This window comes from Streptomyces sp. NPDC033177, from assembly GCF_055577715.1.
Window position 1 is genome coordinate 114,891 of the sequence record NZ_JBVIPS010000014.1, and the last position, 113,609, is coordinate 228,499.

Below are 113,609 nucleotides of genomic sequence, written 5' to 3' on the forward strand. Positions count from 1 at the left end.
GGCGAGGCGCGCGCCGGAACCGTCGGGGTGCCGTTGGGCGGTGTGGAGCTGCGCCTCGTGGACGAGGCGGGCGCCGAGACCGCGGACCCGGGCGAGGTCGGCGAGATCGAGGTGCGCGGCCCGAACCTGTTCACCGAATACCTGAACCGGCCGGACGCCACCGCCGCCGCCTTCACCGGCGACGGCTGGTTCCGCACCGGCGACATGGCGGTGCGCGACGACGACGGCTATGTGCGCATCGTCGGCCGCAAGGCCACCGACCTCATCAAGAGCGGCGGCTACAAGATCGGCGCGGGCGAGATCGAGAACGCCCTCCTCGAGCACCCAGGCGTACGGGAGGCCGCCGTGACCGGGGAACCCGACGAAGACCTGGGCGAGCGCATCGTCGCCTGGATCGTGCCGGCCGACCCCGAACAGCTGCCGACAGCAGCCGACTTGGCGGACCACGTGGCCGCCCAGCTCGCTCCGCACAAGCGCCCCCGCACGGTGCGCTACCTGTCGGAGCTCCCCCGCAACGACATGGGGAAGATCATGAAGCGGTCCCTCCATGCCTGAGCCGACGCCTGACGGCCCGGCACTGCACTCGACCGCCCGCTGGACTGCCCGCGCGGCCATCACCGCGGTGGCGGATGAGGACAGCTTCTGCGAACTCTCGTCGGGCGTCTCCGACTTCGAGGCGTCCGGGCCGGACGGCCCACTCGGCTGGCAGGGTTACGCCGAGTCCCTCACCCGCGCCGCGGAACGCACCGGCGAGCGGGAGTCGGTGGTCTGCGGCACCGCCACCGTGGGCGGCACCCAGGCGGTGATCGCCTCCTTCGAGTTCGGTTTCCTGGGCGGCTCCCTCGGCGAGCGCACGGGTGACCGCCTGGAAGCCGCGCACCGTCACGCCCGGGACCACCGGCTGCCCGTCGTCTCGCTGATCGCCACGGGAGGCAGCCGCATGCAGGAGGGCATGCGCGCACTGGTCCAACTGCAGCGCGTGGCACGGCAGTCCGAGCTCACCGGCGCGGCGGGCCTGGCCCGGATCGCCGTCCTGCGCGACCCGACCACGGGCGGCGGCTGGGCCACCCTGGGGGCAGGCGCCGACCTGATCCTCGCCCTGCCCGGCAGCCAGATCGGCTTCGCCGGGTCCCGGGTGCGCCCGGCGGACGCGGATCCGGCCGCCTACACCGCCGAGGCCCAGTTCGCGGCCGGGGCGATCGACGACGTCGTACGCCCCGAGGAACTGCGCGGGGCGCTGGCGCTGCGCCTCGGCCTTCTGTCTCCTGCCGGTGGTGCCCGCCTTGGGGCCGACGTGCCCGAAGTCCCCGCTCCCCCCGGCGCGCTCGGCCGCTGCGACCTGCCCGCCACCGGATGGGAAGCCGTCAGCCGCGCCCGTGCCGCCGAACGCCCCCGTGCGGCAGCCTATTTGGACGCCTACTTCACGGAGCGGGCGCCGTTGCGCGGTGACCGGTGCGGGGGCACCGACCCGGGGATGCTCTGCGGATTCGGGCGGCGCGAAGGGCGGACCGTCGCCTTCGCGGCGCAGTGCGGGACGGCGACGACGCCGGCCGGGTACCGCACCGCGGCACGTCTCGTGCGGCTCGCGGGGCGGCTCGGGATTCCCGTCCTGACCCTCGTAGACACCCCGGGCGCCGCCAACGGGGCAGAGGCCGAACGGGCGGGCGCGGGCGCGGCGATCGCCGATCTGTTCGCCGCCGTCGCCACCTCACCGGTGCCGGTCACGTCGCTGGTCATCGGCGAGGGCGGGTCGGGCGGGGCGCTCGCGCTCGCGTCACCGGACAACCTCTGGGCGACACCGGACAGCTACTTCTCGGTGATCGCCCCCGAGCAGGCCACCGCGATCCTCAAACGGGGCCACGACGAGGTCCGGTCGACGGCGGAGCAGCTGCGTCTGCGCCCGCAGGACCTGGTGGAACTCGGCGTGGCACGCGGCATCGTGACCGCCTGCCACGGGGTCCGTCGTCGCGGGGGTCTTACGGATCCGTGACGTGGGCCCGTCGTCGGCCGTCGTCCCTGTTCGGTGCGCCTAGCGTGGGCCGCATGCGCGTACTTGTCACCGGCGGCGCCGGGTTCATCGGATCGCACGTGGTCGAAGCCCTCACCGAACGCGGGCATGAGGTGGAGGTGTACGACGCCCTGCTGCCTTCCGCGCACGCCGATCCGCCGCGGGCGCCCGACGGGCAGCGGTGGACCGTGGCCGACGTCCGGGACCGGGACGCGGTGCGGGAGGCGTTGCGCGGGGTGGACGCGGTGTGTCATCAGGCGGCGATGGTGGGCCTCGGCAAGGACTTCGCCGACGCACCCGCGTACGTCGGCTGCAACGACCTGGGTACGGCCGTGCTGCTCGCCGCGATGGCCGAGGCCGGGGTACGTGACCTGGTGCTCGCCGGTTCGATGGTGGTCTACGGGGAAGGGCGCTACGCGTGCGTACGCCACGGGGTGGTGCGGCCGGGACCGCGCGCGGCGGCGGATCTGGACGCCGGGCGCTTCGAGCCTCTCTGCCCGTCCTGCGGGGCCGAGTTGAGGCCCGGCCTGGTGAGTGAGGACGCGCCCGCGGATCCGCGCAATGTGTACGCCTCCACCAAGCTGGCGCAGGAACATCTGGCCGCCGCGTGGGCGCGGGCGAGCGGTGGCCGCGCGGTGTCCTTGCGCTACCACAACGTGTACGGCCCCGGCATGCCCCGCGACACCCCGTACGCCGGTGTGGCCTCCTTCTTCCGTTCCTCGCTGGAGCGGGGCGAGGCGCCCCAGGTCTTCGAGGACGGCCGCCAGCGGCGGGACTTCGTGCACGTACGGGATGTGGCGGCGGCCAATGCGCTGGCACTTGAGGCGGTGCGCGAGCGGGAGGCGGGGGCGTTCACGGCGTACAACACCGGCAGCGGGGAGCCGCACACCGTCGGGGAGATGGCCCACGAACTGGCGCGAGCATTCGGCGGCCCGGCTCCGGCGGTGACGGGCGAGTACCGGCTCGGGGACGTCCGCCACATCACGGCGGACTCGGGGCGGCTGCGGGCGGAGCTCGGCTGGCGGCCCGAGGTCAGCTTCACCAAGGGGATGACGTCCTTCGCCAAGGCACCGCTTCGGGGGTAGCGCGGTTCTCCACCCCTTTCTCCACCCGGTAGTTCGCAGCTGCTTACGTCCCCGCCGCCGGCAGCGTCACCTCGAAGCGGCAGCCGCCCGCGACGTTGCGTACGGCCGCCCTGCCCTGGTGGGCCTCGACGATGCCGCGGACGATCGCGAGGCCGAGGCCCGCGCCCGCCGGGGGTGTGCGGGACTGGCTGCCGCGCCAGCCGGTGTCGAAGACGCGGGCGAGGTCCTCCTCGGGGATGCCGCCGCAGCCGTCGGTCACGGACAGGACCACGCCGTCCGGGGAGCGCTCCGCGGCCACCGCGACGGTCCCGTCGGCCGGTGTGCGGCGGATCGCGTTGATCAGGAGGTTGCCCAGGACGCGGCTCATCTCCTTGCTGTCGACCTCCACCGGGACGGCCTCGACGCTGTCGCCGACGAGCCGCACCCGGTGCTCGCGGGCCAGCGGGTCGACGCCCGCGAGCGCGTCACCCACGAGGTCGTAGACGGAGATGCGGGACGGTGAGAGAGCGAGCGCGCCCGCGTGGATGCGGGAGAGCTCGAAGAGGTCTCCGACCATGGAGTTGAGGCGCTCGACCTCGGTGCGGATCTGGCGCAGGTAGCGGTCCGGCTCGGCGGCGACGCCGTCCTCCAGGGCCTCGGACATGGCCCGCAGTCCGGCCAGCGGGGTGCGCAGGTCGTGCGAGATCCAGGCGACCAGTTCGCGCCGGGAACGCTCCAACGCGCGCTCACGCTCCCGGGATTCGGCGAGTTTGGCGCTGGTCGACTCCAACTCCCGTGTCAGGGCCGCCAGTTCGGCGCTGACGGGTTCCGGCGGGGCCGCGAAGCTGCCGCCGTCGCCGAAGGAACGGGCTGCCAGCATCAGGGCCTTGCTGCGGGCGACCACCCAGCGGCCGAGCAGCAGCGCGGTGGCGAGCGAGACCACGGCGGCCATCGCCACGACGATGGTGACCACCTTCAGGTCGTGCGGCGACAGGAACATCTCCCAGGCCACCGCGAGCGTCCCGGCCAGCATCGCGAGCACGGCGACGGCCGCGACGACGGTCATCGCCACCACGAGGGAGCGGTGCCGCAGCAGGCGCAGCGTCAGGGCGCCCAGAAGTCCGGCGCTCGCGGCCCCCAGGAAGGCGAAGAGGGCGATGAGGAGAATGTCCTGCATGCGGGTCAGCCTTCGGCTCGGGGTGGGACGTGGTCTTGACGGGTGGCGTGGCCGTGGTCGCGGCCGTGGTCGTCACCTCGCGGAGTTTCGACATCAGGGACATCGAGGCGGTACCCCAGGCCCCACACCGTCTGGATCAGCCGCGGACTGGCCGGGTCGTCCTCGACCTTGCCCCGCAGCCTGCGTACGTGGACCGTGACCGTGGACAGGTCACCGAACTCCCAGCCCCACACTTCCCGCATCAGTTCCTCCCGCCCGAACGCCTGCCCTGGATGGCGCAGCAAGAAGGCGAGGAGGTCGAACTCCCGCAGGGTGAGGGCCAGTTCGATGCCTCCCTTGGTCGCGCGGCGTGCGGCCGGGTCCACCTGGAGGCCGGCCGCGCCCAGCGTGGCGACACCCTCGGGAGCGCGCGTGGCGGCGCGGCTGCGGCGCAGCACCGACTCCACGCGCAGGACCAGTTCGCGGGGGCTGAACGGCTTGGTGACGTAGTCGTCGGCCCCCACCTCCAGGCCCAGGATCCGGTCGTCCTCGTCGCCCCGGGCGGTGAGCATGATGACCGGTACCGGGCCCCTGTCGCGCAGGCGACGGCATACCTCGAGACCGTCCATGCCGGGCAGCATCAGATCGAGGACGACGAGGTCGGGCCGGAAGACCCCGGCGCGTTCCAGGGCGCCGGGGCCGTCCTCGGCACGGTCGACCGTGTAACCGCCGCGCTCCAGATAGCCCGCGACGACCTCGGCGACGGTCGGGTCGTCGTCCACGACGAGTACCCGGAGCGGGCCGGGCGCGGCGTTCCCGGCGTTCCCGGCGGGCGGGTGGTCCTGCGGTGGTGGTGGCGGCTGCATGCCGCAAGCCTCGCACCTGCGGCGCGTGGACCGGCCGGTCAGAGCTGCTCCCGGTTGCCGACGTCCCCGTTTCGTAAGAACCTCAAGTCTCATTTGTCCGGTTCGAATTCATAGGGTGAGTCACATGACCCCCTCCCCCGCCGCGGAACCCGATGTACCTGACGTACCCGGCCCTCCCGATCCGCCCGGCCCTCACCTCCTTCGGGTGGACGTCGTCCTGCCCTGCCTCGACGAGGCCGCGGCGTTGCCCTGGGTCCTGGAACGCATCCCCGCGGGCTGGCGGGCCGTCGTCGTCGACAACGGCTCCACCGACGGTTCGGCGGACATCGCCCGCGCCCTGGGCGCCACGGTGGTGCGAGAGCCGCAGCGCGGATTCGGGGCCGCGTGCCACGCGGGCCTCATGGCGTCCGACGCGGACGTGGTGTGTTTCTGCGACTGCGACGCCTCCCTGGATCCGGGGCTGCTGCGGCCCTTCGTGCGCAGGGTGGCGGACGGGTCGGCCGACCTGGTCATGGGACGGCGGCGCCCCCAGGGCCACGGCGCCTGGCCGCCGCACGCGCGCGCGGGCAACCTGGCGCTCGCTCGGATGCTGCGGCGGCGTACCGGCGTACGGCTGCACGACCTGGGCCCGATGCGGGCCGCGCGGCGCGAGAACCTGCTGGGGCTCGACCTGACCGACCGCCGCAGCGGATACCCGTTGCAGATGGTCGTGCGCGCGGCCGACGCCGGGTGGCGGATCGAGGAGCGGGACGTCCCGTACCTGCCGCGCGAGGGCAAGTCGAAGGTCACCGGGACATGGCGCGGGACGTGGCACGCGGTGCACGACATGCGCTCGGTACTGGGAGAACCCCCACGACCGGCCCCCGCCGCGAGCGGCCGGCACACGCCAGGCGGTACCAGGTGACGACGCACAGCACGACCCTCCTCGTCATCGCCAAGGAACCGCTCCCCGGGCGCGTGAAGACCCGGCTTACTCCGCCCTACACCCCCGACGAAGCCGCCGAGCTGGCCGCGGCCTCGCTCGGCGACACTCTTGACGCCGTGCTCGCGGCGCCCGCATGGCGGCGGGTCCTGGTGCTGGCCGGGCAACCGGGACCCTGGGTCCCTCCCGACATCGAGGTGGTCCCACAGTGCGCGGGGGGCCTGGACGAACGGCTCGCCGCGGCCTTCGCGGGGTGCTCCGGTCCCGCCCTCCTGATCGGCATGGACACCCCCCAGGTCACGCCGGGCCTGCTCGCCCCCGCCCTCGGCCCGGACGCCTGGCAGGACTGCGACGCCTGGTTCGGCCCCGCGGTCGACGGCGGATTCTGGGCGCTCGGTCTGGCCGAGCCCGACCCGCAACTTCTGCACGGCGTCCCCATGTCGAGGCCCGACACCGGCGCCCTGCAACGGGCCCGGCTCACCGGCGCCGGACTGAGGGTCCGCGACCTGCCGCGGTTGCGTGACGTCGACACGGCCGACGACGCCGTAAAAGTCGCCGCAGCCGCACCAACCAGCCGCTTCGCCGCAACCCTCACCCGCCTCGCCACGACAACCGAACACCCGGCCCCAGGCGGCACCCGATGAACACAGCACCCCCGGACACCGACCTCCGCGACGCGGCGCCCGCGCCCGCGCCCTGGCATGCGGACCCCTACACCAATGCCCTGCGCAACGGCCGCGGCCCCCTGTTCCTGCGCCGTAGCGACGGCTGGTTGTTGCCCCTCGACGTTGAACGCTGGTGCGCCAGTGCCGATGCCGCGGATCTCTCCGCGTTGGGCCGCTGCGAGGGCAGCGTCATCGACATCGGCTGCGGGCCCGGCCGTCTCGTGGCCGGGGCCGCGCCCCTGGGCCACCGCGTCCTGGGCGTCGACGTCAGTCAGGCAGCCGTCGACCACACGCTCCGGCTCGGCGGCACCGCCCTGCTCCGCTCCGTCTTCGACGCGCTGCCCGGCGAAGGCCGCTGGGGTACCGCCCTGCTCATGGACGGCAATGTCGGGATCGGCGGAGACCCCGATGCTCTGCTCGTGCGTGTCGGCCAACTCCTGGCTCCCGAAGGCCTGTTGATCGCCGAGACCGCACCGGTGGACGTCGACGAACGAGTCGAGGTGCACGTCGACGACGGGCACGGCACCCCGGGCGAGTCCTTCCCATGGGCCCGTCTCGGCACCCCCGCCCTGCTGCGCCGCGCCCGTCCGCTCGGTTGGAACCCGGACGCTCAGTGGACCACCGAAGGCCGATCCTTCCTGGCACTCCGCCGCGCTCGCCGCACCTGAAGCACCCGGCACAGAGCGGATCCCGCGAACAGCGCGGCCGTGACGATCAGCCACCGCGTCAGGAAGACATCGGCGGGAAGCCCGGTGGCGGACTCATAGCGCTCCACCTGCCCGGCGATGAGCGGGAACCACACCAGCAGAAGCAAGCCGGACAGGAACGCCGGAACGCGTACGAAGTTGATCCATCCCCCGCGCCCCGGCCGCCCCGACCGCCCCCGCCACCCCGCGGCGGCCCGCAGGGCACGGTCGGCGAGCGCGTACGCGGGCACGAACAGCAGATCGTGCACCAGCGCCGCGCCGATGAACCAGACGGCGACCAGCAGCCAGTCGCCGCTCAGGAGGCGCACCCCCGCGTACCCCGCGAGCGCGAACGAGGCGAGCAGCACGAGGAGTTGCAGCGGGCCCTCGCCGTGCCACCGTCGGAGTCGACGCGTGAGACCGCTCATCACAGCTCCCCGAAAGTCAGACGGGACACCCATTTGGTGTTGAGCACCCCGGGCGCGGCCGGAACGATGATCCGCGCCGGATAGCCGTGGTCCGGCGACAGCTCCTCGCCGTTCACCTGGAGCGCGAGCAGGGAACGCGGGTCGCGGACCTGGTTGTCGCGCAACGCGGCCTTGCGGAAGGCCCCGTGCCGTTGCAGGGACTCCACGAACACGCCCGGAGGGTCCTCCTCGTACCCGGCAAGAGCCGCGAGGTCGCGCAGCCGCACCCCACGCCACCACTGGTCCGACGTCGACCAGCCCTCCACGCAGGCGATGGGCAACCTCGCAGAAAACAAAGGAAGTTGGAGCAGGTCGTTGCGGGACAGCCTGACCTCTCCCCGTGGGCCGCCGACGGTCAGCCGCCATCCCTCACCCCTGTCCCGCGGCCCGACACCCACCTTCGCGGCCGTCTTGTTGATCTGGAAGCCGTTCGGCCCGCTCCCCGGATCACCGCCGCCGTGCGGGGCGAACAGGGCGGTGCGGCGCAGGGGCCCGTCCACGTTCTGCCCCGCCGTCGTCACGAACAGCAGGGCGGAACCCGCGCCGACCATGCCCAGCGCTCCCCGCCGCGTCACGGTGGGTCCGGCGGGCGCGGGCGCGACGAGGCCCTCCGCATCGGCGGGCTCGGGGCGCGCATCCCGCAGCTGTTCGCGCCACCCCCGCTCCCGCAGAACCCGTACGACCTGGGGCAGACGCAGCGCGAGGTGGGCCACGAACGCGCCGAAGAACACCCAGGCGCCGTAGAAGTGCAGCGGATAGAACGAGCCGGGGAAGAGGTACTCCAGCTGGACGTTGAGGACCCCGGTGACGAACTCGAACAGCGCGCCTCCGACCAGCAGGAGCAGCGAGACCCGCTCAAGGGCGTGCCCCACCGACCGCGCCGGGGGCAGCGCGAAGAGCTTCGGGATCACCGACCACAGCTTCGCGAGCAGCACCGGGATCAACGTGATGCCGAGCGTGACGTGCAGGCCCTGGTTGAGGCGGTAGAGCCAGTGCGGGTCGGTCGGCCAGTCGAAGAGGTAGAAGCCGAGGAGCCCCTTGTCGGGGGTCTTGTCGTTGACGGGCGACAGGTCCGGGTTGTAAGCCGCGTACGACAGCAGACCGGTAACGAACAGCACGGTGACACCGACGAGCAGGACGACGCCGAGCACCGAGGTGAGCCAGGGCCCGCGCAGCGGACTGCGCCAGAAACCAGGGTCGGCAGGAGAGGGGACGCGTGACGCTGGGGACATGGAGCGACGGGGCATGGAGCGACCGTAAGCCGGACCGTGTGCCCGAACGGGCCCGCGACTCATGACGAAACGCTGACGTCGTGCCGCGGGGCCCGTTCACTCCCGCCACCTGCGCCTACGGTGCAGACGTGAGCACCACAGAACGCACCGGCCGCCGCCGTGACCTGGCCGCTGCCGGGGCCGCGGCGCTGCTCGTCGCCGCGGCCGTCGTCGTCGGCACTTCGATCGAGCACGCGGACGGCACCCTGCACCTCAACTGGCCGCCCCTGTACGCCCGTTGGGACCCGCACCTCGGGCCCGGCACACCCCCCGCGCTCGCGGTCGCCGTCGCGGTGATCGCTTACGCCCCCGTCCTCGCCGCCCGGCTCTCCTGGCGGGCACTGCTCCTGTCCGCATGGACCGCTTCGACGGCCTGGATCTGGTCGCTCGCGCTGATCGACGGCTGGCACCGGGGCGTGGCAAGGCGGCTCACCACCAAGTACGAGTACCTGCAGGTCATCGACCGCTTCGACGACATCCCCGCGACGCTGCGGGACTTCACCCGGCACATCCTCATCGACTCCCCCGGCCACTGGCCCGCCCACACCGCGGGCCATCCGCCCGGCGCCACCCTCACCTTCGTCCTCCTCGACCGCGTCGGCCTCGGGGGCGGGGCCTGGGCCGGAGCCTTCTGCATCACGGTGGGCGGCACCGCCGTGGCGGCCGTCCTGATCACCGTGCGCGCGCTGGCCGACGAGGCGGCGGCCCGCCGTGCGGCGCCGTTCCTCGTCCTGGCCCCCGCCGCGATCTGGGTCGGCGCCTCGGCGGACGGCTACTTCGCCGCCGTCACCGCCTGGATGATCGCCCTGCTCGCGCTCGCGGCGACGCGCGAGGCCCGCTCCCCCGCCGCCGCGGCACTCGGCTCCGGCCTTCTGTTCGGCCTCGTCTGCTACCTCTCGTACGGCCTGACGCTCTTCGCGCTCGTGGCCGCGGCCGTCCTGCTGATCACCCGCACCCTGCGCCCCCTCCCGCTCTTCCTTGCGGGGGCGGCGGTGGCCCCGCTCGTCTTCACTCTGGCGGGCTTCGACTGGTGGGAGGCGTACCGCCTGCTCGTCGAGCGCTATCACCAGGGGGCGGGCGGCATCAGGCCGTACGCCTACTTCGTCTGGGCCAATCTGGCCTGCACGGTGCTCGTGGTCGGCCTCGCGACGGTCGCGGGCCTGCGCAGGACGGTGGTGGCGGCGCCCGGCGCGCTCAGCCGCCTGTGGACCGGCCGCACCACACCGGCGGACCGTCTGACCGCCCTCGTCCTTGCCGCCCTCCTTGCGCTGCTCGCCGCCGACCTGTCGGGCATGAGCAAGGCGGAGACGGAACGTATCTGGCTGCCGTTCGCCACGTTCCTGCTCGCGGCGACCGCGGCTCTGCCGAAGACCGGTCAGCGCCACTGGCTCGCCGCGCAGGCCGTACTGGCGCTCCTGGTGAATCATCTGCTGTTCACGGGCTGGTGAGGGCGCGGCGCCCGCCGGCTTCGCCACCGTCCCGCCATTTCCTAAGGTGCGGGTATGCACAGAGCCACCACGCGCCCCGCCTCTGCACGCCCCCGCGGCAGCCACCTCCCGGTATCCGCCCCGAAGGGAGGCGCCGCGTGACCCTCAACCAGCTGCGGGCCTTCGTCGAGGCGGAACGGCTCGGCTCCTTCACCGCCGCCGCGCAGGCCATGGACATCGCCCAGGCATCCGCCTCCGAGCTGGTCCGGCGCCTCGAGGCGGAGCTTGACGCCGAGCTGTTCCTGCGCGGCAGCCGCACCCTCACCCTGACCGCCGCCGGGCGCGAACTCCTTCCGTACGCGCAGGAGTCGCTCGCCGCGGCGGACAGCGGGACCCGGGCCGTGCACTCCCTCGGGTCGCTCGGCGGCGGCACCGCCACTTTCGGGGTGCTGCGCAACGCCGACTACTACCTGCTCTCCAACCTCGTGCAGATGTTCCACGCCCGGTACCCGGCGGTCCGCGTACGGCTCGTGGGCCAGAACTCCGCCGAGACCGCGTCGGCCGTCGCGGAGGGGCGGATCGAGGCGGGTCTGGTCATTTTGCCCATCGACGACGAGGGGCTCGCCATCACTCCCCTCATGCGGGACGAGGTGCACTACGTCAGCGCGAGCGCCGAGCGCACCGGCGCGCCCGTCAGCATCGAGGCGTTCTGCCGGGCACCGCTCGTGCTGTACGACGCGCACTACGGCTGGAAGGACCCGACCCGGCGTCAGCTCGCCGAGCGCGCCCAGCTCGCCGGAGCCCGTATCGATCCCCTCATCGAGCTCGAACACGTGGAAGCGGCACTGAAGTTGGCGGCGACCGGCGTCGGCGACACGATCGCGAGCCGGGCGGTGATCGACAGCCCCAGGTTCCCCGCCGGACTCCACACCGCGCCCTTCGCCGAACCCCTCTACGACACCATCGCGCTCGTCAGGCGCCGCGGCCGCCCCCTGTCCCGCGCCACCCGGGAGCTCGCCCGCCTCGCCGAGGACACCATCCGCGAGATCGGGAACGGCCTGCTGTCCTGACTCGTGCCCTGACCTGGGGAAACACGACCATCGGCGACATATCAGACCCGCCGGGAAACCCACAGGGAAACCCTGTGGGAGGCGCAGGAATCGCCCCTCTAGTCCTGTGACCCGGGCGCATCTACGGTCCCGGGTATGCAGATCACGCACGACGAACAGAAGACCCTCGCTCCCTTCCAGTGGCTCAAGAAGCCGGAGGTCGACGGTCCCCCCGCCCAGCGCGACCCCAAGGTGGTCGAGCGCGTCTCCCAGATGCTGAAGGAGATCGAGAGCAAGGGCATGGACGCGGTCCGTGCCTACGGACAGGAGCTCGACGGCTGGTCCGGCGACCTGGAGATCAGCGCCACCGAGCTCAAGAAGTCGGGCGACGCCCTGCCCGCCGACGTCCGTACCGCCCTGGAGATGGGCTACGAGCGCACCCACCGCTTCGCCTCCGCGCAGCGCGAGCACCTGACCGACTTCGAGGTCGAGATCGCCCCCGGAGTGGCGGGCGGCCAGCGCTACGTACCGGTGTCCCGGGTCGGCGCCTACCTCCCGGCAGGCCGGTTCCCGTTGCTTGCCAGCGCCTTCATGACCGTGGGCGTCGCCAAGACGGCCGGTGTCCCCACCGTGGTGGCGTGCACCCCGCCGTCGGGTGAGCACGGTGCCCACCCGGCCGTGCTCTACGGCGCCTACCTGTCCAAGGCCGACCGCGTCTTCGCCGTGGGCGGCGTCCAGGCGCTCGGCGCGATGGCCTTCGGTCTGCTCGGCGAGGCGCCCGTCGACATGCTGGTCGGCGCCGGGAACGCCTTCGTCACGGAGGCCAAGCGGCAGCTCTTCGGGCAGGTCGGCATCGACCTCCTCGCGGGCCCCTCCGAGGTGGCCGTCCTCGCCGACGACACCGCCGACCCGGTCTGGGTCGCCGCGGACCTGCTCGGCCAGGCCGAGCACGGTCCGAACTCCCCGGCCGCCCTGATCACCACCTCGGAGAAGCTGGGCCGGGCGGTCGTCGCCGAGATGGACCGCCAGCTGGAGACCCTCGCCACCCGTGACATCGCCGGACCCGCCTGGCGGGACTTCGGCTCCGTCATCGTCGTGCGCGACCGCGACCAGGCCGTCGCCGTGTCGGACATCCTCGGCCCGGAGCACCTGGAGATCCAGACGGAGGACGACGACTTCTACCTCCAGAACCTCACCAACTACGGCTCGGTCTTCCTGGGCCCCTGGTCCACCGTCGCCTACTCCGACAAGGGCATCGCCGGCACGAACCACGTGCTGCCGACCGGCAAGACCTCCCGCTACAACGCGGGGCTTTCCGTCTCCCGCTTCCTCAAGCCCCTCACGTACCAGCGGGCCGCCAAGGAGGGCACCGCTTCCCTGGCCCCCGCCGTCGAACGCATCTCCGCCTTCGAGGGCCTCGCCGCCCACGGCGCCACCGCCACGATCCGCATCGACCGGATCGGCCGCACCTCCGGCGCCTTCGACGCGGTCCCCGAAGCGCTGCGCGAGCAGCTCTGATCCAGTCCCGCGCCTCGCCTCCGCGCCCCCCGCGGCCGGGGGCGAGGGGGTCCGGCGCCCGGAGCGCCATGCTCCGGACGCGTCCGGTCCCCGGGCCGCCACCGGCGTCACCTGCCCGGGACGAGTGAGTACCGTCCCGTATCAAGGGCACCCGCGCTCCCACTCCCCGAGGATCTCCCCATGCACCACCCCTCCCCAGACCCAGCCCCCACGGCCACGGGCCCCGCCCTGCAACAGGGGCTCAAGGGCCGCCAGATCACCATGATCTCCATCGGCGGTGTGATCGGGGCCGGCCTCTTCGTCGGCTCGTCGACCGCCGTCGCGGCCGCCGGACCCGCCGTTCTGATCTCGTTCCTGCTGGCCGCCGTCCTGGTGGTGCTCGTCATGCAGATGCTCGGGGAGATGGCCGTCGCCCACCCCGACACCGGTTCGTTCTCGACGTACGCGGACCGCGCCCTCGGCCGGTGGGCGGGCTTCTCCATCGGGTGGCTGTACTGGTGGTTCTACATCCTCGTCATTCCCATCGAGGCCATCGCCGCGGGCGAGGTCATCGCGGGTCCCACGGGCATCCCGAGCTGGATCCCCGCGCTCGCCATGATCGCCCTGCTCGCGGGCAGCAACCTCCTGGCCGTGCGCAACTACGGCGAGTTCGAGTACTGGTTCGCGCTCCTGAAGGTCATCGCGATCATCGCCTTCCTCGTGCTCGGCGCGCTCGCGATCTTCGGGGTCCTTCCCGGATCGGACGCCCACGGCGTCTCGCACCTGTGGAGCGACGGCGGCTTCGCCCCCAAGGGCAGCGTGGCCGTGCTCGCCGGACTGCTCACCGCGATGTTCAGCTTCCAGGGCAGCGAGATCGTCACGATCGCCGCCGCCGAGTCCGAGGAACCCAAGAAGAACATCAAGAAGGCCGTCCGTGCCGTCGTGTGGCGCCTGGGACTCTTCTACGTCGGTTCGATCTTCGTCGTGGTGAGCCTGGTGCCGTGGAACTCCGACGCCCTCGCCGACGGCTCCTACCAGGCGGTCCTGGACCGGATGAACATCCCGGGCGCCGGGCGGATCATGGACGTGGTCCTCGTCGTTGCCGTGAGCAGCTGCCTCAACTCGGCCATCTACACCGCGTCGCGCATGGCCTTCTCGCTGGCCCGCCGCCAGGACGCCCCCGCTGCCCTTGCCGCCACATCGGCGTCCGGTGTGCCCCGTAACGCGGTCCTCGCCTCGACCGTCATCGGGGTCGCCGCGGTGATCGCCAACTACCTTCTGCCAAGCGTCTTCACGTACCTCATCGCGTCCAGCGGTGCGATCGCCCTGATGATGTACATGGTCATCGCCATCACCCAGTACGCGACCCGGCGCAAGGAACCGCAGCCGACCGAGGTGCGGATGTGGGCGTTCCCCTATCTGACCCTCGCCACGATCGCCTTCATCGCCGGTGTCCTCGTCCTGATGGCGGTCCTGCCCGGCCACCGCCTCGAACTCTGGCTCTCCCTCGCCCTGGCCGCCGTGCTGGTCACCGTGGGAGTCCTGCGACAGCGGCGGCACGGCGACCGGCCCTCCGGTGAAACCGGCGACTCCGGCGATCCCGGTGTCAGTACCGGCGCCGTGACCGGTCAGCGGTAGCAGGTCAGGGGAGCCTGGCGTGCGTCGCCCGGGGCACGAACTCGGTCGGCAGGACGAGGCGTTCACCCTTGGGGTCGGCGTCACCGTCGATGCGCCGCACCAGCAGCCGCGCCGCCTGACGCGACAGTTCGCGCAGGTCGTGCCGGACCGTGGTCAGCCGGAACACCTCCCAGGCCGCCATGGGGAGGTCGTCGAAGCCGATCACGGTCAGGTCGTCGGGGACCCGGAGCCCGGCCGCGAGCGCCGCGTTCAGGACACCGATGGCGACCACGTCGTTGCCGCAGAAGACCGCGGTGGGCGTCTGCGCCGCGTCGAGCAGCCGGGGCAGTGCCTGATACCCCGTCTCGTACTCGAAGGCGCCGCGCGCCACCCGGTCCTCGGGCAGTCCGATGCCCGCGTCGGCCAGGGCGAGGCGGAAACCCAGCTCGCGTTCGCGTCCGGTGGTCGTGTTGGCCGCGCCGAAGATGCCCGCGATGCGCCGGTGTCCGAGCTCGGCGAGCGTGTGGGCGACCAGACGTCCGCCGCCCTCGTTGTCGACGACCGAGGCGTAGTCGCCACGGCCGCCCGTGTCGCGGTTGAGGAAGACGTACGGCATGCCGCGCCGGTCGAGCTGCGCCGGGAGACCGGAGTCGGTGGTGGCCGTCGCGAGCACCACGCCGTCCAGGGACTGGTCCAGGAGCTTCTCCTCGGCCACCGCCTCGTCGGAGCGTTCGGTGAGCAGCATCATCCGGTAGCCGAGGAGCTGGAGCTCGTCGTGCAGGGGGGCGATGACATGCGGGTAGAACGGGTTCGTCAGGTCGGTCACGATCACCCCGATGCGCCGGGTGGAACGGGTCGACAGCGTGCGGCCCGCCTCGCTGGGCACGTAGTTCAGGGCCTGCGCCGCCTTCCGGACCTTCTCGCGGGTCGCCGCGGACACCCGGCTGTCGTCCCGCAGGGCGCGGGAGACGGTCGGCTGCGAGACGCCGGCCAGCCTCGCCACATCGTGACTTGTGATCGCCATCGGCCCTCTCCTCATTGCCCGGCGCGCCCCTCCGACGGCCTGCATCTCAGTATACGTATGCCATACCCCTTGACATTGGACAGCGCAGAACCTGTCATGGAATGCATACGTATTCCATTCGAAGGAGCAGCCATGAACGACGTCGTCGTGTCCACCGCCGAGCTGGGGCGTCGCACGGTTCGCCGCAGCGACTTCGTCTCCTGCAACCAGGCTTTCATCGACTGCCGCACACCGGGCTCGGACCGGAAGGAGAACTACGCGATGATCGGGCCCGGCGTCTCGCAGGCCGCGGGCCAGCACGTCAATCTCCGCCTCCCGCACGGCTACAACATCGGTGCGGCCGCCATGCCCCACGGCATCACCAACAACCTCCACCTGCACTACACCGCCGAGGTGTTCGTCTGCACCGAGGGCGAGTACCTGCTTCGCTGGGGCGCCGACGGGACCGAGGGTGAACTCCTGCTCAAGGCGGGGGACATCGCCTCCATCCCCACCTGGATCTTCCGCGGTTTCACCAACACCGGGCCCGACGACGGCTGGATGTTCACCGTCCTCGGCATGGACCACACCGGCGGCATCATCTGGGGCCCGACGGTCCTGCGCGAGGCCGAGGGCCACGGCCTCTACCTGACCGCCGACAACAAGCTGATCGACACGGTCGCCGGCGACGAGGTCCCGCCCGGCACCGAGCTGACCGAGCCGATGACCCAGGAGTACATCGACCGGCTTCGCCACTACAGCGTCGACGAGATGAAGCGCCGCGTCGCGGCAGGGGATGAACTGGTCTGGTCCGAGCGGCCCTTCCTCGACAGCACCCTGCCGGGCGGCGGAGTGCAGCTGAGCTGCGTCATCGGGTACGGCATGACCGAGGACCTGCACCAGGAACCCCGCATCTTCAACCCGCACGGCCACAACGTCGCCTGGCTGCGCGCCGAGCCGGGCCAGGGCGTGTCCCTGCACCGCCAGCACGAGACCCAGACGCTGATCGTCAAGGACGGGGAGTGGGAGATCACCCTCAACCGCACCGACCCCGTATCCGTACGCCTGGGCCCGCGGGACATGCTCTCCGTGCCGCAGGACGCCTGGCGCACCCTGCGCAACGTCGGCGACGAGCGGGGCGACCTCATGGTCGTCAACTCCGGCGACGGCCGCGTCCGCCTCGACTGGGACGACGAGGTCTCCAAGGCCGCCGCCGACGCGGGCCTCGGCGTCGACCACAACGGCTACGTGGCGCCGTACGCCCTGCTCCCCCGCTCCGCGCGCCGCTGGTGACCGCCGTGCCCCGCGTCGAGCCGTCGTCCGATCCGCTGCCGCTGGTGGTGGTCCCCGGCATGCTGTGCGACCCGAGCCTGTGGTCGGAGGTGGAATTCCCCGACGGCCACCCGGTCCAGCACATCGAGCTGGGCAAGCCCGACATCGGGGCTCTGGCCGACGACCTGCTGTCCTCGGTGTCCGGCCCGTTCGTCGTGGTCGGGCTAAGCCTCGGAGCCATCGTCGCGTTCGAGGCGCTGCGGCGGTCCCCGGACCGGATCGCCGGGCTGTGCGTCATGTCGACGAACGCGGGAGCACCCCGGCCCGAGCAGTACGCGGCCTGGCGTGCGATGGACGGCCTGATCGCCGACGGCAGGTTCGCGGACGTCGTCGAGCGGACACTGCCCGGCATGTTCCCCGTCCCCCGGCCGCCGAGCGAATCGGCCGAGCGCTACCGCCGTATGGCACACGCCGTGGGACCCGGGGCCGCCCGCGCCCAGCTCGCCTCCCAGGCCACGCGCCGGGACGCGGCCGACGCACTGCGCGGGGCCCGTTGCCCGGCCGTGGTCCTGTCGGGGGTCCAGGACGCGCTGTGCCCGCCGGACTTCCACCGGACGATCGCGCGTGCCCTGCCGGACGCCGAGCTGCGCGAAGTGCCCGGGGCGGGACACCTGTTGCCCTGGCAGGAGCCCGCCGCCGTCTCCACCGCGCTGCGGGGCCTGCTGGCGCGGGTGCGGGAGACCCGGCCGTAGGCCACCACGCCCGGCCGCACATCTGAATCAACGAACCTCCCCCTCTATTCGAAGCCCGAGTTTTTCGAAGCCCGAGAAAGAGAGCCGTCATGCCTCGTTTCCTCAAGTCCCCCGTACCCGCGGGCACGGTGAGCGCCGCCCGCGCGGATGTCGCCGACCGTGTCAGCGCCATCCTCGACGACATCCGCGACCGGGGTGACGAAGCGGTCCGTCAGTACTCCGAGAAGTTCGACAACTGGAGCCCGGAGTCCTTCCGGCTGTCCCCGGACGAGATCAGGAAGATCGTCGCAGATGTGCCGGAGACGGTCCTGGAGGACATCCGCTTCGTTCAGGAGCAGGTGCGGACGTTCGCCCAGGCGCAGCGAGACTCGCTGCACGACGTGGAGATCGAGACCCTGCCGGGGGTCCGCCTCGGGCACCGCCACGTCCCCGTGGCCGGCGCCGGTGCGTACGTGCCGGGTGGGCGCTACCCGCTGACCGCGTCCGCGCACATGACGATCGTGACGGCGAAGGTGGCAGGTGTGGAGCGCGTCGCCGCCTGCACCCCGCCGATCCGGGGTGAGATCCCCGCCGCGACGGTCGCCGCCATGCATCTGGCCGGGGCCGACGAGATCTACCTCCTCGGCGGCGTCCAGGCCGTGGCCGCCCTGGCCATCGGCACCGAGACAGTGGGCCGGGTGCCGCTGATCGCGGGGCCGGGCAACGCGTACGTCGCCGAGGCCAAGCGGCAGTTGTTCGGTGAGGTCGGCATCGACCTGTTCGCGGGCCCGACGGAGATCCTGGTGATCGCCGACGAGAACGCCGACCCGTTCGTGGTGGCCGTCGACCTCCTCTCCCAGGCCGAGCACGGCCCGGACTCCCCCGCCGTACTCGTCACCACGTCCGAGCAGTTGGGCCGTGCGGTCGAGGCCCACATCGAGCGGCTCCTGCCCGGGATGCCGACGAAGGACTTCGCAGGGCCCGCCTGGCGCGACCACGGCGAGATCGTCGTGGCGGACTCCCTGGACGAGGCCTTCGAGATCGCGGACTCCTACGCCAGCGAACACGTCGAGGTCCTGACGGAGAACCCGCGCCAGGCCCTGGACAAGATGCGCGACTACGGCGCGCTGTTCCTCGGGGAAGGGACCTGCGTCTCGTACGGGGACAAGGTCATCGGCACCAACCACGTCCTGCCGACGCGGGGGGCCGCGCGCTACACCGGGGGTCTGTGGGTGGGGAAGTACCTCAAGACCGTCACCTACCAAGAGGTCACGGACACCGCGTCGTCCGCGCTGCTCGGCGAGGTGTGCGGGCGCGCCGCGCGTGTCGAGCTGTTCGAGGGACACGCCCGCTCCGGCGACGTACGGGCGGCCAAGTACGGCGACGGCACGCTGCCGTGGCACACCGAAAACGCTGAGGCGACCGCGTGAGCGCCCCCGCAGCACCGCTCGCCGGGCGCACCGCGCTGGTCAGCGGGGGCGGCAGCGGACTCGGCGCCACCATCACCCGCGCCCTGCTCGCGGACGGGGCCCGGGTGGTGATCACCGGCCGCAACGAGCAGGCACTGAAGCAGACCGCCGAACGGCTTGGCCCTGGTGTCGTCCACCGGGTCTGCGACGTGTCCAGGCCCGAGGACGTCGAGGCGCTCGCCTCGAGTCTCGCGGACGAGGAGATCTCGATCCTCGTCAACAACGCGGGGATCGCCGGACCGGTGGCGCCCCTGACGGAGATCTCGGCCCAGGACTGGGACGAGGTGTTCGACGTGAACGTCCGCGGGGTGTTCCTGATGTGCCGGGCCTTCCTGCCCGCCATGACGGCGCGGGGCGCGGGCGACGTCGTGAACATCGCCTCGGTGTCGGGCAAGCGGCCGCTGCTGAGGCGTACGCCCTACTGCGCCTCCAAGATGGCGGTCATCGGCCTGACCACGACCCTGGCCGGGGAGGTCGGGCCCTCCGGAGTGACGGTCAACTCCCTCTCCCCCGGTCCGGTTTCGGGCCCGCGGATGGAGCGGAACTTCCGGCTGGAGGCGGAACGCACCGGCGGCAGCTACGCGCAGGCCGAGGAGGCGTTCGTGTCTCGGTCGGCCCTCGGGCGGATGGTCACCGAGGAAGAGGTCGGCGCGGCGGTCACCGCGATGCTCCGGATGCCGGGTCTTTGCGGCGCCGACATCGACCTCTCGGCGGGGATGGTCGCGCGGTGACGGCGGGAGAAGCCATCACCGGCGGAGGTGGGCGGCGGTCCCTCAAGGAGCGGATCGCGGCGGGCGAGCGGCTGTACGGCGCACTGCTGCGGCTCCCCTCGGAGACGTTGGTGGAGATGGCGGGGGTCGCGGGCCTGGACTACGTGGTCATCGACTGCGAGCACGGTCCCGCCGACACGGCGCTCCTCCAGCACCATCTGACGGCCGCGGCCGCGCAGGGCATCGACGTCCTCGTGCGGGTGGGGACGTCCGAGGACGCCCTCGCGCTGCGCTGCCTCGACCTGGGGGCCGCGGGGATCATCCATCCGCATGTCGACGACGCGCAGGACGCGCGGCGGGCGGTGGCCGCGGTCCATTACCCGCCCCTGGGGAGACGGGGGTTCGCGACGTACAGCAGGGCGGGCCGCTTCGGCACGGTCTCCGCCGCCGAGCACGTGGCCGCGTCGCGGGAGGCCCTGGTGGTGGTGATGATCGAGACGGAGCGGGCCTGTGCCGCCGCGCCGGAGATCGCCGCGACACCGGGGGTGGACGCGGTCCTTGTGGGCCCGGCCGACCTGGCGGCGGACTGCGGTTTTCGGGGGCAGGACGTGGTCGACGCACTCGTCACGCAGGCTCACCGGGATGTCCGTGAGGCGGGCAGGGCGGTGATGTCGATCGTGCCAGGCGTCGAGGGCGCGAGGGCCGCCGGGCGGTCGGGGGCGCAACTGGTGCTCTACAACATGGCGCAGGTCCTGATGGACACCTACCGGTCCCTCGCGACGCCCTCCCCGGGCGAGGGGCGGGGCGGGCGCGCATGAGACGCCGCGCGGCCGTGCACGACTCCTCCGATCTCCGCGGATCTCCTCGGATCGGCTGGGAGGAGTGTGCCCGGCCGCGCCCGGAGGAGCCGTTCGGGACGTGCCCGAAATCCCCACCGGAACCCCCTCCTCCACCTCTTGACGGCCTCCGTCACGCTCCTTAGTGTTCGGCGGAAGTTCATACGTATGCATAGCTCCAAGCCCTGAAACCGCGCGAACGGAGAAGCCATGTCCGCTGTAGCGCCGCCCACCACCGCAGCCGGCCCCCGAGGGACCGAGGCGGAGAAGCGGAGTGCGATACGCCGTGCCATCGGCGCGGGAAGCATCGGAAACTTCGTCGAACAGTTCGACTACGGCCTCTACGGCTACATGGCGCCGATCCTCGCGCCCGCGTTCTTCCCTCAGAGCAACCAGGCCGTCGCCGTGCTGAGCACCTACGCGATCATCGCCGTCGCCTGCCTGTTCCGCCCGCTGGGCGGGACGCTCGTCGGCCGCTGGGGCGACCGGGTGGGCCGCAAGAAGACGCTCCTGTGGACCATCGTGTTCATGGGCGTGACCACGGCCCTCATCGGCGCCCTGCCGACGTATCAGCAGATCGGGGTCCTCGCGCCCCTGCTCCTGCTGCTCCTGCGCGTCGTCCAGGGCATGGTCTCGGGCGGGGAGTACGTCGGCGCGGTGGCCTTCATCGTGGAGTGGGCGGAGCCCAACCGGCGTGCCTACTACGCCTCGTACGCCTCCAACAGCTGTTTCGCCGGCATCCTCGCCGGCGCCGGCACCGCCGCGCTCACCAGCTGGCTCATCCAGGGCCCCGCCCTCGACTCCTGGGGATGGCGCATCCCGTTCCTGCTCGCGCTGCCGCTGAGCGCGGTCGGGATCTGGCTGCGCCGGCACATCTCGGAGTCGCCGGAGTTCATCCGGGCCACGGAAGGCGGCGTCGACGTCGTCAAGGCCCCGATCCGGGAGGCGCTGCGCACACAATGGCGGCCGATACTCACGCTGTGCGGCGTCTCCATCATGCTCGCGATCCTGTCCTACAGCTGGGTCACGTTCTATCCCGAGTACCTGACCGGCACGCTGGGCCTGCCGCGCTGGATGGCACTCGCGTCCAACGCGATATCGGTCGCCGTGCTCATGCCGCTGCTGCCCCTTGCGGGCATCCTCTCGGACCGGATCGGCCGCAAACCAATGCTGATCAGCGGCGCCATAGCCTGCATCGTCCTGGTCCCGCTGGCCTTCCGGGTCGGCGAGGGCGGTACGTTCGGCGCGGCCGTGGCCAGCCAACTCATCTACATCATCCCCGAGTTCTTCCTGACCGGTATCGTCACCGTCCTCACGGCCGAACTCTTCGCGACGCGCACCCGGTTCAGCGCCAGCGCCATCGCGTACAACAGCTCGTTCTCCATCTTCATGGGGATCACGCCGTTCGTCGCCGCTCTGCTCGTCACCAGCTTCGACTCCATCTACGCCGTGTGGGTCTACCTCGCCGCCGCCGCGATCCTGGCCCTCGTGGTCGTGACCGCCTTCATGACGGAGACGTACCGAAGCCACCTGGGAGCGGACAAATTCCCCCGGCAGGTGAGCAGCTGAGCATCTAGCCGCTGCATACGCATACACGCCGACCTCAGTACACACGTACACACGTACAGGCACACACCGAAAGGCCCCCCTCATGTCCCTCGACCCCGTCGCCTACCTCCCCTACGCCGACCCCGACGACTTCATCCGTGAGGTCACCGACCGCATCTGGGTCGACCGCGACATCTCCTACATCGTCGACAACTACGAGCCCGACTCGATCGTGCACACGAGCCTCGGCACCGTGGTGGGCCGCGACGGCGTGATCGAGGGCACGACGATGCGCATGGGCAGCACGCCCGGGCACATCGGCCAGGCCGAGGACGTGGTGTGGGAGGCGCGCGGCAACGACGCCTTCCTCAGCTCGCACCTCGTCTTCTCCAACGACGAGCACCTGGTCGACGGGCGGAACATCCGCATCCGCAAGCGCACCGTCGCCAACTGCCTCTACCGCCGCGGCCGCATGGTCGAGGAGTGGGTGGTACGCGACGAGTTGGCCACCTGTCTGCAGAGCGGCATCGACCCCGACGAGGCGGCCCGCGCCCTGCGGTTCCAGGGATACAGCGGATCGATGACCGAGGAGCCGCCGAAGGACGTGCTGCTCACCGGCGTCAGCGGTCCGCGGCCCGACGAGTTCCGGCCCGAGTGCGAGATGGTCCTCGAGTTCATCGACGAGGTCTGGACCCAGCGCAGGCTGCAGAAGGTCAGCGACTTCATGACGCGTGACCTCTTCCTGCACACGATCGGCGACCGGACCGTCATCCGCCCCGAGCGCTACCAGAGCGACCTGATGGCCATGGTGGCCGCGTTCCCCGACGCCCGGTTCGAGGTGCGGGACGTCCAGACCAACTACTCGCCGCGGTACGCGGGTTTGCGCGTGGCCGTCACCTGGACCATGCACGGCACCTACCGGGGCACGCCGGACTTCGGTCAGCTCACGAACCAGCCGGTGACGATGCTCGGCGTCTCCCAGTTCCTGATCCAGGACGGCCGCATCGTACGGGAGTACCGCGTCTACGACGAGATCTCGCTGCGGGCGCAGATCAACAGCACCCGGGGTGACGGCCCGGCGGTGGAGGCCAACATCTACTGAAGGACCCATGGGACGTGGAGGGGGCTCAGGTTCATCCGGGGCCCCCTCCCCTCGTTCAGCGGGCCGCACCCACGGGTTGCGGCACGGTGGGCTCGGGTTCGGACAGGGTGCGGAACAGCAACCAGCTCAGTACGGGCATCAGGACCAGGGGCGCCAAGGCGGTCCGCAGGGATGTCGCGTCGGCGAGGCCGCCGATCAACGGGCTCACCAGACCACCGATGCTGACGGTCAGACCGAGCGTGATGCCGCTCGCGGTGCCGACGCGGGAGGGCAGGTAGTCCTGCCCGAGCGTGACTTGCAGCGAGAACGGGACGTACAGGCCGGCAGAGGTCAGCGCCACGCACGCGTAGAACGCCGGGCCGGGCACGGACACCACGCCCGCGACACATCCGGCCGTGAGCAGGTACGACCAGCGCGCGACTGTGACCCGGTCCCAGCGCTCGGCCAGCGCGCCGCCAAGGACGGAGCCCACCGCGCCACCGAGGTAGAGCACGAACAGCGCCGCCGTGCCCGCGGCCGTACTGCCGCCCATGCGTTCCTTGGCGAGCAGGGAGATGAAGGTGCTCAGACCGATGAAGACGATCGACCGGCACACCACGGCCAGCGACAGCTTCACAAACGACGCCTTGTCGTCCGCAGCCGCTGCCGCCGTCGTACCAGCGTCGTCCCCGGCGGCCTCTCGCTGCCGCTCCAGCGCCCGCAGCACGGGCAGGCACAGCACGGCGCCGACGAGCGCCGGAAGGACGAGCAGCGGGGTCAGCCGCAGGCCTCCCGCGGCGACGACAGCGGTGACCAGGAGCGGGGCGACCGCGAAGCCGAGGTTCCCGCCGAGCGAGAACCACCCCATGCCTCGGTGACTGCCCTGGCTCGCGAGCCGGGCGACCCGCGCGGACTCGGGGTGGTAGGCGGCCACGCCCACCCCGGACACCGCCACGAACACGAGGGTCAGCCCGTACGAGCCCCTCACCCCGCTCAACGCGATGCCCAGACCGCCGAGGAGCGTGCTGACCGGGAGCAGCCACGGCATCGCCCGGCGGTCGGTGAGGATGCCGAACAGCGGTTGCGCCACCGACGACAAGAGCGAGGCGGCGAGCACGATGCCCGAGACGGCGGCGTAGCTGTAGGCGCGCTCGGCGACGAAGAACGGCACCAGGGACGCCACGGCGCCTTGGTACAGGTCGACGCAGGCGTGCCCGGCGGACAAGAGGGTGATGGACGTATTCCTTCGCACCCCGTCATCGTCGACGCCCGGGGCCGTGTCGCACTTCCGAGAATCTGCCAGAAGATGCCGATGATCCGCCACGCACCGGTCTTGGAAACGTTCTTAGAAACTTCTTAGGCCCACCGCCGACGCTCTCCCCCGTGAACTACGCGATGAACAACAGCAGTCAGCCCCAGGGAGCCCGGCACAGTGACGTCGCGGGCGCGCGGCGTCGGCGACTCGTCCGTACGTACGGCATCGCCGCGGCCGTGGCGCTGACCGCCGGTACGGCGTCGGCGGGTTACCTGGCCATGGCCGAGCCGCCCTCCGGGGACGGCAGCTCGACGGCCCCGCCTCAAGTGCACGGTGCCGCAGTGGACTTCACCGTGCGGGGCGGCACCGCGCGCGTGGACACCGGGTCGCTGCGCGTCACGGGGCGAACCGGCGACGGGGCCACGCTCCCGGTGTCCGGCGCGGCGGGACAGCGGCTCGGCGAGCCGGGCGAGGTGACCGTGGACGGCGGCGCGGCCCACTGGTCGTACCCCGACAAGAAGCTCACCGTCACGGCGAGGAGCGAGCGCGGCCGCCTGCGCATGACGGTGCGCTCCGCGGCCGACCAGAACCTGTCCTGGCCCCGTACGGCGCCCGGCGCGGGCGCGACCCTGCAGATCCCGCGCGGCGAGGGCCTGCGCGTCCCGGTCAGCGACACCTTCTGGAACTCCGGCGAGGCCGGTCTCAAGGACTCGGAGGCCGAGCTCTCGGGCGGTCTCACCCTTCCGGCCTGGGGTTACACCCAGGGCGAGCACGGTGTCGGCTACATCGTGCCGGAGGAGATCGGCACGTCGCTCGCCTTCGCGTCGAAGGACGGCCGGATCGGCTCCACCGCGCGGCACGAGTTCTCGCGGCGCGAGCGGACCCGCGACTACACGGTGCACTTCTCCCTCACCGACGCGTCCCCGGTCTCCTCGGCCACCGACTACCGCGACTATCTGGACGAGCACGGCAAGCTGCGCTCGCTGAAGCAGAAGATCCGCGAAAACCCGGAAGTGAAGCGTCTGTTGGGAGCCGTGCACGCCTACGCCTGGGGCAGCGCGCGTACGGCCAAGGGTGTGAACGAACTGCGTGAGCTCGGCGTCTCGCGGCTCTGGCTCGGATACGACGCGGACGACCGGCCGATGGACGAGCAGGCCGTGCGGGCAGCGAAGCGAAACGGCTATCTGGTCGGCCCCTACGACTCCTACGCCAACGGCCAGCCCTCCGAAACCGCCGACAACCCGTCGTCGGCATGGCCCGGCTCGGTCTATCCGGATTTCTGCGTACGGGACTGGAAGGGTGAGATCAAGGAAGGCTTCGGCGGCCGGGGCTGCTACGTCAGCTCCCAGGCCTTCAAACAGGCCGAGCCCACCAAGCACTACCTGGCCGACCGGGCGAAGAAAATGACGGCCAACGGCGCCGACAGCTATTTCCTGGACGTCGACGCGGCGGGCGAGCTGTTCAGCGACAGCAGCGAGGGCCACCGCATGAACAAGAAGCAGGACCGCGCCAATCGCCTGGAGCGCATGCGGAAACTGGCCTCCGACGACAAGTTCGTCCTCGGCTCCGAGTCGGCGGGCGCCTGGGCCGCCCCCGTACTGGCCTTCAACCACGGTGGCCAGACACCGGTCGCCGACGGCCTGTGGAAGCTGGAGAAGAACAAGGAGAAGTGGGGCGGCTACGCACCGCAGGGCGAGCCCGCGTTCTTCTTCAAGGAGGCCGAACTGCCGCCCGCTCTGGCAAAGGCGATGTACGACCCGCGTTATCGCGTCCCCCTGTACGAGACGGCGTTGCACGGTTCCGTCATCAACACCGACCGCTGGGAAATGCCGTACAACAAACTCCCGGAACAGAAGACCGACCGAGCGCTGATGTCCGCGCTCTACAACACCCCGCTCAACTTCACGCTCGGGGACGAGAACTTGCGGTCCACGGGCAAGGAAATGGCCGCGCTGCAACGCTCGTTCGCACCTCTGCACAAGGCCGCGGGCACCGAGCGGATGACCGACTACCGGCGGCTCACCGCTGACGGGACGGTGCAGCGCTCGGAGTTCGGCGACGGGAAGCTGACGGTGACGGCCAACTTCGGCAAGGCGGCGTACGGTTCACTGCCGGGCGGCTGCGCGGAGGCCAGGCTCAAGGGCGAGCCGAAGCCCCACCGTCTCTGTCCCGCACGGCTGCCCTGACCTGTCGGCGGCCCTGACCCGTACCCCTCAGGCGGTCTCGCTCGCGGGTTGGATGGTGAAGACCTGGTCCAGGCCGACGATCCGCAGGATGCGCAGCGTGTTGGCGGGGATGCCGACCAGGACCAGCTCGGCCTCCGCGGCCTGGGCGCGGTGTCGGGCGGCGAGCAGGACGCTGATGCCGGTGGAGTCGCAGAACTCCAGCCGGGACAGGTCGATGGTCAGGTTCTGGCCCCGGGACAGGGCCAGGCAGTCGACCTGTTCGCGCAGGGCGGTGGCCCGCTCGTAGTCGAGTTCGCCGGCCACGTGCAGGACGGGGCCGGTGACAGTGCTGCGGTAGGTGATGTTCAGAGGGCTCATCGTGGGTGTTCCGTTGCCGGGTGGGCGGTGGGGACGCCCAGTGCGAGCAGTGCGGTGTCGTCGTCCAGGCCGTCACCGAAGCTCTCCAGGAGCCCGGTCAGCGCTGTGATCATCTCGTGGGGTGTGGTGGGGGCGTGTTCGGCGGCGAAGGCCTGGAGGGCCTCGTCGCCGAAGAGGCTCCGGCGATCGGAGCCGGTACGGGCCTCGGTGAGCCCGTCGGTGTACAGCAACAGCGTGTCACCGGCGGCGAGGGTGGTCTCCGCGGTGGTGAACCGGGCCTTGGGCAGGACGCCGACGAGCAGCCCTCCGGGGGTGGGGAGGTAGTCGGCGGTGCCATCGGCCCGCGTGACCAGCACCGGCGGGTGACCACCGGAGGCGAGGCGCACGGTGATCTCTCCGTCCTCGGAGCCTGGCTGGACGACGCCGAAGATGACCGTGCAGTAGCGGGGGTCTCCACTGGCGCCGTAGCGCTCATGGAGGACGGCGTTCAGCGTGGCCAGGGCCGCGGCGGGCTCAGGGTCGTGCAGTGCCGCGGCCCGCAACGTGTACCGCGTCAGCGAGGTGAGCGAAGCCGCTTGGGGCCCCTTGCCGCACACGTCCCCGAGGAAGAAGGCCCACCGGCCGTCACCCAGGGCGAACAGGTCGTAGAAGTCGCCGCCTAGGCGGTCCGGAGAGGCCGTGTGGTAGTAGACGGCGGCTTCGAGCCCCGGCACCGCGGGCAGCGAGGAGGGCACGAGGGACTGCTGCAGCACGGCGAGCGAGTCCGCAAGGCGTTGGCGGTCGGCCTCGGCCTGCCGACGGGCCTCCTCCGCCTCCGCACGCACCCGCTCGGCCTCGGCACGCGCCCGCTCGGCCTCTTGGCGGCGGTGCAGGAGTTCCTGCTCGTAGGCCCGCCGGTCGGAGGCGTCGGAGAGCGTCGTGCGGATCAGCAGCGGGTCCCCCTCACTGCCGTGCTTGATCACGGAGGAGACCATCACCGGCAGCCGGCTCCCGTCGGCACCCTTCATCTCGAGCGCGATGCCGCGCAGCTCGCCCTGCATGCGCAGCAGCGGTGCGAAGTGTGTCTCGTGGTAGAGCTTCCCGCCGACGGTGAGGAGATCGGCGAAACGGACCCGCCCCACCACGGCCTCGCGCTTCAGGCCGAGCCAGTCGAGCAGGGTGGTGTTGACCTTGGCGATGGTCCCGTCCATCAGCGTCGACAGATAGCCGCAGGGAGCCGTCTCGTACAGGTCCTCGACGCTGTCCTCGAGCAGCGCGGTGAACGCGGCGTCCGTGCCCGCGGCGTCCCCGATCTCGGCCGGCTCCGGCTCGTCGCCTCCGAGGCTCATCAACGCAAGGCCCCCAGGAAGTCGAGTATGGCTTCGTTGGTGGCCTCCGGTGCGCTCAGCTGCGGGCAGTGCCCGGTGGCGTCCAGGGTGACCAGGCGGGACGAGGGGATCGCCGCGTGCACATACGCGCCGACCTCGCGCGGCGCGATCATGTCCTGGGAGCATTCGAGCACCAGGGTCGGCACCGTCACGCTCCTCAGGTCCTCGCGGCTGTCGGACAGGAACGTGGTGCGGGCGAAGACCCGGGCGATGTCCGGGTCGGTGGCGCAGAAGCTGTTGGTCAGTTCCTGACCCAGTTCCGGCCGCTCCGGATTGCCCATGATCACCGGTGCCATCGCGGACGACCAGCCCAGATAGTTCGAGTCGAGCGAGGCCAGCAGCTCGTCGATGTCCTCCGCGGTGAAACCGCCCCGGTAGCCGTCGTCGTCGATGTAGCGGGGAGAGGGCGCCACCATCACCAGCGACCCGATGCGCTCCGGAGCCATCCGCGCGGCGAGCACCCCGACCATGGCGCTGACCGAATGCCCGACGAAGACCGCCTGCTCGAGTCCGAGTTCCGTACAGACGTCGACCACGTCCTGGGCGTAGCCGTCGAGTGACGAGTACCGCTCCTGGCTCCAGGCCGACAGATCCGATTTGCCGGAGCCGACGTAGTCGAAGAGCACCACGCGGTGCCGCTCCGCCAGGGCCGGCACGGCCAGCCGCCACATGTTCTGGTCACAGCCGAACCCGTGCGCGAGGACCACCGCGGGCCCGTCAGCCGGACCGGTGACCGTCACATTGTTCCTGGCTCCAATATCCATGCCGCCCATACTCCCACCTGCCCCAGGAGCCCCGACCGCGGTGTCCGTCCCCACGGTCACCGTGTGGCGCGAGGACGGTCGGCACATCGCGCGAAGAACGCGGCGGCGAGGCGGCAACCTCGGGCACCGCCGCGACGACTACCGCGTGCGGGACAGCGACACCCGGGTTTCAACGACGAACAGGGAGCCGATCATGAGCCGAGCACGTTCACGAAGACTGCACGTCACGCTGGCCACGCTGGTCGCCACGGCCGCGACCGGTGCGGCGCTGACACTGCCGGAGGCCTCCGCCCAGACGGACGCCTCCGCCCAGCCCGGGGCCGTGGCCGCGGTCGGCAGCGCCACCGGCTACGCCTCGCAGAACGGCGGGACCACCGGCGGCGCGGGCGGGAAGACGGTGCGGGCCACGACGGGCACCGCGATCCACACGGCACTGTGCACCCGCGCCGCCGACGACACTCCGATCACCATCGAGGTTCAGGGGACGATCAATCACGCCAACACCACCAAGGTGTCGGGCGACAGCTGCAACACCGCCGCCGGTGTGATCGAGCTCAAGCAGATCAGCAACGTCACGATCGTCGGCGTCGGCAGCGGCGCCGTCTTCGACCAACTGGGCATCCACATCAGGGATTCCAGCAACATCATCATCCAGAACGTCACCGTCAAGAACGTCAAGAAGTCCGGCTCCCCCACGTCCAACGGCGGCGACGCCATCGGCATGGAGAGCGACGTCCGCAACGTCTGGGTCGACCACACGACCCTGGAGGCGTCGGGCGGGGAGTCGGAGGGCTATGACGGCCTCTTCGACATGAAGAACAACACGCAGTACGTGACCTTGTCGTACAGCATCCTGCGCAACTCCGGGCGCGGCGGCCTCGTCGGGTCCAGCGAGAGCGACGTCTCGAACGGCTACGTCACGTACGACCACAACAAGTACGAGAACATCGACTCCCGCACGCCCCTGCTCCGCGGCGGCACGGCCCACATCTACAACAACTACTACGTGGGTCTGAACGAGTCCGGCATCAATTCGCGCGCCGGAGCCAAGGCCAAGGTCGACAACAACTACTTCAAGGACTCCAAGGACGTCCTCGGCACTTTCTACACCGACGCGGCCGGCTACTGGCAGGTCAGCGGCAACACCTTCGACAAGGTGACCTGGTCCCCCGCCGACGACGAGTACAAGCCGGCGGGCCCGAACCCGACGTCCACCACCACGGTGAGCATCCCTTACGCGCACAAACTCGACAGCGCCGCCTGCGTACCGGCCATCGTGGCCAGGACCGCGGGAGCGAACACCGGACTCAAGGTGTCGGACGGCAGCTGCTAGGCACAGCAGCACTCCCGCCCCCACCGCCACAAACAATCTTGAGGCGGAAAAACCGCTGGCCAAGGCTGATATTCGGCCCAACTCCGGCTCCGTATACGAACTTTGGAGGCATCAGACCGCTCAGTCTTGGATAGCAATCCGCTCACACCACGCGGCTTCCCAGGCCTGCGGCATTGTGCCGGCCTGGGAAGCCGCGCCGGGCAGGATTCCTCAAGGCTGAAGGGTCCCCATCATCGTGCAACCGGCCCAAGAGTTCGGCGACAACCCTGTCGAAGTACGCGAAACCGGGCACTACACGGAGGAGTACGTCCCCAGCTTCGTCGAAAAATGGGACTCCCTCATAGATTGGGAGAAAAGGGAGGAGAGCGAAGGGAATTTCTTCATCGACCTGCTGCGCAAGTGGGGGGTGAGGAGCGTGCTCGACGTGGCTACGGGCACGGGATTCCATTCCGTACGGCTGCTGGCCGCCGGATTCGAGACCGTGAGCGCGGACGGCAGCGCGGAAATGCTGGCGAGGGCGTTCGAGAACGGCACGAAGCAGGGAGGGCACATCCTGCGGGTCGTGCAGGCGGACTGGCGATGGCTCAACAGAGACGTCCACGGGGAGTACGACGCCATCGTCTGCCTCGGCAACTCCTTCACACATCTCTTCTCGGAGCGGGACCGGCGCAAGGCCCTGGCCGAGTTCTACGCGATGCTCAAGCACGACGGCATTCTCATCCTGGACCAGCGCAATTACGATGCGGTCCTGGACGACGGGTACACCAGCAAACACAGGTATTACTACTGCGGTGAGGACGTCATCGTAGAGCCGGAGTACGTCGACGAGGGCCTGTGCCGCATGCGGTACAGCTTCCCGGACAACTCCATCTACCACCTCAACATGTTCCCGCTGCGCAAGGACTACACCCGGCGGCTGATGTCCGAGGTGGGATTCCAGCACATCGAGACCTACGGCGACTTCCAGCACACCTACCGGGGCGAGCAGCCGGACTTCTTCGTGCACGTGGCGGAGAAGGAGTACCGGACCGATGACGGCGGGCAGTACAAAGGCGCGGTCGGCACCGCCCGCAGCTACTACAACTCGCCTGACGCCGACACCTTCTACGCCTCGGTGTGGGGCGGCGAGGACATCCACATCGGCCTGTACGAGAGCCCCGTGGAGCCCATCGCGGCCGCGAGCCGGCGGACCGTCGAGCGCATGGCGTCGAAGCTGGAGCTGACCCAGGAATCCGTGGTGCTCGACCTCGGTTCGGGGTTCGGCGGCTCGGCGCGGTACCTGGCGGAGACGTACGGCTGCCGGGTCATCGCCCTCAACCTCAGCGAGGTGGAGAACCAGCGCCACAAGGAATTGAACTCGGCCCGCTCGCTCACCGACCGGATCGAGGTCGTGGACGGGTCCTTCGAGGACATCCCGTACCCGGACGACCAGGTCGACGTCATCTGGTCCCAGGACGCCTTCCTGCACAGCGGGAACCGGGTCCAGGTGCTCGAGGAGATAGCGCGGGTGCTGCGGCCGGGCGGCCATCTCATCTTCACCGACCCGATGGCGGCGGCGGACGGCGGCCGCAAGGACGTGTTGCAGCCCATCCTCGACCGGATCCATCTGGACGACATGGGCTCGCCCGGCTTCTACGTGCGCGAGCTGGACCGGCTCGGCTTCACCGCCGTCGACGGGGGCTTCGAAGAGCAGCGCGAGCAGTTGGTGAACCACTACACGCGGGTCCTCGAGGAAACCGAGCGGCAGGAGGCGGAGGGCCTGGCCAGGAGGATCAGCCACGACTACCTCGCGCAGATGAAGAAGGGCCTTGGCCACTGGATCGCGGGGGGCCGTGACGCCCACCTGACCTGGGGAATCTTCCACTTCAGGCTCGGCGCGGGTGACTGAGCGAGTCGGCTGAGCGGGCCACCCGAGCAGCCGTCGGGGCCCGGGTGCCGGCCGGCACCCGGGCCCCTCAGCACGTTCTCAGGCGCGTGGGTCCATCAGTGGGTCCATCAGTGGTCGGAGTAGCTGAAGTCGCCGATGGTCCAGGCGCTGACATCCTCGATCGCCACGCGGTACATGCCGCCGGTCTCCGGGATCCCCACCGTGCCCTGCAGAATCCGCGCCACGTGGAAATGCAGATACCGCGGGGGCCCCTCCTTGTCCGTCGCGGCGGTGAACATGGCGGAGAAACCGCTCAGGCGGTCCGAGTCCGCCAGAACCTCCGAGACCCGCTGCCTCCAGACGGATTCGGGAGCCAGCCGGCCCGTGATGACAGCACCACAGGCGACCACGGTCAGAGACATCTGATTGCTGTGCCCGGACTCCACCAGGGCGGCGACGTCAACAAGCAGTTCGTCAGGCTTCGACATGAGAGAAGATTCTAATCGCCTGCCGACGACGCAGCTCACGCAGTGGTGCACTGGGGCCCCTCGGGCCGTGCCGCAGGTGGCTCACGACCGTGAGGCAGTGCCGCATTCCGCCCTGTCGGACTCGCGCATGCGCGAGTCCATCGACTCGCTTCGGTCGTACGGGTCGACTTCGGGGCCGTCCGCGTCCGGGGCGGCGCGCTCGGCGCCGAATGCGGGGGTGAGGTAGCCGGTGTAGGTGTCGCAGCCGCCGTTGGTGGTGTCGACCTTGTAGGAGATGAAGGAGAACGTCCCCTTCTTGGTGATCACCTTCGCCGGGTCGTCCCAGCTCATCACGGTCTCGCGGCGCACGATGGTACGTACGACTTCCTCGCTGCCCGCTTCGGCGTTCACGACCGGATAGACATAGGTGACATCGGCGGTCACCTCGACCGCGCCACGCTTGCCTTCTTCGAAGGTGCTCCGGCCCCGCGTCTTGACCACGTCCCCGACGAGTCGCGCCTTCGATTTCTCGAATCGGCTGAACATCAGGAGCGGGTCGTTTTCCTTGCTGGGCGCGCTGAATGCGACGGACAGGAATTCCTTGGTGTCGGCCTGATGTGGGTTGATGAGTGCGATCGCCTTGACGGGCCGCTCCCCACGCAGCACCCCAGGGTCCAGGCTGGACGCCACAAGGAAATCCCGGGAGCGCTCGAGGGTCTGTGCGACCTGCTCCCGGCTCATCCAGCCCGTGGCCCGCGCTTCCGGAAGATGAATCCCCGCCGCCCCGTCACGCCACCGCGCGGCGGGCGACCTCTGAACGGCTCATCCACCGTGGGCCGTTGGGCCGCCGCCTCCGTCGCCGGCGCCTGCCCCGGCCGAGCCGACTCCGCGACGACCGGCGAGGTATCCCCGCCACCGCGTCTTCTGCCGGACGTCATGCGGCTGTTGGATAATGTGTGGAAGGGCGGCCGATGCTGCGGCATCTCGTGACGGCGGACGGTACTCGCGCAAGACGGCGCGCCGGAGTCCGGCCGGCCGGTGTGCCGGACGGTGCGGTGCTGCGACTGGTCCGGGTGGAGGACGCTCCGTCTGCGCCGGTGGTGCATGACGTCACTGATGAGGCTGCCGACGACTTGGATACGCGGGCGTGGCGATGGCGGCCTGCGGCCCGCCAGGTGGTGGCTGGCACGGCCACGGGTTGGATGGGCCGTCGTGGCTGGGGTGTTGGCGCGAGGCGAGTTCTCCGCGTCGGGTGTCGGAACGGCGCTGCTGGCCACAGCTGTGCCGGCGGCTATCGGCGGAGCCTTGTTCCAAGTACTCGGCGGCGTTATCAACGAGTACGCACGCGCAGCTTGACCAGCAGGGATCGAGTTTCCGAACGGCACTGGGAGTGAACAGGCAAGGGGTCGCCCGGGAGCGGGCGGGCAACAGAGAGAGGGCCGTTCGGAAACGGCCCTTCACCTGCGACGTTCGATTGTTCGAACTAGTCGGGACGACAGGGTTTGAACCTGCGACCCCTTGACCCCCAGCCAAGTGTACGATCCTGGTTGGGAGTTCTGAAGCCCCGTTGGCACCCGTACGACGCTGTACGCGGAAGTACCGCCACCACCGGACCCTCGATGCCCGGTCCGACCTTGGCCGTTGGCTCCTCGGTTCGGGGCAGATCGGCGAGGCCCACGCGCATGCCGCTGAACCGCTCGCCGATGCCGATCGAGCCCTCGGCCCCCACCATCCGATGAGCCTGCTCACCCGTGCGGTGTTGGCCAAGGCACAAGCCACCAACGGCCACGATACGGAGGCCACCTTCACCAAGATCCTCACGACGATGGACAAAGACCTCGGCCCTCACGACTACCGGAAAGTCCTGGTCTCGGACCTTCCTAGCTGCGAGGCGCGGATGAGTAGCTGTGGGTCGGTCCTTCTTGCGCATCGGCCCTACCAATTAGGAACAATTAGTATGGTATCGGCGCTGAGCTGATGCCTGCTGCGGAGGATCGGGGGCGGCCCTCGATCGATTGAGACACCTGCCGGTCCGCATGTCATCAATCTGAGCCACGCATCGCAGGTCGCAGTGCCGCAGGCACTCATGTTGCGACAGGGCAGAAATCACCCGGCACCCCCGGGGTGGTCAGCCAAGCATGCGTCCTACTGTTCAGAAGTGACCTGGATATCGCTACTAGCCACACTTGTCGGCGCCGCGATCGCGATGGGATCGGCTCTACTGGTGGAGCGCCGGAGGACGCAACGAGAGACGACCGCCGAATGGTACAGAACGCGACGGGAGCTCTACGCGAGGTTCCTCGCATCCCATGCTCAGGCCGGCAGCGACCTACGCAACATTGCCGCCACACCCGATCTTGAGGCGAGCGAGAGGTACCGGCAGGCACGCACGGCCTACACGCACTGCTACGCATCACGCCACGAGTTGGAACTTCTCGCCCCGCGCACCGTGGTCGATCCGGCCGAGAAATGCAGTGGCGCAGTCCGCGGGATGCGCGACGCCGTCAGCGCAGGGGCTCTCGTCGACAGCGATCAGTTTCTGGAGCTGACGCGCCGGTACCTGGCCCTACGCCTAGAGACCCGGGACGCCATGCGTACAGACATCGCCGCGGACAACGCCGCACGGCACACGTAGCTCTCCTCAAGACGACAAGCGGCACGCTCGGCGTGAAGTACGTAGAACACCCATAGGCACTGGAAGCTCGGATCGCCTAGCGCGGCCGACTGACGCCGCGAAGAAGGGGTGCATGCAAAGACAACTGCGCCGCCCTGGCGCACCTTTCGCAGGTTTCCGCACAGGCACTCACGATGGTGAACACTGCGCCTGCTGAAATGTCGTCCATGCACCTCAGGAGCCTGGTCGGTGGTGCGACAGGATGAGCACTTGTGCTGCCTCGTCTCGCCTATCTGACCATCACCAATATGTTCCCGCGCTGCGGTTGCTGCCGGTGAGCGACCGCGACAAGGTCACGGACATCCTCGCCCTGCGCCACCAGCTCACCGTCCTTGAGCGACAACTCGGCCCGGACCGGGTGAAGCTCGCGCCGGAAGACCGGGGGCTCCTCGCCGCTCTGCTGATGCCATTACCCCGCAAGGTCCTGCGCCGATTGCACCTACTCATCCGGCCTGACACCGTGCTGCGCTGGCACCGCGGCCTGATCAAAGGGCGCCGCGCCCGCACCTGCCGGCCGAAGAAGCCCGGACGACCGCCCACGGTCCACTCGATCCGCAGACTGGTCCTGCGCCTGGTCCGTGAGAATCCCTCGTGGGGCTATCGCAGGGTGCACGGCGAACTCACCACGCTCGGCATCAAGGTCGCCGCCTCCACCGTCTGGGAGATCCTCGCCTCCGAGGGCATAGATCCGGCGCCCGACCGGGCCGCCACCACCTGGGCCGATTTCCTGCGCTCGCAGGCCAACGCCCTAATGGCCTGCGACTTCATCGAGACGGTGACTTTGACCGGTCAGCGTCAGTACATCCTCACCGTCATCGAACACGCCACCCGGCGCATCCGGATCCTCGACACCACAGCCCACCCCACCGCGGCCTGGGTCAGTCAAGCCGCCCGCAATCTGGCCATGGACCTGACGGACGCCCAAGCCACCCACGCGTACTTGGTCCGGGACCGGGACGCGAAGTACCCCGCCCTCTTCGATGAAATCCTGTGCAACGCTGGCATCCAAGTCGTGCGCACCGGCGTCCGGATACCGCGCATGAACGCCATCATGGAACGCTGAGTCCACACCTGCCGCCACGAACTCCTGGACCGCACCCTCATCTGGAACGAGCGCCATCTACGCCACGCGCTCCACCAGTTCGAACTGCACTACAACACCCACCGGCCCCACCAGGCGATAGACCAGGCAGCACCCCTGCGCGTATTACCTGAACCACTCACCCACGCACAGATCACCCACCTGAAAGTGCGCCGGAGAGACCGCCTCGGCGGAGTCCTCCACGAGAACCAACATGCCGCCTGAGCTGCGCGGATGGAGTTTTCGGCAGGCGCAATGCCCGCGGATGTTAAATCGGGGAGCGTCACACGCAAGCGGCACGACGAGCTGGTGGTTCGGGATCGAAAGGTGGCAGCAGGTCCAGGCCCTGGCGGATGCCCTCGCCCCGGCACGGAAAGGAACGGACCGGCGGGCGTCGTGTGCGAGCACCTGCTCCTGGTTCACCGCGACGTCGACCGCTATGTGTCCCCTGCCCTGACGGTTCCGCCCCGCTGCCCACCCTGGAGGACGTAGCCCCAGGGGGCGAGACCGAACACGGCGTGTTCGTGGCACTTCCAGAGTGACGGGAAGACCCTGCTGACCACGTTTGGGGCACCTGGTCTTGGCTCCCTCCGCTCGCCTTTGGCCGGGCTCAGCTGTGTCGGCCGGGCTCGGTTCGCTCCGCCGAGGTGCTGGGGGCGGGGGAAGCCGCGGCCATCTGCGCTGGCCCCACTCAGTCGGGGAGTCTACTTTTCAGTAGCCAACTTTTCCATCTTGCTAACGTAGTTCAACATAGCTGTGACGGTACCCGTAGCCAAGGGGATATCCGCGTTTGATTCCGGAAATGAGTACACTTCTACATATACGTGACCGCGCACCCCTCCGGCGATAATCTCTCGGTTACCAAAAAGAAAGAATCCCTTCCGGGACCCTTGGATTGATCCAAATTCCTTATACTGCTTTTTAAGCGCTAGGATGCGATTGTCGACTCTACGCTTTGCGTCAGTATCAGTGTCGTAGATTTCGAAGTGTGCATTCGGGCCATCGAATCCTTCGAATGGGTCGTACTCGCGGGGCCAGTCAAGGACGAGTGAGACTGCGTCTACGCGCGGGGCGGCATCGCCGATTTGCACATTTCCGAAGCCCTTGGCTTGGAGAGGGTTGGGGAGCGGCTCCGTGAAGGGGCCTCTGCGGATTAGGGTGGCTAGAAATTCGGAGTTCACGGAAGGGGTGGATTTAGGCGAGTCCGCCGCCGGAGGAGACTCTGGGGAGTCGGCGAGAATTGGCAAAACGCTGATTGCCGCCAAGAAGGATGTCGCCAGCAGCCCTAGGCGCGTTCGCCAAGAGGCCGGAATTCGGATCGCTACTGCTGCGACGAACCCAGCGGCAAGAAATAGCACTAGCAGGCGAACTGGTCGAGACTCGATCCCCATAATCAAGAGAACCACCATCGTGATGGCGGCCAGAGAGAGGGTGACCGTGAGTGCGACCCCAAAATACCTTGCCCTGGCAGTCGTAGAACCGTTACCCCCTGCTGCTGCCATGAACATGCCCCCGATTGCCAGGCCGTTGCTACCTGGCAACGGTTGCTAGCAGCATGCCCGCTATCCGGCGCCCCTGCTCATAGTTCGGAAAATCGTCGCCCGCGGCGCGGAAGGCGACCCTGGGCCGGCGCAGGAAGTCGGTCGCCACCCGGGTGGCTACCTGCTTGTTCGCGGCCAGGTCATGGATGGCCTCGACCTTCTCCTGAACCGTCTGGGTTCTCCACCTGCCACGCGACCTGCCGTTTGGCCGCGTTCTGCGTCCAGCGCGGCACTTCGTCACAGGGGTGGCGTGGTGGGTGCTTGACGCGCTCGAAGCGGTCATCCAGCTTCTCCAGGATCCGGTGGATCTCGAATGAGACCCCCGGAGCCCGGTGCTCGGTAGGCCACTTGCTGGCCGTTTGCCGGTTCAGGCGTTCTTGGTTGTAAGGGACGCCTATATCTTCGGCCTACATCTCCAGGGTCTGGCGCACCCCGAGCAGTTCCTCACCGGAGACTGGCTGGGAGCCGCCGCGCGGCCGTATCAGCCCTATCTCCAAAGCGTGGTCGCCGACTTTGAACTGGATCTTCGTGTCGACCTCGACGAGCTCCCGGTCTTCGGCGATGATCTCCTCATGCCGCGCCCGAGTGACGTTCCCAACCTTCGTACTCGCGCGCATGACACCCCCGACAGGCCAGAGTGCGATCCAGTGGCTGTGGAGGGCCTTGACCTACCTGTCACCCGCAGAATCCGCCCGACGGCCACGCGCGGGAAGGCGTACCACCTGGGCGCGTGAAGCATCCACGAGCTCTTCGCAAAGCTCCTGTCGCACCACCGTGACTCCTGAAAGTACCGAGCCCACTGTTCGCACAGAAGCCCAACGCGATGCCTGGGCAAGATCACCTGAGGATTGAAGTCAGGCTCTGACGCCGGCGATAGTGGCCACCAGTTAAAGAGAGTGCTAGTCCCCGGCTGCCGCGCGATCGCCCCGGCCGTGTAGCGCAGTCCTAGGTCGACCTCCATAGGCGTCACTGTGTAGGAGGACGCCGTCGTCTGGACCGCCTGGTGAATTGCCTGTCTCGCCACGAGCAGCTTTTGCAAGTACTAGGGTAGTGGCGCACATCTCATCGCAGTGGGTGGCGGGGGGCTCGATGCCGGATTTGCTTAGGGTGCCGCTGGAAAGCGGCGGTTCTGTGCTCGTAGAAATTGACAACGGCCCGCAGGCGGTGGTTCGGGTTGCCAGGCCCGGCGGCATTGTGGCTGAGGCATCCGAGACGCTGGAGCGCGGTCTGGAGAGTGTGCGTGAGGCCGCGCATGCCGTGGTCGGTAGGGTGGCCGACCTGCCGCGGCAACCAGACAAGATCACTCTTGAGCTCGGGTTGAAGCTGTCGGCGGAGGCGGGCGTGTTCCTTGCCAAGACCGCTGGAGAGGGGTCACTCACCCTCACCATGGAGTGGGACAAGCAGCGACCAGAGGCTATGCCGATCACCCAGGCCGTCGCTGCACGCGACGGCGCCGTGACGGGGTAAGGGCACGGGGGTGTAGCGGTGCCCGGACCTGTGCCCAACCCCGGGATTGTCCGACTGTGGTCGCACGGCGCGTGGGCCACGCCGCAGGGAGCTGGCTTTCTAGTGAGCTCCAGGATTGTGCTCACATGCGCGCATGTAGTTTCGGCGGTCGTCGGGGAACAGGAGCGGAGCCCTCTAGCTGAGGGGCTCACCGTCAGTCTGGACTTTCCTCTTGCTGGGCGGGCAGCCCGCCGACAGAGGGCGCGGCTCATCACACACATACCTGTCGCGGAGGACGGCTCCGGCGACATCGCCGTCCTCGTGCTCAACGAGGATCCGCCGCTTGGGGCTGAGCCTGTGCGGCTGTTGGACGTTGAAACAGTGCGAGGCCACCCGTTCCGGGCATTCGGCTTCCCGGCCGGCGACGACGAAGGCGTCTGGTCGCTCGGCACGATCGTGGACGACCGTGGCCGCGGCTGGCTGCAGTTCGAGAGCACTAGTGCTTGCGAAATCCGACAGGGCTTCAGTGGGACGCCGCTGTGGGATGAGCACTTCATGGGGGTGGTCGGCATGGTTGTCGCCACCGACAGGCGGTTCCTTCAGCGGGCGGCCTACGCCATCACCGCCAACGCCCTGTTAGAGGTTCACCCTGACCTGCGTCGTCTTGCAGCGCCGCCATCGCCGTTCCGTGGGCTGGAGCCGTTCCGGGAGCAGGACGCTACCCACTACTTCGGGCGATCCGAGCAGACCAAGGCGTTGACCGAGGCTGTCACCACGTCGTCGATCGTTCCGGTCATTGGGGTATCCGGGGTTGGCAAGTCATCGCTGATCCACGCCGGCCTTGTACCCCAGCTACGAAAGCGCGGGGACTACAGCATCGCCTCGCTGGTCCCAGAGCCTGCCTTGGAAGCGGAGCTCATGCTCGCTTCCGCCCTGCTGCCATTGCTTAATGGGCCGGGCGACGTTATCAAGCCGCTTGATCGAATCGAACAGGTCGAACGGCTTGCTGGACGACTGCGGGAAGGAGCGACCGCTACGGTTATCAGGGAGTTGCTCAGCCGCTCCGAAACGGCCCAGCTCGCCCTGATCGTGGATCAGTTCGAGATGCTGTTCCGCTGCTCACCCAACGCGGCCGAAAAGCTGGTCGGCCAATTGGTGACCATGACCGGATGGCGCACCGCAGACGGCGGACCGTTGGTGCGGCTGGTCTTCGCCCTGCGACTGGACTTCCTGAAGTCCATGCAGCGTTTCCCCGTTCTAGGGCGGGTCTGCGAGGCATCGCCGGTGCTCGTAGACCGCTTGGCCGAAGACCAGCTCCGTGAGGTGGTGCTGTCTCCGATCGCCTCATTCCATGGGGCTGTGCGTTTCGAGGAGCTGCTCGCTGAGCGGCTGCTCTTAGACGCGGGCCGCAGCCCCGGTGCGCTGCCCCTGCTTGAGTTCACCCTCACCCTGCTATGGGAGCAGCAGCGGCAGGGCATCCTTGGGCACGCCGCCTATGAGGAGATCGGCCACGTGGCGGGCGCCCTGGCGTCGCATGCCGAGCGTGTTGTCAAGGAGCGGCTCGGCGACGTGCGTGACGACGTGCGGCGGCTGTTCGTGCAGCTTGTTCGCCCAGGCGACGGACGCCTCGACAACCCGGTCGACACCGGGCGCACTGCACGCCGCACCGAACTGCACCCCGCCTGCTGGATGGCCGCACAACTACTGGCTGTACAGCGTCTAGTGCTCCTCGATCGCGCGTCTGACGGTGTAGAGACGATCACGCTCGCCCACGAGGCACTACTCGACCACTGGCCTGCACTGCGCTCTTGGGTCGACGCCGACCGCGACTTCCGAACCTGGCAGGAACATGTGCGGGAGCGCATCGCGCGCTGGGAGCAAAGCGGACGCGACCATGCCCTACTGATGCGTGGCTCAGAACTCAAGCAGGCGATGGAGCAACTGCGCGACCGGCCGGATGACATCCCTGAGAGCGAACGCAAATACCTCGGGGCGAGCCAAGAACGGCGACGGCGTCAGCGGATTCGCAAAGTCATCGTCGCGGCGGCAGTTACGGCGGCGATGGGAACCCTGGCCGGCATCGGAGTGCACTTAGTGCTTGGCAGTAAAGCCGCCGAATTGTCGTCCAGCCTCGTGCAACAGGCCCAAAGTCAGGCGGACTCCCATCGCGAAAGGGCCGCACTACTGTCCGTCGCCGCCTGGCGCACCGCGCCCACCCAACAAGCGCACGACAACCTGTTCGCCCGTTATCTGGCCGATGCCCCGTACGACGCCATCCTGCCCGCAGGCGGGCAGGTCGCGGAGGTAGCTCTGGATGACTCCGGCCAGGTCGTCGCGGTACGAAACGATGCGGGCCGACTATCGGTATGGCGTGTCAGAGCTGATGGCCCCTCCCTGATCGTCCGCATGGATGACGTCTCAGCCGTCGCGGTCAGTCCCGACGGCTCCCGACTGGCCCTGGGCGGCGACGGCAACCGGATCAAGATCTGGGACCTGCGTGAAGACAGGACCCTGATCACCCTGCGAGCCGCGATGAGCACCACCAGCACCGCTCAGGTGGCGGACGAGCTGCGCTTCGACCGCACGGGACACCGTTTGTTGGCCCACCCTCGAATGGACGACAGCGCCCAGGTATGGAACCTCGACCGACCCGCCGCCCGGCCCGTCACCCTGGGACCGCTCCTTGAGCACTCGCCCAATGGGTTCGTCTTCGCCGAGGATGGCAAGCGCGTCGTATCCTCCGGACCTGGAACCCAGGGCATCTGGGACACGCGTTCCGGACACCTGATCACTGTCCGCGGCGTCGACGAGCCCGGGTTCGCTCCAGGGCCCCGCCCTGTGAACGCGACGTGTGCCGACGACAAGTGGCGGCTGACCGACGTCTCTAGCAACAGACGCGCCCCCCATCTCTTTCAGGGCCTGCCATGCAGCTCGAAAAGCGACTTGACCGGCGAGTTGGTCAGCATCTCCGACCAGATCGTGCTGACACGCGAGGACGCAACGGTAACTGTGCACGACGCTGCCACTGGACGACGGCTTCTCAACCTGTCGGAGGGCGGTACCAAGGGCCGCTACACCCTGTACGCCCTGGCTGGCGAGAGCCGCCGCATAGCTTTCGCCCGCAGGACGGAAGTGCTGGTCGCCACGGCCCCGGCGCCCGGCACTCTCTCGACCGTCGACAACTCCGTCTGGGGCAACACGGACACCGGCCAGCGCGACGAGGAGGCCGCGCACTTCTCCCCTTCCGGCCGCTATCTAGTCACCGTAGGCGTTGGCGGGGCGGTCGCGGTCTGGGACCCAACGACCGGACGGCGGATCTCAGCCATCGGTCGGGGCGGGTACCAGACGTCCGCGCAGCTTGCGTTCGACGCCGAGGAAAGGACGCTGGCCGTGAACGACGGCTCTGCACAGTCGGTCACGCTCTACAAGCTGCCCTCCCTCGAGGTACTGCGGCGGATACACGTCGATCGGCCCCCCAGGTCGGCGCCCCAGGACACGGAGCTACGCAACCTGGGCTTCACCCGGCACGGCCGCCTGGTCGCCCTGGTGGCAGGCGCCGTCTCGCAGTGGGACGTCGCAACCGGCCGCAAGGTAGGTAAGACGCTGCTGTTCCGGGAAAACTCGGAGGTCGAACGAAGTCGGTCCGCAACCACTCTGGCAGCCGACCCAGCGTCCGAGCGGATCGCCGTGGCAACCCCGGACCTGCGCGGCGTGGAGGTCTGGGATCTCCGTGACCGACGGCGGATCACCGTCGTTATACCCGGCTCCCGCACTCCGCTCGCCGATCGGAACGCTGTGAGGTTCAGCAGCGACGGCCAGCGTCTGCTACTGATCGGCAAAGACGGGAGTGCGGAGGTATGGGATGCAAGGGGTGGGCACCGTGAGACCACCATCCCCCCCGACGACGCCCGCACCACAATGTTCCTTTCCGATAGCGACCAGACCGTCAGCGTAAGGCGGGGCATCGTGGAGCGGTGGGGCCCCGGCGGACTCGTAACTCAAACCCGTATACCCACAGCCGCACACGTCCGGGCCATCGTGCCCTCCCCCGACGGCGAGCACCTATTGCTAAGCGTGCCGGTGAGCACCACCCAGGGGACTGAGACGGACTTCGGGACGACAGCAGCCTTCCAATTGAGACAGGCTTCCGCCAGCAACTGGGCCGCCGAACTCTGCTCACACGTCACACGCAACATCTCCCAGGAGGACCTGAACACTAGGAGGCACGGAATGCTGGAACGGATCTTTCTGGGGGTGACGGCGTGCGACAAGCGGTGAGTTTCACAGCCGCAGCGGCGATGCTCTGCCTGACGCTGGTGACGGCATGCGGAGCGTCGGCGGACAAAGCCCCACGGGAGTCGAGCCCGTCAGCCTCATTATGGGACACTACGAGCCCGCCGACGGAAAAGCCCATAAAGGACAGAAAGAAGCCCTTCGACGTGGACCGCGCGCTGCTCCGAATCAAGCGTTTGGGATACACAGCCGACACCAAGACCGGCACTCTAAAAAAGCTCCGTGGTCCCCTTCGTGCGATCCACGCTCACTGCACCGGAAGCGTCAATGGAAAATGCGTTTCCGTATTCTTCTTCTACGGCAACGAATACGCGGGCTACGACGTGGCAGCAGCTACCCAATCAACGATTAAGAGCCAGGACGGAAAGACGGTTACCCTGTCCTATCCCGTGTACCGGCCGACGGATCCGCAGTGCTGTCATTCCGGCGGCGAGCGCGAGTACCGGGCGCGCTGGGAGGACGGCAAGGTAGTTTTCTCGCCCTCGTTGCCCGAGCATCCGAATTCCCCAGACCAGTGACGTCAACCGCCGTGGTGGCGGGCACCTCGATTGATCTGCGTGGCCACCGCCTTCACCCGCTACAAGGCACACGTCGTGCGCGCGAGCACAGGCACACGATCGATCTGGTCTGGTACCGGTATGTCGGCCACGGCCTCATCGGACTTGAGACCGTGGCCTCCGCCTCTGGGCATGCGCCCGCGGCACAGCGGTCCTGTGGGTGCCGAATATTACGTCGGTGCAGTTCAGCACCGCTATCGCGCCAACGACAGCGGTCAGCAATGAACAATGCCCATGCCTCCGACTGTGCGCCTGCCGAGAATGTCATCCATACAGCTCAGGAGCCTGGTCAGGGTGGTGCGGCAGGATGAGCACTCATGCTGCTTCGCCTCGCCTACCTGACCATCACTAACATGCTCGCCGCGCTGCGGCTGCTACCAATGAGCGACCGTTGCAAGGATGCGGAGATCCTCGCCCTGCGCCATCAACTCACCGTCCTGGAACGGCAGCTCGGGGCGGGACCGGATCAAGCTCACTGCGGAAGACCGGGCATTCCTTGCCCTCTGCTGGCACCACTCCCCCGTCAGGTTCTGCGCCGACTACGGCTGCTAATCCGGCCCGACACCGTGCTGCGCTGGCACCGCGACCTGATCAAACGGCGCCATGCCCGCACGTGCCGACCGAAGAGGCCGGGCCGACCGCCCACAGTCCGCTCAATCCGCGTGCTGATCCTGCGCCTGGTCCGGGAGAACCGTCCTGGGGCTACCGCCGAATGCACGGCGAACTCGCCACCCTCGGCATCCAGATCGCCGCCTCCACCATCTGGGAGATCCTCACCCCCGAGGACATCGACCCCGCGCTCCCAAGCCGATGCCCTCATAGCCTGCGACTTCATTGAGACCGTCACCCTAACCGGGCAGCGTCAGTACATCCTCGCCGTCATCGAACACTGCGCCTGCCGAGAATATCGTCCATGCAGCTCAAGAGCCTGGTCGGTGGTGCGGCAGGATGAGCACTTGTGCTGCTTCGTCTCGCCTATCTGACCGTCACCAACACGTTCGCCGCACTGCGACTGCTGCCGCTGAGCGATCGCGACAAGGACGCGGAGATCCTCGCCTTGCGCCACCAGATCACCGTCCTTGAGCGACAACTCGGCACGGACCCTTCAAGTTCACTCCCACGGACCAGGCGTTCCTCGCCGCTCTACTGATCCCCCTGCCACGTCAGTCCCTGCATCGACTCCGTTTACTGGTCCGGCCTGACACCGTGCTGCGCTGGCACCGCGACCTGATCAAACGGCGCCATTCCCGCCGGTGCCAGCCGAAGAAGCCCGGACGACCACCCACGGTCCCCTCCATCCGCAGATTGGTCCTGCGCCTGGTGCGGGAGAACCCGGCGTGGGGTTATCGCAGGGTGCACGGCGAACTCGCCACCCTCGGCATCAAAGTCGCGGCCTCCACCGTCTGGGAGATCCTCACCTCCGAGGGCATCGACCCCGCGCCCGACCGGGCCGCCACAACTTGGGCTGACTTCCTGCGCTCGCAGGCAGACGCCCTGATGGCCTGCGACTTCATCGAGACCGTCACCCTGACCGGACAGCGCCAGTACATCCTCGCGGTCATCGAGCACGCCACCCGCCGCATCCGCATCCTCGGCACCACCACACACCCCACCGCGGCCTGGGTGGCCCAGGCCGCCCGCAACCTGGCCATGGACCTCGCTGACGCACAGGCCACCCACGCGCACCTGATCCGGGACCGGGACACGAAATACCCAGCCCTCTTCGACGACATCCTGCGCAACGCCGGCATCCAAGTCGTGCTCACCGGCGTCCGGATACCGCGCATGAACTCGATCATGGAACGCTGGGTCCAGACCTGCCGCCACGAACTACTGGACCGCACCCTCATCTGGAACGAGCGCCATCTGCGCCACGCACTCCGCCAGTTCGAACTGCACTACAACCTTCACCGGCCCCACCAGGCGATAGACCAGGCAGCACCCCTACGCGCCGTTCCCGCACCACTCCCCCACGCACAAATCACCCAACTGAAAGTGCGCCGGAGAGACCGCCTCGGCGGAGTCCTCCACGAATACCAACATATCGCCTGAACTGCGCGGATGGAGTTTTCGGCAGGCGCACCCTCGGATGAACGCCCACTGTGAACGGGTCATCGGCACCCTGCGGCGCGAGGTCCTCGACCACCTCTTGATCTGGAACGAGTCCCACGCCCGGCACGTCCTCGATGTGTACGCCCGGCATTACAACAGTCATCGCCCCCACCAGGCTCGCCGACAGCTCCCTCCCCTCGCCCGGAAGCACCCGACGCCCATGACCGCTCCGCCCGCTCACCGCGCTCTACGCACCCGAACACTCGGCGGCGTTATCAACGAGTACAGATATGCAACCTGACCAGGGGCGATGAGTTTCCGAACGGCACACCTGTGTGGCACCGTTCTCACTTGATCCGCATGAGGACGGACTCGGATTCACGTGGGCAGCGGTCACTTTGCGGGCGCATCCACGGTTCGGGTGTATGGCAGCAGTTCGAGGAGCTGCTCACGTTGTTCGGCGGCCGAGCCCGTCACGGCCGCGACCGAGATCAGGGCGTTGATCTCGAAGGTTGCGCCCGCCTCACTGGGGCTACGGGCGGTGAAGAAGAGCTGGTCCGAGCCGTCGGGCAGTGCACCGTCAAGGGAGTGGAAGTCCCAGAAGATCCCGCGCGGATCGATCCGGCCGGCGACGAGACAGGGCGCGAAGGAACCCTCAGGACCGGCCGACCCGTGAACTTCGAACTCCTCGCGTTCCAGTTCGGCGTCCGGGGAGAGACTGAACAGGCCGGTGAACTGCGTTGGTCTCAGGACCGAGCGCGGAAACCCGGACACTGCTTCGACATCCGGTGTCGTCGGCGTGATTCGCAGCCGGGCCCAGCGCAGTTCCACCGCCTGCGAGGTGCGCACGCGTAGACCGCAGGAGACGACGAGCAGGCCGTCGCCGTGATGAATGGCGCGGAGTCGGCACACCCGGCAGTTGACCTCGTCCTCCGGGACGAGTTGCGGAGCCGTCGGTTCGGCACCGCGAACCGACGGCTGACCACGCCGTACGAGTGCTCTGGGCTCGTCGGCAGGCGGGAGGTACGTCGCCGGTACCCAGTCCTGGCTCACCGGTCGGCTCCCAACGCGCCAATGTGCACGAACGGCGCCCAGTAGTGCGGGTGGGGGGCTTCCTCTGCGAATACCGACCGGGTCCAGCCCAACGCGTCGGCCATCGAGGCACCGGTGCTCATCCGGCGTTCGTAGAGAGTCGTCAGGAAGCGGGCCGCCGCTCGGTCGTCGACCGGCCACAGCGAACCGGTCACACCGGACGCGCCGGCGGTGAGGAACGCCGAGGCAAGGCTCTGCGTGTGGCCGCCCTGGTGGGCGGCAGCGTCGGCGGTCTCGCAGGCGCTGAGGACGACATGGGCGGCGTCCAGGGGCATCACCGCGACCTCGAAGGCGAAGACCGGTCGGTCCGCGAGCAGCAGGCGGGACAAGTGCGGGGCCGTGGGCTCGAACGCGGCGTGGCAGGCGATGTGCAGGACATCGGCGTGTACCGTCGGCCCCAACAGGTCGGCTGCGGAGGCTGGCGGATCGACGATCACGTTCGGCGATGCAAAATGCGCCCCGATGTCGTGCAGCTCCGTGCGGACATGGCCGAGTTCCGGCATTGCGGAGTACGGCACCGCAGGCACTCCAAGACCCGTCCAGCGAGACGTCACGCCCAGTGGGCGTTCCGGACCTGTGGCCGAGCCCGGCCACAGGTCCGCCACCCGGGTGCTGTAGGTGACCGTCTTGCCGTGGAGGGGTCGCATGGCATGGAACGGCAAGCCGTGCAGCTCCGCGCACGGCACGATCACGATCACCTCGGCGTCGGCCACGAGGGAGCCGACCGGCGTGAGCAGACGCCGGGTCGACTCGTCGAGGGCGTCGGTGGGAAACAGCCCGCGGCATTCCCGAGCCGTACTCATGGTCAGCAGGGCGGCCTCGACTCGCGGTACGTCCAGGCCAGTGCACCGAACCGAGTCCGAGGTCACCGCGAACACACAGAGACTCTCACCGATCGCCTCGTACGACAGCAGCAGAGTTCCCGGTACGACGGCGCTGTGCAGCTGCGCCGTCCATGCGTCGACCACATCGCGGGAGACCGCGGGGGCCGTGGACGTGCGGCCGAGCAGGTCGTTGCGGAACAGCAGCCAGTCGGCCTGGTCCTGACATTCGATCAGGGCGGAACGGACGCCGGCGGCGAGCGCGGTCCGTGCCTGGTCGGCCAGTTCCGCGGCGTCGGCGGCGATCTCGGCACGGCAGCCGTCGTCGGCAGCCGCCGCGTGGGCGTCGTCGTCCCTGGGCAGCAGCGCAGCGCCGGATCTGGCCATCTCGGCGGCGGCGAGCGCCGCGGTGTGCCGCCCTGCCTCGATCAACGCGCTGACGGACAGGTTGAACGTCTGGTCGTGACGCTCACGGGCGTGGCGCCTGAACCGCGTCGAGGAGTAGCCGGCCATGTCCTGGGCAGCGCGGATCGCCGCTTCCAGATAGTCGTCGGCCGCGGCGGCGGCACCGGAGCCGCGGTGCACGACACCGGCGCGGACGAGAGCGGGCGTGACCACGCTGCTCTCGGGAGAGGATGCGAGCCAGTCGTCGGCTTGCGCGAGCGCCTCCTCGGCCCGGTCCAACTCACCGAGGCAGAAGAGGGACTCCGACCGGATCCGCAGCTCCCAGAGCTTGTCCGACGTCCCTGCTCCGAGAGCGCGCAGTGCCTCGGTGGCGTGATCGAGCTCCGACAGCGCCTCGACCTGCAGTCCGAGCAGGCGGAGGACCACGGCCCGCTCGTAGTAGATGGCGAGGCGGGCGCCGGCGTCGCGGTGCTCGCGTTCGGTGTCGGCGGCGCGGTCGAGGGCCGCCAGGGCGTCGTAGTGACGGCCCATCTTCTTGAGAACGCTACTGAGAGCGACGCAGGCACGGGGCAGTCGGTGCGGGGCACCGACCTCACGAAGGACGGCGATCGCCTCCACGATGTGGGCAAGCTGCACGTGCGGCGGCTCTGCGTCCCCGCCGGCCCGGGCCAGACTGAGCAGGCTCTCCGCAAGCAGCGCGGTGGGCTCACCGCGGCGCAGATGCGCTATGGACTGGCGCAGCCCGGCTGTCAGCGTTTCCTCATCCACGTTCCCCCGCTGCAGCGCTGAGGAGATCAGATTCATGGGCAGCACGATGACGGGCGCGCCCATACCGATCGCCGAGAAGGATCGCTCGTGCATGATCAGCGAGGCGAACTCACCTTCCATGCCCACCAGCCGCAGGTCCGCCGCGAGCTCGTCCGCGGAGCTCACAGGTGCTCCTTCAGACGCAACAGCGCGATGAGCAGTTCGTCGGCGACCGCGTTCTCCGGTTCTCGTTCCTGTGCCTCGAACATCGCCGAAGCCGCGGCCGGGAGGTCTCCCCTCGTGAGGTGCATGAAGCCGGTGTGGGCAAGGGCGCTCACGTCGTCTGGGCGCAGTCTTCGATAGCGGTCCATCGTCGACAGAGCCGCGGCGGGACGCCCCAGAGCCAGTTCGAGCAAGGCGATCTCATAGAGCGCTGCGGGGTTGTCCGGCACGAGATCGGCTGCCATGCGCAGGGCCTGCACGGCTTTGAGGAGGTCCTCGCGCTCGGCGTCGGCAAGCGGTTCGGGGAACAGGCCGAGGTCGCGAACCACCGCCCGGTAGGCCAGACCAAGACCGACCCAGGCCCTCGGTGAGAAGGGCTCCCAGGCGAGACTGGAGACCAAGTGGTCGATCCCCGCCTGTCGTTGCCCGCCTTGGTACAGCTCAAAGCCCGTGCCCGCCCTTTCGGCGATGGCTGCTTCAGAGGGCTTCGTCTCATCCAGGTGTCGAAGGCGGTAGTCGGCCAGCATGCCGACGACACCGTCGGGATCACGCTCCCTGGCCCGCCGGAAGCAGAGCCCACTCTCCTCGGCGCCGAGCGGCGCGAGCTCGTCACCGAGCTGCACCAAGGCCAGGGCACGTAAGGTCCCGGCCCGGTCCTGGTCCTCGACGTCGACGGTCCGAGTGAGGGTATCGACCGCGGCACGGTGGTCGCCGGACTCCACGTAGAGGCCGACCAGATGGCGCTTCGGCAACTTGTGGGGGGGCTTCGGTCGCGACCGCGCGGATCAGGTGCCGCTTGGCCCGCTCCGGGTGTCCGAGCCGGTGCTCGAGCTCGAAGGCGCGAAGGTGCAGGTCGCAGAGCCCGGCCGGCAGATAGGCCGGGGTGAGTTCGCCGTAGCCTTGTGCATTCTCGACCCCGGCGCTCTCGACGGCGCCGAGGAAGACCCAGCGCTGTGCCGCCGAGGCAAGCACGATCTGCCGCTCGACCTGGCGCAGAGCGTCCTCCAGACCGGCTCCGGTACGCAACGCCCGGGCCGCGGCCGCGAGGGCGGGGTCGAACGCCAGGTCGATCCGACCGGACTCCAGCAGTTCCTCGTCGAGGTCACCGAAGGCTGTGAGAAACTCCCAGTGGAGTGCACCACGAGCCTCGTCAGGCGAAGTGGTCATAGTCGACATCCCCGAAAAAGACGGACGGCAGCGGTCCGTCCGGACTCTGCGGATCGGTCGCGCCCGCCTCCTCCCGGCTGGTGAGCGTCGCCCGCCGCAGCAGCCTGCGGCGGATGCCCTTGGCTCGGAACAACGGGGTCAAGTCGCCGTGGCCGACCACCTGGGTCCCGATGTTGCGCGACGCGGTGATCTGTACGCCGGCCCTTGCTCCTACGACCGCCGTCTCCGCGCGTGCGGTGAGTTCGATGCCGCCCTGCGCGCCGCTGGAGATGAGCACCGTGCCCCGCTGGGCGCGGACAACCTCAGTGACGATCACAAGGTCGTCGTCCCACCTGTCCGCCTCGTGCATCACCATGATCTCGGACTCCAGGGCCAGGAGGTCCTCGACGGCCTCGACCAAACACTCCTCTGCCTGGAACCACACCGCGCCCTCACGCGAGAACGTGATGGACGTCGCCACCCCGGCCGGAGCGCCCCACTGCCCCGGCTCGACGGCGGCGGCTGCCACCCGCCGCATCCGGATCCTTGACACCACTGCCCACCCCACCGCGGCCTGGGTCAGTCAAGCCGCCCGCAACCTGGCCATGGACCTGACAGACGCCAAAGCCACCGTCGCGTACCTGATCCGGGACCGGGACGCGAAGTACCCCGCCCTCTTCGACGACATCCTGACCAACGCCGGAATCCAGATCGTACGCACCGGCATCCGGATCCCGCGCATGAACGCGATCATGGAACGCTGGGTCCAGACCTGCCGCCACGAACTCCTGGACCGCACCCTCATCTGGAACGAGCACCACCTGCGCCACGCACTTCGCCAGTTCGAACTGCACTACAACCACCACCGGCCCCACCAAGCGATAGACCAGGCAGCGCCGCTACGCGCCGTCCCTGAACCACTCACCCGCACACAAATCACCCAACTGAAAGTGCGCCGGAGAGACCGCCTCGGCGGAGCCCTCCACGAATACCGGTATACCGCCTGAACTGCACGGAAGGGGTTTTCGGCAGGCGCAGGCGCGGCGACCCGCCCAACTCGCGTCTAGACGGCTCCCCTAATACGTCTCCTGGCGTATGCGGCACCACAAGATCACCTAGTAGACGTGGAGGGGACAAAGGAGGGCTCCGGCTCTGGCCGTAGCTTCCGGAGGGGTCCGTTATGGCGTTCTCTCACGTGCCGGCCGTCGCCCGGTCCGGTCCCGAGTGGGCCGAACAGGACAGTTGGTCGTACCGCGATCTCGAGCAGGCTCCGCTGTCCGGCGAGTGCCGCGACGAACTCGAGAGGCTGCGGGCCGAGGCGAGCGGCAGGCAGCCCGTGGGCGGATGGTCGGCCGGGTGGCCCGCGCCGCCGTTGGACGTACGGGACTTCCTCTTCCAGTGCCTGTTCCGTGCCGCTCTGGCCCGGGGCGAGGAGCGGTACGGGTGGTTCGTCTGGCAGGACCTGGACAGCGAGCTGGGCATCCAGCACCAGGAGAGTCGTACGGCGCTGCTGAAAGGTGTCGTCCTGGTCGGGCTGCGCACGTACTGCGATCAGCTCGCCGGTGGCGGCACGGAACAGGTGGAGCTCGTCGTTCCGATGGCCGTGGGCACTCCGCAGGCTCCGGCCGGGCTGGTCATGGCGGCCGAGACGACCGCGCGCGGTCCCCAGCTCCTCGTGGACGTCTGGGGCGAAACGGCCGTGGCCGCGAGCTGGCAGGCACTGATCGCGGTGTGCCGGTACGTCGCTTCACTGGTCGGCGAGGACCAGCACTGCCGGCCGCTCATCCCCGGAGCCGTCCACGCCTCCAACGGAGTCCTCACCGTCGTACCCCAGGCCCTGCACGCCATCGACACCCCGAGGCGGCGATGACCATCCCGAGTCTGCCCGCGGAACTCGTACGCCTGGCCGTCGCACTCGGGGTCCTCAAGGGCGATCCGGAAGGCGGCGCGACGGCCGGCCTCGAGGTGGACGAGGCCTTCTTCAAGGACCCCGCCAAACAGTTGTCCGGCGTGCTCGGTGATCCGGTGCGGCGTACGGCCGCGCTGGAGCTCGCCACGGCGTTGCTCGGCAGTGCGAAGAGCGCTGCCCTCGAAACGGAGGGCGCCCAACCCGGCAGGGCCTGGATCCCCCTGCCCACGGGGAGCGGTGCCGGGGCGGGGCGCCTGTATCTGGTGGTGGACGCGTCCGGCGACACGGTGACGCTGTCGCTGGCCGCCCGTGCCACGCTGCGGGGCGCCGAGGTGGAGTGCGCCGCCTCGCTCGTCGTACCGATCCTGGGGACCGGCCCCCGCGGCGCACAGTTCCTGTTGGGTACGGCGCAGGGCGACATCCGTGTCGCGGTGAACCTCACACTGCCCTCCATGCCCGGCGACTTCGGGCTGGGCGGCCTGCGCGTCGGGGCGGACGTCCCCACCCATGCCGACGGCCGCGTCCGGCTGCGGCTCGGCCTGACAGGGCTGCGGATCCCGGACAGGCCTGTGCGCGATCTGTCCATCGACGACGGGTCGCTTCCCGACGAGTTGGGCGCGCTGATTCCCCTGCTCACCGATCTCCTCACCCAGCTGCTCCGGTCCCGGGGCACGATCGACCCCGACAGTGCCGACCGGATGTGGCGGCTGCTCACGCTGTTCGGGCTTGGCGACACCTCGGTCATTCCACCGCTCCCGCTGGCCGAACTCCCCCGTTCCGAACCGCTGGTGCTCGCCGACTGGGTGCGCGCGGTGTTCCTTCCCAAGCCCGGTCAACCGGTGCCGCCCCCTGCGGCGCGGGCGTGGCTGGAGACGCTTGCCGAGCTGATCGGGCTCTCGCCCGAGCTCCCTGTGCAGGGCGACGGGACCAGCGCGTCGCCGTATCTGCTCTGCGTCAGTCCGCTGCCGGGTGTGCAGGTCTGCGTACGACTCGTCGCTCAGGCGGCGGACGACGGGCTCGAGTTCAGGCTGGGGCTGGCGGCCGCGGCCGAGATGTCCGAGGCGGCCTCCGTGCATGCGGCGGCGGATCTGCTGGCCGTCCGGCTGGGCGGCGAAGCCGAGGTGCTCTGGCTGCCCGAAGCCCGCGTACACGTCGAGGTGTCCGGCGCCGAGGGGCATCTGGTGCGCCGCCCCGCCCCACCACAGCCGGCCGTCCTGAGCGTGGGGACGCTGTCGGTCGGCTTCTCGGTCGGCGCGGACCGCGACGTGCGGCTCCTGTTGGAGGCGGCCGACATCGTCCTCGACGGGCATCCGTACGCGCGTCTGGACCTCTCCAGCGTCGAGGCGCTGGCCGCGGCCGCCGCTCAGGTGGGCGTGGACGCCCTGACCGACGCGCTGGAGACGCTGTTCTCCGACGACGAGGACGGTGGCGCCCGGCGTGCCACGGCCCTGCTCGCTCTGCTGGCCCTGCGCGAACCGGCTCCCGGCTGGCCGGTGAAGCTGCCGCCCCTCACCCAGTTCTTCAGCGACCCGGCGGCCGCACTGCTGCGCTACCACGCGCGGGTACTCGCCGACACCCCTGGCCGATGGGGCACCCTCGCCAAGCAGTTGGCCGTACTGGTGCGCGCTCCCCTCCCGACCGGCGCGGGCAGCGGCGCGGACCCCTGGGTCGTCCCCGTGGACGGCCCGGGACTGCCCGTCCGGATGTCCGTAGTGTTGTGGCAGGACGAGGCCGGGGACGCACCCCGGCTGACCGTCGGGATCAGGATGGATGCGGCGACGCTGCCCATCGCCGGCGGAGCCGTGCGAGTGTCCGCCGTCCTGGAAGCCGTGCGGCTGACGCTGCCCCTCGTGGACCCGCCGTCCGTCGCCGCGCTGGTCGCCGCCGAGCTGCGGCTGACGTGGGGGGACGACCTCGTGCTCGACGCCGGGCCTCTACGGCTCAAGGCGGGCTCCTTCCTGCTGGCCGGTGGGTGGCGGCAGGGGGCCGGATGGGCGGCCCGCGCGCGGATTGCCAAGGCCTCGGTCATGGTCGGCGACGATGAGGTGGCGCTGCCGGATCCGCTCGAACTGGCCACAGGGGCCGACCCGTTGCCGCCCGGGACCGGCTCGGCGCTGTGGCCCGCGCTCACGCGGCTCGCCGGCCTCGCGCTGCTGCGCACGACGCCTGCGGACGGACTCGACCCCCGGGAGGTGGTGGCCGCCCTGCTCGGCTGGCTGCCCGCGCGCGGACGGCTGCGGGTGCCGGGCGAGGAGGACTCGGGCCTCGACCTGGGCGAGCTGCTCGCCGACTGGCCGCCACTGCCGCTGGAGGGCCTTGTCGCCGACCCGGTGGACGCGCTCCGGTCCTGGCTCGGGGACGTCCTGGCGGGCGGTGGCGCCACGGATCGCAGCATGGCCGCGGTGGCGCTGGTCCGCGAACTCCTTTCTCGGGGCGGGCCGGAGCAGATCCGAGAGGTGGCGGTCGCGGGCGACGGCACGTATGACCGCCCGTGGCGGCTGCCGCTCGGCGCCTCGCCGCGAGAACCGGCCTCGGCATCCGCATCGGTCACGGGTCCCGAACTCCTCGTATGGCTCGATCCCGAGGGGCCCGGACTGCAGGGTCTCGGCGCGGTGCTCGACGAGCTCGTCACCGCTGATCTGACCGCGGCGCTGGACGGCACGGCCCCGCTCCCCGGCATCGACCGGCTCACGACAGTCCTCGCCGGTGCCGCTCGCTTCGACAGCTCCCTGTCCGACCTCCTGGACGGGCGCCGTGACTTGGCGGCCGGCCTGGGGGAGCTGCTCGAGTACGCCGCGGGCAGCGACGGACTGCTGCCCTCCTCCGCGCAGGTGGTGTCCGGGGCGACGAACTCCGCCGCCGCGGTGCCGCACGGTCACCTCCGCGCACCGGAGACGTACAAGCTGACCGACCATCTGCCCACCGCCGATCCCTTGCGCACTGTGTACGTCTCCAGCGATCTGCCCGGCATACGTCCGTGGCCCGGTCAGCCGGAGACGCCCGGGGCGCGCCTCCTTGATCTGCGGACACCTGACCTCGCGGCCGAGTCCTTCGACCTCGGCGGGCTTGCCGCGAGCGGCCCGTGGTACGTCCTGCTTCCGCCGACACCCGAGGCAACGGCCCGCCTGCGGCGGGCCGTTGCCGAACTCCGGCGCCTCGCCGGGGCGCCGGTCGTACTCGTGGCGCATTCCCTGGCGGCCCGGGCCGCCGTCCAGATCTGGTCGGAAGGCGGCCTCGCACACCTCGTCACGCTGGGCGGGGCGCTGTCCGACTCCGCGCGGCCCCACCCTCTCGACGGACTGGAACTGCCGGGCGTACGCGACGCCTTCCGGCTGCTGCAGTCTCTGACGGACCTGCTCCCCGCGGGCATCCCCGCCAGTGCCGCACCACTGACCGAACTCCTGTCCACCTGGGCTGCCGTGAGCGGTGACGCCACTGCGGGCCGACGTTCCGTGCCGTTCCCGGTGTCGGCGTTCACGCCGATGGCCGTGCCGTCACAGGCGTCCGCTCCCATGCTGAACGTCGTCACGGAGTTCACCCTCGACGAACTGCACGGCGCACTCACCGCCCTCGTCGCCGAAGTGGCGGCACAGGTCCGCCGGCAGCTTCCGGGCGGCAGGGCCGCGCAGAGCCGCGCCCGCGCCACCCATCTCGGCCTCGGCCTGAGCTTCCGCACCGAGGCGACCACCGCCGGGGGCATCGCCTGCGGCACTGAACTGCGCCTAGACGCGTGGCGCGTGGCGCTGTCCGCCGCACAGGGGCAGGCGGTGCGGCCCACGCCCCGACTGGGCGTGCGGCTGACGCTGCGGCGGCCCGACGGCTGGCTCGTCGAGGGCCCACCGCAGGCCGGGGCACAGGCGGCGCCGCCACCGCGCCTGCGCAGCGCGGAGCTGCTGGTCGCCGTCGGCCCCCGCCTCGCGGACTCCTCGGCCTCGGCCGTGCTCCATGACGTGGCGCTCGACGGAGTGGTCCACAGCCGACTGGCGATCACCCCGCACACTCTGGACGCGGCCGCTCGTCGGCTTCTGGGGCTGCTGGCGGAGCAGTTGTCGCCGCGGCCGTCCGCCGGGCCCGTCCGCGACCTGGTGGACCTCCTCGTGCGGGCGGATGTGGCCGCCCTGACGGGCGACGAGCGGGTGGAGATCCGGCCGGACGCCCTGGAGCGTGTGATCGCCGATCCTTCAGGGCTTGTACGGGACGTCCTGTCCGACCCCGCGGCGCTCGGCACGCTGCGCCGACTGACCGGACTTCCGGACTGCGGCACGGAGTTGCCGTCCGCCGGTGGTCTCGTCGTGGACGTCGGCCGCGATGGCGTGATCACCGTCGGCACGCCGGAGCGCGGGCTGCCGCTCGCCGATGTCGCCACCCTGCATGGCACGTTCGTCGCCGCTCCGCACCACGCCCCTGCCCTCACGCTCAGGCTGCGCTCCGGAGATGCCGAGGCGGCCGTTCTGCCCGAACCCGACCTGGCGGCGCTGGCCCGCATGCTGATGCTCACCGCCGGTGGCGAGGTAATCCGTTGGGGCCTGCAGTCCCTGCGCGAGCGCGGCATCGTCCTCGACCCGCTCCTTGAGGTGCTCGGCCTCCTGGCGCGCGACCCGGGCCACCCCGAGGCTCCGTCGTCGGTCCGCTCCCCCGTTCCCCTCCTCGCCGCGCCGACGCGACGGCTCACGGAGGTTCTCGGCGCGGACCGGGCGCCGGGCGAGCCCTTCCAGCTCGCGCCGGGACGCGTGGTCCGACTGCTGGACTCAGTGGCCCAACTGATCGGCGTACCCGGCGGGTTGAATGCCCTCCCGCTGCCGGGACGGGGTGCGATCGCCGTCGCCGAGAACGGCGCGGACCTGGAGGTCACACTGCGGCTGCGGGACGGGGCATTGCCCTCGGCAGTGGAGTCCGCCGTGCGCTGGCGAGTGCGGCCGGGGCCTGTCGTCACCGCCTGGCTGACGTTGTCCGCCGAACGGTCCGGTCCTGGTGGGTTCGCCATCGGTCTGGAGCTGGAGGCCGGGCCCGAGGTGAGGGTGTCCGCCCGGCTCACGCCACGTGCCGGGGCGCCCCGGCTCGACATCCCGCTGTATCCGCGAACGCCGGGACTCGGCGCGCTCACAGAGCTCGGTGAGCAGGCGGCGCGCTACGCGCTTCCGATGCTGCTGGACGCGCTGCGGGACCTGGCCGAGCCAGGCGCTCCGGCCGATCCGCGGCTCGCACGGATCGCCGCGGCGTTCACCAAACTGCTGCCGGCGCTCGAGCTGACCGGGGCCAACGGGTCGGCCTCGATCGACCAGTTGAAGCTGCTGGCGTCCGCTCCCGCCGACGAGCTCGGTGCGCGGTTCCGGCGGCATCCGGCCGAGGTGACGGGCGCCTTGAAGGGGCTCGCCCGCGCCCTGATCGGGGATGCGGCCGCGCAGCCGCCCGTTCTCTGGCGCAGTCCCGGCGGCCGCCTGGTCGTCGACGTCGACGCGGCGCCCGGCGGCGAGCCGCGCCTCACCGTCACCGCGAGCGGCCTGCATCCCGCGCCCGGTACGGACGCCGAGGTGTCGTTCACCGCCACGACGGCCGGACTCGGCCCCTCGCACCTGTTGTGGTCCGTCGTCGATCCCGATGCCCTCTTCCCGGGCCCGGTCGACCTCATGCCGTTCGCGCGGATCGCGCTGGGCGGTGTCGACGGCCGGGTCGAAGCGGGCCTGTGGCTCGATCCGCCCGGAGCCACGGACCGCGAGGCGCTGGTCGTGCGGCTGCCGGGCAGTCCCCCGCTCGTACACCGTCGTGGAAACGACGACGCCGCCGATGTCGCGGCGGCCGTGCCCAAGTTGATGCGGCGTGTGGTGGTCCCCCTTGCCGCCGATCTGGCGCTCACTCCGGCTCCGGTCACCGAGCTGCTCAAGACGCCTGTGGGCAGCGAAACCAACGTGGGGGCGATCGTGCACGCCGCGCAGGTCCTGACCGGAACCGGCAGCCCGCCCGGTGCTCCCTGGCGGCTGGCCGACGGGCTGCTCGATACACCGACCCCGCGGGTACTGAGTGCTCTGGCGGGCTTCCTGCTCGCGGTGACGCCTCGCCTGGGGCCGGTGCGGCTGCGGCTCCTCAGGGCCGAGGAGGGACAGGGGCAGAGCCGGTACGGGCTGGGTCTCGAGCTCGTCGAAACGCCTTATCCGCTCCTGGAGTTGGGGGATGTCGTCCTCGCCCTGTCGGCGGATGGTTCCTGGGAGCCGCCGACCACTGGTGCGGGCACGTCGCACGCGGAGGTGTGGCTCGGCAGCCTGCCGGACACGCTGCCGGGTCCCGACCCACGGTTCTCCCCCGCGCTGCGTGTGCGCGGGCTCGGGTTCACGGCGGGCGGTGCGAAGGGCCCACTGCTCGACCAGGGGCTGCGGATCGACGCGCTGGAGCTGCACTGCTCGTACGCGCTGGACACGGCCGGGTTCCGGCACGCCGGCGCGCGGCTGGCGCTGAAGGGAATGGCCGTGCCGCTCGGCTCCGCCGGGGGCGGCACCAATCCGGTCGCCGCGAAGATCCTGCAGCCGGATGCCGCGGGCGGCGACGCCACCCCGGCCGCGCCCGGCTTCCATCCGGCACTGGTCCTGTGGAAACAGGGCCGGGACCCCGTGACGCTGCGGCTGAGCGCGGGCGCGGGGTCCGGCCCGTGGTGGCTGGGAGTGGAGAAGCAGTTCGGCCCGATCTACCTGGAACAGGTCGGACTGGCCGTCACCTACGACGGCGACCGGCTGCGAGAAGTGGGCGTGCTGGTCGACGGCGGCGTGGCGCTCGGGGGCCTTGCCGTCGGCGTCGACGACCTGGCGCTCTACGTCCCCTGGGCCACGCCCGCCAACCCCGCGACCTGGCGCCTCGGCCTCGCCGGTCTCGCCGTCTCCTACAACGGCCCGAGCGTCAAAGTGGCCGGCGGGCTGCGCAAGCGCGAACGCGACGGCGGTGTGGAGTACGCGGGCATGCTCAAGGTCGAGGCGGCGGGCTTCGGGCTCACCGCTGTGGGCGCGTACGGCACCTACCCGGTCGAGGACTCCGCCGAGCGCTACACCTCGATGTTCGGGATCGCCGCGATCGCGGCGCCCATCGGTGGCCCGCCCGCCTTCTTCATCACGGGCATCGGCGCCGGACTCGGCCTCAACCGGGGGCTCGAACTGCCCTCGAAGGTGACCGACGTCGGGGAGTTCCCGCTCGTGGCGGCCCTGGACCCGAGCAGTGAGCTGGTCCGCGAGCCGATGAAGGCACTGGACTCGATGGGCCGCACGTTCCCGCCGCGGCGCGGGGCGTTCTGGCTGGCCGCGGCGGTGCGGTTCACCAGCTTCACCGTTGTGGAGTCCGTGGCTGTGCTGGCCGTGGCCTTCGACAAGGACGTCGAGGTGGTCCTGCTCGGCCTGTCCCGGATGTGCCTGCCTAACCCCGCGGCGCCCATCGCCTCCATCGAACTCGCCCTGCGCGCCCACTTCTCCTCGCGTGAGGCGGTCCTGTCCGTCGAGGCCCAACTGACCGACAACTCCTGGCTGCTGAGCCGCGACTGCCGGCTCAGCGGCGGATTCGCCATGGTGATCTGGTTCCGCACCGGCGAGTTCGTCCTGTCCCTGGGCGGCTACCATCCGCGGTTCGCGAAGCCCGCCCACTATCCCGACGTGCCCCGCCTCGGCATCCATTGGCAGGTCAGCGAGGCCATCGCGATCAAGGGCGAGTCCTACTTCACGCTCACCTCCAGCTGCGTCATGGCCGGCGCCCGCGTGGAGGTCGCCTTCGACGGCGGCTGCGTCCAGGCGTCGTTCGTCGCGGGCCTGGACGCGCTGGTCTCCTGGGACCCCTTCTTCTACGACGTCGGGGTGTACGTCGCCGTCAGTGCCCGCCTGGAGATCGACATCCGGGTCTGGTTCGTCCACATCCGGATCACCCTGGGCTTCTCGATCTCGGCAGAGCTGCAAGTGCAGGGACCTGACCTGCGTGGAGTGGCGCTCTTGGACCTCGACGTGGCCAAGGTCGAGGTCGCCTTCGGCGCCGTCGGCACCCCCGAATCCCCGCCGCCGCTGGGATGGGCCGCGTTCCACGACAAGTATCTGGTCGCCGGTGACCCGCATGGCGAGACGATGAGCCTGACCGTACGAGCGGGTGGCGCGGTCCTCGATCCGGGCAGCGCGGGCGCCTCCGCGGAGGACGGCAGCCGGGCGCACCCGCTGCGGCTCACCTCAGAGTTCGCCCTCGTGTCCACCACGCGTACGGCGAGCAACCGGGCCGGTGGCATGGTGCTGGCCGGGTCCGCGCTCGACCTCGGCCCGATGGGGCGCGTCGACGTGGTCTCCGAGCACAGCGTGGAGATGGTCCGGCTCGACGCGGGCGGCGCTCCGGTCGGATCCGCGGTGGCACTGGCGACGACGGCCGTGCGCGGCAACGTCCCGGACGGCGTGTGGCGTTGGTTCGACGACGTAGAGCTGGACGAGGGCGGCGTACGCGAGGCGTTCACCGGGCTCGTCCTCGCCGCGATCACCCGTCTCGGCGGCGGGCTCACCACCGGCTCCGTCGACGATGTCGAAACCGGTGAGCGGCGGCCGCTGCCATTGAGCGAGGACCGCGATCCGGCGGGCGCCTGGTCCGCCGCCATGGAGGCGGCCCTGCGGTGGTCGCGCGCGCAGTCCGGCCCTGACACGCTGGGCCGGACGACCGAGTTCCTCGCGCGCGGCGCGGGGCTCGCGGCGTTCAGCCGGTGTCTGAGGGGCAGCCCGGACAGGCCGAGCGGATTCGCCCTCGCGCTCCTTGCCGCCGACCGGATCTCGCCGCCCCGGCTCGCCAGGATCACCGAAGGGCTGGTGGCTCCGGTCCTGCCGCCGCGGCCACTCGTCCCTCGACGGCTGCCGCAGAAGCCGGACCCCGAGCCACCGTTCGTCGTGCCGCCGGTGCTCCTGGCATCCCTGCGGCCGCCGGTCGGCCCGGTCCGTCGTGACGGGCGCACCACGGTGCGCTCGCCGCAGTACCCTCGCCGGGCCGCGCCCACCCTGGCCGAGGCCCGTGCGCAGGCGCTGCCCACGGCCGCCCGGCTGCACACCATGGCCGCGCTCGCGGACAGCGTCGCGACGACCGGGGCGACCGCGCGTGACCGGGGGCGGCGCTTCTCGCGCGGCGGTGAGGAACGGGAGGTGCTGCGCGGCCTGTTGAGCGCCGACGCCTCGGCCCCGTGGCTGCGTTCGGGCCAACGGGACATCGTGGACGGCACGGTGCGGCTCGGCGCGGGTCAGGTCCAGGTGTGGCGGCTGCTCCGCGCCGCCGACGACGTAGGCACCGAACGACCACGCCTCACCCTCACCGGCGATCAGCGGGTCCGGGTCGTGGCACTCGACCGGGCAGGGGCCGCGCTCCTGGACTCAGAGGTGGCGGCCACGACGGAACTGCCGGTCCCCCGCGGCGCGCACATCCTCACCCTCATCGGCCTGGGGACGACGCCGGCGGCGAACCGCCCCCGGCGCGCCGGCCTCTCCGGCTGGCATCCGTCGACGTGCGGCGCACAGGTGCTGCCGGGCACCGTCCTCGTGCCGGGCGCCCGGGTCAGCACCCCCGCGCCCGGCGCCAAGCGCGGGCTGCGGCCGGCACGCGCCGCCCTCGTCACGGGTGACGAACTGGTCGGACAGCGGGGCCTGATCACCACCGAACTGCCCCCCTCCACGCGCTGCGTCGTCCTCGTACTGTCCGCCGCGGAACCCGTGAAGGACACCGACGGGCTGCTGCTCGGTCTCGACGGCGCCGAGCGGGTCCGCGGCGCCACGGAACCGGCACCACCCCTCGCCATCGAGCAAGGCGGGCAGAGCCTCCTGCTCTATCCGGTGACGCCACAGGGCGGGGCCTCGGTGTCGGTCACAACCGGATACGACGAACGCTGGCGCCCCGCAGGTGTGCTGGGCAGCGCGCAGCCCGCACAGCGGGTCGCCGTCGCGATCCTCCGCTACGGCCTGCCCGCCCTCGCCGGCGATCTGGCGGGCGAAGGCTCCGGACAGTCGGCCGTGACATGGATCGGAGCGGTGCGATGACCGAACTGGGCCTGGGACAGTACCGTCTGCACGGCTTCGCCCGCCCGCCGGTGACGGCGGGACCGCACCTGGTCCGCATGACGCAGACGGTCGACCAGGGCGGCCCGATCACCCCGGTGGAACGCCACGCGCTCGTCACCGCTCCCCAATTCACGCTGCCTCCCGGCGAGTTGCGCAGCGTCTTTCCCCCGCCGGAGGCGGTCGGCTCCTTCGACAGCCGCTTCGCGCAGGTCGCACTGCGCCGTCGCACCCTGCCCTGGGAGCGGCTGGTGACCGTCGACGCAGATCCGCAGCGCCGGCCGTGGCTCGCGCTCGTCCTGCTCACGGAGAGCGAGGGCACCCTCGCCCCCAACGTGCCGGTGGGCACCGCGGCCCCCGCCGCCCTGCACGGCGCGCTCGGCGTCACCGGCGCCTCGGGGACCTGCGACCGTCTGGACACCACCCGCGGCGTCGTCCACGCGCTGTTCCCGCGCCCCGACGAGCTGGAACTGCTGTGCCACGTACGGGAGGTGTCGCTCGGCGACTCGGAGCTCTCCCTCGGTGACGACGACGGATTCCTGGCGGTCGCCATCTGCGCCCGGCTGCCACGCCCCGGGCTCGCCTACCGGGCGTGTCTGGTCTCCCTGGAGGGCCGCATCGCCGAACTGCCCACCGCCACCGGCGATCCGGGTGGCAGCCCCGGCAGCGGCGAGGCCGCGCCCGGTGGCCCGGCCGTCAGTTTCCCGGTCCTCGCGCACTGGCGGTTCCGCTGCGCGCCGGAGCCCGGCGACTTCGGCTCCCTCATGCAGCGGCTCAAGGTGGGAGCGCTCGGCACCGTGCAGGGCACGTGTCCGGCGGTGGCACCCAGCGGGCACACCGTCATCGGACATACCACGCGGCGCGGCGAGGACACGGCCGCCTGGTATCGAGGGCCGCTGACGCCGCGTGAGGTGCCACGGCGCGCGGCGGGCACCCCGTTCCTGACGGCGGACCAGGGCCGTGCCGTCGCCACCGACGGCCTCGAGGACCTCTCCATGGCCGCGGCCCACGAGGTCGGCCGGTTGCTCGCGCTGTCGTCCCCGCGGTTCCTGGCCTCGCTGCGCGAGTGGCGCAGGCGGACCCTGGCACTCGACCTCACCGCCGCGGCCCTCGAACTCGTACCAGAGGTACGGGACTTGGGGCTCACCCGGCTCACGGTCGGCCAGGGGCTCGGCCTGGCCCTGATCGGCACACTCGTCGACGGCCGCGAACCGCTCGGCACGCCGGTCCCGCTCGCCGACGCCGAGTGGGCGCTGCCGAGGTTCCCGCCCGATCTCATCGTGTCCGGCACGGGTCTGCGGAAGGATCTCGTACAGCAGATCCTCGGGGACCTGCCGGTGAGCACCGACACCGAACCCGCGCCGCCCGCCTCGCCGCTCGTCCAGACCTTCGACGGGCTGCGGCAGAACCCCGGCCACCTCGACCCGCTCCGCGACGCCCTGCACGAGCGGGTCCGCGAGATCGCCCGGCAGGCGGGGCTCGACCCGGACGCCACGCTGTTCGACCCCTCCCACGCGCCCACCACCCTGGAGGAGCTCTTCCCATGAGCGCCCGATACCGCTCCGAGGACGCCGTCGAGCAGGTACTCACCGCTGCCACCGGCAAGATCAGCGCGGCCCAGCCGCCCCCGGACGACGTCCTCGACTGGCTCGCCCGGCTGCGCCTGCTGGAGGGGGTCCCCTTCACCTATCTCGTCACCGACGAACGGCTCCTGCCCCTGGAATCCGCGCGGTTCTTCTTCCTCGACCGGAACTGGACGGACGCGGCCGTGGACGGCGCACTCGCCGCGGGCGCCTCCACCACCCGGGACCGGTCCCATCTCGTGGCCAGGCACCGCCAGGTCCGCGATGCCGTGGACGCCGCCGAACGCAACGTATGGATCAAGGCGGCGCAGCCGGGCCTGTCCTACGACGCGGAGCCGGTCAGCACGGTCACGGGATTCCTGCTGCGCTCGCGCGCCGTCTCCGGCTGGCCGGGGCTGCGCACACAAGCCTTCCACGACGAGCAGCCGCTGCGTCCGCTGCGCGTCGAACGCCTGGCGCCCGCCGTGCTGTTGGCACTCTTCGACGGCCTGCCCACCCGTGTCCTGATCGAAGAGCCGCACCAGGGGCTGCAGTTCGGCGTGGAGGTCTCGGACGGCGGCGTGTTCACCGTCGTGCGCCGCCCACCACAGCCCGCAGGGACCACCACCGTCCTGTTCCGCGCCACGGGCGCGGGCGTCGTCGACGTCCGCAGGCTCCACGCCGACCTCGGCCAAAAGGACTCCGACGGCTCGGCGGGCCTGGCGCTGCAGCTCGTGCAGAACCCGTACCAGCAGGAGTTCTCCGGAACGGAAGAGGGCCCGCTGTTCAGCCCGTCCATCTCTTTGGAGGACCTGGCCGAAGCCTTCGAGGAGCCGTCATGAGCGAGGCCTTTCCCCTGCACCCCGCGTTCGCAGTCTCCGCGCGCACCGGACTGACCTCCGCCACCTCCCGCTCGTGGTCGGCCGGACTGCACCGCGGGCCCCGGCTCCTGGTACCGGTCGACGTGCAGGCCCTGGTCGTACACGAGGGAGTCCAGGAGGCAAGGGCCGACGTCGGGCTGCGCCTGTTCGACGGGCTCTCCCGTGACCCGAACGCGCCGGGACCACACGCGCCCGATCCCTTCACACCTGCCGCGCCGCTCCCGCCTGGCGTCCATCTGCACTGGGCGCTGCCCGACGCGCTGACCCACGCCGTCGCCGAAGGGCCGGGGGCCGAGCCGGTCTGGCCCGCGCTGCCCGACCGCTGGGCGGTGGTCCGCCTCGACCACTGCACGGGCCCGCCCCGCGCCCTGCAGGCCTGGGTCCTGGAGGCCGAGAAGGGCGGCACCAGCGAGCTCGACGGATGGCAGCCTGGCACCGCCCGCGCCTACCGGACCCCGCTGCTGAGCCCGCAGCAGCTCACCGCCGTCTGCGGCGGAGACCCGGCCTGGGCCGCCTCCTACGACAACGTGGCCGAGCGTTTCGCCCACCACGACGACTGGTCGACGGTGCCCGTGCGCCACCGCACCGCGCTGGCGTACGTCGTGGTCGGCTGGTACTCCCGCCCCGAACTCGACCCCCTCGCGGTGGCCGACACACCCGCCGCGTTCCACGCCGGCCTCGACCGGCTCGGCTGGCAGGTGGACACCGCCCGGCTCGTCCGCGCCCAGGCCGATGCCGAACGCTCCGCCGCCGGGGCACAGGCGCTCGGCCGACGCTCGGCCGACCTGCCGCCCCCGAACTCCGCACCGCTCGCAGGTCTCTTCGAGGCACGGCAGCCCGCCGCCGACCCGCAGGCCTGGTGGCCGCGGCAGTCCATCTTCCACGGAGTGGTGTACGGGGTGCACGCGGACCCCCGGACGACCGAGGACCCACGGCCCGAACCCGGCACGCCGCGGGTGGCGTTCGGAGCCACGTCCGCGGAGGCGCTCGCCGCGCTGGTCGCCGGCGAACTGGGGCGGCCCGACGCCGAGATCCTGTACCAGGCCTTCGCGCACGGGCTCGCCACGGACCTTGCCGAGCCCGACGGTCTCGCGCGGATCGAGGAGGAGATGCACGCCAGGAGCTTCGTCGCACGCCCAGGAGCGAGCCGCGTCGAACGCGTCGCCACCGGCGACCCATTCACCGACCTCAGGCCCACCACTCCCCCGACCCCGGCCCTCGACCAGGTCCGCAGGGACACCGCGGCCGGTGTCCCCGACCTCACGGTGGGCCGCGACACCCTCACGGACCTGCACCTTCTGAACACCAGCCCCGAACGCGTGGCGCCGCCCGCCGACCCGCGCCGCACCGAGCCGGTGCCACGGCCGCTGCCCCGGCGCTTCCACCCCCAGGACCCCGTACTCGTACTGCGGGGCCTGCGCCGATCCCTGCGACACGGCTACGACCGCGCCCGTACGCCAGGCGAACGCCTCGCCTGCCGGCTGACCGGGGACACCGTGACGCGCCTGGCGGGGTTCATCGACGGCAGGGACCTGCTGGCACGCGGGCTCGACCACGGCTCGCTCCCACCGGAGGCCGACGCGCTGCTCGTCGAGGCGGCCGTCGAGGATCCGTACGCCGATTACACGGAGACACTCGGCCGACTCCCCAGGTACGGGCTGCCGTTGACGGAGGTCGTGCGGCGGCTGCGGGCCGAGGGCGCGATGATGGTCTGGTCCCTGGCCTTCCCCAGCCGTGCCGCGCCGCTCACCCATCTCTCCCTCAAGGACGGCAAGGGGGCCTCTCCGGTCGGGATCACGCTGTGGCGTCAGGCGTGGGTGCCGCTGTGGTGCGAGTGGGAGGTCGAGTGGAGTCCCCGTCCGGCCGCCGGGGACTGGGAGTTGGGTGAGCTCGACTTCGCCCCGCACTCAAGTGCCGGATTCTCCCAGGCCGGGGCTGTCGTGCTGCGCGGCAGGTCCTCACTCGTCTCGGCGCCTTCCCGATCGCTCGGCGACGACATCTCCCGGTTCCTCGCTGAGGAGGACCGCCTCGATCTGCGCGGCGAGGGCAGGGTCGACGACGCGCTGGAGAGCCGGATACGTCGACTTGCGGCTTCCCAGGGGGTGCCCGACCTGGTGTCGGCCGGCTTCGACCGGCTGCGCGAGCGCATGCTCGGCTTCACCGACGACTTGGCGACCACCCCCGGCGTACCTCCCGCGCCGACCCGGCCGCCTCACCCGCTGCGGGCCGGGTTCGTCCGGGTGCGGCAACTGCGGGTCGTGGACGCGTACGGCAGGACCGTGGATCTGCTGGATCCGGCGACCCCGCCCGCGTACGTCGGGGCGGGGATACGCGGCCCTGCCCGGGACGTTCTCGCGCTGCCCCCGCGCATCAACCAGCCCGCGACACTGGCCTTCCGCCTCGTCGACGCCTCCGACGACGGGCGCGAGGCGGCCGTCGACCAACAGGACGGCGCGGTGAGCCCGGTGGCGGGCTGGCTGCTCGCCGACCACGCGGACGGGGCGGTGGAGTTCTTTGCGCCCGGCGGCCGGGCGCTCGGCCAGCTCGCGCACGACTCACTGTCCGGCGCCGTCGTCTGGGAGGGCCCGCCGGGAGACCGTACGCCCTGGGGAGCCCCGCTGTCGGCGGCCTTCGCCGGGCAGCCGCGCCTGCGCCATCTCCTTGGCCTGGCCGAGGGGTTGATCGGCCGCGACGGCAGGGAACGCGCGGCCGGTGTTGCCCGCTCCGACACCCCGCTGGACGCGCTCCTGCGCATCGTCGACACGACCGCGACGACGGTCGGGGCAGGCGGATCGACCGGCAGCGAGCACACCGCACAGCTTGTGGGAAGGCCGATTGCGGTGGTCCGCGCCCGGCTGGTCCTGGACATCGAACCGGAGGACGACCACCCCACCCTCTCCCCGGCCCAGCGCGCCGACCGGGCCGCGGTCTGGGCGCGGTTGGCAGGGCGGCCCTTCCCGGTGCGGCTCGGCGCGCTGACCCGCCTCGACGACGGCCTCCTGGCCTACTTCGTCGACGACGACTACGGCCTGATCCGCCCCGTCCACGCCGACGTGGCCCGCGTCGCCACGCCCTCGGGCCGGCACCGCGGCGACTTCGCCGCCCTCGGACAACGCAGTACGGCGCCGCGGCCGGTCCGCACCCCGTCCCTGGCCGGCGACTCCGCACTGTCCCTGCTGCCCGGCCGGACGGTGCGGCTCACCCTGCTCATGGACCCGGCCGCCAAGGTGCACGCCACGTGCGGGGTGCTGCCCCGCAAGAGCGTGGATCTGCTGCGCGACTGGTTCGCGGAGGATCTGGCCCGCCTTGTGCCGTCGGTGCGGGTCGGTCCCGTCCTCGTCGACCCGACCACCATCCGCATGCCGCTCACTCCGGCGCCGGACGGCGACCGCCTGTGGACCCGCCGCACCGCGCCCCTGTCCTGGCAGGACGACCCCGTCGTGGCCGCCGGCCAACAGGCCTTACTGCCCGAGGTCTCGGCACGGGCCCAGGAGGGCTATCTACACCTGGCACCGGAAGCGCAGGAGACACCTGACGACGGAGGTCCGGGATGAGTTCCGCCCTCGCGCGCCTCTCGGCCGCGTCCCTCGGACAGACACCGGCCCGCCCGCCTCGGATCGGCATCGAGATCGACCAGGTGCTGATCCGGCCGCGCACGCCGCTCCCGGACGGCCCACTCCTGATTCAGGTCCGCCAGTACGGCGACCTGGAGGGGCTTCTCGTCGATCCCGTACCCACCGACTTCACGTTGGTGACGATCGGCCGGGTCACCGTGGACGGCCGGGGTACCGACACCTTCCGCGTGGCGGCCGAAGTGGACCGGGCCCACCTCACCGGTGAGACGTCCTGGGTGCTGCCGACCACGGCGGACGGCTACTTCCGGCAGGAGACCCGCATCAACCTGCGGACGGACCTGCCGCCCCCTCGCTACCTGGACTACCGGATCCTCGCCGGCACGCCCCGGCGAGTGTTCGCCGAGCAGGGCGTCCGGCTGGAGTCGGCGACACTGGACGGCTTCCTCGAACTCGCCGAGGAGGGCGAGAGCGAACGTCCTGCGGGCAGGACCCACCTCGAGTACCTGACCTCCGTACGCAAGCTCCGGGTCGACCCCCAACTGACCCAGTACCGGCACCGGATGGTCAACAACCGGCGGAACATCCCGCCCTACGGCCGGGCTTCGGACTCCCCCTTGCCACGGCGCGGCCCTGCCGCCGCCCGACTGGCCTTGCTGCAAGTCCAGAACGGCTTCGAACGGCTCGACCTGGCACAGGTGCTGGCCGGGATCGACGGGGCCGACCGGCAGACACCCGGACCCCTGCACCCGGACCCGCGAGCCGATCTCGCCCTCACCTGGAGCGGAGATCTGGGACTCGCCCTGTCGGCGTACGTCCGTGCCCGCTACGCGCCCGGAGCGCCCGCCGCGGACCGGGACCGGCCGCTGGACCACTGGATCACCCGTCACGCGGCGATGCCCCGGCTGCTTGGCAGCATCGACGGGGTGAATCTCGGTGCGTCGTACGACCCGGATCGTTCGTTGGCGACACAACTGCGTGCGTACTACGACGGCGCGGTGAAAGGGCGTTGCACGGCCTTCGTCGCCGCGACCAAGACCCTGGCCGGAGCGCCGGCCCTGCCCCTGGTGCCAGGGTCAGGGCCGCCTCGCTTCGCCGACGCCGCGGTCGACTTCGTCGCCGGGGAGATCGTCGCCTTCGCCAAGGACTTCCTCCGCTTCTCGCTCGGCGGCGCGTACGAGGGGGTACGCGACCGCGCCAAGGACGTGCTCGCGCCGGGCTCCCCGGAGGTACGCCGACTGGCGCTCCGCCTACTGGACTTCGTCGAGGCGGGCCTCGCCGCCGAGCTCTCTCCACCGGCGGACACGTCCCTGAGGATCCGGCGCCGTGACGGCACCCCGTTCCCGGGGTTCACCGTCCGGCTCATCGAGCCCTCGGGACGACGGCACGCGGGGGTCGCCGCGACGACCGACGCGCTGGGCATGGTCGCGGTCCCCGACGCCGGGACGCGTGCGTGGAGCGTCACCTGCGCCGACCACGAGCTGGTGCCCGCCGCCGAGGCCACCGACCCCGTGGGCGTGAGCGAGCTGCGGCCCGGCCGCACGCCGCTCGATCCGGGCCGCCACCACCGGCTCCCGCCCGGCACGACGACGGAGCTGGTCGCCCGCGAGGTGCTCGTCCTCGTCTGCCCGCGGTGCGACGCGGCGATCAGGGTCGTGGAACCGCCGCCCCGCCCCCTCGACTGCCCCAACGACGGCTACGACCTGTCGGACCTGCGCACCACAGCCCTCACCGACATCGGCCGGTTCACCGCTCCGGTCTCGGGGCAGCGCCCGGAGCGCACTCCCCTGCAACTGACGTCCTGCGGCACGCGACCGATCCCGACCGCGCACGGTCCCGTCGCCGCCTGCTGGGACGAGTCGCGCTTCCTGCATCCGGCGCGCGGTGACTACGAGCTGTGGGCCTCCACACCGAGGGGGTCGCGGTCCGTGTCCGTCGTGGGCCGCGCCACCTGGGGAGCGGCTCCGCTGCGGATCGAACCGCCGCTGCGCGCCTGGGAGTTCCATCAGGCCGCCTCGGGCCCCGCGGCACCACCGCCCTACCGAGACGACCCCGTGCCGCTCAGCGAGAACTGGCCGCTCGCCTCCTTCTACCGCTGGATCACCGTCCACCACTCGGCCGACCCCATGACGTTCGCACCCGAGGGAGTACGAGCAATCCAGCGCGAGCAGATCGACAAGAGCAAGTCCGACATCGCCTACCACTACGTCATCGACGGCACCGGCACCATCTACGAGGGGCGCCCCCTGGGCATCGAGGGCGACCACTCCGAACTCTTCAACGCAGCCAACCTCGGCATCGCGCTCACCGGCGACTTCGAGCAGCGCAAGGAGAACGGGTTCTTCTTCGGCGACAGCACCGCGACGCCCGAGCAACTCCAGAGCCTCAACGACCTCGTGGACGTCCTGGCCGTCCGTTTCGGCATCCGCAGCGTCTGGTCCCACCAGGCCCGCAAGAAGCAGTCGCGGGCCGCGACCGGCACCGAGTGCCCCGGCCAGTTCCTGATGCCTCACGTAGAGGCGCTGCACCGGGTGTATCCGGGGACGCCCTTCTGAGTGGGGTTTGCCGCGTGTGCTCAGTGAGCGTCAGTCGGGTGCGGTGGTGGCGACTTCGATGAGCCGGCGGGCGGCCGCGTCGGTTCGGACGGCGTCGTGGGTGTGCGCCTGCCGAGAATGCCATCCATACAGCTCAGGAGCTTCTGCGACGGTGCGGCAGGATTAGCACTTGTGCTGCTGCGTCTTGTCTACTTGACCGTCACCAACCTGTTCGGCGCGCTGCGGTTGCTGCCGGTGAGCGATCGCGACAAGGTCACGGAGATCCCCGCCCTGCGCCACCAGATCAACGCCCTTGAGCGACAACTCGGTCCGGGACTGGTCAAGTTCGCACCAGCAGACCGAGCCTTCCTCGCCACACTCCTCCGCCCTCTCCCCCGCGAGGCACTACGCCGCCTGCGGCTGCTCGCACGACCCGACACCGTCCTGCGATGGCACCGCGACCTTGCGCCTGCCGAAAATGTCATCCATGCAGCTCAGGGGCGTCCTCGATAATGCGGCAGGATAAGCACTCGTGCTACTTCGTCTCGTCTACGTGACCGTCACCAGCCTGTTCGCCGCGCTGCGGTTGCTGCCGACGAGCGACCGCGACAAGGTCACGGAGATACTCGCCCTGCGCCACCAGCTCACCGTCCTTGAGCGACAACTCGGCGCGGACCGGGTGAAGCTTGCTCCACAAGACCGGGTGTTCCTTGCCGCACTGCTGGTGCCATTGCCCCGCAAGGTCCTGCGCCGATTGCGCCTACTGATCCGGCCTGACACGGTGCTGCGCTGGCATCGCGACTTGATGAAGCGGCGTCACGCCCGCACCTGCCGGCCCAAGAAGCCCGGTCGACCACCCACGGTCCATTCGATCCGCAAACTGGTCCTGCGCCTGGTGCGGGAGAACCCGTCGTGGGGCTACCGTAGGGTGCACGGCGAACTCGCCACCCTCGGCATCAAGGTCGCGGCCTCCACCGTCTGGGAGATCCTCATCTCCGAGGGAATCGACCCCGCGCCCGACCGGAACGCCACCACCTGGGCCGATTTCCTGCGCTCGCAGGCAGACGCTCTCCTGGCCTGCGACTTCATCGAGACCGTGACTTTGACCGGCCGACGCCAGTACATCCTCGCGGTCATCGAACACGCCACCCGACACATCCGCATCCTCGGCACCACCACACACCCCACCGCAGCCTGGGTCACCCAAGCCGCCCGCAACCTGGCCATGGACCTCACTGACGCCAACACCACCTTCGTGCACCTGATCCGGGACCGGGACACGAAATACCCCGCCCTCTTCGACGACATCCTGACCAACGCCGGAATACAGATCGTACGCACCGGCATCCGGATCCCGCGCATGAACGCGATCATGGAACGCTGGGTCCAGACCTGCCGCCACGAACTCCTTGACCGCACCCTCATCTGGAACGAGCGCCATCTGCGCCACGCACTTCGCCAGTTCGAACTGCACTACAACCTTCACCGACCCCACCAAGCGATAGACCAGGCAGCACCCCTGCGCGCCGTTCCCGCACCACTCCCCCACGCACAAATCACCCAACTGAAAGTGCGCCGGAGAGACCGCCTCGGCGGAGTGCTGCACGAGTACCAACATGCCGCTTGAACTGCACGGATGAGGTTTTCGGCAGGCGCAGTGCTGCCGCGAGGGCACCAGCCAAGTCCCGCCACGTGTTGGTTTAGCTGTATGCGATGCGCTCGACCTCGATCAGCTGAGCGGCGCCGATACGGTCGTCCTCCAGGGAGAGGAGCCAGGGCAGCAGCTCGGGTGAGGCATGCAGTTCGTCGTAGAAGCCGAGACGGAGGTCCGCGAGTTCGCCCTGGGTGAGCCAGCGGTCGAGCGCATCGCTCAGGTGCAGGTCTGACGCCTTGGTGCGGGTCTCGGCCCAGATGGCCAGCCAGGGAGCGGGCGTGCCCGTGGTGACCGCGAGTATTTCCAGGATGTCGGCGATGTGTCCGGTACCCGGGTGGGTGTGCAGAGACGAGTGCCACCAGGCGTGCCAGACCCGCTCCAGGGCTGTCCGTTCCGGCGCGGGCCAGTTCCGCCAGTCGGCGGCGAGCAGGCGGGAGGCCACCAGGCCGTGGTCCAGCCATTCCGCGGTGAGGATCCGTACGATCCGGGGCGTCAGCCGACGGTAGAGGCCGGGGAAGTCGTCCCAGTGGTCGGGCACCTCATGGGCGACGGAGAAGATCAGCTCGTCGGGCACCTGGTGCACGGGACCGGCCAGCGCCACGTGATCAGCCGCGGTGTAACAGTGGGTGCAGCCGCCCGCGGGAACAAACGGCTCGGCACGTAGCGCGAAGGCAGGGTCCAGGGCGTCGAGTGCGTCCTGGAACTGCTGGTGTGGGTCGATCATGAGGTACCTGACAGGACTCCTTCCGGACGCGGCCGGAGAAGAGAGCGACGCTATCACGGGCATGGCTCCCCCAAACCGCAGGATAGCCGCCTGTCCAAGCCGCATCGCAAATCATCAAGACCGCTTAGCCACCGTGCTTCACCTGCGGGTCGCCCTGGCCGCGGAACCCCTCGCCGTACTGTTCGCCAGCAGCCGCACCGCCATGCATCGCACCCTCCTGAAGAACAGGCAGCTGCTCAAGGCGCACGGCATCGTCATCCCACCCGCGACGACCCCACCCATCGCCCTCACGGGACTCCAAGCACGGGTCCACGCAAAGACCAACGAGCCCAGCAGCAAGATCAAGACGATGTGTTAATGATCTGCAAGCCCTTAGGGCAGGGCGGCCAGGTCCCAGTCGAGGTCCCAGAGCTTGGGGCCATCGGTGTCCGCCGGGCCGCCTGTGGTGAGCACGAACTGGTCATGGGCAGGGAGGACGGCGCACGAGGCCCCTGTCGGATGGGCTTGGATCATTCGGATGCAGCGGCCGGACTTGGTCTGCCAGATCCGGAGGTTGCCAGCTAGGTCGACGGACACCGCGAAACGCCCGTCCTGAGTGAGGCGGGCGTCGACCGCCCATCCGGGAATCGGGTCGAAGGTACGCATGCACCGCCCATTCGCCGTGTCCCACAGTCGGATCGCCGCGTTCTCACGGCCGCTGCTGCACAAGGCGAAACGGCCGTCGGAGCTCAAACTGACCGACATCAGTTGGCCGTTCCCGTCCAAGGTGCGCACGCACTGACCGGTCCGCAGATCCCACAACCGGACAGTGTCGTCCCAGCCCGCCGACGCCGCCGTACGGCCGTCGGGGGTGCTACTCAGGGCGCTGACCTCCGCGGAGTGTCCGGGCATGGCGTGCAGACGGCGCGGTTCGGACGGGGTCAGGTCCCACAACTGGAGACTGCCGTCGTAGCCGCCCAACAGGAACCGGTCGTCGTCCGCCGTCCAGTGCAGGGAGCGGATCGCGTAGTCGCCGCCGATGCGTCGGATTTCGTCGGTGTCCCGCTGCCAGAGATAGAGCTCGGAGCTGGTCATCTCTGCGTTGTTCGCCATGAGCTTCTTGATGTCCGCCTGCACCATCAGGACCCGCGTGCCTCTGATGGCCAGGTTCTGCAGGAGTTTTCCGGTGCTGAGCCGTCGACCTTCGAGGCGGGCGCCGGTGGCGACGTCCCACACCTGAACCCCTTCCATGTCACCGGTGACCGCGAATCGGCCGTCGGCCGACAAGGCAACATGATTCTGCTTAGCAGTACCGAGCGTGCGCATCTGGGACACGCTCCGCAGGCCGACTCGAGTGGTGTGCCGGCCCAGCTTGCGCCAGGCGGCAAGGACCTCTGGCGCCCGTTCGTAGCCGCGCTCCGCCCGCGCTTGCGTGAGCCCCTTGAGCGCGTCGGAGTACCGGCCGTCCGAGATCTCACGCTCAGCCCGGGCGACCAGTGTGCGTACCCGCTCGGCGGTGCTGTTCAGGTCGGACTGCGGGCGGGGCCGGCTGATCTGCGCACTGGCGTGATAGGTGCCGGGCAGCTCCCAGAAGCGCAACGTGTGGTCCTTGCCCAGGGAGAGACCGAACTCTTCGGCCCCGGGCACATCGGGAAGCGTGACGAACCGGACGTCGCACACGTCGCCGTCATGACCGCGGAAAGTGCGGACGCAACGGCCGGTGCGCAGGTCCCAGTAGCGCACGGTCTGGTCTCTGGCCCCGGAGAGTAGGAACCGGCTGTCGGACCGCAGCGCCAGATTGTCCACCCCTTCGGTGTGTCCCCTCATGGTCCGGATGCAGTGGCCCCGCTCCACATCCCAGATGCGGATCGTGGTGTCGAGGATTCCCGCCGAGACCATGAGCCGTCCATCGGCGCTGAGGCACAGGGCGTTCATGGAAAAGGGCTGCCCGGCGACGAACTTCCTGAGGCATCGTCCGGAGACCACGTCCCACAGCCATCCCGTGCCGTACATGGCGCTGCTGGACACCACTCTGCGACCGTCGGGGCTCATCGCGAGGGATACTGAGTTCTGCTCCGGCTCGCCAACGACCGACAGCAGTGTGCTGTTGCACAGGTTCCAGATCTGCACCGTCCCGTCGGAGGCGGTCCAGGCCCCGACGCTGCCGTCATGGGACAAGCGCACCGGGGTTTGATTGATCTTCTCTCCGCGCACCCGAGTGCCCTCGAAGACCTGGACACAGCGCTCCTGTGGGATGTCCCAGAGCCGCACGGCGCCGTCGAATCCGGCGGTGAGGGCGTAGTGGCCGTCGGGGGTGACGTCCACGTCGTGCACCGACTTGGAGTGCCCGGACAGGGCCAGCAGACGTCCCTTCTCCTGGTCGCCGGATGCCCAGACGATCACGCCACCGCTGCTGTGCCCCGCGACGATGACGCCCGCGTCCGGCGTGGCCCTAAGCGCCCCCTCCTTGTGGTTCAGCGGCCGTCCAGGCAGCATGGCGGGCAGCCCGGGGCGCTCCTTTTCCGGCCAGCGCTGCCAGGGCATCGGCACTGTCGCAGCACACCCGGCCTTGACAATCTCTCCCGCCGCGATCGCCTGAAGAGCGGCACGGGCCTCCGGTTCGGCCGGCCCGTCGCCGTGCTCGGCCAGCGACGCGCAGGCCGCATCGACGTCGCCTCGTTCCATGTGCACCAACGTGAGCAGATGGCGTTGCCGCCCGTCGGGCTCAGTCTCCGGCCCGAGCCCTTCGAGTTCGGCGAGCAGGCTCTCGTCGCTGATTTCGCCGCGCCGCCACCGGCGCATACCAGCGTTGTAGGTGCTCTGCGGATGCCGCGGGTCCGCCTCCAGGGCCTGGGCGAACAGCTCGTCCGCCTCGGCCGGCCGGTCGAGGTCGAGCAGGGAGAGGGCCCGGTTGTTGAGCTCGTCGGCGCGCAGGTCGGCCGGCACCGGCTTCGGCCGTGGATACGGCCGGCCGGTCGCGCTCCGGTGGATCTCCACAAGTTCGGCGGCCACCTCGGCCATGGTGCCCGGCCGGTCGGCGGGATCCCTTTCGAGACAGCGGCCGAGCAGCGCGGCAAGACCGGCTGGCATCTCGGGGAGTCCGAGCCTGCTGCCCGGTCCGCTGGCGAGGTACTCCGCCAGTGCCCGGCCTGCCTCGTCTCCCCTCGGCCAGGTGCGTCGGCCGGTGAACACCTGGAGCACGGACGTGGCGTAGCTGTAGATGTCGGTGCGTCGACTCAGCGCACGGTTGGCCAGCTGCTCCGGGGATGCGTACTCCCGCGTCAGACCGGCACGGCCCACCAGGACGCTGTCGGCGTCCCCCGCGTCCCGTCGGGTGCCGAGGGAAGCGGCCGCCGGTCCAGGGGCACCGGTGCGGGCTCTCGCCAGTCCGAAGTCGGTGACCTTGACGATGATGCCGCCGTCCGAGGTGTCGATCAGGACATTCGCCGGTTTGACGTCCTGGTGCACCAGCCGGTTGCGGTGGGCGTGCTCCAAGCCCCAGGCGAACTGGATCGCGACGTCCAGGGCGCGCCGCACGGTCTCGGCGGGACTCAGGTTCCGGAAGATCTGGCCGCTCACGATCCAGCTGTGGAGGTTGCCATCCGGGACGTACTCAGCGAACACGGTCGGAAGGCCGTCGAGCCTGCGGACGTAGTGGCAGCCGCAGATGTTCGGGTGGAGTCCCAAGTTCACCCAGGCCTCCGCCTCACCGATGAACTGCCGCTCGTCCGGGCTCAGCGGCGCGTCCCGGAGGGGGCGCTTCGCGGCCAGATCGATGCCCCACTGAAGGTGCCTGACCTGATAGACGAGCCCCATGCCGCCCTTCCCGGCCAGCCCCACCACCCGGTACCGGCCGTCGATGACCTCACCTGTCCGCCACTCGGGAAACTGCTCGGGGGCTTGCATGTCAGGCCTCCTCGCCGAGTACGTACAGGTCTTGGGGCAGCAGGGTCGCGCTCTTCAGCAACGCCTGGATCAGGTTGTGGTTGAGGGTGTTGCCCACGGGCTCGCCGACCCCTTCCTCTCGCAGCAGTCCGGCCACGGGATCGCGGCCGCTCGCGAGGCGCTTGCGGACCGTGGCGACCGTGTGCTCGGCGATCCTCGCCGTCCAGGTGCGCCGGGGGGCGGCACGGGACAGATCGTCGGCCACCTGCTTCCACGACACGGGCTGGGGGTAGCGCTCCTGGCGCAGATACCGCTGCGCCAACGCGATGAGCACAAGGCGCTCGGCGTTGCTCAGGTCGTATACGTCGTCCGCGGCTGTGGTTCCCTCCGAGTCGCCATCGTCGACGGCGGCCGGGTATCCGATGATGTGCACCTCCAGCAGGTGGGACCTGCGATTGCGAGTCTCGATGAGCAGCGCCGAGTAGCCGGGGGACATCGCCCATTCATGGCCGCGAAGCAGGGCTTCGGTGCCCGGCAGTTGGATCGGGCGTCGGCCCTCGTTCCGTAACCACCACTGCTGCCCGTCGCACGTGAAGACCCCATGCAGTCGGCTCACATATGGGTCGTCTGCGCCGACGGGCACATGGACGTCGTCCGCGGCGCGCCCAAAGTGCAGAGTGAACTTCCGCGGAGGGACGGCGAATCCGCTCTGCGTGGACTTCACGAAGATGGTCCCCGGCGGAGCCTTGGGCAGGCAGCCCGAGAGCGTCGGCATCGTTGCCGGCAGTACTTGTGGAACGAATTCCCGGATCTGCACATCCACCCCCGTTGGTCCGAACCTGCACCGTCCTTCTGGCCGCCACCGTATGGTGCCCGTTTCGGGACCGGTCCCGAGCATGGTTCGGTATCCCATCACAGCTCTCTCACCGGCGCGCCGAAGCGCTCGGTACCGGTCCCGGGCGACCGGTGCTCCGATTTCGGCATGCAGCAGACGACGAAGCGCGTTCCGAAGAACGATGGTGGCAGGCATACGGTGGCCCAACGGCTGTGGGAGACCGCGAGCGATGAAATCGTGCGCTGGGCGGTGAAGGCGTCGGCGACCGGGGCCGTGGCCTGGGTGGCCTACTGGATCGACCACCGCTGAGGACGGGAACCGGTCCTGGACACGGTAGGCCCGGCGCAGCCGTCAGGCCGGCTCAACCGGTGAGCTGGGCGGCGACGTCCAGGCCCTCTTGGATCTCGGCGGGCTCTACGCCGAGCTCTACAAACTCGCCCAAGACCGCTGACCCGTACGTCGGACTCGACGCAGGCGGAGCCGGTACGTCTATCAGGTCCGCCCACCCTGCCTTGCCGCTTCACGGATATCCGCGTGCGCTGTACAGCAGTGCCTCTACCGTCCAGCCCCAAATGCTGATCGCGGGGCGTGGAGAAGGGGTTGTCAGTGGGACGGGATCTGGGTCTGGACGGGGGTGGTGGACCAGTTCACCCTGTCCGACGACGAGGCGGGCTGGTTACGGAACAAGACCGGGGCCACGAGGCTGGGCTTCGCCGTTCAGCTGCAGTTTTTGACCTGGCGCGGCCGGTTCCCCGAGAGGCGCCTGGAGCTGCCGCCTGATGCGGTCGAGCATGTCGCCGAGCAGGTGAGCGTCGCAGCGTCCGAGCTGGGGTTCTATGACTTCACCTTCCGCGCCGCGAAGCGGCACCGCAGCGAACTGCGGGATCTGAACGGGTGGCACGAGTGCAGCCTGACCGACCAGGTCAAGCTCATCTCGCAGCTGGTGGACGTGATTTGGCACGACGAACGCCGCGAGGAACAGGTACGCGCCGAGCTGCTGCGGCAGATGCGCGTAGTCCTGATCGAGCCGCCCACCGCTGCTCAGGTCGACGCGATCATCCGGTCCGCGCTGCACCAGGCCGACGAGCGGGCCGTCGCCGAAGTCGCCGAACGCCTCGCCCGAAAGAAGTCTGTCCCCGTCGGCTGGACACGCTGGTCTTCAGCGATCCGACCGGCGACAGCGAGCAAGATACCGATACCGGCGCCGAGACCGTGGAGGCGATGACGACGGTTTTGGCAATGGCATCGCGAGCACCAACCCCCAGCCGTACATGCACGTTGGCTACGAGCCCTCCGCCGCCCTGTTCGTGGCAGTAACGCTCCAGCGGACAAGCGCGGCATAGGTCGACTCAGGAGATGGCGTCGCGTCCATCCGAGGCCGGTGATCACGTAGGCGATGGTGATTTCGCCTGTACCGGAGACTCACATGGCGTGCCGTCCAATCCCTCAGCCTCTTCGCCCGCCCACGTAGCAGAAACCCGGTCGACGCGGGGTGGACTTCCTCGACACAGAGCATTCAGTCGGAGTCGCCTCTTATCGTGACGTCAACAGGCACAGCTTGTCCGCGCGGAGTGATCTGGCGATGCCTCGCGCGCAGCACGTGCCTCGTCATCCGGCAGAACGGAGCCCCAGCCAATGCCCGCCTCTGCGCCGAAACCCAGTGAGCAGGCTGCGGACGCCGACCAAACCCCCATGCAGCGTCTCCGCGCGCTGGACCATCTCACACCTCGAGAAGCCGCCAAGCGCTGGGGAGTGCCAAAGGACGCGATCACCTCGGTCGCACGGCAGATCACCTACATCCGTGAAGGACGCTGGGGGCAACTCGCTCCAGACCGCGAGCGATGCCCCGTACCCGTCGCTTCGTTTCACGGCCTCCCTTGCAAGAATCCGGTCGAGAACGGCCGCGCCTCCTGCGCCATGCACCGCCAGGCAGCAGAACACCCGGGCCCCACACTGTCCGAAGAAGCGCTCGCCGTCGTGCAGTCCCGTCCCGGCTGGGAGGAACTGCGCGAGCGGATCTGGAAGCTGGACAAGCGGGCCCTTCAGAGGGAACGACTGCGACTGGCCAAGGCGCTGCACTCCAACGTATCCCTCCCCGAAGAGGACTACCGGCTGGCCGCACTACTGTTGCCGTCCGACGATCCGGCCACACAAGGCCGACGGGCCATGGGCCTGCCCGGTCCCAACGACGGACTCGGTGATGAAGCTCGCCTTCGTGGGCTCGGCGTGCTCCTGGCCGCAGTCGACGCGGCCGTCCTCGATCTACCGGCTTCCTCGACGACGCCACAAGCCCCGCCCGCTCGCCCGCGAGGGAGCCGCACCACCACACCGGCAGATAGCGCCACTCCCAGGAGGAAGAAGGAAGGGCCGCTCCTCTACAACGTCCAGGAAGCCGCGAAACGCCTCGGTATTTCTGCCGCCTGGCTGCGCGATGAGTCCGCTCGCGGCAACGTGCCGTACAGGGTGATCGGTTCACGCCGAATGTTCAGCGAGGAAGACCTGGAACAGATCATTAAGGACGCCTACCGACCGCCCGACCGACGACGCTAGCGAGCGTCGACCACCTTGGCCCGCCGGAACTCGCCCCGGGGGCCGAGTCCGGGCCCACATCCAACCGGCCATCGATGGGCGGGCGTTGAGTCGGAGAAACTGGAGGAGTAGCAGTCCGAGCATGAAGGCGCTGATCGTTAACGGACGGCACCTGCGAAGCGTCCTGGCCGCATACGAAACACGCTTCAATACCCATCGCCCACGCCGCGCCCTCCACCAAGCAGCACCCCTGCGTCCACTCCCCGATCAGGGTCACATGTCGTGGAAGTCTTTGGCACTGGGGTAGGTGATGTGGGTGCAGCCGCGTCGGGTAGTGATGTCGTTGACGTAGGCGTGGAACAGGGAGTTGAGCCCCTTGCGGCCGAGGATGTCCTCGTACATGTGGTCGGCGGTGAGGGTGTGCAGAGCGGGTTCGCCGTTGCAGATCGAGGATGCCCACCAGGCGCCGTCTTTGCCTCCTGCCGTTCCCGGCTTGAGCCTGACGCCGTCGCCGATCTCCTGGTACCCCACGGACTTTGCGTCGGCACCAAAGAAGGACACCGTGCGCAGCCACCAGGGCGAGTTCGTGAGCGCACCCTCGGCGTAGTCACGCTGATCGCCGTTCAGGCCGTCGGCGATGGTTCGGACCCGGTTGGGGCCGACCGCCAGCAGGCAGCTTTCGACGGGGCCTGGGCCTTCAGGAACTGGCGCCAGGTCGGGCCGGAGCGCTGCGGGGCCGGGTCAATGCCGGCGTCCTGCAGGATCTGCCAGAGCGTGGGCGGGGCGATCGGGTGGCCCAGGCGCGCGAGCTCGCCTGGATCCAGCGGTTGCCCCAGCTGCTGTTCTCTCGGGCCAACCGCCAGATCAATTGCCTGATGGTGGGCGCCGTGCGGGGTCGGCCCGGACGGTGACGAGAGGGGAACGTCCACTTCCGGGCGACGAGTTGGCGGTGCCAGGCCAGCACCGTGGTCGGGGTGACCGCGAAGACCTGGCGCCAGCGCTCCCGCAGGACCAGCCCGGACAGGACCGCCAGCCAGATCCGGTCGGCGGGCTCGTAGCGGACACCGCGTTCTCGTGGCGCAGTGCCAGCACTTCCGCGTCCTTGGCCATGCGGCTGCGCAGCACCGCAGCAGGCACCGTGATCAGATTCCGGACCAGCGCGGCGACAACCGACATCGACATCCGCAGATCGTCCCAGAGCAGTCGAGCCCGCTTCGCCACGATCAGCAAACGTGCAGACCACAGCCGCAAATCGTATTTTCGAGCGGGACAGGGTCGATGCGGGGGAACTGCGGCCACTCGGTCAGGTATAGGAGCAGGTCAGCGCCGTCGGCGGCGATTGCGTCGTCGATGTAGTCGAGTTCGGGATGCTGTTTGCGGGCGTTGTCGAGGGCCTTGGGGTCGGTGATGGTGGTGCCGAGTTGGTGGAGTTTCTGGGCGACGGCCAGGGCGGGTGAGTCGCGGATGTCGTCGGCGTTGGGCTTGAAGGCGGCGCCCCAGATGGTGAGGTGCTTGCCGTGGATGACGCCGTCGAGTCGTTCGCGGCGCCGGTTGCTGATCGCGTCGACCTCGCGAAGGAAGGTCAGGGCCTGGTCGGCGCCGAGTTCGCCTCCGCGGGCCATGAAGCTGCGGATGTCCTTGGGCAGGCAGCCGCCGCTGAAACCGAGACCCGGGCGCATCCGTGCCGTCCGATGCGCTTGTCGTGGCTGAGGGCGTAGGCGAGCTGGTGAACGTTGGCGCCGGCGGCTTCGCAGACCTCGGCCACGGCGTTGATGAACGACACCTTCGTGGTCAGCGCCGTCCCCAGGTTCTCTATGTGCCCTGCGTAGGTCAGCGCGTCGAGAACGGTCACTCGGGCTACGTCTTCGGCCTGGAGCATGCGTTTCACGAAATGGGAGCCGATGAACCCAGCGCCACCACGGTTTTCGTCGCTTGAGCTGCCCAGCACACGCTGTGGAGGACTGAGGCCCCTGACGCAGCGCCACCGATTAATGGACGCTCACATTCACCCCTTCGCCAGGAGCGGGCGGTACGCCGCAATAGAGCGCGTCGGCTTACGCGGTCTTCGAATGCGGGAGCCGCAATGGGTGAGTCGAAGGCGCTGGCCGCCGCGCCCGCCGGCAGGCGGATTCTGACCGGGGTGCAGCGGCTCCCGGCGCTGTCGCGGCGGAAGGTGGGCGAGAAGCCTTTGCTGCCGCGTGAGGTCGACGAGAAGCTGGTTCCGTCGCACTGGCGCAAGGCGGTGTACGCGAACGCTGACCTGCCGCAAGGGGCGGTGGACCGCGCCGCGTACGTGGTCTGTGTGTTGGAACAGCTTTTCGGGGCCCTCCGCCGACGTGACATCTTCGCCTCCCCCTCGCACCGCTGGTCCGACCCGCGCGCCCGCCTGCTGGCGGGCAAGAGGTGGGAGGCTGTGCGCGAGGACGTCCTGGCGGGCCTGAGCCTGGACGAGGACGCCGCAGCACACCTGCGGGAGCTGACGGCGGTCCTGGACGCGACGTGGAGGCAGATGGCTGAGCGGCTGGAGGAGGCCGGCGCGGACGCGAAGATCAGCATCGAGGTGCAGCCGAACGGCCGGGCGAAGCTGAACGTGGAGAAGCTCCACGCGCTCGGTGAGCCGAAGTCGCTGAAGTGGCTGCGCGAACGCGTCGAGAAGATGCTCCCGAAGATCGACCTGCCGGACCTGCTGTTCGAGGTGCAGGGCTGGACGGGGTTCCTGGACGCCTTCGTGCACCTGGGCGACGGCAGGACCCGCATGAAGGACCTGACGACGTCGATGGTCGCGCTGCTGGTCTCGGAGGCGTGCAACATCGGCATGACGCCGGTCATCAACCCGGGCTACGAGGCACTGACCCGCTCCCGGCTGGTCCACGTAGACCAGTACTACCTGCGGGCCGACACCATCGCCGCGGCGAACGCCGCCCTGATCGAGGCCCAGGCCCGGGTGCCGATCGTGGAGTTCTGGGGCAAGGGCCTGCTGGCCTCCGTCGACGGCCTGCGCTTCGTCGTGCCCACGCGGACGATCAACGCCGCGCCCTCGCCGAAGTACTTCGCGAAGAAGAAGGGCATCACCTGGCTGAACGCGATCAATGACCAGGTGATCGGCATCGGGCAGATGGTGGTGCCCGGCACCCCGCGTGACTCCCTGTTCATCCTGGACGCGCTGCTGAACCTGGACGGCGGGGTGAAGCCGGAGATGGTCGCCACCGACAACGCCTCCTACTCCGACATGGCGTTCGGCATCTTCAAGATGCTCGGCTACCGCTTCTCCCCGCGTTTCAAGGACTTGGAGGACCAGCGGTTCTGGAAGGCGGCGATGCCCGGCGCCGAGTCGGCGGGCGGGTACGGGCCGCTGGAGGCCATCGCCCGCAACAAGGTGAACGTGAAGAAGGTGATCACGCACTGGCCGGACATGCTGCGGGTGGCCGGCTCCCTGGTCACCAACCAGGTCAGGGCGTACGACCTGCTGCGGGTATTCGGCCGCGAGGGCCACCCGACCCCACTGGGGCAGGCGTTCGCCGAGTACGGGCGGATCGCCAAGACCCTGCACCTACTCGCCGTCGTCGACCCCATGGACGACACCTACCGGCGCCAGATGCACAAGCAGCTCACCGTCCAGGAGTCCCGCCACAAGCTGGCCCGCGAGATCTGCCACGGCAAGAAGGGCACCATCCACCAGGCATACCGGGACGGCATGGAAGATCAGCTCGGCGCGCTCGGTCTGGTCCTGAACGCCGTGGTGCTCTGGACGACCCGCTACATCGACGCCGCCGTCGCCCAGCTCCGCGCCGAGGGGCACGAGATCCGCGACGAGGACGTGGCCCGGCTTTCCCCGCTCAAGCACAAGAATCTGAACGTCCTGGGCCGCTACAGCTTCACCGCCTCCCAGCCGGTCGACGGCCTGCGCCCGCTGCGCGACCCGGACGCCGTCGACCTCGACGACGATGACGACGGCCACGCCGGGTGACACACCGGTCGCCGTGATGAAGACGACGTTGCCTGGAACGCTGAAGCGCCGAAGCGGTCCGGGCATCTTGCCTACTTCGTCGGCGGCATCTTCGCCGATCGGGACGGGGCGGCCGGCGCGAAGCAGTGGCCAGCCACGCCGTCTGACGTGGTGGCGGCCGGTCCGAGACTCTGTCTGCGCTACGCGGCCGGACGTACCGAGGCCGGCCGCCCTGCGGGCGGCCGGCCTCGGGTCAGAAGGAACTAGCGGGTGAGCAACAGCAGGATGAGCACGTGGATCACGATCACGATGACTCGCGTGTCGAGTATTAGCTCGCATCGGAGTTGCATGATTTTTCCTCCTCTCGGCGGGGGTTATGCCCTACCTCAGAGGCTCTCGTAAGTGCCTCGTCCGCTCGCTGTCGTTGCTGCCCCAGCTTTCGTCCCTGTGTGATCCCACCTGCTACTCATGTGCGCCCCACGAACTGGGTCACAAGTGACCCAGTTCGTGGGGCACTTAGGTGGTCGACTGGGGTTAAGGCTCACCAAATGCTCTGGAGGATTCGATGGTGACGGCATTTCTGGATCAATCTGTATGGGGATTTCTGCATGATCCGGGGCTGCGTACGCGGCACACCTATCTAATCTCTCGTCGTTCATCGACGTCGATCGGACGGGCCACGACGATCATTCGGCTCCTGTGCTGTGTGATCGTCGCCGCAGCGGGGTTCTGGGCGGTTGGCCCCACGAGCCGGGCTTGGTGGCTCATGGTGGTCACAGTGCCGTTCGTCGGCACGGCCCTGGCGATCGTCCACGCCCGGGAAGAGATCATCGGAGAGATGATGCAGTCTCGACTGCGGCCGGTTCGAGCGCTTGGTCGGGAGTTGATGTCGAGCGGGTGGAGCGCTCGCCTGAACCTGCCCGGTGTTCTGGAAGGGGTCGGCCCCTTGCTGACGGCTTGGATGGTCGGTGCTCCATCTGGGCCGTTCGCCAGTCATCCTGCTGCGCTGATCCTCGGTGTCGCAGCCACCTTGCTGTACGGCTGGTTGGGGACCCTGCACTGGGCCATCGACTCCACCATCTACCACTTCGAGCCGACGAAGGCGTGGCCGATTTGGTTCGCACGGCTGGCCCGCGGGGGTGCGCCCCTGGCGCTTGGGCTGATCTACGGCTTCCTCCTGTCACGGGATGCGAGCGGAGCCACGGCGACCCTTCCGTGGCTGGCCGCCACGTTCCTGCTGCTGTACCCGACCCTGACGGTCTACGAGCAGTTCCTGGGCAGTGCCGAGATCGAACGGATCCCGGCGGTCATGGCACAGCGCTTGAAGGACGCCACGGTGGTCCATTCCAGCGTCAGCAATCCTCTGCACTATGTGCTCATGGCCGTCCGGAACCGGCCCGCCAGCGATGCCGAGGCACTGTTGATCTACCTGCGCGGCGAGCTGGACCGCTGCCTCAGCGAACTCGACCACGGACACAGCTCGGCTGCTGTCGGCGAGATCGTCCAAGGAGTACGTGGCAGTCTTCTGCCCGAAGACCGTCATCGTCTCGTGTTCCGCGATCCAGGCACCCTGGGCCGACTGAGTTCCGTGGACGCTTCGATTGTGCGTAGCGTTCTGGCCGACCTGTGCTGCAACGCCCTCAAAGAAGTACGCGAGGGGCACGTTCCATCGGCCACCGTCACCGCAGACCGCGACGATCTGACTCTCACTCTCCAGGTAGCAGACGACGGACCAGGGTTGGAGGAAGACTGGGTACTAGGTGCCTCGCTGACCCGCCTACAGAAAGTACTGCGAGGACGCGGGGGTGATCTTACCTTCGACCCCGCCCACCCCGTCGGCTCGGCCGCCACCGCCCACTGGAAGCTCGACCTCCCGGAGACTGACCGATGAACCGTAGGCTCACCGTCTTAGTGCTGGACGACAGCCCCACCACGGCGCTCGGATCGCTCAACCAATTCCTGACCACCCAGCCTGGCGATCCCGAGCGATTCACCCTGCAGAGCCAGACCAACCCCGACCCCAAAAAGCTGGGAGCCTACCTCAACCAGCATCCCGAGGTGGACGTAGTCCTCGTGGATGCCCAATTTGAGCTCACCACCACGAAAACCTGCCTTTCGGCGTTCGCATGCCTTATCAAGCGCAACGGGCCCATGGCCATTGGCATGGCCCAATCCCAGTACGGTAGAACACTCTTCCCCTTCGCCGTCTGTCAGTTACTTCCACCACCCGAGCGACAGGTCATCGTGGGCTGGACCTACAAGGACGACAAACGCAGTCGTGGGTATCCCGAAACCGTCCGCATCCTCGATGAAATCGCTTCAGGTCGCAGGCTTACGAGGCCGCGAACTCTGGAGCACTGCATGCCTGACGTCTACCAGTTCACTGGCGATTTCATGCAGAAGATCCTGAGAAGTGGAGCGGACGTAAAGCTGTGGGAGATGATGTCCGCAACTCACTACCAAGCCGAGGAATTGGCTCGCACCGCCAGCATCGGGGTCTCTTACGCCCGCAAGCGCTTCAAGCATTATCTCGTTGCCATCGGGGCCTTCGAGACCGCTATGGCCGAGAACGAGATCCATCCGATCGGCGCTCAAGCGGTGCGGAACCTGCCCTCCCTCAACTCCGTGGCAGGGATGAACGATCCAAAGCAGCGCGCTGTCGAGGCTTTCGCTCAAGCACACCGGGATTTTTTCCAGGCGCCCGAGCTGGAAGAGATCGTCAGGGCCCGAGACATCCGGCTCAGCAAGCAACGCAGTAACCGGTCTCGCCGTCCGCCACAACCGTGGTGGACGCCCAGCCAGCCCAGTTGAGGATGAAGATCGAAGAATGGCCAGGATTCCAACCCATGATGCGGTGCTTCAGGCCAACCGGGCAGCAGTGCTCACAGCACTGGTGGTGCTGCTCACGGGCTTCGGCGCCCTCGGAGTATTCTCCGCAACGACACGGTCGGTTCCAGGGCGGCTGGGACTGTTCGACTACCTGAGCGCCACTTGGGGTGATGGATTGGCGTTGCCGGTCATGACCGGGGCACTGGTATTTGCCATCCGGCGGCTGCCCCGTGCGCGACGGGAACGCTTGAGCGCTGCTGCGTCGGCTGCGGTGGGGGCCGGGCTTGGGGCTGCGACCCAGCTTCAGTGGCTTCGGGATGATGCGCCTCACCTCAACTGGACTCTTCCTCGGCCGCATCATTTCAACGCCGCCGGGGTCTACCACGGGGTCTTCCTCACCTTGATGTCCGGGGTGACCGCCGCACTCTGGACGCTGGCGCTGCTACGGATCGCCGGAGCGCCTAGTGATCATTCGGGCCGCCGGGGTGCGGGCCGGTCACTGGGGGTCGCGCTGTTGGCAGGGATGGCATTCGCAGTTCTGTTGGCCTTCGACTCGCTGCCCACCCGCACCACCGGCGCCGGAGTGGCTACTGTCACGGCTATGGGTGGCGGAATGCTGTTCTTGCTGGGGCTACTCGCCTGGACCGTCGCCCGGATCCGTCGGCGAAACCTTGGTCAGCGATCTTGACTTTACGGTTTCTGCTCCCATTACTCCTGCCTCTCGAAGCGTGCCGAGATGGAGAAACTGGTGAGTCGGGATCTTTGCCTGGCCCCCAGACACGCTCTCACAAATGACCATCTGTGAGAGTTCTGCGAACGGCCCCCGGGTGATCACGTTTCCGCAGGTCGCCACTCGCAAAATCCCCCTCAAAACCCGCACGTTGTGCGAGGCACTTCTGAGAGACTGCCTCCATGGATTTGACGCCCAATCAGGCCGCACTTGCGGTAGAACGTCACGGCTGCCCGAACTGTGACGCGCCCGCTGGCAGCGCCTGCCGCACCCGGGGCGGAAAGACCGCCGCGAAGTACCACACCCCCCGCTTCGTCCTCGTCCCCGCGCTCCGCGAGGAACTGAGCTCTTTCCAACCTCACCCTGATGCGTGGTGAAGGACGAGGACGGCCTTCACCACGTTGGTGATGCGGTTGGTGCTGCATCGGAGTTTCCGCAAGAGTCGCCAGCCCTTTAGGGTGGCCATGGCCTGTTCACCGACACAGCGGATCTTGGCGTGAGTGGTGTTGTGGCGACGCTTCCATTGTTTGAGCCGGCGGCCTCGGAACGGGACGCGGACGGGACCGCCAGCGCCTTGATACGCCTTGTCGGCCCAGCATTTGAGTCACGCATCGGCGAGGGCATCGACGATCCCGTGCTGCCGGGCGGCGGTGAGGTCGTGGGTCGAGCCGGGCAACGCTGGCGAGGCCCACAGCAGACGGCCGAACGGATCGGTGAGAACCTGAACGTTCATGCCGTGACGTTTGTGTTTCCCGGAGTAGTACGGGGTGTCGGTGGCGATGCGGTCAATGGGCACCAGGGTGCCGTCGAGGATGACGAACGCCTTGGCCCGGATGGTCTTCATCGCCTCGGTCAGGGTCGGGGCGAGGGTGGACAGGACCTCGACGGCTTCCCGTATGTAGCGGTAGACGGTTGCAATCCCGATGCCGAACCCGGCGGCGAGCTGGGCGTAGGTGTCACCGCACCGCAGATGAGCCAGAGCGAGCAGGGCCTGACGTGCGGCGGACAGGCGTCGCCACCGCGTCCCGATCTCCTGCCGCCTCACGGTCAGTTGCCCCGTCAGGAACCGCAGAGTGCGGCTGGACAGATCAATCGAGGACGGATAGACAAGCACGCGAAGCTCCTGGCGGACACGGGTGATCTTGGTCGAGAACCCGTCTACCAGGAGCTTCGTCGTTGCGCAGGATTTCCAACTCGCGGTCCACCGCCAGCTTGGAAACGGCTCAGTACATCCTCGCGGTCATCGAGCACGCCACCCGCCGCATCCGCATCCTCGGCACCACCACACACCCCACCGCGGCCTGGGTCACCCAGTCCGCCCGAAACCTGGCCATGGACCTCACGGACGCACAGGCCATCCACGCGTACCTGGTCCGAGACCGGGACGCGAAATACCCCGCCCTCTTCGACGACATCCTGCGCAACGCCGGCATCCACGTCGTGCGCACCGGCGTCCGGATACCGCGTATGAACGCGATCATGGAACGCTGGGTCCAGACCTGCCGCCACGAACTACTGGACCGCACCCTCATCTTCAACGAGCGCCATCTGCGCCACGCACTCCGCCAGTTCGAACTGCACTACAACCTTCACCGGCCCCACCAGGCGATAGACCAGGCAGCACCCCTACGCGCCGTTCCCGCACCACTCCCCCACGCACAAATCACCCAACTGAAAGTGCGCCGGAGAGACCGCCTCGGCGGAGTCCTCCACGAATACCAACATATCGCCTGAACTGGGCGGATGGAGTTTTCGGCAGGCGCAAGGTGGTGCAGATACCGGTCCAGCACCTCAGGACGTCCTGGAGAGTGTCGAGGACGTGGTAAAGGGTGAGGCCGGCGTGGGGGCTTTTGGGGCCAGGCGTTGTTCGGTGGGGAGGCGTGGGTGGCAATCACGAGGGTGACGTGGTGGTGCTGGCCGAGCCAGGAGCGGCGCCCGGCCTACTTGGCGGCGAAGGCCCAGCTGTACGTCGTGCCGCCCTGATCGGACCAGCGGACCTCGATCTCCTTGGCGTTTGCCGGGACCATGTAGGTCCGGCAGATGGTGTAGCTCTGCCCGGCCTTCCAGTTCTCGATGTCGATAGTGCGGTCGCAGCCGGGTGCGTCCTCGGCGGCCATCAGCACCAGACTCGCAGGGGCGCCGTCCGCATAGATCTCGGTCGCCATGCCGACGTCGGGCGAACTCTCCACCACACCACCGGACTTGTTGGTAAACTTCACATGAGCGATGGCGGCGATGAGACCCTTGGCATTCTTGGGGTCATTGGCAATTTTCTTCGCCTCAGCCTCGGTACTCAGGTCGACCTTCTGCGCGGCGATCTCGTACGTGATCTTGGGTTCGTCCTCCTTGAAGGGGACGGTGATGGACTCGCCGGCCTTCATCGGCCCGGACTCCGTCTCGCCACCCTCGGGATTGTCACCCTTCGGCGTGCTGTCGGACGAGCCCTGCTTCGGCTTGTCCGCCGACTTGCCACCGGAGTCGGAGCCCCCGCAGGCGGTCAGGGCGAGGGCCAGGGTAGCGATGGGCGCGGCGGCGCGCAGGGCGCGGGTACGGCGGGAGGTGCGGATGGACGTACGGCTGAACATGCGGCGGGACAACTACGGTCTCCTGTTCGTCGATCTCCCCCATCGCGCCCGCTCAGTTGGACGGAGACCGGCGCGCGATCGGCTTTCGACCGGGAAGCATATGGGTGGCGGCGAAAGCACAGGAACGGCGGGGCACCCGGGGCCTGTTTCGCCCCGACCCGGGCACTCAGGCCACGACTTCCACCTGTATCGCCGGTGTCACCTACTGATGGTTTCAGGATGAGGTTCGGAGTCGCCTCAAGCAGATGATGCTTCAGGCGAGTTGGAGGAGACTCAGGTGGAGGTCTGCGCGCCTCTCGTAGCGGATCCGCAGCCGTTTGAACTGGTACAGATAGGCGAATACGGAATGGCCTGCCTGGGCTGCGGCACCGCCACCCGCGAGGTGTCCGTCGCAGTCCCCGAGCCCGATCGTCCACTGACGCGCTGCCTGGTCTGCGGCTACCAGCGGTCGTCGCACGGCGCCGTGCAGGAATTCACCGCCCGCACTGCCGCGGCCGTCACTGCCGCGGCGTTCAGCCTGCATACCGGGCTGGCCGCGCAGAGTGACGACGAGATGCTACGTCGGCTTCTGATCTTCGCCGACTCGCGGCAGGACACCACCTTCCAGGCCGGCTTGTGCCGTTCGAAAAACTCATCGCTACTACTCGGAGGTGGTCTGGCGCGGCATCGCTGTCTGCTGAAACCCTGGCCGGGTAATCATTTCACTGGTGTACCAGGTCTCGCGGAAACTGCTCGCGGTTCCGGCGGTGCTGCTACGCGGAGGGGTGGCCAAGGACGCGGAATTGCTGGTGCTGCGGCACGAGAGCGCGGTGCTGCGCAGGCAGCTCACGAAGCCGGTGCGCTGCGAGCTGGCGGATCGACTGTGGTTCGCAGGGCTTTCCTCGCTGATTCCGCGACGCCGGTGGGCGCAGGTGTTCCCGGTGGCACCCGCGACGCTGCTGACGTGGCACCGCAGGCTGATCGCCCGGAAATGGGACTACAGCAAGCGCCGGAGCAGGCCCGGTCGACCGTCGACTGCGAGTGCGGTGAAGGCTCTGGTACTGCGACTCGCCAAAGAGAATCCGCGCTGGGGCTGCCGACGGATCCAGGGCGAACTCGTCCGGCTCGGGCGTCCGGTCGGCTCAACGACGATCTGGGAGATCCTCACTGCAGCGGGATGTGATCCGGCCCCACGCCGCAACGGTCCGACGTGGCGCGAGTTCCTGACCGCGCAAGCTGAGGGCATCACTGCCTGCGACTTCGTCCATATCGACCTGGTCGACCTGCGCCGGGTGTACGCGCTCGTGTTCCTCGAGCACGGCACACGCCGGCTGCACATCGCGGGAGTGACTGCCCATCCCAACGGGCCCTGGACGGTGCAACAGGCGCGGAACCTTGCCGTCGAGTTGGGTATGCGGGCGGACTCACTGCGTTTCCCGCTCCGAGACCGGGACGCGAAGTACACCGGACCCTTCGACGCGGTCTTCGCGGCCGACGACATCCAAGCTGTGAGAAGCACGCCGCAGGCCCCTCGGATGAACGCCCACTGTGAACGGGTCATCGGCACCCAGCGGCGCGAGGTCCTCGACTACCTCTTGATCTGGAACGAGTCCCACGCCCGGCACGTCCCCGATGTGTACGCCCGGCATTACAACAGTCATCGCCCCCACCAGGCTCGCCGCCAGCTCCCTCCCCTCGCCCGGAAGCACCCGACGCCCATGACCGCTCCGCCCGCTCACTGCGCTCTACGTACCCGAATACTCGGCGGCGTTATCAACGAGTACAGATATGCAACCTGACCAGGGGCGATGAGTTTCCGAACGGCACAGGTGAGCTCATGACCCTCTTCGTCTGCGCCAAGCTGCTCGGGCCGCACTCCCACCCCCAGGACCCACGCCTCGGACCCGCGCGCGCCACGGCGAGCAAAGTGATCAAGAACCTCAGTTTTCCTTGATGTCCTCCGCTTCGACCGCTGTGCCCGCCCGTGAGCCGACAACACGGCGGGCGCAGCTCTTCGTCGTGCCAGAGGCCCGAGAGGTACAGGGCCTTCCCGCTCACGAACTGGGGCCCCTGTGTCAACGGCCCTTGATCGTGGCTGTCGGATTCCCTCGGGCGAAAGGCTACGACTTGATCCGTCGGGGAGGGTTCCCCTGCCGGGTTCTCCGCATTGGCCGATCCAGCCGCGTGGTGACTGCATCCCTGCTGCGCGTACTCGACAGCGGGCAGCCGGAGTGCAACGGCATCACCGGCGACGCTCATGCTGCGCCGCCCCATGTATGCGTGGCAGCCACGCCCTAGCCTCACACCCTGCCCCGTGAGCGCGCCCGGCCTGTCCGCCGTGGGCCACGTGTAGGTCGGCGACCAGGCCCCGCGGCCCCAGCAGCGCGCCCGCCACTCCGATCACCAGCCAGGAGGTCACAACGCGCCCGCGCGGACCTGCCCGGCCAGTGCCGCCACCGGCACGCCGGCCAGACCGGCAGCGCGCACCTGTCGGCAGCGGGCACAGGCGTCGGGGACGTGACGGGCGGTTCTGTCAGTGGTCAGTCATAGACTCCGCTGATACCCAGGAATGCGAGTGAGCCTTCGCGGTGGTCCTCAGGGGCGCCACGGCAGCACACCGGCCACAGATACACAGGGGGATGAGGCTGTGCCTTCCAGTGACGCCCTAACTGTCCAACGAGATCAGTGGATAGAGAAGATCTGCACGGGTCTGGCAGCCACCGCCGACGACCAACCTGCTCTGGACTCGGCACGGCTCGCCGCCGAACCGAGCGATCTGAACCTGCTGCGCGCACTTCTCATCCTGCGGATCGCGATCCTAGACTCGCAGGGGTTATCAACAACGCAGGTCGTTGAACTTCTCGCCCAGCACCCGGCCTTCAGTGACCCCAGGCCGGACGCAGATCAGCTCGCCAGCTTGGTCAAGAGAGTCCGCTGGGACATGGAGTACGACGGGCTCACGGGCTCCGTGCTGCTGTTCGGCCTCGGCCTGCGCGCCGAGGATCCAGAAGGCACGTATGACCTTCTCCTTGGCCAGTGGGCCCGCCGGCGCTGTCGCACGACGTCCCCCGCTCAGGTGGCCAACGAGCTGCGACGGTATTGGGGTGTTGAGGCCCCTGATCGCGCCTCTGCCTTGATGCCGAGCTCACTCATGCCTCTAGAGACCTGTTCCGGCACGATCTGGACCAGACTGGAAGCCGAGCCGGATATGCGGGTTCGCACTGCTGTCGCTGTGGCCCACAAGAAGAGAGGCCACGAAGCTCAGAGTCAATGGTCAGAGCAGTTCCCTGCCACCCTCGCGGCAGGCCACCTCTGGACAATCGGTACGGAGTCGGCTGGCTACCTGGCCGCCAGAGACTGGCTTGTTGAGGCAACTCGCCACCCCCAGCTGGATCGCGCCCTGCGACCGGTCATGACCTCTGCCTTGGCTGTGGTCAACGAGTACCTCGACACGCTAACGAAGGCGATCGAGTGCCTCAGCGGCACCGAGCGCGAATTGCTGCGAAGCGGCACTCAGCAGGAGCGCTTCCGGGACGCCTGCATCCGAACCTTTCTGGGCCACTCACTGGATGTCAGGGGGCCCGGACGCAGAGGTTACTTCCTCTTCGATGCGCAAACGGCGCACGGCACCTGCGGGCCGCTGCCTTGGTGGAGCATCATCGTGCGCACCCCGCAGGAGACCGAGGCTGCCCGGGCCGCAGTCAGCGAGGGGGTGCTACCCCTCGGCTTCGAGCGGGATCCCGAGCATCCGAGCCGTCTTCTGCTGGTCTGCCGCAAGCCCAGGACGGAGTCCCTGGGAATGTGCGCCCGGTTCGACTTCGACATGGACAACCCGGCCCACGCCTGCGAGTTGCTTCTCCTGGCACAGCGGGCCGGCGTCCCCATCAACCTCTACGCGCATGCCGTCAACGAGTACGACGAAATCGAGTCCACGCCCCTGGGCACGCTGTACGTCCCCCTTGGCCGGGAACTCGCGAACCTGATGGGGGACGTTGCCATCGACGGACTGAAACGGACACTGCCGGGTGCCCGTGACCGCGACTACGGCGTGGACGAGGAGATCGAGGTACTGGCAGCGGCGCTGCAGCGACTGCCTCGTTCTAACGTCGAGCACCTGTGCTCGGGACGCGACATCGTTGCCTGGTCCCAACGCGACCTCGAAGGTGGGTTCACGCCCCTCTCGGCTGATCCACCAGTCGCATTGGCCGCCTTCTCCACAGGCATAAGGAGACGTCGGAAACCCAGCGGTACAGGTGAGACACCGCCCCGGACGCCTCTGCCTCCTCCTTTGACGACGGGGTTCGTGTATATCCAGCGGAACCCGGCCTTCCCGCACATGCTCAAGATCGGCTACACAGACCAGCTCTCGGAAGACCGGGCGAAGGAGCTGTCAAATACATCAGTCCCCTTTCCCTTCGACGTTCTCCACAGGGCACTCACTTCCCGGCCCAAAGACGTGGAACAGGCTGTCCACCGCCTCCTCGCCGCCCAACGGGTCGCTGGAGATCGGGAGTTCTTCCAAGTCTCCCTGGAGACAGCCGTTGAGGCGATACGGCGATGCCAGGAGGAAGTAACCGGCCTCAGCAGTTGGGCGCCGGTCCCTGCCATTCATCGACTGCGCGACAATGATCGCGTCGTCCTGCCGCTGAGGGCCGGGCAGGTGTTTGCGCTCACGGCATATCCGAGTCTGCTCAGTTCGTCGGCTGAGATGCTCGATACCTGGCAGGCCCACGCGGACGGCGATGTACTGGAGATTGTTTCCACGCGCCACCCGGGGCACGTGGCCGGGATCAGCGACAGTGATCCCGGCGCCCTCGAAGACCCGGTGCCGTTCCTCAATAGAGACAGCACCGCACGGAACGGCATGATCCACGGCAGGGAACGTCTGGTTGCCGGAGACCGGCTTGTGTGGCTCTCGGACGAGGAGGGACCAGCAGACGCTCGGGGTGCCCTGTTCGAAGTGAATTCCTTCTGCCAGGTCACCTATCGGACGTCGACTCCGAGACAGGGCCCACTGGGCATCCCGCTCTTACTGAATGACGTTGACCGCACTCTCCCCGACACGATGACGGCACTGGTCAGGGAGGTTCGCTCCCTGGAAGAACCTCGCTCTTGGGCTCCCCGGAATCCTCAAGAGGAGGACGGATGGGCAACGGCGGCCACGGATCCTCAGCCGGCCGAGTTCTGGCTTCCCCAACTCGCACAGCGCAAGGCCCGCCGCCGGGGGCGGGCACATTGACTCAACGCCCCCACTCGCCGACGCCAGCTGGTACCTCTTCCGGCTTTGTTCGGCCGGGCAGTACAAGGCCCCCTCACTCGAGAGTGAGGGGGCGTGAACCGTTCTCCTACTTGGCCTTCGCGTATGCCTCACGGACGGCTGCCGGGACCCGGCCACGGTCGCTGATCACGTGGCCATTCTCCTTGGCCCAGGCCCTGATTGCCGACGAGTCGTCCTTGCTCGCGGCGCTCGGTCCGGGCTTGCCCTTCGCCTTCGTCGCGCCTCGGATCCTGCGGGCGCCGTCCGCGTGAAGATACGGGTTGAGGAGGGCGAGGAGCTTCTCGTAACTCTCATCGGTGAGGTCAATCTCAACCCCAGCTCCGTCCACGAGAATGCTGTGTGTGGAAATCTCGGTCGATTCCTCGCCGGTGAGATCATCCACGTATGTCGTAATTACCTTCTGGGCCATACGGCTGACTATAGACCCAATCCGGCAAGCAGCCATACAGAGCTGGTGTGCTCATCATCTCGAGTGACGGATGCTCACCGGTCCTGCATCCCGCGTGAATTGCGGGCGTGAATCTGTGCCTTCAATCAGTCTGCGTGGAGTGGGCGTGCGCGGGTCCAGCTCGTTGTCCTCGCAGGCGCACGCGTGAGACCACCGTCCAAGGTCACCGCGAGACCTATGAGTCAGGCCCGCTAGATGGGGTCCAATCATGGGCGGGGAGGGTTTCGGCCAGGGTGGAGAAGTAGCGCTGGTCACGCCAGGTGTCGCGGTTGCCGATCACGAAGAGGCGGCGTTTGGCGCGGCTGACAGCGACGTTGAGGAGGTTGGGGCGGGAGGCGGCCCATCTGCGGGCTCCCGGACGGCGGGGGTCGCTGCCGAGGACGAGGATGACGACGTCGGCCTCTTTGCCCTGGGTGGTGTGGATGGTGCCGACCCGGTTGTTAGGCAGCAGGCTGCGGCAGGCCTTCTCTGCGCCGCGGACAACATTCCGGAAGGGGCTGATGACGTAGACGTCCTGGGCGAGGTCGACGCCGCCTTCGTCGCGGAGCTTTTCCAGTACCCGGCGCAGGGCGCGTCCTTCTTCGGGGATCCAGTGCCCGTCGGCCTCGGTGGCACTCACGTTCACCCAGCAGCTGCGGGGCCGGTAGCGGTAGTCGTCGCGGCCGAGGGTGCCGTAGACCATGAGGTGGTCGTAGGCGATGGCGTTGCTGACGGTGAACATGGGGTCGTCGCAGCGGCGGTGGACCCGCAGCGGGGAACCGACCCAGACTTCCTGACTGCCGTCGGGAAGCTCGGCCGGGAGTAGGGTGCCGTAGCGGTTGGTGCGGTCGGCAAGCTGCTGGGTGGAGGTGCGGCTGGGCGCCCATTGTTCGTTGACGCCGAACTCGGCTCCGAGGGCGCGTTGGGCGGTCCAGGGCAGCACGATGACGGGTTCGAGCTGCAGCGGGTCTCCGACGACGACGGTGCGGGCCGCGCGCCACATCCCGCCCACTACCTGCTGCGCGCTGGCCTGTCCGGCCTCGTCGATGAACAGCCAGCCGAGCGTCTCTTGCCCGAGCCAGCCGAAGACACGGTCCAGGGAGGCGAAGGTGGTGGAGACGACCGGCACGAGTAGGAACAGGCTCTGCCAGGCGGCCTGCAGGGCCTTCACCGGAACGGTCTTGGGGATGTTGCCGGTGACGGCATCCATGGCGCCCATGAGGTTGGCGTACATGGTGCGCGCCGTACAGCGTAGAAACGCCTCATGCAGGGCCAGAGCGGCCATGAACAGTTCGCTACGGGCGTGGGCGATCGCCTCATCGCCCCAGGGCGCGGCGAGTTCACGCTGTGTGTCGTCGACCAGCCAGGTGTCCTGGGGGACGTGCCCTTCCCACCGGGATTCCGCTGCGGCCACAAGGTCCTGGAGCGCGGCCAGGCGCTGAGCAGCCGCCGTCTGGGCCTGGGCGCAGGTGAGGCGCAGGTGTTCTGCCTGGGCGAGCAGGTGTTGTGCGGTGCTCAGCGCGGCGCGCGCGAGGTTGCGGGTGTCGCGGGCCGCATCGGCGTCGGCGAGGAGTTGTTGGTCGCGGGCGTGCCAGTCGCGTCCGGCACGACCCAGGGTGCTCAGGCTGACGATGAACCCGGGGCGTCGTTGAGCATGCGCTTCCTGTAGCTGCTGTGCTTCGGCCAGGTCCGCTTCGGCCCGCACTAGGACCTGTTCAGCACGGGGGAGCCCGCGCTGCGCCTGCCGCACCTGTTCTTCAGCGTGTGCGAGGGCCTGGCCCGTTTCCCGGAGGTGGGCCTGGGCTGCGGGAAGGCCGACGAGGGCGGCCGCTGATGTCGCTCGCTCCTCGCGCAGCCGCTCCACGTCGGTCAGAGCGGTGTGGAAGCGTTCCTTGGCGTCGCGCCAGACGCCGGTGTGCTGCTGGCGTGTCCACTCGCGCAGGAGCTGGGAGACACCTGTATCGCTGTCGATCCACGCATCGCGCCGGCGCGGCGGGCGGCGCCCTGACGGTGGGGGCGGTGCGTTCTCGTCGCTCGCCTTGTACTTGCCGTGCCAGAGTCGGTTGACGAACTCCATGCGGTTCTTCTTGTTGCCCAGGCGGGCCGCAACGGCGCCCCAGGCCGGAGCGCCCTTGAGCAGGCGGGTGGCCTGCTCGCTGAAGTAGTCGGCCTCTTCACGCCAGTGTTCGCCCAGGGCGTCGCGGGCGGGGATCTCGGTGGAGATGTTCTCCACCGCCCCGTTGTTGGCCGAGGCGACCACCATCTCGGAGCCGGTGAACTCCGGGCGCAACGCGGTAACCGTGCGGGTGAAATCGCCGCTCTTCCAGGTGTACGGCTTGCCGTCGGTGAAGGCCTGCGAGGGCATCCGCAGCGCAGCTAGACGCCGGGCACGCTCGACGATGACCGCGGCGAAGCAGTCGCGCAGCATGGTGGTCTTGCCCGTGCCGGGCGGGCCGTTGACCGCGAACAGGCCGCTCGCATCGCTCAGGTCGCTCCAGATCGTGTTCACCGCGAATTGCTGACTCAACGCGAGCGGGTGTTGCGCATTCGCCGGCCAGCGCCCCAATGGAACTTTCTCGGGCGCAACTTGATCGAGAGCTGCTTGGGGATGCCGACGCAGGTCTGTGCGCCATGCGATGTTCACGTACGCATCCGGGGTCAGGTACGCGGCCAGACCCGCTCCCGGCTCCGTTGTGCGCAGTGCGTCGGCAACGCGTCCCAGGTCGGCTGCGATGAAGCTGTTCAGGAAGTCCTGCTGATCGGCTCCGTCGGCCTGCTTCTGACGCACCGCGACACTGCGGACCCGCACTTCACCGGGCCGCAGCGCCTCCTGGACACCCCACGCGGCACTCACCTCCGCCACGAACTCCAGCAAGTCCTTGGCGCCGAGAGCCCGGAGCCCGATCTTGTCCTCGTCGTCTTCGGGGTTGTCGTCGTCCTCGTCGAGCAGACCGTCCTCGCGCTCCTCGGACACGTCGGTCCCCAGGGCGTCGCCGAGTTCTGCCGCGCGGGCCAGCCAGATCGCCTCGTCCCCGTCGAATCCCTCCAGCCAGCCCTTGTGGCCGGGCCCCGGGGTCAGGGCTCGGCCGGTGGCCCAGGCGCACGTGGACAGCACCGGGGAGTCGAGCAGGGGCCGGCCCTCGTCGTTGACCGTGAGGGCGAACAAGGCACTCTCGCCGTCCATCCGCCCGTCGTGGTCCTCTTCGCTCTCGCCGAAGACTGCCAGCAGCGTGTCGCGGACCGCGCGCAGTGCATAGGCCCCGCCGTAGACCACGTGCTGCCACACAAACCCCGGCTCCAGGGCTACCGATCGCAGCGGGTGGCCGTCCTGCCACGGCAGCGGATCGTCCTGGGACACCGCGTACACGCGTTCCCGTGCCGACACCGCCGGGATCTTCTGCGGACTGAACAGCTCCACCGCACGCCAGTACCCCACGATTCCGGCCCGCCGCTGCTGCTCATCCACCACAACGCCCCCAACCCCGTACTGCCGACTCCCCCGTACCCTACGGACCTCCCGCGCCACGCAGACCCCGCGGGTGCGTCGCGGCCCGGCAGGCATTCACGATTGTCGATGATGTCGGACTCGCAGTGGACAAGACGGTTCTCCGGCGCAAGTTCGGCACGCCAAATCAGCCCGGTCGCGCGTTCGACAGAGTCGTCGAACAAGTTGCTACGAAGTCTTCATTGCGATTTCCTGAGTGCATGCCGAGGCGCTTGCTGACTGTGCAGTGCGCGAGGATCCAATCCCTGCGCCGCCGCGCTGGGATGTCCGTGCAGGAGTTGGCCGACGGTGTCGGTGTGACGCCTCGCATGGTCATGTATTGGGAGGACGGCACGTCTGCGCCAGAGGCCCGGAACGTGCGGCGTCTGTGCGATGTCTTGGGTTGCTCGACGACCGACCTGACCGGAACACCCAGCGGGGCCGAGCGGCTGGCAGACCTTCGTTTCGCCTCCGGGTTCACCGCAGAGCAGCTGGCGTCTCTCCTACGCGCCACACCTGCAGGTCAGGTTCTCTTCGTTGATGCGCACAAGCTGCGGTGCCTCGAGCGCGACAAGCGGGTGTCCGGCTGGAACTGGCGCAAGCCTGACTTCACCGGACGACTCGTCAAGGAGCTGGCCACGGCCTACAAGCTGCCGGTCCGCGTGGTCCTGGATGCCTGGATGCGGACGCGCCCCGGTGACGTTCCCCCGATGCTTCCCGCGGAACAGCGCAAAGGCCCACCGGCCTCGGCACTTGCGACCTGGAAAAAGCTCAACGAGCGGCAACGTGTCTACCTGGGCGAGATCATGCGGGACGACCGGATGACGGAAACCGAGATGTGGATGCGACGGCAGAATCATGCTGAGGTTCCCCCAACCCGGCAGTGGCGGAAATTGCCCTTCTCCGTGCATGCGCCGGCCGAATTGGTCGGCCATACGCGTCTGCAGCAACGGCTGCGCGCGCTGGAGGTGCACGATCAGGGAGCAGGCGCCACCCTCGGTTCTCTGCACCGCATGGGACTCGTTGTAGTGAGCCGGGACACGGTGGAGGTGGAGGGCGCCGGTCAGGCCGAACGCACCTTGGTGGAGATCACACGCCGGGGGCGGAGCTGCGCTCGGGCGGGACTGGGCGAGCCAGTCGCACCATCGGCGCCAGCGCACCTGCTGTCCGAATGGCTGTGGGGCGTCTTGGCGCGTGTGCTCGCCACCGGCAGCGAGGGTCTCCATGAAAGCGAGCTGACCGGGAAGTCGCTGTTCTACCTGGCTGTTGGCTATCGACCCAAGCGGGGTGCGCCACCCAGCCGAGGCTTCATCGAGCTGCGACCGCGCATGACGGACGGTGACACGCACGTCGCGGAATATCGGTGGCACGCCACCGCGCTCGGCCGCAGGCATGCCAGCGAATACCGGTCCGCGTATGCGCGGTTGTATCCCGAGATTACCCCTGCCCCGAATTCATAATTCTGTTCGATCCGAGGGGACTTCAGGGCCGATTGTCAGTGGCGCCCTCTACGGTTCTCCACCGTGACGACCACCGCAGCCGCTGACGGCCCGACGTACTCGCACTTTGAAGCCTTCCGCTTGATCAACTTCACGTTCATCAAGGCCTGCGAAGCACTCACCTCGCCGGCTCTCGACCCGAAAGAGCGGGCCGAGAAGCTGATGAAGTACCACGGGGACATGCTCGCCGCGTACGGCCCCGGCGTGCATCTGTCGTTTCCTGACTTCCGGCGAAAGCTCCGCGGAACCATCGACGGCCTGCTCCCTGAATGGCTCGACCGGTCCGCATTCGACGACCTGGACTTCACCGTCCTGGACAAGGAGGGCTGCGTCACCGGCAGCGCCTTCGACCTGCAGTGGGAGACCTCCCAGCTGCAGCGGATCCTCAAACGATTCCAGCGCAACGGCCGGACGCGGTTCACCGACGAGCAGCTCCAGGACGAGATCGACCAGGACCAGATGTACGAGCTGCTCAAGGGCCGCGGCGACCAGCAGTACGTGTCGGACCGTACGACACTCGTGGAGTGTCCCGCCGGGGAGCGCGCGGAGCTCGGCCGGCGCGGGCTGCCGCTGAACGCGCTGCGCTTCTACGAGCCGATCCCCTACCACGCGATCTACCGCACCTGGTGGTTCCCGTGCACCGTGTGCCAGTGGCCCATGAAGGTCAGCAAACACACGAGCCAGGGCAAGGAGTACTTCCGCGCCGCCTGCCTGTATGGCCGCCACGCGGACACCGGGGCCAGCTTCGTGTTCTGGCCAGCCGCCGGCGCCGTACCCGTCCTGCACCCTGACGTCACGTTCGAGCCGTCCCCGCGCGAGGCCGCCCTGTTCCTGGCACCCAGCTCGACGGCCCCCGTGGCCAGGCCCGTTGAGGGCTGCCTGGCCCTGAAACGGGGAGTGTGGCGCTATACCTGCGTGCCAGGCCTGCACGAACTGCGCCTGCACCAGGTGCTGTTGGACAAGCTGGCAGCGCTGGTGGCGGCCGGCAAGGCGAGGGTCGCGCTGTGGCCCATGAGCGATGCCTATGACCATCGCATCGAGGTCACCGCACCCGACGGTACGGTTCGCGTCTTCACCGTCGACGTGAAGGACTACACGCACGCCCGGGTGCTGGCCGAGAGCCTGCACCGCAACGAGGGCGACAAGGGCGGGGCGCAGTGGCTGGTGGTCCCCGACCACCGGGCCGATCAGCTGCCACTGCTCACCGTGACCTGCGCCAAGTACGGAATGAAGGCGGCCACGATGACTGATTTCGCCGAGACGGTCTGCCACACGCCGGGGGTGGCGTGGGTATGAGCGATTTCACCGTCCGGGAAGCCTTCGTCCGGGCCGCAATGGCCCTGGCCGCGCACTACTTCCCGCTCCACGACGAGCAGGGCAATGCGCTGGCCTCGTTCCATCACGCCGCGTTCTTCGCCTGCTGCAAGCCCCAGGCGTGGGAGCGTTGGAGCGAACTGCCTGCAGATGAACGGCTTTTGGTGGCCGAGGTGATGAAGATCAGCAACCCTGATCTGGCCGACCCGGCCCGCTTCGCGGCGGCCGCCCGCATCGCCCTCGGCGCCCTCTATACCGGCGACGAGAAGGACGACGAGACGACGCTGCAGGTATTCACCCTCGCCGGAGACCCCTTCACCGCCGAGGCCGCCTATCCGCAGCTCGGCGGCGACTACCTGGGCTATGCCCGAGACCTTCTGGCGCCGTACCGGCGGCCCAGCAGCCGCCGCAAGCCGCAGGAATTCGCCCGGCCCGGAGTCACCTATGAGACCACCGAGCACAGCGAGGCCGGCGAGATCACCCACGGCCGCCTGCTCCTCCCCCGCTTCCCGTCCTTCACCGAACCACTCGGCCATGACGCTCTGCCCGCCCTCACCACCCGGCCGGGCCTCACCGACATCCCCGTCAAAGTCCGTGACCTCAACCGCATCGCCAAACTCCTGGACACGCAGTACGCGAACACACCCAAGGGGCCATGGCTGTACCAGGTGCTGAGCAATCTGTTCGACCAGGTCAAAGCCCGGGATACGGACACGGTCGATGTGATGGAGCTCCTGTCCGGGCGGACGCAGATCTTCCATGCCCCCACCGGCACCGGGAAGTCCGTGCTCGTGCGGCTGTTGGGCTCCTGGGCCGCGATCAACAACTACCGGGTGGGCCTGCTGGTTCCCGACGTCAAGGCGACCCTCGCCTCGGTGTGGGACATCAGCCACGACTTCCACGTTCTCCGCGAGGCTAAGGAGATCGATGAGACGGTGACGTGTGCGCCAATGATGTCACCCTCCTCCCGCCACGACCGTGCGCTCAAGCACGCGTCGCTGATCAAGGAAGACCCCGACGCCCCGGGCGAGTGGGGCAAGCGCGGTGAGCGCGACGTCGACCATCTCGCCTACGGATGCGCCCAGCGCCACTGGCTCGAGACCAGCGGCACCTACCGGCCCGGCCGCGAAAACTGCCTCAGCCTGCGCAACGGCAACGACACCTTCGCCTGCATGTTCCTTCCCACCTGCGGGAAGTTCACCCCCCTGTACGACGCGGGCGACGCGACGGTCATCGTCACCAACCATCACAACTTCATCCAGGGCACCACGCGCGCGGGGATCCAGATCGACGGCCGTGCAGTGCGCTCCCTGAAGGTGCGGGAATTCGTGCTGCGCGCCACTGACTTCGTCATCATCGATGAGATCGACGCCTTCCAGTCCGTGGCCGTCAACCGGTGCGCCGACGAGGTCGAGCTCCACTCGCGCCGCCCCTGGACCGCCGCTCCACAGACCCTGGATGTGGCCGCCAAGCACCTGCCGCTGCGGCTGGAGGACCGGCTGATCGAACCGGTCAGCCATGTCCGGCTGATGGCCGAGTCCCTGCTGACCGGGCTGTGCACGAAGGCGTTCCGGCTCAACCACCACGACGACGCCCGCCTCTCCCGGCTGCGGCACGAGTACGACTACGAGGGATGGCGGCTGCCCCGCACCAAGGACCGCGAGCTGATCTCCATCCTGTTTCCCGAATACCCGGTCAGCAACGGCGAGCCGTTGCCGCGTGAAGCCCTCGCCCAACTCGACGCGCTGCTGCCTCTGCCGGACACCGAAGACGACACCGACGAGGACGCCCCGCAGCTGCTGGATCCGCGGTGGGAGAAGGTGCGCACGATCCTCACCTCCCTGGTGTCACCGCGGGGGATCAACCAGCGTGACGTCATCAAGCTCAAGCTCCATGACGCCCTGTCCTGCTTCGTGAGCGACGTCAAGGCCCGCAACAAGGCGATCGACCATCTGCTGATCCGGGCCCTGATGGGCGAGCTGGACCGCTCTCTCGCGGAGTTGAGGGACTCCTCGCAGTCGCTGCGCCACCTCGGGCTGGTCTCGGCCAACCGGATCATCGACTCCATGGGGGGCGGCGGCATCACCGACATGCTCCCCCACGGAGCGATCGGCCGTCCGATCAACGGATACCGGGTGGCGGGCATGAAGAACCCGGAAAAGGACGCCAAGCTGTCCGCCCAGACCATGGCCGGCGACCCCCACACCTACGTGAGCGAACTCGGCGGGCTCGTTTCCCTCATGTCGGCCCGGGTCGAGCGGCCCATCCTGGGGCTGTCCGCGACCGCGTTCTTCCCGCAGGCCGTCAAGGAACACGTCCACGCGCCCGTCACCTGGTGGATGACCGACGCCCAACCGGACTCCATCCTGGTGGACTCCTCCTCCGTCAGCTACAGCCCCGGCCACAAGCGGGCCGGCGAGAAGGTCTCCATCGCCGGCCAGTTCCCCGCGGACAAGCCCGACGCCCTGAGGGAGATCGGCCAGCAGCTGTACGAGACCAAGCTCGCCAAGCGGCTGGCCCGTCTCGCCAAGAACGAGCGCACCCGGGCCCGGGTGATCCTCACGGCCAACAGCTACGAACAGTGCGGACATCTCGCCACCGGACTCATCAAGGCCAAGGGGCTCGACCACCGCGTCTGTGTGCTGGTCCGCGAACAAGACCGGTTCGCCAATGTCCGCTACCTGCCCGATCCCCGCCTGGTGCGCCGCATCACCGTCGAGGAGGTCGAGGAGTTCCCCGACCTCGGCGACATCCTGATCGCCCCGCTCGCGAACGTCTCCCGTGGTCTCAACATCGTCGTCAACCTGCGCTCGGCGATCCACTCCATCTACATCTGCGTACGGCCCCCGCTGATCATCGACGATCCCACCTGGATGTACGGCAGCCTGAACGCCTCCGGCCTCAACACCCTGCCTCTCTTGGGCAGTTCCGATCCCACTGGGGCTGTTCTGGGTGCGCGGGCAGCCGCGCGGGAGCAGCTCGCCACGATCCTGCGGTCCTCCCCGCAGCTGTCCACGATGGACCTCATCCTGCAAGAACAGATGGTCGCCGGGATGCTGGTCTCCCTCATTCAGCTCGCCGGCCGAGCCCGCCGCGGCGGCACGGACATGGAGCTCCACTTCGTGGACTACTCCTTCCAGGACGAAACCTGGAGCTCCGACCTCGCCAGCATCATCCACCGCATGGCCTCGCGCTGGACGCCCCAAGAGCGCACCCAGATGGCCGACCTGTACGGCGAAGCCGTGGGTGCCTTCCTGTCCTACGCCGGCGTCGACCTCGCCCTCGCCTCATGACCCCGCCCCCGCCCTCGCCTCGGAAAGAGACCCCCGCCTTGAGTGACAGCATTGCCGACCTGCCCAACACCCTGACCCTGCGCTGCACCCGTTCCCTGCTGCAAGGGCACACGGTGTACCTGCGGACCTTCGCCAAAGCCGAGCGGGACGCCTGGTACAACCTCACCAGCGACGACCACAAGAGCCTGCCGTACTCGACCGCGGTCACCTACCTGAAGTTCAAGACCGGCGGCTACGTCTACCTCGACAAGTACCTGAACTACCTGGTGTCGCTGGCGCCCATCAGTGACGACACCCTGCGCCACGTCTTCACGTGCGTCATCGGCTACGGCGCGGGGATGACCACCGACCAGGCCGTCCTGCTCGAGCCGCCGCCGCTCGCCGAGGCGATCGCGGCCACACCTCAGCAGAGCGTCGATATGACGCGCTTCCTCACCCCGCGCGAGGGCAAGCAGCCCAAGTGCCCCGACTGGATGTACGTGGCGGTGCCGTGGGTGATCTCGAAGCAGCTCACCGAAGAGCCGTTCACCCTCTATGACCTGCTCCCCATCATCACGAAGGTCCCGGACAAGGAGAGGGACGGCACCCCTAAGCTCGACGAGCACGGTGAGCCGGTCCTCAAGAACCGCACCACCGGCTGGAAGGCCAACCCGAACCGGCGCGAGATCACGTACGTGCCGGACAGCCGCGGCGGTCTGATCGCCTGGGACCGTCCGTTCGGCCGCAAGTACAACGTGCGCGACGACGGCATGGCCGTCAATGCGGCCAGCCAGGCGCAGTACGCGATGTCGCGGATCTCGGTGGCGATGAAGACCCAGCCCAACATCGCCGATCCGGTCATCCTGCTCAACGCCCATGTGAGCCGGGTGCACAGCAACATGCGGTTCGCCAAGTCCTCCTACATCTACCAGGGCAGCGCTGGGCTGCCGGTCCTGCACACCGAGCTCGTGCGTAGCGGCGCCGTGCGGCAGGTCAACCAGCGGGCTTTGGAACTCCTCGCCCGCGACAAGATGAACCTCGCCGTGCTGGACGAGCTGGCCGCGCGGGCAGCGCACGAGCAGCAGGTGGTGGAACAGGCTGCGGCCAACGACGTATTCGCGTCCTTCATCACCCCCGAGCCCGGCATCACCCGGCCGCTGCTGCCCAAGAACGACAACTTCGCGGTGGGCACCGGACCCGGCACACTCCATCTGCGGCTGCTGGCCGATCACGTGAAGAAGGTCCTGGGAGCCAGCGCCGCCTGGGTGCACTACGACGTCGAGCCGATGACCTTCGAGACACGGCCCACCGACAAGCAGAAGATGAGCCCACAAGAACGCGCACGCCGCAAGGAAGCCGGCGAACTCCTCCACACCATCGGCTTCCCCCAGCCGGCCGACATCACCGCCTCCGTGCACGCTCAGGGCTTCGAACAGCTGCGGATCGTGTGCCTGTGGCACCGGCACAACACCCGCCTGCGGATGATCAATGCCCTGGCGCTGGCCTTCCCCGAGGCCACCGGACTCACCGCCGACCCCAAGCCGGGTAAGTCCATCCCGCTCACCGACGGTGTCAGTGTCGTCTTCCGCAAGGCCGAGCGCTTCCTGAGCCACGGCACGGACATCAACCGCGAGGTGGAGTGGAAGACCTTCGCCGACGACTTCACCCCGCCAGGCCCCACCACGATGGTCGGCGCCTGGTGCGAGACAGACGTTCCCGAGCTCAAACGCCAACCCGCGGAGAAGGCGGCCGAGTTCGCTCTGCGCAAGGAACGCTACGACGGGAAGTTCCAGGTGCGCCGCTTCCTCGCCAAGAAGGGCGTCGTCAGCCAGTTCACTAAGGGCCTGCAGCCCGGCACGTTCGGCCGCCCCGCCACCGAGATCAGCCCGCCCAAGCCGGGCAAGGACCACTCCGCCTACATGGCGCTCCTGGACCTCTACCGCTGCCTGGGCATCATCGACCAGCGCCTTGCCAGGGCCGTCGGCAAGGACCGCAACGCAGACGATGCCCGCAGACTCGTCCAGGTCGGCATCCACGTCCGGCGGCAGGCCAAGACCGCCGACGGCAAGAACACCAAGCGCGTCATCGTCGCCACCGCCCTGTCCCCCTCCGAGGACCCCGACGGGGTCTGGACCATGAGGGCCTGGACGCCCCAGATCGGGCAATGGGTGCCCTACCGGCAAGCCATCGCTGAATTCCACGCCACCGACTTCGCCCTGCACGTCGACGGCAAGGGCAAGACCGAAAAGGAACGGTGGGCAGAGGCAGCCGCCGACGTCGAAGAGGCACTGGCCAGCCTCGTTGCCGACGAGATGGAGCCCGGCACCGACTACGTCGTCAACGTGGACGGGCACGCTTGCCGACGTATGTGGACCGGCCTGCATAACGAGAACCAGAGCTACCAAGCCACCGACATCGACGACCCCCGCACCTGGCTGCCCGGACACGGCAAGGGCCGCGGCGCCCCGCGCCGCAAGCCCGCCGCCATCATCCGCATGAACATCGAATCCGAAGAAGTCCCCCAGCTCATCCCCGTCGTCAACAACACCAGCGGTGACGACGAGCAGGAAGACATCGACTTCACCTCCACCAAGCTCCACCGCGCCCGCGTCGACTTCGGCAGCCCCTTCTGGGTCCTATTCAACGTCCCGCGCAACTACCAGGCCAAGGGCGGCTCCCTGGGCAGCAAAATCACCCGCTGGGACGCCAACCCCGGCAAGGGCGGCGACGAAGACGAACGGGAGACCAACGAGCTCAAAAGCCCCTGGTGGACCATGACGTCCACCGAGATCTACCCCGTCGGCGTCGCAGACGGAATCGACCCCCGAATGCTGGTACGCACCACCGCACGGCTGTGTCACCAGACCATCGCCTGGTCCGACCGCTCGCGCTACCCCGTGCCTCTCCACGCCGCCAAGCAACTCGACCTCGACCACCCGCAATACCGGCGCTCAGCACCCCCGGAGGAGCAAGATCAGGCAGACGAAGACGGCCAGTAAGAGGCCCCGGATGCGTGTGTGCCCGCCGGTTGCCCGGCCGGCGGGCAGTCCGTTCCAAGAAGCAACTCCCTGGCGAACTCGCGGCCTCGCCAGCCGTTGAAGTTCACCGCCGAAGACATAGGTTGCCTTTCGGAAACGGCCCACACTCCAGCGGCCACTGCGACAGGATCAAGGAACCATCTGCCCACGGCTGACTGAGGTTTGGGATGAAGCGTTCTTCACTGGTCATAGCGACCCTACTGCTCGGGGCTGTCGCGTGCGACGCCGGCTCAAGCAACGGAAAGAATGCGAACAGCACCCCATCCGCGAAAGCGAAGCCACCGGTTACGGCTGCAGAAGCACGCCGGGTCGTGAAGGACCTGGACGAGAAGGGCGACAGCGACAGCCTCAGCCCCGGGTACTGGCGCAAGGTTCATGAGGGCCCGTGGCTGGACCGGACGCTCGCCCGGGTCGCCAACATCAAGAAGAATGGCCGCGGCGACCCGAGCCAGGACCCCACGAATCGTCCGGACGTCGATCCTGCGGTAAACGCCTGGGTGTCAGCACATCGAGCTGAGGGCTCGGGCGACTGGATTCTGGGGGCGGAGCAGGTCTCCAGCCACACCATCGGCGGCGAGTTCAAGAATAAGGTGAGCATGCGCTGGAGCCTGTCTCACCGCGGCACCGACGAAACCACCTGGCGGACTGCTTTCACGGCAGATGCCCCGGAAAAGGAGGATCTCCCGCCGGTGGCGGTAGGCAAGGCTGGCAGAGTGCGGACCGTCGCTCCGAATGCCGACCTGGCAGTGCAGCCAGGTGAGGCCTGCGGAATTTTCCTCGACTACATCACGCGCAAGAACACGGACAAAAGCCTGAAGTGGTCGTCGCAGATCGATACGTACCGAGCAACCCACGGCGATACGAAGCCGATTCGCCAGCAGTTGAACAATCCCGAGTCCGTGGGCACCCAGGTGGAGGGGCAGCGCACACCGGTCGGCCCAGCCTGGCAGACCAAGGACCGCGGAGCGCTCGTGGGATGCGTCAGCGTGGCCACAGCCACAGCCGACATGGGCTCAGGGCGCTGGATCAAGTTCACGACCAGCGGCTGGGACGGCACCACAGGCATCCGATGGAACAAGTTCACCCAGACCACCATGATGATGACCGTGCTGCAGGTGCCCACCGCCGGCAAAGAGGCCAGCATCGCGGCTCAGAGTATTTGGCCCTATACGTTCGACGGGACGGAATATAAAGGAAGTTGAGGTCGAGCCCTAGCACGCAGCGGATCGGCAGTCCGCCGGCCGCCTGACGAACTACCTGGCGTTCGAGATCCACCGCCGCGCTTCGGGAGAGTTCGACGGAGTGTTCTCACTCGCGGATTTCCGCAACGAGCTCCTGACCCCCGACCGGCATCTTGCCTATGACCTCGGCGAGTTCGACTGGGGGATCATGGTCGGTGCGGCGCCTACCCCTCCTGACATCCCCCGTCCGGACCTCGTGGAACGCATTCATACGGCGCTGACCGGAAACGCACGAGAGCGTGTGGTGACCGTCTGCCCGGCCCTCGGTCCTTCCGGCATCGGCAAGACGAGTATCGCTGCCGCATACGCCCACGATCTGGCCGATTCCTACGACCACATCTTCTGGGTCAACGGCGAGAGCAGCACGTCGCTGCGCGCCTCCTTTCAAACGATTCATGACTGGCTGCTCCGCCGAAGCAACAACGACGATGATTCGGACAGCAGTCGGCTCCGTGACCGGGTGCGGTCCCTGCTCAGTTCCTCGGCTCACCCCTGGCTCATGATCATCGACAACGTCGTCGACCGCCGACTCCTGCAGCATTGGGTTCCGACGAGTGGGCGCGGCCACGTCCTTGTGACCTCGACCAACCAAGTCGACTGGGCAACTGATCGGGCCAGGATCCTGGTTGAAGCCATGTCATCCGATGAGGCCACGGCGCTGACAGGTCTGCAGACCCGGGCTGACGCGGCCGGGCTGATCACTTGGGAGGTGAACGTCGACTCCACGATCTGTCGTGCTCATCAGCATGCTGCCGGTGCCCGGCGCGACCGACGGGCAGAGCCAGAAGGAACCGCCGGGCGGAAGCAGTCCCGAGCCCGCCGACCATGGCCTGGGACGCTCACGTGGCGGGTGGACCACGAAGATCCATCTCGCCTGCGAGCAGGGACTACGGCCGTTATCGGTGCTGATCACGGCTGGACAACGCGGGTGACAATCCGCAGTTCATCGCCGTACTGGAAGCCATTCGCGTGCCCCGGCTCGGGGCGGGTCGTCCTCGCGTCCGTCCGCTGCGGGTGCGGGGTGACCGGGCCTACTCGTCCCAAGCCAATCGTGCCTATCTGCGACGCCGGGGCATCCGGTGCACCATCCCGGAACCGACTGATCAGGCAGGACATCGAAGGCGCCGGGGATCAACAGGCGGACGGCCTCCTGCCTTTGACCGCGAAGACTACAAGGCTCGTCATGCGGTCGAGTGCGGGATCAATCGCCTCAAGCGCAACCGGGCTGTGGCCACCAGGTTCGACAAACTGGCTGTGCGTTACCTGGCGGTCGTCCAAGTCGCAGCGATCAACGAGTGGCTGTAGTCCGCCCCATGCGATGCTGACTTGATCGAATGTCGGGCACAGGGAGAGGACCGTTCCGATGGGGGCCAGAGGCTATGGCGTGGTCAGCGAGAACGGTGACCACATTGAGGGCGCCTCCGAGGACGCCTTGTTCGAAATGATCAGTGCACTCGACGACACGGACAACATGTTCATTGTCGTCGAGCCCGATACGGACGATCCAACCTGGTTCGCGTCTGTGGCCGTCCTGGACGAAGGTGGATACGAGATCGTCCGCCGCGACTCAGCCCATCACGAGCACAGGGTGCACAAGGAAACGGACATCAGCCGCATCGCCCTCGACCTCATCGTCTGGCTGGCCGCACGCAACATTCCAGGGCGGCCAGCCGGACGGATTACCGACTTCTAAAACACGACCTAGGCGACGCATCCACTTCCGGCAGAATGACATTGATGCCTCCGATCATTCGGTCAAGGCTCGGACAAGGCAGAGAGGGATGGGGATTTGACGAAGGACGGGGACCTGGCCGCGCACCGCGACCGCCTGCTCGCCGAAGCCATCGGGCTGCGCGAGGACGGCCGCCGGGAGGAGGCCCGGGAACGACTGCTCGCCCTGTGCGAGCAGTTTCCCCTGGACGCGGAGGTGGCGTACCAGACCGCGTGGGTGCACGACACACTCGGTCTGGAGGCCGAGGCCGTGCCGCACTACGTGCGCGCGGTCGAGGAGCCGGGCCTTTCTCCCGATGACCGCCGGGGTGCGCTCCTGGGTCTGGGCAGCACCTACCGCGTCCTGGGCCGGTATGCGGAGGCCGTCGCGACCTTGGCGGACGCGGCAGCCGAATTCCCGGACGACTCCGCCCTCAAGACCTTCCTGGCCATGGCTCTCTACAACACCGGCCGGGCACACGACGCGATGGAGATCCTGCTGACCCTGCTCGCCTCCACGAGCCAGGACCCGGACATCGCCACGTACCGCCCCGCGATCGAGCACTACGCCAAGGACCTCGACGCCACCACGTAGCGGCGCGATCCGCACGAGGGGGAGCTGCCTTCACCTGCGGGGGTCGCCCTCCCCCGCGGCTGTGGCTACGCTCCCCTGCGGCGCATCCACTTGAGCAGGCCTCGTGGCTCCGACGCCCGCCCGCTTCCGCCTTCCTCGGGGAGGGCGGTGGTGGGCGGAGCCTCGGGATGCGGCGCGGGTCGGGGCGCGCGGTGCGTCGCTGGGTCGTGCGGGCTCGGCTCGGCAGCGTGCGCTGCCCATGGACCAGTGACGACACCCGCCACCGCATCGCGCCCAGGTTTCGGTGCGGGCCGCGGCGCCGGACGCAGGCCTCGGGCCTGGGAGAGACCAATCGTGAGATTGGCCCGCAGCCAACGGATCTCGTCCGGATGGTCCGCAGTCATGATCTTGTAGATGATCCGTCCCGCCGGCGACTCCGGCACGCTCTGGCCAAAGGGGTCAGGCATGAGCCTTCGTACGTAGGCGCGTTCGTACGGATCGCGGATGATTTCCGCGATCTGGACCGGGTCGAGCAGCGAGGCCACGGCTGCGGCGCGCTCCCAGGGGTCGTCCGTCTGACGGAGCAGTGC

General features: G+C 69.0%; 75 protein-coding genes and 11 pseudogenes (1 of these 86 only partly in view). 57 read left to right on the top strand and 29 right to left on the bottom strand.

The genetic code is table 11. From position 1 onward, the window contains the following. The 3 genes in view from ACZ5U5_RS38390 to ACZ5U5_RS38400 are tightly spaced (at most 53 nt apart) and all read left to right on the top strand, a layout consistent with a single transcriptional unit that may run on beyond the window. On the top strand, positions 1–555 hold the 3' end of the coding sequence (locus ACZ5U5_RS38390) for an acyl-CoA synthetase (protein WP_469031143.1). 897 nt of this gene lie to the left of the window's left edge; 555 of the gene's 1,452 nt are visible here — the last part of the coding sequence; the start codon falls outside the window, past its left edge; its stop codon occupies positions 553–555. Beyond that, the gene (locus ACZ5U5_RS38395) at positions 548–1,990 is read left to right on the top strand and encodes a carboxyl transferase domain-containing protein (RefSeq protein ID WP_469031144.1); all 1,443 of its coding nucleotides are present in this window, start codon (positions 548–550) and stop codon (positions 1,988–1,990) included. The genes ACZ5U5_RS38390 and ACZ5U5_RS38395 overlap by 8 nt, the downstream gene beginning before the upstream one ends. A gap of 53 nt (positions 1,991–2,043) precedes the next feature. Beyond that, positions 2,044–3,093 carry an NAD-dependent epimerase/dehydratase family protein gene (locus tag ACZ5U5_RS38400; protein ID WP_469031146.1) on the top strand — a complete coding sequence of 350 codons (1,050 nt, stop codon included), beginning with the start codon at positions 2,044–2,046 and terminating at the stop codon, positions 3,091–3,093. Positions 3,094–3,136: 43 nt separating this feature from the next. Here the strand turns inward: ACZ5U5_RS38400 and ACZ5U5_RS38405 are convergent, their stop codons facing one another. Then, entirely contained in the window at positions 3,137–4,249 is a 1,113-nt protein-coding gene (locus tag ACZ5U5_RS38405) for a sensor histidine kinase (protein WP_469031147.1), read from the bottom strand. 5 nt (positions 4,250–4,254) lie between these two features. Beyond that, a complete protein-coding gene (locus ACZ5U5_RS38410; protein WP_469031148.1) occupies positions 4,255–5,094 on the bottom strand; it encodes a response regulator transcription factor in 840 nt (279 codons plus the stop codon). Positions 5,095–5,218: 124 nt separating this feature from the next. Here ACZ5U5_RS38410 and ACZ5U5_RS38415 point away from each other — a divergent pair, with 124 nt between their 5' ends. The 3 genes from ACZ5U5_RS38415 to ACZ5U5_RS38425 are packed head-to-tail and all read left to right on the top strand — an operon-like array spanning position 5,219 to position 7,349. Beyond that, positions 5,219–5,998, top strand: coding sequence for a glycosyltransferase family 2 protein (locus ACZ5U5_RS38415; RefSeq protein WP_469031150.1), 780 nt, complete (start codon positions 5,219–5,221; stop codon positions 5,996–5,998). Next, complete coding sequence (locus tag ACZ5U5_RS38420; protein WP_469031153.1) at positions 5,995–6,660, top strand: TIGR04282 family arsenosugar biosynthesis glycosyltransferase; 666 nt, start codon at positions 5,995–5,997, stop codon at positions 6,658–6,660. The genes ACZ5U5_RS38415 and ACZ5U5_RS38420 overlap by 4 nt, the downstream gene beginning before the upstream one ends. After that, on the top strand, positions 6,657–7,349 hold the full coding sequence (locus ACZ5U5_RS38425; protein ID WP_469031155.1) for a class I SAM-dependent methyltransferase: 693 nt from the start codon (positions 6,657–6,659) through the stop codon (positions 7,347–7,349). The genes ACZ5U5_RS38420 and ACZ5U5_RS38425 overlap by 4 nt, the downstream gene beginning before the upstream one ends. Here ACZ5U5_RS38425 and ACZ5U5_RS38430 read toward each other — a convergent pair. Next, entirely contained in the window at positions 7,292–7,795 is a 504-nt protein-coding gene (locus tag ACZ5U5_RS38430) for a hypothetical protein (RefSeq protein WP_469031156.1), read from the bottom strand. The genes ACZ5U5_RS38425 and ACZ5U5_RS38430 overlap by 58 nt on opposite strands. Beyond that, positions 7,795–9,081: a molybdopterin-dependent oxidoreductase gene (locus ACZ5U5_RS38435; protein WP_469031158.1), complete on the bottom strand. Its 1,287-nt coding sequence runs from the start codon at positions 9,079–9,081 to the stop codon at positions 7,795–7,797. Before ACZ5U5_RS38435 ends, ACZ5U5_RS38430 begins: the two co-directional genes overlap by 1 nt. 113 nt (positions 9,082–9,194) lie before the next feature. Between ACZ5U5_RS38435 and ACZ5U5_RS38440 the strand changes: the two genes are divergently transcribed. The 4 genes from ACZ5U5_RS38440 to ACZ5U5_RS38455 all read left to right on the top strand — a co-directional run bounded on the left by ACZ5U5_RS38440 (position 9,195) and on the right by ACZ5U5_RS38455 (position 14,716). Next, positions 9,195–10,553, top strand: a complete 1,359-nt coding sequence (locus ACZ5U5_RS38440) for a hypothetical protein (RefSeq protein ID WP_469031159.1) — start codon at positions 9,195–9,197, stop codon at positions 10,551–10,553. Between the two features lie 137 nt (positions 10,554–10,690). Then, positions 10,691–11,602 (top strand): LysR family transcriptional regulator, encoded by a 912-nt coding sequence (locus tag ACZ5U5_RS38445; protein WP_469031161.1) that lies wholly within the window; start codon positions 10,691–10,693, stop codon positions 11,600–11,602. Positions 11,603–11,737: 135 nt separating this feature from the next. Continuing rightward, positions 11,738–13,099: a histidinol dehydrogenase gene (hisD, locus tag ACZ5U5_RS38450; protein WP_469031162.1), complete on the top strand. Its 1,362-nt coding sequence runs from the start codon at positions 11,738–11,740 to the stop codon at positions 13,097–13,099. Between the two features lie 180 nt (positions 13,100–13,279). After that, positions 13,280–14,716 carry an amino acid permease gene (locus tag ACZ5U5_RS38455; protein WP_469031164.1) on the top strand — a complete coding sequence of 479 codons (1,437 nt, stop codon included), beginning with the start codon at positions 13,280–13,282 and terminating at the stop codon, positions 14,714–14,716. A 4-nt stretch (positions 14,717–14,720) separates the two neighbouring features. Here the strand turns inward: ACZ5U5_RS38455 and ACZ5U5_RS38460 are convergent, their stop codons facing one another. Further along, the gene (locus ACZ5U5_RS38460) at positions 14,721–15,719 is read right to left on the bottom strand and encodes a LacI family DNA-binding transcriptional regulator (protein ID WP_469031165.1); all 999 of its coding nucleotides are present in this window, start codon (positions 15,717–15,719) and stop codon (positions 14,721–14,723) included. 132 nt (positions 15,720–15,851) lie between these two features. On the opposite strand from ACZ5U5_RS38460, the gene ACZ5U5_RS38465 reads away from it, so the two are divergent. From ACZ5U5_RS38465 to ACZ5U5_RS38495, 7 genes are all read left to right on the top strand, one after another. Continuing rightward, on the top strand, positions 15,852–16,991 hold the full coding sequence (locus ACZ5U5_RS38465; protein WP_469031166.1) for a cupin domain-containing protein: 1,140 nt from the start codon (positions 15,852–15,854) through the stop codon (positions 16,989–16,991). A gap of 5 nt (positions 16,992–16,996) precedes the next feature. After that, positions 16,997–17,722 (top strand): alpha/beta fold hydrolase, encoded by a 726-nt coding sequence (locus tag ACZ5U5_RS38470; RefSeq protein WP_469031168.1) that lies wholly within the window; start codon positions 16,997–16,999, stop codon positions 17,720–17,722. 89 nt (positions 17,723–17,811) lie between these two features. Then, positions 17,812–19,131: a histidinol dehydrogenase gene (gene hisD / locus ACZ5U5_RS38475; protein WP_469031169.1), complete on the top strand. Its 1,320-nt coding sequence runs from the start codon at positions 17,812–17,814 to the stop codon at positions 19,129–19,131. After that, entirely contained in the window at positions 19,128–19,901 is a 774-nt protein-coding gene (locus ACZ5U5_RS38480) for an SDR family NAD(P)-dependent oxidoreductase (RefSeq protein WP_469031170.1), read from the top strand. Before hisD (ACZ5U5_RS38475) ends, ACZ5U5_RS38480 begins: the two co-directional genes overlap by 4 nt. Beyond that, the gene (locus ACZ5U5_RS38485; RefSeq protein ID WP_469031172.1) at positions 19,898–20,698 is read left to right on the top strand and encodes an HpcH/HpaI aldolase family protein; all 801 of its coding nucleotides are present in this window, start codon (positions 19,898–19,900) and stop codon (positions 20,696–20,698) included. The genes ACZ5U5_RS38480 and ACZ5U5_RS38485 overlap by 4 nt, the downstream gene beginning before the upstream one ends. 228 nt (positions 20,699–20,926) lie before the next feature. Then, a complete protein-coding gene (locus ACZ5U5_RS38490; RefSeq protein WP_469031173.1) occupies positions 20,927–22,285 on the top strand; it encodes an MFS transporter in 1,359 nt (452 codons plus the stop codon). Positions 22,286–22,367: 82 nt separating this feature from the next. Next, complete coding sequence (locus ACZ5U5_RS38495; protein WP_469031174.1) at positions 22,368–23,366, top strand: ester cyclase; 999 nt, start codon at positions 22,368–22,370, stop codon at positions 23,364–23,366. 55 nt (positions 23,367–23,421) lie between these two features. Here ACZ5U5_RS38495 and ACZ5U5_RS38500 read toward each other — a convergent pair whose 3' ends face one another. Then, positions 23,422–24,597 (bottom strand): MFS transporter, encoded by a 1,176-nt coding sequence (locus ACZ5U5_RS38500; RefSeq protein WP_469031175.1) that lies wholly within the window; start codon positions 24,595–24,597, stop codon positions 23,422–23,424. 131 nt (positions 24,598–24,728) lie between these two features. Here ACZ5U5_RS38500 and ACZ5U5_RS38505 point away from each other — a divergent pair, with 131 nt between their 5' ends. Beyond that, positions 24,729–26,786 (top strand): glycoside hydrolase, encoded by a 2,058-nt coding sequence (locus ACZ5U5_RS38505; protein WP_469031177.1) that lies wholly within the window; start codon positions 24,729–24,731, stop codon positions 26,784–26,786. Between the two features lie 27 nt (positions 26,787–26,813). Here the strand turns inward: ACZ5U5_RS38505 and ACZ5U5_RS38510 are convergent, their stop codons facing one another. The 3 genes from ACZ5U5_RS38510 to ACZ5U5_RS38520 are packed head-to-tail and all read right to left on the bottom strand — an operon-like array spanning position 26,814 to position 29,274. Further along, complete coding sequence (locus tag ACZ5U5_RS38510) at positions 26,814–27,143, bottom strand: STAS domain-containing protein (RefSeq protein ID WP_469031178.1); 330 nt, start codon at positions 27,141–27,143, stop codon at positions 26,814–26,816. Next, positions 27,140–28,471: a PP2C family protein-serine/threonine phosphatase gene (locus tag ACZ5U5_RS38515; RefSeq protein WP_469031180.1), complete on the bottom strand. Its 1,332-nt coding sequence runs from the start codon at positions 28,469–28,471 to the stop codon at positions 27,140–27,142. Before ACZ5U5_RS38515 ends, ACZ5U5_RS38510 begins: the two co-directional genes overlap by 4 nt. Beyond that, positions 28,471–29,274, bottom strand: coding sequence for an alpha/beta fold hydrolase (locus ACZ5U5_RS38520; RefSeq protein ID WP_469031182.1), 804 nt, complete (start codon positions 29,272–29,274; stop codon positions 28,471–28,473). The genes ACZ5U5_RS38515 and ACZ5U5_RS38520 overlap by 1 nt, the downstream gene beginning before the upstream one ends. Before the next feature lie 193 nt (positions 29,275–29,467). Between ACZ5U5_RS38520 and ACZ5U5_RS38525 the strand changes: the two are divergent. Together ACZ5U5_RS38525 and ACZ5U5_RS38530 are read left to right on the top strand one after the other, a co-directional pair. Continuing rightward, positions 29,468–30,604: pseudogene (locus tag ACZ5U5_RS38525) on the top strand (pectate lyase family protein); the annotation flags it as partial. Positions 30,605–30,842: 238 nt separating this feature from the next. After that, positions 30,843–32,495: a glycine/sarcosine N-methyltransferase gene (locus tag ACZ5U5_RS38530; RefSeq protein WP_469031184.1), complete on the top strand. Its 1,653-nt coding sequence runs from the start codon at positions 30,843–30,845 to the stop codon at positions 32,493–32,495. A 107-nt stretch (positions 32,496–32,602) separates the two neighbouring features. Here the strand turns inward: ACZ5U5_RS38530 and ACZ5U5_RS38535 are convergent, their stop codons facing one another. Both ACZ5U5_RS38535 and ACZ5U5_RS38540 read right to left on the bottom strand, forming a co-directional pair. Beyond that, positions 32,603–32,962, bottom strand: a complete 360-nt coding sequence (locus ACZ5U5_RS38535; protein ID WP_469031185.1) for a hypothetical protein — start codon at positions 32,960–32,962, stop codon at positions 32,603–32,605. Between the two features lie 81 nt (positions 32,963–33,043). Next, a pseudogene (locus ACZ5U5_RS38540) lies at positions 33,044–34,047 on the bottom strand (hypothetical protein). A gap of 1,052 nt (positions 34,048–35,099) precedes the next feature. Between ACZ5U5_RS38540 and ACZ5U5_RS38545 the strand changes: the two are divergent. Next, positions 35,100–35,576: a hypothetical protein gene (locus ACZ5U5_RS38545; RefSeq protein ID WP_469031187.1), complete on the top strand. Its 477-nt coding sequence runs from the start codon at positions 35,100–35,102 to the stop codon at positions 35,574–35,576. Positions 35,577–35,827: 251 nt separating this feature from the next. Continuing rightward, positions 35,828–36,921 (top strand): annotated as a pseudogene (locus tag ACZ5U5_RS38550) (integrase core domain-containing protein). 479 nt (positions 36,922–37,400) lie between these two features. Here ACZ5U5_RS38550 and ACZ5U5_RS38555 read toward each other — a convergent pair. The 3 genes and pseudogenes from ACZ5U5_RS38555 to ACZ5U5_RS38565 form a co-directional block, all read right to left on the bottom strand. Continuing rightward, the gene (locus ACZ5U5_RS38555; protein ID WP_469031188.1) at positions 37,401–38,204 is read right to left on the bottom strand and encodes a hypothetical protein; all 804 of its coding nucleotides are present in this window, start codon (positions 38,202–38,204) and stop codon (positions 37,401–37,403) included. Positions 38,205–38,226: 22 nt separating this feature from the next. After that, positions 38,227–38,635 (bottom strand): annotated as a pseudogene (locus ACZ5U5_RS38560) (DUF6192 family protein). Positions 38,636–38,644: 9 nt separating this feature from the next. Next, entirely contained in the window at positions 38,645–38,854 is a 210-nt protein-coding gene (locus ACZ5U5_RS38565) for a hypothetical protein (RefSeq protein ID WP_469031189.1), read from the bottom strand. A gap of 472 nt (positions 38,855–39,326) precedes the next feature. Here ACZ5U5_RS38565 and ACZ5U5_RS38570 point away from each other — a divergent pair, with 472 nt between their 5' ends. The 5 genes and pseudogenes from ACZ5U5_RS38570 to ACZ5U5_RS38590 all read left to right on the top strand — a co-directional run bounded on the left by ACZ5U5_RS38570 (position 39,327) and on the right by ACZ5U5_RS38590 (position 46,886). Continuing rightward, a complete protein-coding gene (locus tag ACZ5U5_RS38570; protein WP_469031191.1) occupies positions 39,327–39,704 on the top strand; it encodes a CU044_2847 family protein in 378 nt (125 codons plus the stop codon). 30 nt (positions 39,705–39,734) lie between these two features. Further along, entirely contained in the window at positions 39,735–43,961 is a 4,227-nt protein-coding gene (locus tag ACZ5U5_RS38575) for an nSTAND1 domain-containing NTPase (protein ID WP_469031250.1), read from the top strand. A gap of 161 nt (positions 43,962–44,122) precedes the next feature. Then, the gene (locus ACZ5U5_RS38580) at positions 44,123–44,494 is read left to right on the top strand and encodes an LppP/LprE family lipoprotein (protein ID WP_469031192.1); all 372 of its coding nucleotides are present in this window, start codon (positions 44,123–44,125) and stop codon (positions 44,492–44,494) included. A 997-nt stretch (positions 44,495–45,491) separates the two neighbouring features. Continuing rightward, positions 45,492–46,585: pseudogene (locus ACZ5U5_RS38585) on the top strand (integrase core domain-containing protein). 37 nt (positions 46,586–46,622) lie between these two features. After that, a complete protein-coding gene (locus ACZ5U5_RS38590) occupies positions 46,623–46,886 on the top strand; it encodes an integrase core domain-containing protein (protein ID WP_469031193.1) in 264 nt (87 codons plus the stop codon). 92 nt (positions 46,887–46,978) lie between these two features. Here the strand turns inward: ACZ5U5_RS38590 and ACZ5U5_RS38595 are convergent, their stop codons facing one another. The 4 genes from ACZ5U5_RS38595 to ACZ5U5_RS38610 form a co-directional block, all read right to left on the bottom strand. Next, complete coding sequence (locus ACZ5U5_RS38595; protein WP_469031195.1) at positions 46,979–47,638, bottom strand: hypothetical protein; 660 nt, start codon at positions 47,636–47,638, stop codon at positions 46,979–46,981. Further along, positions 47,635–49,836 carry a CHAT domain-containing protein gene (locus ACZ5U5_RS38600; RefSeq protein WP_469031196.1) on the bottom strand — a complete coding sequence of 734 codons (2,202 nt, stop codon included), beginning with the start codon at positions 49,834–49,836 and terminating at the stop codon, positions 47,635–47,637. Before ACZ5U5_RS38600 ends, ACZ5U5_RS38595 begins: the two co-directional genes overlap by 4 nt. After that, the gene (locus ACZ5U5_RS38605) at positions 49,833–50,624 is read right to left on the bottom strand and encodes a tetratricopeptide repeat protein (RefSeq protein ID WP_469031197.1); all 792 of its coding nucleotides are present in this window, start codon (positions 50,622–50,624) and stop codon (positions 49,833–49,835) included. Before ACZ5U5_RS38605 ends, ACZ5U5_RS38600 begins: the two co-directional genes overlap by 4 nt. Positions 50,625–51,022: 398 nt before the next feature. Continuing rightward, on the bottom strand, positions 51,023–51,547 hold the full coding sequence (locus ACZ5U5_RS38610; RefSeq protein WP_469031199.1) for a hypothetical protein: 525 nt from the start codon (positions 51,545–51,547) through the stop codon (positions 51,023–51,025). Between the two features lie 76 nt (positions 51,548–51,623). Here ACZ5U5_RS38610 and ACZ5U5_RS38615 point away from each other — a divergent pair, with 76 nt between their 5' ends. The 9 genes from ACZ5U5_RS38615 to ACZ5U5_RS38655 all read left to right on the top strand — a co-directional run bounded on the left by ACZ5U5_RS38615 (position 51,624) and on the right by ACZ5U5_RS38655 (position 73,134). Beyond that, the gene (locus tag ACZ5U5_RS38615; protein ID WP_469031200.1) at positions 51,624–52,025 is read left to right on the top strand and encodes an integrase core domain-containing protein; all 402 of its coding nucleotides are present in this window, start codon (positions 51,624–51,626) and stop codon (positions 52,023–52,025) included. Between the two features lie 173 nt (positions 52,026–52,198). Further along, complete coding sequence (locus tag ACZ5U5_RS38620; protein ID WP_469031201.1) at positions 52,199–52,888, top strand: hypothetical protein; 690 nt, start codon at positions 52,199–52,201, stop codon at positions 52,886–52,888. Then, positions 52,885–62,940 carry a DUF6603 domain-containing protein gene (locus ACZ5U5_RS38625; RefSeq protein ID WP_469031203.1) on the top strand — a complete coding sequence of 3,352 codons (10,056 nt, stop codon included), beginning with the start codon at positions 52,885–52,887 and terminating at the stop codon, positions 62,938–62,940. Before ACZ5U5_RS38620 ends, ACZ5U5_RS38625 begins: the two co-directional genes overlap by 4 nt. Next, a complete protein-coding gene (locus tag ACZ5U5_RS38630) occupies positions 62,937–64,505 on the top strand; it encodes a hypothetical protein (RefSeq protein WP_469031204.1) in 1,569 nt (522 codons plus the stop codon). Before ACZ5U5_RS38625 ends, ACZ5U5_RS38630 begins: the two co-directional genes overlap by 4 nt. Then, complete coding sequence (locus ACZ5U5_RS38635) at positions 64,502–65,362, top strand: hypothetical protein (protein WP_469031206.1); 861 nt, start codon at positions 64,502–64,504, stop codon at positions 65,360–65,362. Before ACZ5U5_RS38630 ends, ACZ5U5_RS38635 begins: the two co-directional genes overlap by 4 nt. Next, a complete protein-coding gene (locus tag ACZ5U5_RS38640; protein WP_469031207.1) occupies positions 65,359–68,955 on the top strand; it encodes a hypothetical protein in 3,597 nt (1,198 codons plus the stop codon). The genes ACZ5U5_RS38635 and ACZ5U5_RS38640 overlap by 4 nt, the downstream gene beginning before the upstream one ends. Then, the gene (locus tag ACZ5U5_RS38645) at positions 68,952–71,528 is read left to right on the top strand and encodes a peptidoglycan recognition protein family protein (RefSeq protein WP_469031209.1); all 2,577 of its coding nucleotides are present in this window, start codon (positions 68,952–68,954) and stop codon (positions 71,526–71,528) included. Before ACZ5U5_RS38640 ends, ACZ5U5_RS38645 begins: the two co-directional genes overlap by 4 nt. A 171-nt stretch (positions 71,529–71,699) precedes the next feature. Further along, positions 71,700–72,020 (top strand): hypothetical protein, encoded by a 321-nt coding sequence (locus ACZ5U5_RS38650; RefSeq protein ID WP_469031210.1) that lies wholly within the window; start codon positions 71,700–71,702, stop codon positions 72,018–72,020. 19 nt (positions 72,021–72,039) lie between these two features. After that, positions 72,040–73,134, top strand: coding sequence for an integrase core domain-containing protein (locus ACZ5U5_RS38655; RefSeq protein WP_469031211.1), 1,095 nt, complete (start codon positions 72,040–72,042; stop codon positions 73,132–73,134). Positions 73,135–73,207: 73 nt separating this feature from the next. Here ACZ5U5_RS38655 and ACZ5U5_RS38660 read toward each other — a convergent pair whose 3' ends face one another. Beyond that, positions 73,208–73,885 (bottom strand): hypothetical protein, encoded by a 678-nt coding sequence (locus ACZ5U5_RS38660; protein ID WP_469031213.1) that lies wholly within the window; start codon positions 73,883–73,885, stop codon positions 73,208–73,210. Between the two features lie 121 nt (positions 73,886–74,006). Here ACZ5U5_RS38660 and ACZ5U5_RS38665 point away from each other — a divergent pair. Further along, positions 74,007–74,243: pseudogene (locus ACZ5U5_RS38665) on the top strand (ISAzo13 family transposase); the annotation flags it as partial. 14 nt (positions 74,244–74,257) lie between these two features. On the opposite strand, the gene ACZ5U5_RS38670 reads toward ACZ5U5_RS38665, so the two are convergent. Further along, entirely contained in the window at positions 74,258–77,770 is a 3,513-nt protein-coding gene (locus ACZ5U5_RS38670; RefSeq protein ID WP_469031214.1) for a protein kinase domain-containing protein, read from the bottom strand. Position 77,771: 1 nt separating this feature from the next. After that, positions 77,772–78,524: an FHA domain-containing protein gene (locus tag ACZ5U5_RS38675; RefSeq protein WP_469031216.1), complete on the bottom strand. Its 753-nt coding sequence runs from the start codon at positions 78,522–78,524 to the stop codon at positions 77,772–77,774. A 207-nt stretch (positions 78,525–78,731) separates the two neighbouring features. Here ACZ5U5_RS38675 and ACZ5U5_RS38680 point away from each other — a divergent pair, with 207 nt between their 5' ends. The 3 genes from ACZ5U5_RS38680 to ACZ5U5_RS38690 all read left to right on the top strand — a co-directional run bounded on the left by ACZ5U5_RS38680 (position 78,732) and on the right by ACZ5U5_RS38690 (position 81,134). Next, positions 78,732–78,893 carry a hypothetical protein gene (locus ACZ5U5_RS38680; protein ID WP_469031217.1) on the top strand — a complete coding sequence of 54 codons (162 nt, stop codon included), beginning with the start codon at positions 78,732–78,734 and terminating at the stop codon, positions 78,891–78,893. Between the two features lie 328 nt (positions 78,894–79,221). Further along, the gene (locus ACZ5U5_RS38685) at positions 79,222–79,809 is read left to right on the top strand and encodes a DUF4158 domain-containing protein (RefSeq protein WP_469031218.1); all 588 of its coding nucleotides are present in this window, start codon (positions 79,222–79,224) and stop codon (positions 79,807–79,809) included. Positions 79,810–80,276: 467 nt separating this feature from the next. Beyond that, entirely contained in the window at positions 80,277–81,134 is an 858-nt protein-coding gene (locus ACZ5U5_RS38690; protein WP_469031220.1) for a helix-turn-helix domain-containing protein, read from the top strand. A 252-nt stretch (positions 81,135–81,386) separates the two neighbouring features. On the opposite strand, the gene ACZ5U5_RS38695 is transcribed toward ACZ5U5_RS38690, so the two are convergent. Further along, on the bottom strand, positions 81,387–81,644 hold the full coding sequence (locus tag ACZ5U5_RS38695; protein ID WP_469031222.1) for a hypothetical protein: 258 nt from the start codon (positions 81,642–81,644) through the stop codon (positions 81,387–81,389). A gap of 731 nt (positions 81,645–82,375) precedes the next feature. Further along, positions 82,376–82,992 (bottom strand): annotated as a pseudogene (locus ACZ5U5_RS38700) (UDP binding domain-containing protein); the annotation flags it as partial. A 228-nt stretch (positions 82,993–83,220) separates the two neighbouring features. On the opposite strand from ACZ5U5_RS38700, the pseudogene ACZ5U5_RS38705 reads away from it, so the two are divergent. From ACZ5U5_RS38705 to ACZ5U5_RS38725, 5 genes and pseudogenes are all read left to right on the top strand, one after another. Then, positions 83,221–85,080, top strand: a pseudogene (locus ACZ5U5_RS38705) (Tn3 family transposase); the annotation flags it as partial. A gap of 547 nt (positions 85,081–85,627) precedes the next feature. Continuing rightward, positions 85,628–86,950, top strand: coding sequence for a histidine kinase (locus tag ACZ5U5_RS38710; protein WP_469031223.1), 1,323 nt, complete (start codon positions 85,628–85,630; stop codon positions 86,948–86,950). Positions 86,951–86,970: 20 nt separating this feature from the next. Next, positions 86,971–87,870, top strand: a complete 900-nt coding sequence (locus ACZ5U5_RS38715; protein ID WP_469031225.1) for a hypothetical protein — start codon at positions 86,971–86,973, stop codon at positions 87,868–87,870. Positions 87,871–87,886: 16 nt separating this feature from the next. Continuing rightward, positions 87,887–88,576 carry a hypothetical protein gene (locus ACZ5U5_RS38720; RefSeq protein ID WP_469031226.1) on the top strand — a complete coding sequence of 230 codons (690 nt, stop codon included), beginning with the start codon at positions 87,887–87,889 and terminating at the stop codon, positions 88,574–88,576. A gap of 224 nt (positions 88,577–88,800) precedes the next feature. Beyond that, the gene (locus ACZ5U5_RS38725; RefSeq protein ID WP_469031228.1) at positions 88,801–88,995 is read left to right on the top strand and encodes a zinc finger domain-containing protein; all 195 of its coding nucleotides are present in this window, start codon (positions 88,801–88,803) and stop codon (positions 88,993–88,995) included. Here the strand turns inward: ACZ5U5_RS38725 and ACZ5U5_RS38730 are convergent. Beyond that, positions 88,977–89,732 (bottom strand): annotated as a pseudogene (locus tag ACZ5U5_RS38730) (transposase family protein). The gene ACZ5U5_RS38725 and the pseudogene ACZ5U5_RS38730 sit on opposite strands and share 19 nt — an antisense overlap. A 98-nt stretch (positions 89,733–89,830) precedes the next feature. On the opposite strand from ACZ5U5_RS38730, the gene ACZ5U5_RS38735 reads away from it, so the two are divergent. Beyond that, positions 89,831–90,352, top strand: coding sequence for an integrase core domain-containing protein (locus ACZ5U5_RS38735; RefSeq protein ID WP_469031229.1), 522 nt, complete (start codon positions 89,831–89,833; stop codon positions 90,350–90,352). A gap of 206 nt (positions 90,353–90,558) precedes the next feature. Here ACZ5U5_RS38735 and ACZ5U5_RS38740 read toward each other — a convergent pair whose 3' ends face one another. Together ACZ5U5_RS38740 and ACZ5U5_RS38745 are read right to left on the bottom strand one after the other, a co-directional pair. Next, complete coding sequence (locus tag ACZ5U5_RS38740) at positions 90,559–91,215, bottom strand: hypothetical protein (RefSeq protein ID WP_469031230.1); 657 nt, start codon at positions 91,213–91,215, stop codon at positions 90,559–90,561. A gap of 241 nt (positions 91,216–91,456) precedes the next feature. Beyond that, a complete protein-coding gene (locus tag ACZ5U5_RS38745) occupies positions 91,457–91,726 on the bottom strand; it encodes a hypothetical protein (protein ID WP_469031232.1) in 270 nt (89 codons plus the stop codon). A gap of 184 nt (positions 91,727–91,910) precedes the next feature. Here ACZ5U5_RS38745 and ACZ5U5_RS38750 point away from each other — a divergent pair, with 184 nt between their 5' ends. Both ACZ5U5_RS38750 and ACZ5U5_RS38755 read left to right on the top strand, forming a co-directional pair. Continuing rightward, entirely contained in the window at positions 91,911–92,981 is a 1,071-nt protein-coding gene (locus tag ACZ5U5_RS38750; RefSeq protein WP_469031234.1) for an integrase core domain-containing protein, read from the top strand. An 848-nt stretch (positions 92,982–93,829) separates the two neighbouring features. Beyond that, positions 93,830–96,421, top strand: coding sequence for a GIY-YIG nuclease family protein (locus ACZ5U5_RS38755; protein WP_469031235.1), 2,592 nt, complete (start codon positions 93,830–93,832; stop codon positions 96,419–96,421). Positions 96,422–96,527: 106 nt separating this feature from the next. Here ACZ5U5_RS38755 and ACZ5U5_RS38760 read toward each other — a convergent pair whose 3' ends face one another. Beyond that, positions 96,528–96,869 (bottom strand): histone-like nucleoid-structuring protein Lsr2, encoded by a 342-nt coding sequence (locus tag ACZ5U5_RS38760; protein WP_469031236.1) that lies wholly within the window; start codon positions 96,867–96,869, stop codon positions 96,528–96,530. 214 nt (positions 96,870–97,083) lie between these two features. Then, complete coding sequence (locus ACZ5U5_RS38765) at positions 97,084–100,353, bottom strand: DEAD/DEAH box helicase (RefSeq protein ID WP_469031238.1); 3,270 nt, start codon at positions 100,351–100,353, stop codon at positions 97,084–97,086. Between the two features lie 239 nt (positions 100,354–100,592). Between ACZ5U5_RS38765 and ACZ5U5_RS38770 the strand changes: the two genes are divergently transcribed. The 9 genes and pseudogenes from ACZ5U5_RS38770 to ACZ5U5_RS38810 all read left to right on the top strand — a co-directional run bounded on the left by ACZ5U5_RS38770 (position 100,593) and on the right by ACZ5U5_RS38810 (position 113,040). Then, a complete protein-coding gene (locus ACZ5U5_RS38770; protein ID WP_469031252.1) occupies positions 100,593–101,831 on the top strand; it encodes a helix-turn-helix transcriptional regulator in 1,239 nt (412 codons plus the stop codon). A gap of 63 nt (positions 101,832–101,894) precedes the next feature. Beyond that, positions 101,895–103,166, top strand: coding sequence for a restriction endonuclease-related protein (locus ACZ5U5_RS38775; RefSeq protein ID WP_469031239.1), 1,272 nt, complete (start codon positions 101,895–101,897; stop codon positions 103,164–103,166). Beyond that, a complete protein-coding gene (locus ACZ5U5_RS38780; RefSeq protein ID WP_469031240.1) occupies positions 103,163–106,477 on the top strand; it encodes a hypothetical protein in 3,315 nt (1,104 codons plus the stop codon). Before ACZ5U5_RS38775 ends, ACZ5U5_RS38780 begins: the two co-directional genes overlap by 4 nt. A gap of 38 nt (positions 106,478–106,515) precedes the next feature. Then, complete coding sequence (locus ACZ5U5_RS38785; protein WP_469031241.1) at positions 106,516–109,455, top strand: RNaseH domain-containing protein; 2,940 nt, start codon at positions 106,516–106,518, stop codon at positions 109,453–109,455. 350 nt (positions 109,456–109,805) lie between these two features. Continuing rightward, on the top strand, positions 109,806–110,696 hold the full coding sequence (locus ACZ5U5_RS38790) for a DUF8094 domain-containing protein (protein WP_469031242.1): 891 nt from the start codon (positions 109,806–109,808) through the stop codon (positions 110,694–110,696). 187 nt (positions 110,697–110,883) lie between these two features. Beyond that, positions 110,884–111,318, top strand: a pseudogene (locus ACZ5U5_RS38795) (NB-ARC domain-containing protein); the annotation flags it as partial. A 75-nt stretch (positions 111,319–111,393) separates the two neighbouring features. Next, positions 111,394–112,040: pseudogene (locus ACZ5U5_RS38800) on the top strand (IS5 family transposase); the annotation flags it as partial. Between the two features lie 58 nt (positions 112,041–112,098). After that, the gene (locus ACZ5U5_RS38805) at positions 112,099–112,428 is read left to right on the top strand and encodes a hypothetical protein (RefSeq protein WP_469031243.1); all 330 of its coding nucleotides are present in this window, start codon (positions 112,099–112,101) and stop codon (positions 112,426–112,428) included. A 96-nt stretch (positions 112,429–112,524) separates the two neighbouring features. Further along, complete coding sequence (locus tag ACZ5U5_RS38810) at positions 112,525–113,040, top strand: tetratricopeptide repeat protein (RefSeq protein ID WP_469031245.1); 516 nt, start codon at positions 112,525–112,527, stop codon at positions 113,038–113,040. A gap of 65 nt (positions 113,041–113,105) precedes the next feature. Here ACZ5U5_RS38810 and ACZ5U5_RS38815 read toward each other — a convergent pair. After that, positions 113,106–113,609, bottom strand: a 504-nt coding sequence (locus ACZ5U5_RS38815) for a DUF6397 family protein (RefSeq protein ID WP_469031246.1), incomplete at its 5' end; no start/stop codon positions are given.

What these genes read in the sequence shown, in the direction of transcription:
- ACZ5U5_RS38590 (WP_469031193.1), top strand. Translation starts at nt 46,623, where the DNA reads ATGAACGCCCACTGTGAACGGGTCATCGGCACCCTGCGGCGCGAGGTC.
- ACZ5U5_RS38515 (WP_469031180.1), bottom strand. Translation starts at nt 28,471, where the DNA reads ATGAGCCTCGGAGGCGACGAGCCGGAGCCGGCCGAGATCGGGGACGCC.
- ACZ5U5_RS38725 (WP_469031228.1), top strand. Translation starts at nt 88,801, where the DNA reads ATGGATTTGACGCCCAATCAGGCCGCACTTGCGGTAGAACGTCACGGC.
- ACZ5U5_RS38670 (WP_469031214.1), bottom strand. Translation starts at nt 77,770, where the DNA reads ATGCAAGCCCCCGAGCAGTTTCCCGAGTGGCGGACAGGTGAGGTCATC.
- ACZ5U5_RS38425 (WP_469031155.1), top strand. Translation starts at nt 6,657, where the DNA reads ATGAACACAGCACCCCCGGACACCGACCTCCGCGACGCGGCGCCCGCG.
- ACZ5U5_RS38460 (WP_469031165.1), bottom strand. Translation starts at nt 15,719, where the DNA reads ATGGCGATCACAAGTCACGATGTGGCGAGGCTGGCCGGCGTCTCGCAG.
- ACZ5U5_RS38490 (WP_469031173.1), top strand. Translation starts at nt 20,927, where the DNA reads ATGTCCGCTGTAGCGCCGCCCACCACCGCAGCCGGCCCCCGAGGGACC.
- ACZ5U5_RS38495 (WP_469031174.1), top strand. Translation starts at nt 22,368, where the DNA reads ATGTCCCTCGACCCCGTCGCCTACCTCCCCTACGCCGACCCCGACGAC.
- ACZ5U5_RS38630 (WP_469031204.1), top strand. Translation starts at nt 62,937, where the DNA reads ATGACCGAACTGGGCCTGGGACAGTACCGTCTGCACGGCTTCGCCCGC.
- ACZ5U5_RS38455 (WP_469031164.1), top strand. Translation starts at nt 13,280, where the DNA reads ATGCACCACCCCTCCCCAGACCCAGCCCCCACGGCCACGGGCCCCGCC.
- ACZ5U5_RS38770 (WP_469031252.1), top strand. Translation starts at nt 100,593, where the DNA reads ATGCCGAGGCGCTTGCTGACTGTGCAGTGCGCGAGGATCCAATCCCTG.
- ACZ5U5_RS38570 (WP_469031191.1), top strand. Translation starts at nt 39,327, where the DNA reads ATGCCGGATTTGCTTAGGGTGCCGCTGGAAAGCGGCGGTTCTGTGCTC.
- ACZ5U5_RS38395 (WP_469031144.1), top strand. Translation starts at nt 548, where the DNA reads ATGCCTGAGCCGACGCCTGACGGCCCGGCACTGCACTCGACCGCCCGC.
- ACZ5U5_RS38690 (WP_469031220.1), top strand. Translation starts at nt 80,277, where the DNA reads ATGCAGCGTCTCCGCGCGCTGGACCATCTCACACCTCGAGAAGCCGCC.
- ACZ5U5_RS38620 (WP_469031201.1), top strand. Translation starts at nt 52,199, where the DNA reads ATGGCGTTCTCTCACGTGCCGGCCGTCGCCCGGTCCGGTCCCGAGTGG.
- ACZ5U5_RS38510 (WP_469031178.1), bottom strand. Translation starts at nt 27,143, where the DNA reads ATGAGCCCTCTGAACATCACCTACCGCAGCACTGTCACCGGCCCCGTC.
- ACZ5U5_RS38435 (WP_469031158.1), bottom strand. Translation starts at nt 9,081, where the DNA reads ATGCCCCGTCGCTCCATGTCCCCAGCGTCACGCGTCCCCTCTCCTGCC.
- ACZ5U5_RS38805 (WP_469031243.1), top strand. Translation starts at nt 112,099, where the DNA reads ATGGGGGCCAGAGGCTATGGCGTGGTCAGCGAGAACGGTGACCACATT.
- ACZ5U5_RS38565 (WP_469031189.1), bottom strand. Translation starts at nt 38,854, where the DNA reads ATGCGCGCGAGTACGAAGGTTGGGAACGTCACTCGGGCGCGGCATGAG.
- ACZ5U5_RS38680 (WP_469031217.1), top strand. Translation starts at nt 78,732, where the DNA reads ATGCAGCAGACGACGAAGCGCGTTCCGAAGAACGATGGTGGCAGGCAT.
- ACZ5U5_RS38675 (WP_469031216.1), bottom strand. Translation starts at nt 78,524, where the DNA reads ATGCCGACGCTCTCGGGCTGCCTGCCCAAGGCTCCGCCGGGGACCATC.
- ACZ5U5_RS38760 (WP_469031236.1), bottom strand. Translation starts at nt 96,869, where the DNA reads ATGGCCCAGAAGGTAATTACGACATACGTGGATGATCTCACCGGCGAG.
- ACZ5U5_RS38535 (WP_469031185.1), bottom strand. Translation starts at nt 32,962, where the DNA reads ATGTCGAAGCCTGACGAACTGCTTGTTGACGTCGCCGCCCTGGTGGAG.
- hisD (WP_469031162.1), top strand. Translation starts at nt 11,738, where the DNA reads ATGCAGATCACGCACGACGAACAGAAGACCCTCGCTCCCTTCCAGTGG.
- hisD (WP_469031169.1), top strand. Translation starts at nt 17,812, where the DNA reads ATGCCTCGTTTCCTCAAGTCCCCCGTACCCGCGGGCACGGTGAGCGCC.
- ACZ5U5_RS38780 (WP_469031240.1), top strand. Translation starts at nt 103,163, where the DNA reads ATGAGCGATTTCACCGTCCGGGAAGCCTTCGTCCGGGCCGCAATGGCC.
- ACZ5U5_RS38640 (WP_469031207.1), top strand. Translation starts at nt 65,359, where the DNA reads ATGAGCGAGGCCTTTCCCCTGCACCCCGCGTTCGCAGTCTCCGCGCGC.
- ACZ5U5_RS38635 (WP_469031206.1), top strand. Translation starts at nt 64,502, where the DNA reads ATGAGCGCCCGATACCGCTCCGAGGACGCCGTCGAGCAGGTACTCACC.
- ACZ5U5_RS38745 (WP_469031232.1), bottom strand. Translation starts at nt 91,726, where the DNA reads ATGCAGGCTGAACGCCGCGGCAGTGACGGCCGCGGCAGTGCGGGCGGT.
- ACZ5U5_RS38465 (WP_469031166.1), top strand. Translation starts at nt 15,852, where the DNA reads ATGAACGACGTCGTCGTGTCCACCGCCGAGCTGGGGCGTCGCACGGTT.
- ACZ5U5_RS38415 (WP_469031150.1), top strand. Translation starts at nt 5,219, where the DNA reads ATGACCCCCTCCCCCGCCGCGGAACCCGATGTACCTGACGTACCCGGC.
- ACZ5U5_RS38660 (WP_469031213.1), bottom strand. Translation starts at nt 73,885, where the DNA reads ATGATCGACCCACACCAGCAGTTCCAGGACGCACTCGACGCCCTGGAC.
- ACZ5U5_RS38615 (WP_469031200.1), top strand. Translation starts at nt 51,624, where the DNA reads ATGGACCTGACAGACGCCAAAGCCACCGTCGCGTACCTGATCCGGGAC.
- ACZ5U5_RS38720 (WP_469031226.1), top strand. Translation starts at nt 87,887, where the DNA reads ATGGCCAGGATTCCAACCCATGATGCGGTGCTTCAGGCCAACCGGGCA.
- ACZ5U5_RS38555 (WP_469031188.1), bottom strand. Translation starts at nt 38,204, where the DNA reads ATGTTCATGGCAGCAGCAGGGGGTAACGGTTCTACGACTGCCAGGGCA.
- ACZ5U5_RS38410 (WP_469031148.1), bottom strand. Translation starts at nt 5,094, where the DNA reads ATGCAGCCGCCACCACCACCGCAGGACCACCCGCCCGCCGGGAACGCC.
- ACZ5U5_RS38520 (WP_469031182.1), bottom strand. Translation starts at nt 29,274, where the DNA reads ATGGATATTGGAGCCAGGAACAATGTGACGGTCACCGGTCCGGCTGAC.
- ACZ5U5_RS38405 (WP_469031147.1), bottom strand. Translation starts at nt 4,249, where the DNA reads ATGCAGGACATTCTCCTCATCGCCCTCTTCGCCTTCCTGGGGGCCGCG.
- ACZ5U5_RS38645 (WP_469031209.1), top strand. Translation starts at nt 68,952, where the DNA reads ATGAGTTCCGCCCTCGCGCGCCTCTCGGCCGCGTCCCTCGGACAGACA.
- ACZ5U5_RS38400 (WP_469031146.1), top strand. Translation starts at nt 2,044, where the DNA reads ATGCGCGTACTTGTCACCGGCGGCGCCGGGTTCATCGGATCGCACGTG.
- ACZ5U5_RS38625 (WP_469031203.1), top strand. Translation starts at nt 52,885, where the DNA reads ATGACCATCCCGAGTCTGCCCGCGGAACTCGTACGCCTGGCCGTCGCA.
- ACZ5U5_RS38430 (WP_469031156.1), bottom strand. Translation starts at nt 7,795, where the DNA reads ATGAGCGGTCTCACGCGTCGACTCCGACGGTGGCACGGCGAGGGCCCG.